We start from the raw sequence: 110,448 nt of genomic DNA, 5'->3' as shown, positions 1-110,448 counted from the left end.
CTTCTTCGCATTGTTTACCGAGAGACCTGCGCATACATGCCGCCGGCAACCAGCTTTCTCGTTCGCCGACAACGCCACTACCGTGCCCTACAAGCAAATCGTCTTCGCCATGGGAGAGGAAGCCACGGGCGCATTATCGGCATTCGACCACCTGATCCAGAGTACGCCTCACGAGGTGGAAGCGCCGGCATCGGAAGCCCGAAAGGTGACTTAGCCTAATAGGTGTCGCTATCCTTCAATGTGAATCCGTGAACTCGTTCTGAGTTCCTTGAGAGCGGAAAGCGACATCATCCCTTAACCAACAGGCAGCTTAACAAATCGCTTTTTGTCTTCAGGCGACAATTCTCCAGAGAAGAGCATTCCCATGCCCAAAGAGGCAAATCGCTGAGGTAGGCTTCTTCATCGCTAGCCATTTCCCGCTCCAGTTTCTTGCTGCAGTTCTGTCGCCCAGGTTTGATAAATTAGTTCGAGCTCTTCATTGCTAATAAGCTCAGCACCAAACTTCTCTTGGACTTGCAGAAGTCTTTTCAGAATTTCTTGACGCGCTTGAATCGTAAAGGGGCCAGGGATGTGCTTTCCGGACGCTGCGAACGTCAGCTTGCCATTACGTCTAATAGCTTGGCGCATCTGCGGATCGTTACGAATCCCCTTTAGCCAATCGCGGAAGGCAACCAAAGGCGTATAGCCTTTGCCGATCAGGAGAGCCCAAAACGTCTTGTCTGGATCCGGCTGCGTGCGTGCTACCTTAATTGGTAAGCCCATGCTCTCGGCCGCCATGGAGATCCGGGCCGTAACATCGTCCAAATGCGACATCACCAACGGACTCTCGACTCTTGTATCGTTTGAAACGATATGCACAGGCCGAGATCGGCGCGATGGTGGAATGTCCAACAGCGCCTCAAATACCGCGTGAGCGACAACCGTGCTGTCTTTGCCGCCAGAGAAGCCGACTATCCAGGGGAAGTGCTGAGTATGTGAGAGATACTCATCTTTCACATCGTCAACGACCCGTTGCCACTTCTCTTCAATTGTGGGGTCTTCATAGCGTGCTGCGCGCTCTAGGAAGCTGATCTGATCGATACTCATAAAAACCCCTACGCGCGGGTGCTAACCCATTTAAACAATGGAAGAATCTGGACCAGCAAGATCGGCAAGGCAATCTCGACGACTGTGGGTCGAACCTCACCCCCCCGCCGCCTTGATCCTCTCCTCCAGCATCCCCCGGATCGGCGCATCCGCCGGCAGCAGCGCCAGCAGCGTCTTCCAGCGCTGCAGCGCCGCCGGCTTGTTGCCCGCGGCTTCGGCGGCGACGCCCAGGTAGAACAGGGCCAGCGCGTTGCGCGGCTCGGCCTTCTCCAGCCGCTCCAGCACGGCGACGGCCTGCGGCGACGGCACGGCGCCGGGCGCCAGCTGGCGCACATGCGCCTCGGCCCAGTCGGCCAGGATGCGCGCGTCGACGGGGGCCAGCGTGTCGGCGCGGGCATAGGCGTCGGCGGCGTTGGCGTTCTCGCCCAGCACCTTCCAGGCGTTGGCCAGGCGCAGCCAGCCGGCGCGGTCCTGCGGCGCGTCGGCGAGGCGCGCGGCCAGCCCCTCGACCATGGTGCGGATCGTCTGCTGGCGCTGCTCCGGCGTGAGCTGGGCCATCGCCTCCTGCTGCTCGCGGCTGGGCGTCGGCATGGTGGATTGCGTTGTTTGGGTTGGTGGCACCTCGATCCCGGCAGCCTTCGCCACCCGCGCGATCTCGGCGCGCAGCATCGGCAGCCAGGGCGCGTCGGGCGGGCTGCTGGCCTCGAGGTCGCGCCAGCGGGCGATCGCGGCCTTCGAGTCGCCGCTCTGCGCCTCGTGCAGGCCGAGATAGTAGAGGATGCGCGCATCGTCGGGCCGCGCCCTGAGCGCCCGCTGCAGCGCCTCCAGCGCCGGTTGCGTGACGGTGCCGCCGGCCTCCAGGGTCAGGCCCTCGCCCAGCGCGGCCAGCGCGTCGGCGTCGTTGGGGTCCTGGGCGAGGCGGGCGCGCGCCTCGGCCAGCAGGCCGGCGACGTCCATCTGGCGCGACGGGGCGGGGTGTTCGGTGCCGCGTTCGGCAAAGGGTGCCGCGGGCAGGCCGGGGCGGCCGGTCTGCAGGTAGAGGCCCAAGGCCAGCAGCGGCACGAAGAGCGAGAGCGCCGGCGGCAGCCACTTCTGCACCGCGTCGGAGCTGCGCGCGGCTTTGGCGCCGGACGCGGCGGCGTCGCCGGCGGCCAGCATGCGGCGCTCGATCTCGGTGCGCGCGGCGGCGGCCTCGGCGGGGCCGAGCGTCCCGGCTTCGCGTTCGCGCTCCAGCTCGGCCAGCTGGTCGCGGTAGATCGCCAGCTCGCCCGAGAGCCGGTCGCGCACCGGCAGGCGCATCCGCAGCAGCGGCCAGAGCAGGGCGGCGACGGTCGCGGTGGTGAGCAGCGCCAGCAGGAATTCGAGCATGGCCGTCAGCCCTTCAGGAGCGCGTCGAGGCGGCGGCGCTCCTCCTCGTCGAGCGGTTTTGGCGCGACGATGGGTGTGTGCCGGCGGCGGCGCGCGGCGAGGAGGAGGGCGGCGCCGGCCACCAGCAGCAGGAGCGGCGCGCCCAGCCACAGGACGAGCGTGCCGGCCTTGAAGGGCGGCTTCAGCAGCACGTAGTCGCCGTAGCGCGCGACCATGTAGGCGAAGACGTCGGCGTCGCTGTCGCCGGCCGTGAGCCGCTCGCGCACCGCGCGGCGCATGTCGTGCGCCACCTCGGCCGAGGAATCGTCGATCGACTGGTTCTGGCAGACGACGCACCGCAACGCCCGCCCGATCTCCCGCGCGCGCGCTTCGAGCGCGGGGTCGGGGAGGATTTCGGACGGCTCGACGGCGAGTGTCGGGAACGCGAACAGCAGCGCGAGGAGGCAGAGCAACGCTCTCAAGCTCCTCAAAAAACTCCCGTCGTCTCGACCGGAGCCTCGCGTAGCGAGGCGTAGTGGAGAGACCTTCTCTCGACGACTTGCCGGCTTTTCGTGGAGAGAAGGTCTCTCCACTCCGCGCCTTCGGCGCTCCGGTCGAGACGACGGGTTTTGTGTTGGGCGAGCGATCACTTCACCGCCCCCTTCAGAAACGGCAGGATCGTCTCGTTCAGATCGCGCTCGGTGATCGGGCCGCGGTAATGCCGGCGCACGATGCCGGCGCCGTCGATCAGGTAGGTCTCGGGGACGCCGCTCAGCCCCCAGTCGAGGCCGGTCTTGCCGTCGAGGTCGAGGCCCGCCAGCTGATAAGGATCGCCCAGCCGCTTCAGCCAGGGCAGCGCGTCGTCGCGCTTGTTCTTCCAGGCGATGCCGACGATCGTCGCGCCCTCGCGTTCGCTGAGCCGCGTGAACAGCGGATGCTCGGCCAGGCACGGCGTGCACCAGCTCGCGAAGAAATTCACGATCACCGGCTTGCCGGTGCGCAGGTCCGCGTCGGTGAGCGGCGGCTCGCCCGGCCGCAGCGCCGGCAGGTCGAGCTTCGGCGCCGGCCGGCCCACCACCACCGAGCCGATCGAGGCGGGGTCGCGGCCGCTGGTCAGCGACCAGGCGAAGAAGCCCGCCATCAGTGCGAGCGTCAGCAGCGGCAGGATGAAGAGCAGGCGGCGCATCTATTCGGCCGGCTGCAAGGATGACGGGCGTCGCGACGGCGCGCCGATGCGCAGCCGGCGGTCCGACAGCGAGACGAAGCCGCCGAAGGCGCACAGCGCCGCGCCCAGCCAGATCCACGGCGCCAGCGGGTTGAGATAGAGGCGGATCACCCAGCCCTGCTGCGGGTTGCCCTCGCCCAGGGTGGCGTAGAAGTCGCGCAGCAGGTTGGTCTGGATCGCCGTCTCGGCCACCTGGCGGCGCTGCACGGTGAACAGCCGCCGCTCGGGCTGCAGCACTGTGTAGGGCTTGCCGCCGACGCTGACGTTGAGGGTCGCGCGCTCGGCGACGTAGTTGGGGCCGCGCACCTCGTCCATGCGGTCGAGCAGCACCGAGTAGCCGGCGAAATCGACCCTGTCGCCGGGCTTCATCGTGTGCATCAGCTCGGTGTTCCACGACGAGGTCGCGACCGAGCCCAGCACGACGACGCCCAGCGCCGCATGGCTGATCACCATGCCCAGGGTCGAGCGCGGGATGGTGCGGAGCGTCCCGCTGCGCACGCGGTCGCTCAAGGACGCGAGGCTGCCGACGATCAGCCAGACGCCGAAGCCGAAGGCCAGGGCTGCCAGCGTCGAGCGGCTGTCGATCATCGTCATGGCGACCACGATGGCGGCGAGCGACACGACCAGTGCGATGCGCAGGCGCATCAGGGCCGGCCAGAGCTCGGCGCGCTTCCAGCCGAGGAAGGGCCCGACGCAGAGCGCGGCGAACAGCGGCGCGCAGAGCGGCACGAAGGTGGCGTTGAAGAAGGGCGGGCCGACCGAGACCTTGTTGCCGGTCAGCAGGTCGAGGAACAGCGGATAGAGCGTGCCCAGCAGCACCGTGGCCGCGAGCGTGCACAGGAGCAGGTTGTTCAGGATCAGCGCGCCCTCGCGGCTGACCGGCTGGAACAGCCCACCGCCCTGCAGTTGCGGCGCGCGCCAGGCATAGAGCGCGAGGCCGCCGCCGGTCACGGCCAGCAGGAAGCCCAGGATGAACAGGCCGCGCGCCGGATCCTGCGCGAAGGCATGCACCGAGGTGAGCACGCCCGAGCGCACCAGGAAGGTGCCGAGCAGCGACAGCGAGAAGGCGAGCAGCGCCAGCAGCACCGTCCAGCTCTTCAGCGCGTCGCGCTTCTCGACGACGATGGCGGAGTGCAGCAGCGCGGTGCCGGCGAGCCACGGCATCAGCGAGGCGTTCTCGACGGGATCCCAGAACCAGAAGCCGCCCCAGCCCAGGATGTAATAGGCCCACCACGAACCCAGCGCGATGCCGAGCGTCAGGAAGCACCAGGCCGCCAGCGCCCACGGCCGCACCCAGCGCGCCCAGGCGGCATCGACCCTTCCTTCGAGCAGCGCGGCGATGGCGAAGGCATAGGTCACCGAGAAGCCGACATAGCCTAGGTAGAGCAGCGGCGGATGGAAGGCGAGGCCGGGATCCTGCAGCAGCGGGTTGAGCCCGTTGCCATCGGGCGGCGCCGGATAGACGCGCGTGAACGGGTTGGAGGTGAAGAGCAGGAAGGCGAGGAAGCCCACGCCGATCAGCGCCTGGATCGCGAGCACCCGGCTGCGCAAGGTGTCGGGCAGGTTGGCGCCGAAGATCGCGACCGCCGCGCCGAACAGCGCGAGGATCAACGCCCACAGCAGCATCGAGCCCTCGTGGTTCCCCCACACGCCGCTGATCTTGTAGAGCAGCGGCTTGGCCGAATGCGAATTGGCCACGACGTTGGCGACGGAGAAGTCCGACGTGACATAGGCCTGCGTCAGCGCGCCGAACGCCAGCAGCACGAGGAACGCCTGCGTCAGCGCCGCGGTGCGGCCGAGGGTCATGAGGCGGAGGTCGCCACGCGACGCGCCGACGAGCGGCAGAGTGCCCTGCACCAGCGCGACCGCGAGCGCCAGGATCAGCGCAAAATGGCCTAGTTCCGCGACCACGAAGCACCTGTTACGCCAATGTCGAATGCGTCGCGGAACTGGCGGGCGGCAGGCGCTGCAGCGAAGCGAAGCGCCGGGAGCCCGCACGGCTCAGAAAAGATGAGGGTGGCGAAACACCGCCTGAAAGCCTCCACACCACCAGCGCAAATGCTGCTTCGCATCATTTGCGCTCTTTCCATTGCCCGCTTTCCTTGATCGCCTTCGCGACTTCGGGAGGCATGTAGTTCTCGTCATGCTTCGCCAGGATCTCGCGCGCGGTGAACACGCCGTCCGGCCCGATCGAGCCCTCGGCGATCACGCCCTGACCTTCACGGAACAGGTCGGGCAAAATCCCGCGATAGACGACCTTCACCGCCTTGTGCGTGTCGGTGACGGTGAAGCGCACGGTCTGCCCGTCCTTCTGGACGCTGCCCTGCTCCACCAGCCCGCCCAGGCGGAAGCGGCGGTCGGGGCCGAGGCTCTTCTCGGCGACCTGGGTCGGCGAATAGAAGAAGACGAGATTGTCGTTGAGCGCCGTGAGCACGAGCGTCGCCGCCACGCCGAGCGTGGCCAGCGATCCCAGCAGCAACCAGAGGCGGCGGCGCTTCGGAGTCATCGGCGCTTCTCCAGGCCGCGCGCCGCCAGTTCGCGGCGCACCCGCTTGCGGGCGCCCAGCGACGCGATCACCAGCCCGCCGAGAATCACCGCGGCGACGAGCCAGGAGCCGAGGATATAGGCCGCGTGGTTGCTCATGCCGCGGCCTCGGCATTCTCGAGACGGCGGCGGTCGATCTCGGTCTCGGTGCGCAGCAGCACCAGCCAGACGAACAGGAACAGCAGCGAGACCGCCATCCAGAGCAGCGGCACCAGGATCGACGAGTGGATCGCCGGGGCGTCGAGCCGCGTGATCGAGGCCGGCTGGTGCAGCGTGTTCCACCAATCGACCGAAAACTTGATGATCGGCAGGTTGATCACGCCGATCAGCGCCAGGATCGCCGCCGCCCGATCGCCGCGCTCGGGCGAATCGTAGGCGCGGCTGAGCGCGATGTGGCCGAGATAGAGGAAGAACAGCAGCAGCATCGAGGTGAGCCGCGCATCCCACACCCAGTAGGTGCCCCACATCGGCCGGCCCCACAGCGAGCCCGTCAGCAGGCACACCGCCGCGAAGCTGGCGCCCACGGGAGCGGCCGCGCGCGCCATCAGCGCCGCCAGCGGATGGCGCCACACCAGCAGCGACGCGCCGAGCGCGGCCAGCATCGCGTAGCCGCCCATCGACAGCCAGGCCGACGGCACGTGCAGGAACATGATCCGCACCGTCTTGCCCTGCTGGTAGTCCTCGGGCGCCACGAAGAAGGCCATGTAGGCGCCGACCGCCAGCATCAGCACCGTGGCGAAGCCGAGGCCCGGCAGCACCCGCTGGCTGAAGCGGCGGAAACGTGCAGGATTGGCGAGAAAATGCAGGTCGGCCATCGGCCCCATCCTCCCTATTCGCCGGCTTGCCGCAAGGCTGCGGCAATCGCCCAAGGCGTCGTGGCCAGGGCGACCAATGCAAGAGCGGCGAGGATCGCGACATGTGTCACGATGCCGTCGCCCGCCGCCAGGGTCTCGATCGCACCGGCGCCGAAGATCAAGGTCGGCACGCAGAGCGGCAGGGCGAGCAGCGCCAGCAGCGCGCCCGACTTGCGCGCCCCCAGCGTCAACGCCGCCGCGAGCCCGCCGATCAACGACAAAGTGGGTGTGCCGACCAGCAGGGTCGCGCCCAGCGCCAGCAGGCTCTGCCCGTCGAGGCCGAAGGCGACGCCCAGAAAGGGCGCCAGCAGGCTGAGCGGCAGGCCGGTCACGATCCAGTGAGCGAGGCATTTGGCCAGCGCCGCCAGCTCCAGCGGCCACGGCGCCAGCAGCAGCAGGTCGAGCGTGCCGTCCTCGTAGTCGGCGGCGAACAGCCGCTCCAGCGACAGGAGTGCCGCAAACAAGGCGGCGCACCACAGGACGCCGGCCGCGATGCGCGCCAGCAGGTTGGTCTCGGGGCCGATGCCCATCGGGAACAGCACCGTCGCCACCACGAAGAAGGCCAGCACCACGCCGACATCGCCCGGCCGCCGCAGCACCAGGCGCAGGTCGCGCATCAGCAGGGTCGTGAAGCCGCTCATGGCGTCTCCCGAACGCCGCCGCCGCGCAGGTCGAGACGCTGCGCGCCCTCGATGCCCAGCTCGGCATGGGTGGCGGCGATGGCCAGACCGCCGGCTGCGAGGTGGGCCTGCAGCGCCGTCCGGAAGGCCGCCTGCGCCGGCGCGTCGAGCGCGTTCAGCGGCTCGTCCAGCAGCCACAGCGGCGCCTGGGACAGCACCACGCGGGCAAGCGCAGTGCGCCGGCGCTGCCCGGCCGAGAGCGTGCGCACCTCCCGTGCGGCCAGTCCGGAGAGATCGAAGGCCACCAGGGCGCCGTCCAGCCGGTCGCCGGCCTCGCCGCCGCGCAGCCGCTCGGCGACGCCTAAGTTCTCGGCCACCGTGAGGTCGCCCTTCAACCCCTCGAGATGGCCGAGCCAGGCCAGCCGGCCGCGCCATGTCTCGGGATCCTGGGCCGTGTCGACACCCTGCCAGGCGATCGTGCCGGCGGCGGGCGGCGTCAGCCCCGCAAGCGCCCGCAGCAGGCTGGTCTTGCCGCTGCCGTTGCGGCCCGTCAGCGCCAGCAGCTCGCCCGCGCCCAGCCCGAAGGACAGGCGGTCGAACACCGGCCGGCCGCCGCGGCGGCAGGAAAGACCGGTCACTTCGAGGAGCGGAGGCACCATGGGGCGCCCTCGTAGCATGCGTTTGATCGACATGCTGGCCGCAGGCAAAGAAAAAGGCCGTCATCTCGGGGGAGGTGAGATGACGGCCTGAGCGCCTCCGAGGAGGCTAGAACGTGGCTTTGGGGGGACCACGTTCGGGGGAGATACCCAACCTAAATGGAAGTCCCGGGTGGCCATCGCCAGACCTAAATAGGGCATTAGTGTGATTTCTCGGCAACAGTCGCACAGACATTGCCAAGTGCAGAATAGATAAGGATTTCAGGGACTTGAGGGTGTTGCGGCACCCTCATCCGTTCTGCACGGAGCCGGCTCCCGGGCCTCAGAAGGCCCTGCCGCCGGCCCGACGCTTCGACCCTTACGCTTAGGCGCGCAGCGCTTAAGCGTAAGGGTCTGCAGCGTCGCGCATCCCGTCGCCCATGAACTGGTACGCCAGAATCACGAGAATCACCGGCACCACCGGCAGCATCAGCCACCAGTTCACCGCCACGACGTTGATGTCCGTCGCCTCGTTCAGCAGCACGCCCCACGAGGTGATGGGAGGACGCAGGCCCAAACCGAGGAACGACAAAGCCGTCTCGGCCAGGATCATCGACGGGATCGAGAGCGTGGCCGAGGCGATCAGGTGGCTCATGAAGCCCGGCAGCAGGTGGCGGCCGATGATGCGGGCGGGCTTGGCGCCCATCATCTGGGCGGCCGCTGCGTAATCCTCCTCGCGCAGCGACAGGAGCTTGGAGCGGACGGCGCGGCCCAGGCCCGGCCAGTCGAGCAGCGCCAGGATGATGGTGATGCCGAAATAGACCAGCAGCGGCGACCAGGTGACGGGCAGCGCCGCCGACAGGGCCAGCCACAGTGGCAGGTGCGGGAAGCTCTTGATGATCTCGGTCAGCCGCTGGACGACGCTGTCGATCCAGCCGCCGTAATAGCCCGCCAGGCCGCCCAGGATCAGGGCGAGCGCGAAGGAGAGCGCGATACCGATGATGCCGATGGTGAGCGAGATCCGCGCCGCGTAGACGATGCGGCTGAACATGTCCCTGCCCAACCGGTCGGTCCCCAGCAGGAACAGGGTCCCGTCCTCCGGGGGGCAGACGAAGTGGAAGCGGCCCTCGATCAGGCCCCAGAACTCGTAGCTTTCCCCTAAGCAGAAGAAGCGCAGCTTCTGCGGCTTGGTCGTGTCTTCCGAGTAGATGCGCTGCAGGGTGGCCGGATCGCGCTCCATCTTGAGGCCGTACACGAACGGCCCGAGGAAGGAGCCCTCGTGGAAGAGATGGACCCCTTGCGGCGCCGCGAAGATGTAGCGCGAGTGCCTCGTGTGCAGGTCGTAGGGCGCGATGAACTCGCTGATCAGCGTCGAGAAGTACATCAGGAGCAGGAAGGCCATCGAAACGACCGCCGGCTTGTGGCGGCGGAAGCGCCACCACATCAGCTTCCACTGGCCCGCCATGTAGTAGCGTTCCTGCTCGGCGGTCAGCTTGTCGGCGACGTAGGGGTCCCACGGCTCCTTCGAGACGAAGTGCGGCGCGTGGCGGCGGGGGTCGGGCGTCATGCCGGAGGGTGTCGTGTCGGTCATGGCACCCTCACTTTTCCGAACTGCCGAAGCGGATGCGCGGATCGAGCGCAGCCAGCGCCAGGTCCGAAATCAGCATGCCGATCACGGTGAGCACCGCCACGAACAGCAGGAAGGTGGCGGCGAGGTTCACGTCCTGGGTCTTCAGCGCGCTCAGCAGCATCGGGCCCGTGGTCGGCAGCGACAGCACGACCGAGACGATGACCGAGCCCGAGATGACGTCGGGCAGCAGGCCGCCGATGTCGGCGACGAACGGGTTGATGGCGTGCCGCAGCGGATACTTCACCAGCAGCTTCATGGGCGGCAGGCCCTTGGCCCGGCCGGTGACGACATACTGCTTCTGCAGCTCGTCGAGCAGGTTGGCGCGCAGCCGGCGGATCATGCCGGCCGTGCCCGACATGCCGATCACGATGACCGGAATGATCAGGTGCTCCATCACCGAAACGACCTTGCCCCAGCTCAGCGGCTTGTCGATGTACTCGGGATCCATCAGGCCGCCGATCGACAGGCCGAAATAGACCTTTCCGACATAGAGCAGCACCAGCGCCAGCAGGAAGTTCGGGATGGAGAGGCCGATGAAGCCGATGAACGAGGCGACGTAGTCTCCCAGTTTGTACTGATGGGTGGCGGCATAGACGCCGATGATGAACGACACGATCCAGATGAAGGCGATCGTGCTGGTCTCCATCACGATGGTGAGCATCATCCTTTCGCCGATCAGGTCGGCGACCGGCACCGTGTCCTGGCAGGAAAGCCCGAAGTCCCAGCGGAAGATGCCGGCCACCCAGTCGAGGTAGCGGTGCCAGAGCGGGAGGTTGAGGCCGTAGAGTTCGCGCAGCTCTTCGGCGCGCGCGTGGGCATCGGGATCGCCGCGCGCCAGCAGCTCCTCGATCTGCGAGGTGACGCAGTCGCCGGGCGGCAGGTCGATGATGAAATAGACGAGCGCGCTGATCACGAACAGGGTCGGGATCATCAACAGCACGCGGCGGACAATGAACTGCAGCATGTCAGACCACCTCTCGCCCGGTCGGGTACAGATCGGGCCGCGAGACGCGGATGTAATGGCCGGGCTCGGCCTCGGTCCAGAGAAGCGGCGTCTTGCCGTCGTCGCGGAACGGCTCGGGCCAGGCCGTGGGATCGGACGCCTTGCCCTCCATCAGCGCGCCGAGGTCGAGGCGGGCATCGGGATCGGGCATCGGCACCGCCGAAAGGAGCGCCCTGGTGTAGGGATGCATGGGATTCTTGAACAGCTCGCCGGCCGGCGCGAGTTCGACCAGGCGGCCGGCGCACATCACGGCGATGCGGTCGGCGATGTAGTCGACCACCGCGAGATTGTGGCTGATGAACAGGTAGGTGAGGCCGAGCTGCTTCTGCAGGTCCTTGAGCAGGTTCAGGATCTGGGCCTGGATCGAGACGTCGAGCGCCGAGACCGGCTCGTCGCAGATCACCATGTCGGGACGCAGCGCGAGGGCGCGCGCGATGCCGATGCGCTGGCGCTGGCCGCCGGAGAAGGAGTGCGGATAGCGGCTGAGGTGCCGGCGGTCGAGGCCGACCATCTCCATCAGCTCGGCCACCATCTCGCGGCGATAGGCATCGTCGCCGATGCCGTGGATGACCAGCGGCTCGACCAGGATGTCGTACACCGTCATGCGCGGGTTCAGCGAGCCGAACGGATCCTGGAAGATGAACTGCAGCTTGGTGCGGAAGCGGTTCAGCTCCTCGCCCTCGAGGCTCATCACGTCGATCTTGCGGCCCCAGTCGTCGAAGATCACGCGACCGCCCTGGCCTGCGTCGGCCGAGATGCCGCGCATCAGCATCTTGCTGAGCGTGGTCTTGCCGCAGCCCGATTCACCCACCAGGCCGAGGCATTCGCCGCGCAGCACGTCGAAGCTCACGTCGTTGACGGCGCGGATGGAGCGCGTCGTGCCGCCGCCCAGCAGCTGTTCCATCAGCGTGTCGGCCTTGCGGATGCGGAAGGTCTTGGTGACGTGGCGCACCTTGAGCACGGGCGCGTCCGGATTGAACGTCGCGGTCGGCGCCGAGACCGGCTTCTCCTTCAGCAGATGGCCGGTCGAGCCCTTGATCTCGCGGATCGGCTGCAGCCGCTCGCCGGGCTTCATGTCGAAGCGCGGCACCGCATGCAGCAGCGCCCGCAGGTAGGGATGCTGCGGATCGCGGAAGATGTCGTGCAGGTCGCCCGATTCGACGACCTTGCCGCGATACATCACGACCACGTCGTCGGCGACGTTGGCGACCACCCCGAGATCGTGGGTGATCATCAGCAGCGCCATGCCCAGCTCGGACTGCAGGTCCTTCATGAGGCGCAGGATCTGGGCCTGGATGGTGACGTCGAGCGCGGTGGTCGGTTCGTCGGCGATCAGCAGCGCCGGGCGGCAGACCAGGGCCATGGCGATCATCGCGCGCTGGCGAAGACCGCCGGAGAGCTCGAACGGATAGGTCCTGAGCGCCCGCTTCGGATCGGGGAAGCCCACCATGCGCAGCATGTCGACGGTCAGCCCGTCGATCTCGGCGCGGCTGAGCTTGCGGCCATGCTTGCCGCCGAGCGGACCGCCCGGCTGGGCGCCGTGCAACTCCACCGCCTCGCCGATCTGGTCGCCCACGGTGTGGAGGGCCGACAGCGAGGTCATCGGCTCCTGGAAGATGATCGAGATCTGGCCGCCGCGGATGCGCCGCATCGCCGGACCGGCGCGATCGATGCGGGCGATGTCGACGACGCCCTGGTCGACCCGCGGGTCCTGGAACAGGATAGAGCCCGTCGTGATCTTCGCGGTGCGCGGCAGCAGGCCCATGATCGCCTGGCTGCAGACCGACTTGCCCGAGCCCGACTCGCCCACCAGCGCCACCGTGCCGCCGGGCGGGATGGAGAACGACACCTTGTCGACGGCGCGCAGCACGCCTTCGTGCACCCCGAATTCGACGGTCAGGTCCTCGACGCGCAGCAGATCCTTCATACCGTTTCTTCCTGACCCACCACCACGATGCCCATCGATCTCAGATTCGCCCGCGTCACGTCGCTCAGCGGCGCGCCCGTCGCCTCGGCCGCCTGCGCCGCCCGCTCCACGATATCGTGAAAGCCCTCCAGCGCGGAATCGACCTTTATCAATCTGCCGCCTGTCGAGCCGACGCTAAGCTGCATCCAGCCATCCGACCGGTCGCGCTTGGTCGAGAAATAGCTGAGCTTCAGGCGGTCGAGACGATTCCATTCCACCAGCGTCCCGACGGGGCCGTCGGCGCAGAGCGTGTCCGGGCCCAGCACGAAGCGCGTGCGATGGCGCAGGGCCGTGCGCACCAGGAACAGCGCAAAGAGGGCGAAACCCGCCAGCAGGAGCGCCGCCAGCCAGCGATTGACGTCGAGCAGCAGCAGCGGCGCGCCGCACAGCACCACGCCCGCCGTGGCGCGCAGATAATCGGCCACCAGCGTCTGCTGCGGATAGCGCAGATCTGCGGAAGTCACCCGCGCCCTCCCTGACGTCCGGCTTCAGGAGCAAACAGCTCGCGCGCGCTGCGCACACGGATGTTCTCCAGTCTTGTCATTCTTTCACACAACGACCTTAGGAAATCCCATGCCCCGGCGTCCATCGCAAGATGATGACTGAGGATGCCGATCGGCTCGCCGTCGCCGCCGCGTGCACGCGCGAGCGCGGTCACGAGGGCGGAGAGGGCCGTCTCTTCGCCGGCGAAGCGGCGACCGCCCTTCCAGTCGACCAGGTCGACATGCGTATTGACCTGCAGGAGGCCGCGAACCGGATGGACGCGCGCGCGCGGCCCGAAGGTCGAGAGACCGCGATAGCCGATCTCCGGCAAGGTCGGCACGAGGATCGGCGCAATGCGGTTCCATGGCGGTACCATGACAGCGAGCGCCCGCGAACCGAACAACCGCTCCAGCGCCATCCAGCCGGTACCGAGTTCGCCCAGGACCAGCATCGCGGGACGTTGCAGGCCGAGCTCGATCTTCTTCTCCGGCGCCATCGCATGATTGGCGTGGGCATAGCCATGTTGCAGCACGTCGACCCCGGGCTCTTCCGAGAGGCGATCGGCCAACGCGGCCGTCGCTTGCGCCGGCACCACGGCGAGCGCCAGCGGCGTACCGGTCTCGCGCCCGACGGCGAGGAGGCGATCGAGAGCGCGGCCGGCATCGACGGCGTCGTCGTCGCGCCACCACAGCTCGGCGACGCGGCCCGCGTCGCGCCAGCGCGCCACCTCCTCGGCGAGTGCCTGCCAGCCGCTCATGGCGCCACCATCTCCTTCAGTGCCGCGACGGTGGCCGCGGCACCCCCGGCATCGACCGGGGGGAAACTGCGGATCGAAGGGCCGGCCCACGCTCGACCGATCGCGGCCGCGAGGCTCGCGGGCGTCAGATCGTCGGGCGCGACGGCCGCGACCATGCCGCGCTCGACCAGCACGCGCGCCCGGTCGGCCTGCTCGGTCTCGCGCGCCGTGCCGAACGGCACCAGCACTGCGCGATCGCCATGGCAGAGCGTCTCGACCACCGTATTGTAGCCGGCCTGCGAGACCGACAGCACGGCGTTGCGCAGCAGCGCCGGAAAGTCGGCGCGGACCGGCTCGACGACGATGCCGTCACCGGCTGACGCATGGAGCGCCGCCACGTCCGCCTCCGGCATGTTCGGCCCGACCAGCAGGCGCCACCGGCGATCGGCCAGGGGCGAGAGCGGCCGCGCCGCGATGGCGGCATGGAGAAGCGGCGCGCCGACGGCTCCACCGCCGGCCGACACGACCACTTCGCCCGTGCCGACGGTGTCGCCGGACGGAGGCGCGGCCTGCGAATCCATCACGTAGCCGGTATAGAGTGCGCGCTCCTGGATGTCCGGCCAGGCGGGGAAGCTGTCGTCCAGCCGTACCAGGGCGGGATCGGCGTGGACCAGAACGGCATCGAAGGCCTCGAAGGTCTGGACCATCTCGTCGACCCTCGCTGGCGAGGCGGTGCGGCGCAGCACGTCGCGGATCGACGAGACGATCCAGGGGGGCGAGGGCCTGTCCTGCGCCGCCTCGAGCAACGGCAGCAGCTCGAAGCGAAGCTGCGTGCGGCCGAACGGGAACTGTTCGGTCAGCAGGATATCGGGCGCCTCGGCCGCGAACAGGTCGAGCAGCTGCCGCGTGCGCTTCGCGCGAAACGTCTCGTCGGCCGGCGAGCCGTCGAGCCGTGCCAGCTCCTTCAGCCGCGCATCGGCGGCGCGCACCGGCGGCAGTTGATGCAGCCGCGCACCGCCCAGCGCCAGCCCGTCGACCGGCGCGCCGCCCGAAACCAGCAGCACATCGAAGCCACCCGCGGCCAACGCCCGCGCCAGGGCCGCGGCACGACGCAGATGGCCGATGCCCAGCAGGTGCTGCACGTAGAAGAAGACGCGCGCGCTCATGGGGTGAGCGGCACGTTCAGGCGCTCGATCGTGACGCGGCCCCCACCCTGGGCCACGAAGAAATGCAGGCACGTCCAATCGAGCTTGTGCGGCGGGCGGCCCAGCATGTTCCAGCCGGTTGCCAGCGCCAGCAACGCCCGGATCGCCGCCTTGTGCGACACCGCGACGACGGGCTCGGTGAGGGTCGAACTCCATTGCGACAGGCGGGCCATCGTCATGCGTGGCGACTCGCCGCCCGGCGGATGGAAATCGAGACCGGCGGCTTCCGCGGCGGCGAAGGTTTCGCCGCCCGCGGCCCGCAGCTCCTTCACGGTGAAACCTTCCCAGATGCCGAAGCTCATCTCGCGCAGGCGGGAATCGAGGGCGACAGGCATCGAGGGCCGCACGAGCTCGGCGGTGCGGCGCGCGCGTTGCAACGGACTGCTGACGCGCTTCCAGCGATCGGCGGGCGGCGGCAGGCGCCATTGCCGCGCCGCCGCCTCGCCTTCGCGGCTGAGACAGGTGTCGGTCAATCCCTGCAACCGGCCCTCGCCATTCCAGACGGTGGGCGCATGGCGCAGGAGGGCGAAGGGCACGGCATGCATCACCGCACGCCCTTCAGTGTCGCGAGCGCGGACGCCAGCGCATGGGCCGCGGCGCGCTCGTCGTGATGCGCGGCCACGCGCGCCGCGGCGGCAACGCCAAGCCGTGTGCGTTCAGCCGGCGACTCCAGCAGGCGCGTCACCGCGGCCGCAAAGGCCGCCGCGTCTCCGATCGGCGTCAGCAGGCCGGTGACGCCATCGGCCACGACCGCGGGCACACCGCCGGTGCGGCCGGCGACGACGGGCAGGCCGGCCGCCTGGGCTTCGAGAAAGGCCATGCCGTAGGCTTCGTTGATCGCGGGCCAAAGGTAAAGGTCCGCGGCGGCGTAGAGCGCGGGCAGTTCGGCGTGCGGTACGGCGCCGGCAAAACGCACGCGGGATCCGAAGGGCGCCATCAGCGTCTCGATCTCGGCCCGCGCGGGACCGTCGCCCACCAGAAGGGCGCGCCACTCCCTGTCCTTCATCGAGGCGAAGGCGCGGGCCAGCACCCGGTAGGAATCGAGCTTGTCGCGCGTGCGCATCATGCCGACGCTGAGCAGCAGGGGAGGCTGTGCAGCGTCCCGGCGTGAGGGAACACGGAACGGTGCGACGTCGATGAAGGGCGGCAACCAGAGCTGGCGGGCGCCGGGCCGCAGCCGCGCCTTCACGCCGGCAACGTCACGCGGATTGACGGTCAGCACGAGGTCGACCGCCGCCAGCGCCCGCTCCACGGCACGATGGCCGATCCGTGTCGCACCCTGTGCGCGGCGCGGCGCATGCGAGGCCTCGGCGATCACATAGGGGATGCGCAGCGCCTGCGTAACGATCGGACCCAGCCAGTCCGGCTTGCGATAGTAGCAGTGATAGGTGAACCAGAGGTCGAAACGCTCCGGATGATGCGCCGGCAGCGCCCGCCAGCGCGCGATCAATCGCGCCGCCTGCGCGCGTGCGCGGCGCTCACGGGCGAGATGGGAATCCATCGGCGGCACGCCCGGCGCGACGCGACTCGCGGCCGGCATCAGGACCTCGTGGCCGAGACGTTCGAGCAGGCGAACCAGCCCGCGCGCCATCTCGCGATCGCCGGAAGGCACGGGACTGTCGGGTGCCTTCAGCGGCGTGTGCAGCAGGACGCGCACGCCTACTCCGCGGCGCGCGCGGTGTCGGTGCCCTCGCCCGTGCGACCCTGCAGGGCCGACGCGATCCATTCGACGCCGGCTTCGTAGGAGAAGCGCGTGTGCACGACTTCGCCGGCACGCTGCGCCAGCCGCTGCCGAAGCGCCGGATCGGCGATCATGCGGGCGAGCGCCAGACCCAGCTCATGCGGGGCGGCGGGCGGCACGAGCAGGCCGGTCACGCCATCTTCGACGAACTCGCCGATGGCTGCCGCCTGCGTCGACACGAGAGGCAGGCCCTGATGCGCCGCCTCCATCAACACGTTGGGCAATCCATCCTGGTCGCCGTCGGCAGCCCTCTTGCTCGCCAGCACGAACAGATCGGCGCTCGCCAGCGCCGCAAACACAGCCTTCTGCGGCTGGGCACCCCGCCAGACGCAACGGTCGGCGATGCCGAGGGCAGTGGCCTGCGCCTTCAGCGCATCGGACAAGTCCCCCCCGCCGACATGCTCGAAGCGCCAGTGCAGGTTGGCCGGCAGAGATGCGAGCGCGTTCAGGAGATCGTCGTAACCCTTCTTTTCGACCTTGCGGCCGACCGAGAGGATCACGACCGGATCGGCCGGATCCGACCCGTCGCGCGGCGGCCGCGAGGCCGGCGGCGGCGGCAGGTGGGCGAAGTCGAGCCCGTGATAGACGAGGCGCAGTTTTCCCGGGTCCGGTGCCAGCTCCTTCAGCCGCTGCAGGCCGACCTTGGTGCAGGTCACAAGCCAGGCGCAGTCCGCCAGCTTTTCGCTGATGTCCCAGGGCTCGCTGGTCCAGATGTCCTTGGCGTGCGCCGACACGCTCCAGGGCAGGCTGCGCATGGTGGCGGCGTAGCGCGTCACCGAAGCGGGCGTATGCAGGAAATGCGCATAGAGCCGCTCGATCGTGTCAGGCAATTCGACCGCCAGCACCAGCGCCTGGCCCCAACGCCGCACGCGATTGGCCGAGCGGTCGCGCCGGTAGTCGGCGAGGAACTTGGCGCGCGCCGCGGCGTAGCCGGGCAAATGGCGGGCCTTCAGCCAGGCCGACAATACGCGGCGTCGGTCGTCCTCGAGATACTCGGGCAGATAGACGACCTTGGCCGCGACGCGATCATGGACGGGATGACGCGCCTTGTCGGTGGGATGGCGCATCGACCAGAGCTCCAGCGCCACGCCGCGCGCCTCGAGGCCGGCGATCTCCTGGGCGATGAAGGTCTCGGAGAGGCGCGGCCAGCCCTTCAGGACGACCGCGACCCTGGGCCCATTCTTTTCGTTCGACATCAGTGTCCGGAAATCAGCTGCGGTGGCGTCCCGGCAAGGGAACGGGGTCCGCCGAGGCGAGTTCGCCGCCCATGTACGCACCGAGTGTCTCTGCCACATCGAGCGAGGCCGGGCCGCGGTGCGGATGGGAAAGCTGCTTGGAGACGAGCCGCCAGACGCTGCCCAGCCCGTCGAGCAGACCCGGCACCACGACGTCGCTCGGCAGGCCCTGTTGCGGCAGGTGGCGCAGCGCCGTGGCCATCGCCTGTGGATCGCGGCCGCGATTGGGATCCAGCATCTCGATCAGGCCGATGTTGCGGGCGGCACGGGCGCGGATGAACTGCTCGAGGCGCGGATGGGTGCGCGGGACGATGATCGCACGCTTGTCGAACGACAGGATCTCGCAGAACGTGTTGTAGCCACCCATGGCGACCACGCCGGCGGCGCTCTGCATCAGCGCGCCGAGATTGTTGGTGAAGGTGAGGGTCTGGATGTTCGGGAACCGCGCGGCACGTTCCTTGAAGGCCTCGCGTGCCGTGGCCGGCATGAACGGGCCGAACACGATGACCGCTCCGTAGGGGATGTTGGGGTCGGTCTCGTAGGCGGCGAGCACCCAGTCCACCAGTTCGACGCCGTCGCCGCCACCGCCTGGCGTCACCAGGATGAAGGGACCCTCGATCTCCTCCAATTCATGCGGCACGTCGCCATGCAGCGGCAGTTCGCGCCGCAGGTAGCCGGTATAGACCATCTTGTGGCGCACCGAGGGCGGCACGTCGATGCCGGTCAGGGGCTTGTTGACCTGCGGCAGGCCGTAGACCCAGATCTCGTCGTAGAGGTCGCGCAGCGCGGGCACGACGTTCTTGCGCTCCCATTCCTTCGCGAGCTGCGCCGGATCGTCCATCACGTCCCGCAGGCCGAGAACCAGCGGCGTGCCGCGATCCTTGAGCAGCCGCAGGGCGGGTCCGACCTCGCCGCGCAGGCCGAGCGGCTCCTTGTCGACGATGAAGAGGTCGGGCCGGTAGATGTCGGCGGTATCGCGGATGATGCGGGTGCGCATCTCGAGCGTATGCTCGACGTTCATCCGCAGGTTGGCCGAGTCGTATTCGCCGGTCTCGATCTTCACGACGCCGGGAATGCGCACGAAGTCCACCCCCGACCGGAACTCATAGGAACCGACGACGGGCGATCCGGACAGGATGAGCACCGATACGGACTGGTCGGCTTCGACGATGGCGTTGGCGATCGTACGGCACCGGCTCACGTGGCCGAGGCCGAATGAGTCGTGGCTGTAGAGCAGTACGCGTTTGGACCGGGTGCTGGCGGGCATTGGCCTCTCCATCGCCGAAGCAGCTGCCCCGACCGGTGAACGACGCCGAGACTATGCCACAAGCCGCAGGGGACGCGAAGCCGGGTGCGGCAACCCGGCAAATATCTAATGTAATCAAGGCACTGATCGCCTATAGGGAGAGACTGGATCGCGGCGGCGCAGGATTCATGGAACGCAGTCTCTTCTCCTACATCTGGCGACACAGCCGGCCCGAACAGGTCGTCATCCTGCTGCTGGTGGTCCTGGCCCAGATTTTCTACTTCATGTCGCTGACGGTGCCGAAGTCGGTCATCAACAACGGCATCCAGGGCAACGCGTTCAAGGACACCAAGACCATCCCCTTCCTGGTCTGGGAGCTGGACCTCTCGGCCATCTTCCCGGGAAGGGTCATCCGCTTCTTCGACGGATTCCAGGTCGACCAGCTCCAGTATCTCGTGGTGATGAGCTTCGTCTTCCTGGGTGCGGTCGTCGTCAACGGCCTGTTCAAGAAGACCATCAACACCCAGAAGGGCCGCATGGGCGAGCGCATGCTGCGCCGCCTGCGCTACGAACTCTACGACCGTATCCTGCGCTTCCCGCCGGCCCATTTCCGGAAGGTGAAGCAGGCCGAACTCGCCACCATGGTGAAGGACGAGGTCGAACCGCTGGGCGGCTTCATCGGCGACGCCTTCGTGCAGCCGATGTTCCTCGGCGGGCAGGCGCTGACGGCCATCATCTTCATCATGATGCAGAACTGGCTGCTCGGGATCATCGTGATCGTGCTGCTGGCCGTGCAGATGTCGATCATCCCGCGGCTGCGCAAGCCCGTGCTGGTGCTGGGCCGCCAGCGCCAGATCTCGGCCCGCCAGCTCGCTGGCCGCATCGCCGAAACCGCCGACGGCGTGCACGAGATCCACATCCACGGCGCGGCCAACTACGAACGCGCGGACATTGCCGAGCGGCTGGGCGTGATCTTCAAGATCCGCTTCGACCTCTACCAGAAGAAGTTCGTCGCCAAGTTCTGGAACAACATCCTGTCGCAGGCGACGCCCTTCGCCATCTACCTGGTCGGCGGCTACTTCGCGATCACCGGCCATATGGATGTCGGCGCCGTGGTCGGCGTGCTGCTCGCCTACAAGGACCTGCCGTCGCCCATCAAGGAGCTGATCGACTGGGACCAGCAGCGCCAGGACGTGCAGATCAAGTACGAGCAGGTGATCGACCAGTTCCAGCCCGAGGGCATGATGCCCCCGGAGCTTCAGGCGCTCCCCGACGGGCCGCCGCCGCCGCTCGGCAAGGAGCTGGCCCTGGCCGGCGTCGTCGTGAGCGAGGACGGCAGGGTGAAGCAGCTCGACAGCCTCTCGCTGACCCTGCCGCTCAACCGTCGCGTGGCCGTGATCGGCGGCGCGGGCTCGGGCAAGGACGTGCTGGCCCAGGTGCTGGCGCGCCAGACCCTGCCGGCCAGCGGTTCGATCCGCATCGACGGCAAGGATTTCTTCCAGCTGCCGGAGTACGTCATCGGCGCGCGGCTCGCCTATGTCGGGCAGGACACCTACCTTTTCCCGCTGTCCGTGCGCGACAATCTCCTGTTCGGCCTGAAGCTGCGGCCCGTGGCGCCGGCGACCTATGACGAGGCCACGCGGGCACTCCGCGAGACGTTCTGGAAGGAATCGGTGCGCGCCGGCAACCCGGCCTTCGATCCCAATGCCGACTGGGTCGACTATGAGCTGGCCGGCGCCACCGGGCCGGCTGATCTGCTGCCCTGCATGGTGCGGGTGCTGAAGCAGGTCGACCTCGACGAGGACATCTACACGCTCGGCCTGCGTGGCACCATCGATGCAGCCCTGCGGCCCGACCTGGCGGAGAAGATCCTCAAGGCGCGGCATACGCTGCACGAGCATCTCCAGGACGGGACCTATGCCGGACTGGTCGAGCCGTTCAACAAGGATCACTACAACAAGAACCTGTCGGTCGCCGAAAACCTGCTGTTCGGCACGGCGCTCGGCAAGCAGTTCGACGGCGACAACCTCGCGGCCGATCCCTACGTGATGTCGGTCCTGCGGAAGACGGGGCTGGATCTCGACCTGCAGCGCATGGGCCTCACCATCGCCGAGACCATGGTCGAACTGTTCTCCGGCCTGTCGCCCGACAATCCGTTGTTCGAGCAGTACAGCTTCATCTCGGCCGATGAACTGCCCAACGTCCGGCTGCTGCTGCAGCGTCTCGGCGGCAAGGGAATCGAGGCGGTGCCCGAGGCCGATCGTATCCGCCTGATGACCCTGCCGTTCCGCTACATCGAGGCCCGTCATCGCCTCGGCCTGATCGACGCGGCCATGGAAGAGCGGATCCTCAGCGCCCGCCGCGCCTTCGCCGAGGGCCTGCCGGCCAACCTGCGCGACGCCGTCGAGTTCTACGATTTCGAGCGCTACAACAGCGCCGCCACCCTGCAGGACAACATCCTGTTCGGCCGCCTGGTCTACGGCCAGGCGCAGGCCGGCGAGCGCATCGGCACTCTGATCGCGCAGGTGTTCGACGAACTCGGCCTGCGCGATTCGGTGATCGAGGTCGGCCTGGAGTACAATGTCGGCGTCGGCGGCAAGAGACTGCCGGCGACGCAGCGCCAGAAACTCGGCATTGCCCGCGCGCTGATCAAGCGGCCGCAGCTGATGGTCGTCAACGAGGCGGTCGCCATGTTCGACGGCCGCACCCAGGATCGCATCCGCGACAATGTCCTGGCGGACGCCCGGGAAGCGGACCGCGGCCTGATCTGGATCGCCAACCGGCCGAGCCAGGCGGAGCCGTTCGACCAGATCGTCGTTATGCAGGGTGGCCGCGTGGTCGCCCAGGGATCGCCGTCGGAGTTGGCGGCAAGGGGCGGGCTCTACACCGACCTGATGGCGTCGGGATAGGCCCGAGGAGGACACGATGAACCTCAACGAAGAAGTAGAACTGCTGAAAGGCGTGCCGATCTTCTCGAAGGTCGAGCAGGCGAGACTGAAGCTGCTGGCCTTCACCAGCGAGCGGGTGAATTTCGGCATCGGCCAGGAGGTCTGTCACCAGGGCGACCCGGGCGACACGATGTACGTCATCCTGGGAGGAACGGCCGACGTGCTGATCGACACGCCGAGCGGCCAGATCGCCGTCGCCGAGATGAAGCGCAACAGTTTCTTCGGCGAGATCGCCATCCTGTGCGACGTGCCGCGCACCGCGACCATCAAGGCCAAGGAACCGCTCGCCACGCTCAAGATCACCAAGGACATGTTCTATCGCCTGGTCGCGGAGTTCCCCGAGATGGCGATCGAGATCATGCGCGAGCTGGCGCACCGTCTCGAGGACACCAACCAGAAGCTGCGCGCCGCCACCAAGGCCGCCTGAACGGCCCGCAAGAGTCCAGCAAGAGTCATCGCATCGTCATGAGCCGTCTCGACAGTTTCATCGCGCGCATGCAGGCGCAGCGCGACTGCCTGAACTTCCTGAAGCCCGCCATCGATTCCCTACCGGGTCCGATCCTCGAAGTCGGCCTGGGCAACGGCCGCACCTACGATCACCTGCGCGAGCTCTTTCCCGGCCGGGACATCTATGTGTTCGAACGCAAGGTGGCGGCCCATCCCGACTGCATCCCGCCCGACGACCGGCTGTTCCTCGGCGACGCCGATCGCACGATCGAGGAAGCCGTGCGCAGGCTCGGGCCGACTGCCGCGCTGATCCACACCGATCTCGGCACCGGCGATCACGACGCGAACGTCGCGATGGGCAGATGGCTGGGACCCGCGCTCGACCGGCTAGCCGCCTCGGGCAGCTACGTGCTCGCCAACCAGTCGCTCGAGGTCGCGCGCTGGCAGCGCCTGCCCGAGCCCCCGGGCGTGCCGAAGGACCGCTACTTCATCTACCGCGTGAGCTGACTCGATGAAGCGCGCCACTCCGGTGGCGCTCAAGATCATGATTGCGCCACTGGAGTGGCGCGCTCCATTGATTCGGTGGAACTAACGGCCAAAAAGCTGGACCAGCGCCAGCAGGACGATCGCGCCGATCACCGAACCGATGAAGCCGGCCGGCTGGCCGGCGCGGTAGAGGCCGAGCGCCTGGCCGCCATAGGTGGCGATCACCGAGCCCACGACGCCGACCAGGACGGTGATCCAGAAGCCCTGGATCTGCGCGCCGGGACCGATCCAGCGGGCCAGGAGACCGACCACGAAGCCGATCAGGATGGTGACGATGATTTGCAGCATGGCGGGCTCCCCCGAATTTCACACTAGACTTCGAATGTTGCCGACACCGGCACATGGTCCGATGCCTTCTCCCAATCGCGCAAGTCCACGTCGATGTGATGACTGCGGATCGCGCCGGCAAGGGCAGGGCTCGCCAGGATATGGTCGAGCCGGCGGCCGCGATTCGACGTGCGCCAGTCGTTGTTGCGGTAGCTCCACCACGAATAGAGCTTCTCGGTCTCCGGGACGAACTTGCGCGGCACGTCGATCCAGTCGAGCGAGGCCTGCAGCTTGCCGAACAGTTCCACTTCGACCGGCGTGTGCGAGACGATCTTGAGGAGTTGCTTGTGGCTCCACACGTCGTGCTCCAGCGGCGCCACATTGAGATCGCCCACGGTGATGCGGCGCAGCCCCTTGCGGGCGCGCGGCCCGGGCTTGCGCGCGGCGTACCAGTCCGCCATCTCGCGATAGAAATCGAGCTTGTGCGCGAACTTCACGTTGAGGTCGGGATCGGGAATGTCGCCGCCGGCCGGGATGTACAGATTGTCGAGCAGGATCGGATCGCCACCGACGTCGAGCGCGACCTCGACGTGACGGCAATCCTCCTTGCCGCAGCGGTGATGGATGGTGCCAGCGGCGAACGGCACCTTCGAGAGGATCGCCACGCCGTTATAGGCCTTCATCCCCTGCACGAACCGGTGGGTGTAGCCCATCTTCTCGAACGCCTCGTGCGGGAAGAACTCGTCCGGGCACTTGGTCTCCTGGAGGCACAGCACATCGGGCTGGCGCAACTTCAGGTACCGTTCGACGTTTGCGATCCGCAGCCGGACCGAATTTATGTTCCAGGTCGCAATGGTGAGGCTCATCGCCGGGCACTATAGACGATCCGGACACGATCTCGCCGGGAACTTCCCGGCCAAGGAGACCTGGCCATGCAGATGGATGGCGACGAGAGCAGCAACATCGAGGATCGCCGCGGCGAAGGCGGTGGGTTCGGCGGCGGGGGATTCGGCGGCGGCGGCTTTCCCATTCCGATGGGCGGCGGCGGGGGCGGCCTGTTCAAGGGCGGCATCGGCCTGGTGGCCTTCGTCGTCATCGCCATGATCATGGGCGCCGATCCCGGCGCCATCCTGAGCGACATCGCGGGCGGCGGCACCTCGAGCTACGCGCCGGCGCCTCCCTCCTCGTCGGCCAGCCGCACGCCGGGCACGCCGGCGCCGGCCGGCGATGCCGAGACCCAGTTCGTGTCGCGCGTGCTGAAGAGCACCGAGGATGTTTGGCACGAGATCTTCCAGGGCATGGGCCGCCAGTATCGCGATCCCAAGCTGGTGCTGTTCCGCGACGCCACGCGCACCCAGTGCGGCGTCGGCCAGGCGGCGATGGGGCCGTTCTATTGCCCGGCCGACCAGAGGGTCTATCTCGACCTCGGTTTCTTCGACGAGCTGGCGCGCCGCTTCCGCGCGCCCGGTCAGTTCCCGCAGGCCTATGTAATCGCCCACGAGATCGGCCACCACGTGCAGAACCAGCTCGGTATCTCGGCCAAGGTCCAGCAGATGCAGCAGAGCATGAGCAAGCGCGACGCCAACGCGCTGTCGGTGCGCGTCGAACTCCAGGCCGACTGCTTCGCCGGCGTGTGGGCCAACCGCGCCGACAGGCAGCGCGGCGGCCGTATGATCGACGACAAGGACGTCGACCAGGCGCTGGCCGCCGCCACCGCGATCGGCGACGACGCGCTGCAGCGGCAGAGCCAGGGACGCGTCGTGCCCGACAGCTTCACCCACGGCACCAGTGCGCAACGCTCACGCTGGTTCCGCAGGGGTCTCGATACGGGTGACCCTCGTCAGTGCGATACGTTCCGGGCCCAACAGCTTTAGCGAAGCTAGAGCTGTTGCGCCCCCAGCATCACACCAGAACGCACGTCACCGTGCCGCAGCCGTCGACGAAGCCCGACAGCGTGTCGCCCTTCACCACCGCGGCGACGCCGTCGGGCGTGCCGGTATAGATCAGGTCGCCGGCGGCCAGGGTGACGAGGCCCGACAGGTAGGAAATCGTCTCGGGCACGCTCCAGATGAGCGCGTTGAGATCCGACTTCTGGCGGGTCTTGCCGTTGACGTCGAGCTGGATGGTGCCCTTCGATGGATGGCCGATCTTCGCGGCCGGATAGATCTCGCCGATCGGCGCGGACTGGTCGAAGCCCTTGCCCATGTCCCAGGGGCGGCCCATGTCCTTGGCCTGGTTCTGCAGGTCGCGGCGGGTCATGTCGAGGCCGACGCCGTAGCCGTACACGTGCTCCAGCGCCTTCTCGACCGGGATGTTCGCGCCCCCCGACTTCATCGCCACCACCAGCTCCATCTCATGGTGCAGGTTCTTGGTGGCCGGCGGATAGGCGACCTTGGTGGGGTTCTTCGGGTCGGCGCAGACCACGATCGCGTCGGCCGGCTTGGTGAAGAAGAACGGCGGCTCGCGGTCGGGATCGTGTCCCATCTCGCGGGCATGGGCCGCATAGTTGCGGCCGACGCAGAAAATGCGGCGGACCGGGAACAGGTCGCCGGTTCCGTGGACCGGCACGCCGACGGTGGCCGGCGGGGTTACGACATAAGCCATCGCTTTCTCCCTCAAGAGCGTGCCTTTATGAAGGGCACTGGAGTACCGGGCAATGACCGACGAGAATGTCCTGATCGTACAGGCCGATTCGGCCGAAACCTCGCTGGGCTGGGCCAGCCTGGGGGAGCGGCGCTGGCGCTGCACGGTGGGTGCAGGCGGGATCCGTGAAGACAAGGTCGAGGGCGATTCGGCCACGCCGGTCGGCGAATTCCCCTTGCGCCGCATCTATTTCCGCAACGACCGGGTGGTCCTGCCGAAAACCGGCCTGCCGGCGCGGCCGATCAACGAGCATGACGGCTGGTGCGACGACCCGCGCTCGCCGACCTACAACCGGCTGGTCCGCATCCCGAACGAGTGGAGCCACGAGAAGATGTGGCGCGAGGACGGGCTCTACGACGTCGTGGTCGTGGTCGGCTACAACGACGATCCGCCGGAGGGCGAATGGGGCAGCGCCATCTTCCTCCACATCGCGCGCGACGACTATGCCGGCACGCAGGGCTGCGTCGCCTTCTCGCGCGATGATCTCCTGGAACTGCTGCCGTTGCTGAATCGCGACACCCGCCTTCGTGTCCTCTCACATGCCGCCGACGAAGAGGCGCAGCCGCGCCCGGAGGAAGACGAGCGCATGAAGCAGTTCGAGGATTTCGACGAAAAGGACTGGTGAAGCGCTGATGCCTTACCCGACCACCCTCCCGATGGCGCGCGCGGTGTAGTCGACCAGCGGGATGATGCGCGCGTAGTTCAGCCGCGTCGGGCCGATCACGCCGATGGCGCCGAGGATACGCTCCTGCGAATCGCGGAACGGCGCGACCACCATCGAGCAGCCGGTGTTGGCGAACAGCGGATTGTCGGCGCCGATGAAGATCTGGACACCCGAAGCCGTGTTGGCGAGTTCGAGCAGGCGCACGAAGCTCTCGCCGCGCTCCAGCGCGTCGAACAGGATGCGCACCCTCTCCAGGTCCTCGATCGCCGTGATGTCCTCGAGCAGGCGCGCCTGGCCACGCACGATCAGCGCACCGCCGCCGGGCTCGCCCGACCATGTGGCCAGTCCGGACTCGATCACGCGCGCGGTGAGGTCGTTCAGCTCGGCGCGCTTCAGCTTGATGTCCTCGAGGATCAGCCGCCGCGCCTCGTCGAAGGTGCGTCCGCTCAGCCGCGCGTTGAGATAGTTGCTGGCCTCGGTCAGCGCCGAGGGCGGCATGCCGATCGGCGTGTCGATCACCCGGTTCTCGACATGGCCCGATTGCGTCACCGTGACGACCAGCGCGCGGCCGGGACCGAGATTGACGAACTCGATGTGCTTCAGCGGCTGCTCGGTCTTGGGCGCCATCACCAGGCCGGCGCAGCGCGACAGGCCCGACAGGAGCGTCGTCGCCTGCTCCAGCGCCTCGGTGACGCTGCGGCCCGAGGTGGCGCAGCGCGCCTCGATCGATTCGCGCTCCTCCTCGGAGACGTTGCCGACCTCGAGCAGGCCGTTCACGAACAGTTTCAGCCCGGCATCGGTCGGCAGCCGGCCGGCCGAGGTGTGCGGCGCGTAGAGCAGCCCGGCATCCTGCAGGTCGGCCATGATGTTGCGGATGGTGGCCGGCGACAGGGTCTCGGTGAGCTTCCGCGTGAGCGCGCGCGAGCCCACCGGCTCGCCGGTCTCGACATAGCCTTCCACCACGTGGCGCAGCACCTCGCGGGCACGCTCGTTCAGTTCCGCGACGGAGGCGGCGCGTTGTCCGGTCGGGGTGTCGGCATGGGCACCCCCGGGCATGCCGATGCGGTGAATCGCCATGGGAAAAATGTAGGTAGTGCGGAGGGCAGGGTCAATGAACGCCGGCTGGAATGCGGGATGGCGGCTGGATTCGCCTCCTTCCGGGCGGTACACACCGGCCGCCCGCCCCTCAGGAGAAATGAATGCGCCCATCAGGCCGCGCCCCCGACCAGCTTCGCCCGGTTTCCCTGGAACCCGGCTTTTCCCGTCACGCCGAGGGGTCGTGCCTGGTCAAGTTCGGCGACACGCACGTGCTCTGCACCGCCTCGGTCGACGAGAAGGTGCCGCCGTGGATGCGCAACAGCGGCAAGGGCTGGGTCACGGCCGAATACGGCATGCTGCCGCGCTCGACCCATACCCGCATGGACCGTGAGGCCGCGCGCGGCAAGCAGTCGGGTCGCACTCAGGAGATCCAGCGCCTGATCGGCCGCTCGCTGCGTGCCGTCGTGAACCTGCAGGCCATGGGCGAGCGCCAGATCAACATCGACTGCGACGTGCTGCAGGCCGATGGCGGCACGCGCACGGCCAGTATCACCGGCGCCTGGGTCGCCCTGCACTTCGCCTACCAGCGCCTGATCAAGGACGGCAAGCTGGCGGCCAATCCGCTGTCCGGCACGGTCGCCGCGGTATCGTGCGGCCTGTGGGAGGGCACCGCCGTGCTCGACCTCGACTATCCCGAGGATTCCAAGGCCGAGGCCGACGCCAACTTCGTGCTGACGGGCACCGGCGGCATCGTCGAGGTTCAGGGCACGGCCGAGACGGACCCCTTCAGCGAAGCGCAATTCCTCGAACTGCTGCAGCTCGCCAAGAAGGGCATCGGCGAACTGACCAAGATGCAGCGCGCCGCCGTCGGGCTCGACTGATGGCCCGCCGGTTCGTCCTGCCGAAGCTCGTTGTGGCGACCCACAATCGCGGCAAGGCGGGCGAGATCCGCACCATGCTGGCGCCGTTCGGCGTCGAGATCGTCTCGGCCGGCGATCTCGGCCTGCCATCGCCCGACGAGACGGGAACGACCTTCGAGGACAATGCCACCCTGAAGGCACTGGTGGCGGTGCGGGCCAGCGGCCTGCCCTGTCTCGCCGACGATTCCGGCCTCAGCGTGCACGCGCTCGATCATCAGCCCGGCGTCTATACCGCCGACTGGGAAGGGCCGGCGCGCGACGCCATGGTCGGCATGCGACGCATCCAGGACGAGCTTGAAGCGCGCAACGTGCCGAAGACGGACGCGGCACGCGTCGCGACCTTCCATTGCGTGCTGGCGCTGGCCTGGCCCGACGAGCATGTCGAGCTGTTCCACGGCACGCTCGACGGCGCCATCGTCTGGCCGCCGCGCGGGACGGGCGGCCATGGCTACGATCCCTGCTTCCAGCCGGTCGGCGAGACGCGCACGACGGCCGAGATGTCGGATAGCGAGAAGAACGCCATCAGCCATCGCGGCCGCGCCTTCCGGATGATGGTCGAGGCCTGCTTCGGATGAAGCCGGCGCCCCTGGGCGTCTATGTCCACTGGCCCTTCTGCAAGTCGAAGTGCCCCTATTGCGATTTCAACAGCCACGTCCGCGAGGGCGTGGAACAGGCGCGCTGGCGGGCGGCGCTGTTGCGCGAGCTGGAACACGCTGCGCGCGAAGCGCCGGGGCGCCGCGTCGAGACGATGTTCTTCGGTGGCGGCACGCCCTCGCTGATGGAGCCGGAGACCGTCGCCGCGCTGATCGCTCGCACGAGGGAACTCTGGGACGCTGCGCCGGACATCGAGATCACGCTGGAAGCCAACCCGACCTCGGTCGAGGCCAGCCGTTTCGCCGCGCTGGCCGAGGCCGGCGTCAACCGCGTGTCGCTGGGCGTCCAGGCGCTCGATGCGGCGTCGCTCAAGTTCCTGGGGCGCGAGCATTCGACGGACGAGGCGCTGGACGCGCTCGCCACGGCGCGGCGTCACTTCGCCCGCCATTCGTTCGACCTGATCTATGCGCGGCCCGGCCAGACGCCGGAGGCGTGGACCGAGGAGCTGGAGCGAGCACTCGCCCTGGCCGGCGAACACCTGTCGCTCTACCAGCTCACCATCGAGCGCGGGACGCGCTTCTTCACCGATCACGCGCGCGGCACTTTCGTGCTGCCGGACGAAGAGGCCTCCGCCGCCATGTTCGAGCACACCCAGGCGCGGCTCATCGAGGCCGGCCTGCCCGCCTACGAGATTTCCAACCACGCGCGGCCGGGGGCTGCCTGCCGCCATAATTTGATCTATTGGCGGTATCAGGATTACGTCGGCATCGGACCGGGCGCGCACGGCCGCTTCGCCGTCGGCAACGCCAAGCGGGCGACCCGGCGATCGAGCGGACCGGAAGCCTGGCTGGAGTCCGTCGAGCGGACGGGCCACGGCACGGCGGAGACGTCGACGGTCGAGGGACAGGACCTGGTGGAGGAGGCGTTGATGATGGGACTGAGGCTGGCCGACGGCATCGACCGCGCCACCTTTGCGTCCGTCACCGGCGTCGACCCCGTCGAGGCGATCGACGCCACGCGGCTCGACCCGCTGGTGCGCGCGGGCTTCCTCGAGATCGACGTCACGCATCTGCGCGCAACATCGGAGGGACGGCAGCGTCTCAACGCGCTGCTGGAGCGGCTGGTCGCATGAGACTCGCGCTCTGTCTCCTGGCGCTCGTGGCGATGACAGGTGTCGCGTCTGCGCAGCAGCAACAGCCCCCCGCGCAGCCCCAGCAGAAGCCGCTGGCGAAACCTGCGCCGGCCGCCAAGCCCGCCGCGGCGGCACCGGCCGCCAAGCCAGGCCCCAAGTCGCCCTTCACGCCGCCCGCCTTCAAGATCACCATCGCCACCGAGGGCGCCTTCCCGCCCTTCAACTATCTCGATCGCAAGGGCATGCCGGCCGGCTTCGAGATGGAGCTGGCGCAGGAGGCCTGCCAGCGCATCAAGGCGGAGTGCGAGTTCATCGCGCTGAAGTGGGACGAGCTGATCCCCGGCCTGCTGGAGAAGAAGTTCGACATCATCATGTCGTCGATGGAAGTGACACGCGAACGGCGCCAGCGTATGGGCCTGTCGCGCCGTTACTATCTTTCCCCGGGCGCGTTCATCGCCCCCAAGGGCGCGCCGTACGACGGGCCGCCGTCGCTGCTGCGCAACAAGCGCATCGGCATCCAGACGGATTCGACGCATGCCGACTGGGCCGACAAGAGCTTCCGCCGCTCCGCCCAGCTCAAGCGCTACGCGTCGGTGCAGGAAGCGCTGACCGCGCTGGCCAACGACGAGGTCGACGCCGTGTTCGGCGACAAGGCGCAGCTCTGGCTGTGGAGCCGGAAGCCGGAAGGCAAGTGCTGCGAGCTGGTCGGGCAGGACATCAAGGACACGCAGACGCTCGGCGTCGGCGTGGCCGCCGGCCTGCGCAAGGAAGACGCCAAGCTGCGCGACGCGCTCAACAAGGCCTTCGGCGAGATGATGACCGACGGCACCTACAAGAAGATCAACGACAAGTATTTTCCGTTCGCGCTGAATTGAGGGGAGAACTCAGCAAAACAGCCCGTCGTCTCGACCGGAGCGCCCCTCGGGAGCCCTCGGGGCAGGCTCCGCCGCGGAGTGGAGAGACCTTGCCGAACCGAAAGGCCCCAGCAGGATAGACCCGTATGGTGCGCCAACCCGTCGTCTACATTCTCGCCAGCCCGAACCATCGCGCACTCTATGTCGGGATCACGACCGATATGGGTCGTCGGCTGAACGAGCATCGACAGGGACTGTCGGAACACACGTCTCGCTACAACATCACCAAACTTGTCTATCTCGAGTCGCACGAGACAGCGCCTCAAGCGATCGAACGCGAGAAGCAGATCAAGAAGTGGCGTCGCGAAAAGAAGACCGCACTGATCGAGAGCGCCAATCCCGAATGGTTGGATCTGTCGAACCAGATACATTAGCTCGCAACATCCGTCGTCTCGACCAAAGCACTGAAGGTGCGAAGTGGAGAGACCTTCGTTCAGCCAAAAGCCGGCAAATCGTAGAGAGAAGATCTCTCCGCTACGCCTCGCTTCGCGCGGCTCCGGTCGAGATGACGGTCCTATTTTGTCCGTCGTCTCGGCCGGAGCACCGAAGGTGCGGAGTGGCGAGACCTTCGTTCAACCAAAAGCCGGCAAATCGCAGAGAGAAGATCTCTCCGCTACGCCTCGCTACGCGAGGCTCCGGTCGAGATGACGGGGTTTCTTGTCGGCCACCTCTAGAGTCTTTCCGTCTCACTTCGAACCATTTACCTCATCCTGAGGAGCACGCTGAAAGCGTGCGTCTCGAAGGATGGGCAACAGACGCAGTGCTCGTGCCGACCCTTCGAGACGCTCACTACGTTCGCTCCTCAGGGTGAGGCCGCGTGTTGGAGGGATCTGCTGATGCAACCCCGCCCAGAAAGCCTCTAAGCCGCGTTGATCGCGGCGAAGGCTTCGAAGGCGTCCTCGACCAGGCTGACGTGGTGGATCATGGCGGCGTGGGCGCCGGCGGCGTCGCCGGAGACGATGGCGCGAACGACGGCGTCGTGTTCCTGGTTGGAGCGCAGCAGGCGGCCGTCGACGCGGAACTGGGCGCGGCGGTAGGGCCCGACCCGGCGCCGCAGGTTCATCGCATATTCGGCCAGCGGCGCATTGTGAGCGCCGGTATAGATCGCCGAGTGGAAAGCGACGTTCGCATCCGAATAGGCCTCGGTCTCGCCCGCCGCGGCGAGCGCGACCATCGCTTCGTGCCGCGCCTGCAGGCGCCGCCGTTCGATCGGGGTCATGCTCATGGCCGCCAGCCGGGCACAGGTCGCTTCCATCTCGGCCATGGCCACGAACAGGCTCTCGATCTCCTCAGGCGTCGCCTTGGACACGATCGCGCCCTTGCGCGGGCGCATGTCGATCAGGCCGCTCATCGCCAGCTGGCGCAGCGCCTCGCGGACCGGCGTGCGCGACACGCCATGCTGTTCGGCCAGGCCCACCTCATCGAGGCGTTCGCCGGGCGGCAACCGGCCGTTGAGGATGCCGTCGGCGATCGCCGCGGCGAGTTTGTCGGCCAGGGTCGGGTTGGTGTCGGTGCGCATGCCGCTTTGCATACAAGATGGATGCCAAAGCAGGAATTGCACTCATCCATGCACAAAAAGAATGCAATTCGGTGAAATTGCATACAATTCGAGCGGTCGAACTGGCCGTTTCTCGCGGATTCGCCTGCATTTGCGGCCTCCGAGGCGTGGCACACCGCTTGCTGTTTCCCCTTCGGGCCGCGACGGCCGGACACGCGATCGAGGGGGACGTTCGATGATCGACAAGTTCAATATCGGCCGACGGGCACTTCTGGGCAGCGCGGCGGGCGCGGCCGTTCTCGGTCTCGCAGGCGGCGCCCAGGCGCAGAAGCCGCTGGTGGTCGGCTTCATCTATGTCGGGCCGCGTGACGACTACGGCTACAACCAGGCCCATGCCGAGGGCGCGGCCGTCCTGAAGAAGATGGCCGGCGTGAAGGTCGTCGAGGAAGAGAAGGTGCCGGAAACCGTCGCCGTCGAGAAATCGATGGAGAGCATGATCAACATGGACGGCGCCACGCTCCTGTTCCCGACCTCGTTCGGCTACTTCGACCCGCACATGCTGCGCATGGCGGCGAAGTATCCGAAGATCCAGTTCCGGCACTGCGGCGGCCTGTGGAACAAGGCCAAGAACCCGATGAACACCGGCAGCTACTTCGGCTACATCGACGAGGCGCAGTATCTCAGCGGAATCGTCGCCGGTTCGACCACCAAGAGCGGCAAGATCGGCTTCGTGGCCGCCAAGCCGATCCCCCAGGTCCTGCGCAACATCAACGCCTTCACCCTGGGCGCGCGTTCGGTGAATCCGAAGGTCACCTGCCAGGTGATCTTCACCGGCGACTGGTCGCTGCCGGTCAAGGAAGCCGAGGCCACCAACTCGATGATCGCGCAGGGCGTCGACGTCGTGACCTGCCATGTCGACAGCCCGAAGGTCGTGATCGAGACCGCCGAGCGCGCCGGCATCTACACCTGCGGCTATCACACCAATCAGGCGAAGCTCGCGCCCAAGGGCTACCTCACCGGCGCCGAGTGGCAGTGGGAAAAGATCTACGTCGACTTCGTCGAGACGATGAAGAAGGGCGGCGTACCGGGCAACTTCGTGCGCGGCGGCCTCAAGGAAGGCTACGTCAAGAACTCGCCCTTCGGTCCCGCCGTATCGGACGCGGCGAAGGCCAAGGTCGAGGAAGCCCGCAAGGGCATTGTCGACGGCAGCTTCGCGATCTTCAAGGGCCCGCTGAAGGACAACAAGGGCAACACCGTCATCGCCGGCGGCACGACCTACACCCAGACCGAGCCCGTGCTCGAGGGCATGAACTACCTGGTCGAAGGCGTTCTCGGCGCGACGTCCTAAGCCGCGCCGCGGACCAGGGCCCAGTTGTGAGTACGGGTATCGGCACCGCCCTCGAACGCATCGCCGTCTCGGCGCTGGCCCTGCTGGCGTCGGCGGTGATCTTCGGCCTGCTGCTGATCCTCTATGCCGGCGTCGATCCGTTCGAGGCCTACGCGCTGATGTACCAGGGCGCGTTCGGCAGCTGGTTCTCCTTCCAGAACACACTGACGCGCGCGGCACCCCTGATCCTGACGGCGCTGTGCACGGCGCTGCCGGCGCGGCTCGGCCTGATCATCATCGGCAACGAGGGCGCGCTGGTCCTGGGCGGCGTCGCGGCTGCGGCGGCCGGCGTTGCCGTGTCCGCCTCTGGACCGCTGGTTGTGCATCTCACCATGGCGGCCGCGGCCATGATCGTGGGCGGTGCCTGGATCGCACTCGCCGGCGGGCTTCGGCAGTATCGCGGCGTCAACGAGACGATCTCCAGCCTGCTCCTCACCTACATCGCCATCGCCCTGATGAACCACTTCGTCGAGGGCCCGCTGCGCGATCCGACGAGCCTCAACAAGCCGTCGACCCCGCCGATCGGCGACGCCAACATGCTGGGCACGATCGGCGGCAGCGACGTCCATTGGGGGCTCGCCTTCGGCATCGTGGCCTGCCTGCTCTGCTATGTCGTGCAGCGCTTCACCACCTTCGGCTTCGCCATGCAGGTGATCGGCGGCAACCCGAAGACCGCGCGCATGATGGGCCTGAACGTCGGCCGCTACGTGCTGGTGGCCTGTGCCGCCGGCGGCGCGGCGGCGGGTCTCGCCGGGATGGTCGAGGTGGCGGCGGTGCACGGCAAGGCCAATGCCTCGCTGGCCGTCGGCTACGGCTTCACCGGCATCCTGGTCTCGTTCCTGGCCCGCCATCATCCGCTGGCGATTATTCCCGTCGCCATCCTGCTGGGCGGCATCGGTGCCAGCGGCGGGCTTCTCCAGCGCCGGCTCGACCTGCCGGACGCAGCGGTGGTCGTCCTGCAGGGCATCATCTTCGTCTGCATCCTGGCGAGCGAAACCCTGTACGGCCGCTCGTGGGCCTGGCTGTGGCGCTTGCGGGCGGTGGAGGGACGCTGAACATGGACGGCAGCGACATCGGTCTCTGGGGTGTGCCGCTGGCCATGCTGGCCGGCGCCATACGCGTCAGCACCCCCTTCATCTTCGTGAGCCTCGGCGAGTGCCTCACCGAGCGCAGCGGCCGCATCAACCTCGGCCTCGAAGGCACCCTGATGATGGGCGCGATGAGCGCCTATGGCACGGCTCTGCTGAGCGGTTCGCCGTGGCTCGGCGTGCTGGTGGCGGCCGGCGTCGGCCTGATGCTGGGCGCCCTGCACGCCGCCCTCTGCCAGCTGCCCAAGGTCAACGACATAGCGACCGGCATCGGCCTGATGCTGTTCGGCACCGGCCTCGCCTTCTTCCTGGGCAAGCCCTACATCCAGCCCAAGGCGCCCAACCTCGGCGCACTCGACCTCGGCGGCTGGAGCAGCATCCCGCAGGTACAGCAGGCGCTGCAGGTCAATCCGCTGTTCATCGTCGGCATCGTGCTGGCCTTCGCGCTCGCCTGGGCGCTGAAGAACACGCGCTGGGGCCTGATCGTGCGCCTCGCGGGGGAAAGCGTCGATGCGGCCCTGGCGATCGGCGCCTCGGTCGGCCGGGTGCGCCTGCTGGCGACCGCAGTCGGCGGTGCCTTCGCGGGTATCGGCGGCGCCTTCCTGTCGCTCTACTATCCCGGAAGCTGGAACGAGGGCCTGTCGAGCGGCCAGGGCCTGATGGCCGTGGCGCTGGTGATCTTCGCGCGCTGGGACCCGATCCGCTGCCTGTGGGCCTCGTTGCTATTCGGCGCCGCCGGCGCAATCAGCCCGGCGTTGCAATCGGTCGGCGTGACCCAGGGCTACTACCTGTTCAGCGCCGCACCCTACGTCCTCACCCTTGCCCTGATGATCGCCACCTGCTCGCCGGCGCGCAGCCTACGCGGTGCGCCGGCCGAACTGGGCGCGGTCAAGTAGGAGCCGTCATGACCAAGACCCACATCGACTCCCGACCCTATGCCTGGCCGTGGAACGGCGACCTGCGGGCCGACAACACCGCGCTGGTCATCATCGACATGCAGACCGATTTCTGCGGCGTCGGCGGCTATGTCGACAAGATGGGCTACGACCTGTCGCTGACGCGCGCGCCCATCGAGCCGATCAGGAAACTGCTCGCTGCCGCGCGCAAGGCCGGCTGGACCGTGATCCATACCCGCGAGGGCCATCGCCCCGATCTCTCCGACCTGCCGGCCAACAAGCGCTGGCGATCCCGGCAGATCGGCGCCGGCATCGGCGACCCAGGCCCCTGCGGGCGCATCCTGGTGCGCGGCGAGCCGGGCTGGGAGATCATTCCCGACCTCGCGCCGATCACCGGCGAGCCGATCATCGACAAGCCGGGCAAGGGTTCGTTCTGCGCCACCGACCTCGAGCTGATGCTGCGCACGCGCGGCATCGACAATCTGGTGCTGACCGGCATCACGACCGACGTGTGCGTCCACACCACGATGCGCGAAGCCAACGATCGCGGCTTCGAATGCCTGATCCTGGAGGACTGCACCGGCGCCACCGATCCCGGCAATCATGCCGCCGCGCTAAAAATGGTCGAGATGCAGGGCGGCGTGTTCGGCGCCGTCGCGAACTCGGCCGCGGTCCTGAAGGCGCTGGCGTGACCGCGCCGTCCCTCGAGCTGATCGGCTTCACCAAGCGCTTCGGCGCGATGGCCGCACTCGACGACGTCTCCGTGAAGATCGAGGCTGGCGCCTTCCATGCGCTGCTGGGCGAGAACGGCGCGGGCAAGAGCACCCTGGTGAAATGCGCCATGGGCTACTACGCCGCCGACCAGGGCCAGATCCTGCTGAACGGACGCGAGGTCGAGATCGCCCATCCGCGCCAGGCGCACGAGCTGGGACTGGGCATGGTCTACCAGCACTTCACGCTGGTGCCGAACATGACGGTGCTGGAGAACTTCGTGCTGTCGCGCGGCAACCTGCCGGCGGTGATCGACTGGGTGGCGGAGCGGAAGGCACTCAACGCCTTCTTCGAGACGACGCCGTTCACCGTGCCGGTCGACGTGGCCGTCGCCGACCTCGCCGCCGGCCAGAAGCAGAAGGGCGAGATCCTTCGCCAGCTCTACCTGAAGCGCAACCTGCTGATCCTCGACGAGCCGACCTCGGTGCTGACGCCGGACGAGGCCGACGAGGTGCTGACCACGCTCAAGAAGCTGACCGACGACAAGTTGATCACCATCGTCACCATCACGCACAAGTTCCGCGAGGTGAATACCTATTGCGATGCCGTCACGGTGCTGCGCCGCGGCCAGCTCATCGGCACCAGGCCGACGAGCGAACTCGACAACGACATGATGGCCGAGATGATGGTCGGCCGGCGCGAGACGCGCACCGTGGTGGAGCGCGAGACCCGTGCGCCGGGCAAGGCGGTGTTGAAACTGGAGGGGCTGTCGGTCGCCGACAATGTCGGCCAACTCGCGGTCGAAGAGTTGGCGCTGGAGATCCGCGCCGGCGAGATCGTCGGCGTCGCCGGCGTGTCGGGCAACGGCCAGCGCGAACTCGTGGAAACGCTGGCCGGCCAGCGTGATGCCGAAGCGGGCAAGATGCTGGTGCACGGCGAGGTCTACACCGCGACGCGACCCGAGATGGTCCGTCACAGGATCGCCTGCCTGCCGGAGGAGCCGCTGCGCAATGCCTGCGTCGCCGACATGTCAGTGGCCGAGAACATCGCGCTGCGCTCCTTCGATCAGCCGCCTTCCTCGTCGAACGGCATCTGGCTCAAGCGCGGCCCGATGCGCGAGACGGCGCGAAAGCTGATTGAGGCCTACAAGGTGAAGACGCCGGGGCCGGATGCCGCCATCCGCGGCCTGTCGGGCGGCAACGTGCAGCGCGCGGTGCTGGCGCGCGAACTGTCGAGCGAGGGCGATCTGTTGATCGTGGCCAATCCCTGCTTCGGCCTCGACTTCGCCGCCGTCGCCGAAATTCGCGCGCGCATCGTCCAGGCGCGCAACCGCGGCGCCGCCGTGCTGCTGGTCAGCGAAGACCTCGACGAGATCCTGCAGCTCTCCGACCGCATCGTCGTCATGTTCGACGGCAAGCTCGCGCTGCAGACGGATTCGGCCGCGGCCGACATCGGCGCCATCGGCCGCGCCATGGCCGGGCATTGAGGGGTACGCCCGTGAAAACCATCGCCGCCCAGCCGTTCGACTTCAGCTTCGATCCTGCGCGTCTGGCGCTGATCGTGATCGACATGCAGCGCGACTTCATCGAGCCCGGCGGTTTCGGCGCGACCCTGGGAAACGACGTCAGGCTGCTCTCGGCCATCGTGCCGACGGTCGGCAGGCTGCTCGAGGCCTTCCGCGGCGCCGACCTGCCCATCATCCATACGCGCGAATGCCACAAGCCCGACCTGTCGGATTGCCCGCCGGCCAAGCGGCTGCGCGGCAAGCCGTCGATGCGCATCGGCGATCCCGGCACAATGGGCCGCATCCTGATCGCCGGCGAACCGGGGGCCGACATCGTGCCCGAGCTGGCGGCGAAGCCTGGTGAGATCGTCCTCGACAAGCCGGGCAAGGGAGCCTTCTACGCAACGCCGCTCGGCGACATCCTGGCCGAGCGCGGGATCACGCATCTGGTGCTCGCCGGCGTCACCACGGAGGTCTGCGTCCAGACGACCATGCGCGAGGCCAACGACCGCGGCTTCGAATGCCTGCTGGCCGAGGACGCGACCGAAAGCTATTTCCCGGAATTCAAGAAGGCCGCGCTCGACATGATCCGCGCGCAAGGCGCGATCGTCGGCTGGACCGCCACCGTCGATCAGATCGCCGAGGCGCTGCGCTGACTAGTGCAGCGCGCGCTCGCGCGAGACGTAGTGGCCGCGCTTCAGTTCCTTGAAGAACTGCGGCACCTGCGGATGCGACACCGGCTTGCCGGTATCGTCGGCCAGCAGGTTCTGCTCGGAGACGTAGGCCACGTAGGTGGTCTGCGCGTTCTCGGCGAGCAGATGGTAGAAGGGTTGGTCCCGACGCGGCCGCATCTCTTCGGGGATCGACGACAGCCATTCCTCAGTGTTCGCGAACACCGGATCGACGTCGAAGATCACGCCGCGAAACGGATAGATACGGTGCTTCACCACCTGGCCGATGGCGAACTTGGCGCAACGCAGGGGCGGCGCGGCCAGCGCCGGGGTAGAAGCCTGATTGATGGGTTCCATAGGCAAAGTATTGCTCCGAACAGGCCGGTAGGCAACGCAGTCGGGACGCCGGATTCGACCGCCGACTGCAAGAATACGTGAAAAACAGCCGCCCGGATCCCTACGCAAGAACATGGCCAGAACGGCAGGGCGTCCGGCATCGGTTGACGGGACGCACCCGCCTGTGGACTCTGGCGGCACAGTTGCCGGGAAGGGTTTGTGGTCGACGGTCTTAAAGTCCGATTCTGGGGCGTGCGGGGATCCATCTCGTGCCCGGGTGCAGAATATGCGCGCTATGGCGGCAACACCTCATGCCTGGAAGTCACCGCCGGGGGCCGCCGGCTGCTCTTCGATGCCGGCACGGGTATTCGCACGCTGGGCGTCGAACTCGCGCGCCAGGCGCCGCACGACATCGACATCTATTTCACCCACACCCACCTGGACCACATCTCCGGACTCACCTTCTTTGCGCCGCTGTTCGATCATCGCAACTCGGTGCGCATGTGGGCCGGCCACCTCGAGGCCCCGTACACGCTGAAGAAAGTCGTCGGGCACCTGATGCAGGCGCCGCTCTATCCGGTGTCTCTCGACGTCTTCCAGGCCCGCGTCGAATTCAGGGAGTTCAAGGCCGGCGATGGCCTGTCGTGCGGCGCGGTCGCGGTACGAACGGTACCGCTCAACCATCCCAACGGCGCCACCGGCTACCGCATCGACCATCTCGGCAAGTCGATCTGCTACATCACCGACACCGAGCATCGCGAGGGCCATCGCGACGAAAGGATCGTCGAGCTTTGCCGCGGCGCGGACGTGATGATCTACGATTCGAGCTACACCGACGAGGAATATGCGCGCTATCGCGGCTGGGGCCATTCGACCTGGCAGGAGGGTGTGCGGGTCGCCGATGCGGCCGGGGTGGGGACACTCGCCATCTTCCATCACGATCCCAGCCATGACGATGCCTTCATGGACGGCGTGGCGCGGGCCGCGGCGGCCGCGCGCCCGGGTATCGCGGCGAACGGATTGCCGCGCGCCCTGGTCGCCCACGAAGGCCTGACCCTCACGCCGTGAGTATGACCCGATGAGTGCCACGTCCACCTTGCGCGGCCGCTGGCGGCGGTTCGCCCTGGGCTTGCCGACCGTGCTCGGCCTGAAGCCGCGCGGCTGGTTCATCCCGCACCGCTATGCGCCGCTGCTGCCGCCGCCGGGTGCGCAGCCGCCCTATCCCGCGATCGAGCGCCTGTTCGAGGAGCATGCCGACCGGTTCGCCGCCGTGCTTGATGCCGTCGATGCCCAGGCCGCGGCACTCGAGAGCTGCAAGGCGATGTTCGAGCAGTCGTGGTTTCCGTCGCTCGATGCCGCCGTCGCCTATGCGCTGGTGCGGGAGCGCAAGCCGCGCCGCATCATCGAGGTCGGCTCCGGCCACTCGACGCGCGTCCTGTCGAAGGCACTGGGCGGTGTCGGCGAGATCCTGGCCATCGACCCGGCACCGCGCGCCGACATCGCCGACCTGCCGGGCGTGCGCGTGAAGTCGTCGACGCTGCAGGCGGCGCCGGACAAGGTCTTCGACGGCCTCGTGCAGGGCGACGTCCTGTTCATCGATTCCAGCCACATCCTGATGCCGGGCAGCGATGTCGACATCCTGTTGAACCGCGTCCTGCCGCGCCTGCCGGCCGGCGCGCTGGTTCACATCCACGACATCTTCCTGCCGTTCGACTATCCCGCGATCTGGGGCTGGCGCGCCTACAACGAGCAGCAGGGCGTGGTGCCGCTGCTCTCGAGCGGCGCCTTCACGCCGCTCTTCTCCAGCGTCTGGGCGGAGCGGCGCATGGCCGACCGGCTGGCCGCCTCCGTGATCTCCCGACTGCCGCGGCCGCCGGACGCGCTGCCCGCCAGCCTCTGGCTGGAAAAGCGCTGATGCTGCGCCGCCTGCGCGACTGGTTGTTCGGCAGCGGCGATACGGCCCAGCTCCCCGAGCGCGTGCGCCTGGCGATCGCACGCCAGCAGGAGCAGAGCGAGATCCTGATCGGCTGGGTGCAGCTCGTCATCGTGGTGCTGGTCGCCACGGTCTACGAAACGAGCTCGATGCCCGGCGGCGTGGTGCAGGAGGACTATTCCTTCGAGTTCGACGTGCTGGTGATCTACGGCGCCTTCTGCCTGGTGCGCCTCGGGCTTGCCTATGCGCACCTGCTGCGGACCTGGATGCTCTACCTGTCGGTGGTCGCCGACATGCTCCTGCTGATGGGACTGATCTACTCGTTCCATTACAAGTATGCCCAGCCGGCAGTCTTCTATCTGAAGGTGCCGACACTCCTCTACGTGTTCCTGTTCATCGCGCTGCGGGCACTGCGCTTCGAGGCGCGCTTCGTCGTGTTCACCGGTCTCACGGCGATCGCGGGCTGGCTCGGCCTCATCCTCTACGCGTTGGGCGGCCGTGGCGGACCGGCCAATCCGACCGACGACTTCGTCGAGTACATGACCTCGAACGCATTTCTGATCCACGCCGAGGCCGACAAGATCATCGCCATCCTGCTCACCACCCTCGTACTGGCGCTCGCCATCTCGCGGGCGCGCCACCTCCTGGTGCAGGCAGTGAGCGAGAGCACGGCGGCGCAGGACCTGTCGCGCTTCTTCGATCCCGGCGTGGCGGCCCGCATCCGCGGCGCGGCGATGTCGATCACGGCGGGCGAAGGTGAATTGCGCGACGTCGCCATCCTCACCGTCGACCTGCGCGGCTTCACGCGCCTGTCGATGGAACTGCCGCCCGACGAGGTGATGAAGGTCCTGCAGGACTACCAGGGCCGCGTCTGCCCGCTGATCGCGGCGGCCGGCGGCAGCATCGACAAGTTCCTGGGCGACGGCATCCTGGCCTCGTTCGGTGCCGTGATGCCTTCGGCGACGGCCGCCGCGGACGCATTGCGTGCCGCCGATTCGGTGATGGCCGCCGCCGCTGCCTGGGCCGCCGAGCGCCGGGCCGCCGGCCTGCCCCCGCTCGAGATCGGACTGGCCGTCGCGGCGGGCCGGGTGGTGTTCGGCGCGGTGGGCGACGGCGAACGGCTCGAATTCACCGTGATCGGCGAGGCCGTGAATTTCGCGGCGAAACTCGAGAAGCACAACAAGGAAGAGCGGACCCGCGCCCTTACCGACGGCGTCACCTACGCCCTCGCCGAACGCCAGGGCTATCGCGCGCCGGTGACGCATGAGCGCCGCCCCGGCCGGACGGTCGGCGGCGTCACCGAAGCGGTCGATATCGTCGTCCTGGCCGCCTGAGACGTCTCGTTGCGCCGGAAGCGGGCAGGCGGTTGCCTTGCCCTTTCCCCATTCGGAGCCTATGTAATTTGGGACAGTGGAGCGCCATCGTGGGAAATAACTACGACATCATCCTGATCGGGTTGGTCGCGGTCTTCTTGATCCTTCGGCTGCGGTCCGTGCTGGGCAAGCGTACCGGCAACGAACAGCCGCCGGCCCGCGATCCTTTCACGCCGCCCGCATCACCGCCGGCCACGCCGCGCGTCGGTGACGCCGCGCAGGGCAGCGACAATGTCGTGCCACTGCCGACGGCCAGTGCGCCGGCGCCGCGTCAGTCTTCGGCGACCACTGGACCGGGTGGCATTCGCGCGACCGTCATGCCGACCGCCACCTCGGGCGTCGCCGCGATCCGCACCGCCGATCCCGACTTCGAGCCGATCGGCTTCACGGGCGGCGCCCGCGCCGCGTTCACCACCATCGTCGAGGCTTTCGCGCGCGGCGATACCGCCGCGCTCAAGCCGTTGCTCGACAGCGCGACCTACGCAAGTTTCGAGGCCGCCATTCGCGGCCGCATCGAGCGGAACGAGAAGGCGGAGACCACGCTGATCGGCTTCGAGGCCTCGGATATCGCCGGCGCGGAGATGCAGGGCACGAACGCCGTCGTCACGGTGCGGTTCGTCAGCGAGCAGATCAACGTCGTCCGCAACGCCGACAGCCAGATCGTCGACGGCAATCCCAACGAAGTTCAGAAGGTCGTGGACCTCTGGACGTTCCGCCGCGATACGACATCGCGTGATCCCAACTGGCTGCTCATCAAGACCGAGAGCGAAGGCTGAGGGAGGCGTTTCCGAGAATGCGACAGAGCCTCCTCGCCGGCGGCATGGCCCTTTTGGCCGCTGCCGGTTTCCTCTCTGCCTGCGCCTCGACCCCCGGCTCCGCGCCTCAACAGCGCATCGCGATGGAGCCGACCTCCTATAACGAAATCGCAGGCTGGGCCGAGGATCGCCACGCCGAGGCCCTAGCCGCCTTTCGCCGCTCCTGCCCCAAGCTGACCGCCGGCCCCGATGTCGCGATCGCCACCGACGGCGGCGAGAAAACGATCACCGCCGGAGAGTGGAAGCGGATTTGCGACAACGCCGGCGCGGTGAAGGCGGGCGACGCCCGCGGTGCGCGCAATTTCTTCGAGTCGAACTTCCGCCCCCTGATCATCAAGGTGCAGGGCAAGTTCACCGGCTACTTCGAGCCCGAGATGCGCGGCAGCAAGGTGCCGTCCCGGCTCTTCACCGTTCCGGTCTACCGCAAGCCGCCCGACCTCGGCGACCAACCCTACCTGACACGCTCCGAGATCGAGGCGGGCGCCCTCAAGGGCAAGGGGCTGGAGATCGCCTACGTGCAGGATCCGGTCGGCCTGTTCGAGATGCAGGTGCAGGGCAGCGGGCGCATACAGCTCGCCGAGGGCGGCAGCATGACCCTGGGCTTCGACGGCTCCAACAACCGCCCCTACACGGCGATCGGCACGGTGCTGGTCGAGATGGGCGTGATGAAGAAGGAAGACGCGACCTGGCCCGCGATCCGCGACTGGCTGAAGCGTAATCCGCAGCAGGCGCGGGACGTGATGCGCAAGAACGAGCGCTACATCTTCTTCAAGGACACCCGGACGTCGGCGCCGATCGGTGCCGAGGGCGTGCCACTCACCGCCCAGCGCAGCATGGCGGTCGATCCGACGATCACGCCGTACGGCACGCCGGTCTGGATCGACACCCGCCGTCCCGTCTATCGCAAGCCCGGCGCCACCGAATCCTATCGTCGTCTGATGATCGCGCAGGACACGGGCGCGGCCATCAAGGGCCCGGCACGCGGCGACGTATTCTACGGCGCCGGTCCGCATGCGGCCGACTGGGCCGGCCGCATGAACAGCGACGGTCGCGCCGTCGTCCTGGTGCCGAACAAGAACTGACGGCCGCGACGCATTCGCGGCCTCCGACAAGGGCGCCGGCAAGCCCCCGCATTCAGGCTGGAACAATTCCAGAAAAGCGGCCGTTGCACGCCCATTTCACCGCTGCCATGTTCGGGCTGTGTCCACACCGCCGACCAAACCTCCTGTCCGCCCGCGCCGCGTCGCGCTCTTCGTCACCTGCCTCGTCGACCTGTTCCGGCCGTCGGTCGGCTTTGCGGCGGTAAAGCTGCTCGAAGAGGCCGGCTGCACCGTCGAGGTGCCGCCGCTCCAGGTCTGCTGCGGCCAGCCCGCCTACAATACCGGCGACCGGGCCACGACCCGCGCGATCGCCGCTCAGGTCATCGACGCCTTCGAGGGTTACGATGCGGTCGTGGCGCCCTCGGGCTCCTGCGGCGGAATGCTGTCACATCATTATCCCGGCCTGTTCGATGACGATCCGGGCATGAAGGCCCGCGCGGAGAATCTGGCCGGCCGCAGTCATGAACTCATCTCGTTCCTGGTGGATGTGCTGGGCGTCAAGGAAGTCGGCGCGCGCTACGACGGCTCCGTGACCTATCACGATTCCTGCTCCGGCCTGCGCGAGCTCGGCGTGAAGGACCAGCCGCGCAATCTGCTGGGCTCGGTGCAGGGACTCGAACTTCGCGAGATGAAGACCCCCGAAGTCTGCTGCGGCTTCGGCGGCACGTTCTGCGTGAAGTATCCCGAGATCTCGAATGCGATGGTCGGCGAGAAGTCGGCTGATATCGCCTCCACCGGGGCCGACACGCTGCTGGCCGGCGACCTCGGGTGCCTGATGAACATGGCGGGCAAGCTGCAGCGCGAAGGCAGCGCCATTCGCGTGCGCCACGTCGCCGAGGTATTGGCCGGGATGGGCGACCTGCCGGCGATCGGCGAACCGGAGCGCGGCTGATGGAATCGACGGCCCATGCCTTCAAGTCCAATGTCGATCACGCGCTGGCCGACCCCAACCTCCAGGACTCCCTGGCCAAGCTGAAGGTCGGCTTTTCCGAGCGGCGGCGGCAGGCGGCCGAGCGGCTGCCGGAGTTCGAGGCACTGCGCGACCGCGCGCGCGACATCAAGAACCACACGCTGGCCCATCTCGACTTCTACCTCGAGGAGTTCGAGCGCAAGGTCATCGCGCTTGGGGGCCACGTCCATTGGGCGCCGACCGCCGCCGACGCGCGGCGCATCATCGCCGAGCTCTGCCAGAGCGTGAACGCGCGCACCGTCGCCAAGTCCAAGTCGATGGTGGCCGAGGAGATCGCGCTCAACGAGCACCTCGAGGCGCTGGGCATCGCGCCAGTCGAGACCGACCTCGGCGAATACATCATCCAGCTGCGCAACGAACCGCCCAGCCACATCATCGCGCCGGCCGTCCATCTCACCAAGGACCAGGTCGCCGATACGTTCCTCGAACACCATGCCAAGCTGGGCTTCGACAAGCGCCTGACCGAGCGCAACGATCTCGTCGCCGAGGCGCGCTACGTCCTGCGGCAGAAATTCCTCGACGCCGATGTCGGGCTGACCGGCGCCAACTTCCTCGTGGCCGAGACCGGCTCGTCGATGCTGGTGACCAACGAAGGCAATGCCGACCTCTCGAACACGCTGCCCCGGATGCACATCGTGCTGGCCAGCATCGAGAAGGTGATCCCGACGCTCGAGGACGCAGCCGTGCTGCTGCGCGTGCTGGCGCGGTCGGCAACGGGTCAGGAATCCTCGGCCTACACGACGCTGAACACCGGGCCGAAGAGGCCGGGAGACCTCGACGGACCCGGGCAGTATCACGTCGTGCTGCTCGACAACGGCCGCTCTTCCGTGCTCGGGACCGAGATGCAGGACATCCTGCGCTGCATCCGCTGCGGAGCCTGCATGAACCATTGCCCGGTCTACGGTGCGGTCGGTGGCCATGCCTATGGCTGGGTCTATCCCGGCCCGATGGGCGCGGTGCTGACGCCGCAGCTCGTCGGCGTCGAGGAAGCCAGCAACCTGCCCAACGCCTCGACCTTCTGCGGCCGCTGCGAGAGCGTTTGTCCGGTGCGCATCCCGCTGCCCAAGCTGATGCGCCACTGGCGCGAGCGCGAGTTCGAGAAGCACCTGACCCCCAAGGCCGTTCGCCAGGGGCTGGCGCTTTGGAGTTTCGCCGCCCGCCGGCCTGCGCTCTATCGCCGTCTGACGGGGATTGCCAACCGCATGCTCGCCCTGTTCGGCCGCGCCGACGGCCGCTATCGGGCGTTGCCGCTCGCCGGCGGCTGGACGCGCTTCCGCGATTTCCCCGCGCCGCAGCCGGGGGGGACGTTCCACGCGCGCTGGGCGAAGAGGAAGTCATGAGCGAGGCCACGAACGACGCCCGGGCCCAGATCCTGGGCGGCATCCGCCGCTCGCTGCGTCGCGGCGAACTCACGGGCGAGGCCCGCAGCGCCGTCGAGACACGCCTCGCCGCGCCGCCCCGGGGCCCTTCGGTCGCGCGCGCGCGCCTGCCGCAGCCCGAGAAGGTCGCGCTGTTCTGCCAATGGGCCGATACCCTCAACGCCACGGTGGCCAGGGTCGGCGCCGATGAGGTGCCGGGGGAAGTGACGGCCTACCTCGCCCGCAACAACCTGCCGGCGACGGTCGCAATGGCGCCCTCCCCGCTGCTCGAGGGCTACGACTGGGCGAGCCAGAAGATGCTCTCCATCCGGCGGGGTCGCGGCGAAGGCAGCGACCAGGTTTCGATTACTGGCGCCTTTGCCGGCATTGCCGAGACCGGCACGGTCGTGATGGCCTCCGGGCCCGACCATCCGGTCTCGCTCAACCTGCTGCCCGACACTCATGTCGTGGTGCTGCGCGAGGCCGACATCGTCGGTGGCTATGAGGATGTTTGGGAGCGGTTGCGCGCCCGGTACGGCAAGGACCGGATGCCGCGTACCGTCAACACGATCACCGGCCCGTCGCGCACCGGCGACATCGAACAGACAATCGAATTGGGCGCCCACGGTCCGCGTCGTATGCATATCCTGGTGGTGCGCGACTGATGGTGGCCGGTGGCGCCACTCCCGGTGAGTTGGGCCCCGGTGAGCTACGCCCCGGTGAGCTGCGCATCGTCGGCACGACCGTTGCGCGCGAGATCGACCTCTTGCTGGACCGCGTGGCCCAGTCGGTCGGTCGGCGCGCGCCCCGGGTCCTGCAGGTGGGATCGCGTACGCTCGTCGCCGACCGCAACGTTCGCAACTGGCGCAACCTCGTCGCCAAGCGCTTCGGCCCCAAGGCCCGCTTCATCGGTCTCGATCTCGTCGAGGGCACCAACGTCGATTGCATCGCCGATATCTGCAGCGACATGCGGACCTTGAAGGGGAAGCTGGGGGAAGAGCCGTTCGACCTCGCGATCTGTTGCCATGTGCTCGAGCATACGCGCCATCCGGCGCGCGCGGCGCGCAACATCGAACGGATGCTGCGACCCGGCGGCCTCGCCTATGTGGCGGCGGCCTGGTCGCAGGCCTTCCACGCCGCACCCGACGATTACTGGCGCTTCTCGGCGCGCGGCCTGATGCTGCTGTTCGGGCAGCTGGAGATCGGCTCGTCCTTCTACAGCGGCGGCGATGTCGGCCTCGACGTCGCCTATCGCGTCGAGCGTGACGGCAGGCCCGAACTCGATTCGCGGGCCGGCGCCGTGGAGCAGGGACTCTTCCAGCTCGTCCTCGACCATGAGGACAACCGCGCCGTGCTCGCGCGTCAGGCGACCGAGCGCCTGCCGGTATCGCGGACCTACCTGCCCAGCCTGTTCGTCAACCTGATCGGCCGCCGCGTCTCGCGGTAGGAGGCCGAGGTCCGGACAAAAGAAAAGAGCGGGCTTTCGCCCGCTCTTTCCGATTTCTCGTATGTCCTGCGACTAGAAGCGCAGGTCCATACCCATCAGCAGACCCCAGCTGTTGCCCGAGACGGCAGCAGACGGGCCCGAAGCCGTGTACAGCAGACCACCGCCGGTGAGCTTCACGCCCGGCCCGAGCGCGTAGTTCACGCCGATTTCCCACTTGTTGACCGACTCCTGGCCGAACGAGAGGTTGGCGGGATTGCTGCCGTTGCCGAAGGCCGTGGAGTTCACGCCCGGAACGCCAGTGGCGGCCGGAGTGGTGCAGGTAGCAGCGTTGACCGCGATCGTGTTGCAGCCGACGGAGCCGTTGCCGTTGTTGTTGTACGAGCCAACCCAGCTGAACGACATCTGCCACGGACCGGTCTCGTACATGAGACCCGCAGTGTAGAAGCGCGTGTCGTTGTTCTGGCCGGTGTAGTAGTTCGAGCCGAGGCCCTGGTTGTCCCAGCCCAGCGCGCCACCGAGGGTGAAGCCCTTGAAGCCGAACTGAGCGCCGACGACCCACTGCTTCCAGCTGGTCGCGTTGGCACCGGTCGACATGTTGGCGGCACCGGCGAACGGCTGGTTGCCCGGGATGAAGCTGCCGTACAGGAACGCGCCGTACAGAGCGACCGTGACGTCACCGAACTTGTTCAGGTAGTTGGCGCCGACGTCGAACACGTCCTGATACGAGTAGTCGTTCGTCAGGCAGTTCGGCGAAGACGTCGCGTTGGTGTAGCCGCAAACGCCCTGGGTCGCAGCGCCCGGACCGACGCCGAGGCCGGAGCCAGCGCCACCCTGCGGGTTCACGTTGACCTTCGGACGATAGCCGACGCCGATCTGCAGGCCCTGGAAGCGCGGGGTGAAGTAGTTGATGCCCTGCGCGTCCTGGAACTGACCGGCGTTGGTCGTCGTCGTGGCGTGGAACCACGCCTTGTTGTTGGCGATGACGCTCTGGTTGGCCCAGGCGAAGTTCGTGTTGTGCTGAACCGCGCCGAAGCCGATGAGGGCCGACGGAGTACCGTAGTACATACGATAGGTCGCGGGATCGCGCGCACCGAACTCGACGCGGCCCCAGTCGCCGAAGGCGAACAGGAAGGCTTCGTCGATCCAGGCGCCGGCAGCCGCACCGGCGTTCTGGTTCCAGCCTTCGAGTTCGACGTGCACGCCGACCGAAGTGCCGTTGTCCAGCTTGGTCTGGCCGATGAAGTGGATTTCACCTTCCTGCTGGAAGTTGAGACCCTTGTACTGGGCCCACGTGCCGTTCGTGGCGTAGGTCGACTGGATGCCGCCGGCGACCGCGTAGAAGGTGTAATAACCGCCCACGCCGATCTTGATCGGATCGGCGGCCATGGCCGGGGCGGCCATCAGCCCGCCGACGACCAAGGCGGTCGAGCCAAGTAGAAGCTTCTTCATCATTCTCCCTCTCTCATTGATCAGAGACTGGTACGTACCAAAAGGCCTGTCCGACCGGCGGGAACTGGAAGCCGGAAGACGAGGCTCTCGGAATCCGCCAATACGGCAGGGCTATAAAACACTTCGATAAATCGAGGGTCAAGAAATGGTCGCCCGGCGGCTTCATTCTGCCCGCACCTGTGGCGTCTTTGTCACATTTGGCGAAGCTTAAGGGCGGGCGGGCGCGCTATTCGCAGAATGAGTTGCGTGAAGAGATTTGTAAATGGCATTTTTAAGTCCCAACGAGAAACTCGTTGTGTCATATTGCCCGCCCGCTTGCAGTTCACGCCACCTTGAGCCTATGGTCCCGGCCACTGTGTCCGCCGCGGAATTGCGGCCCAAGGGAAGAACAAGGCGCCATTCATGACGGGACTGTCCAGATTCGCGAGTGTAGTCGCTGCTGCGTCATTGGCAGTGGCCGCCGCTGGCTGCGCCGACGAAACCAGCAAGTTGGAAAGGAACACAGGCCCGTCGGGCGATCGGAGCCGAAACGACGTCCGGTCAGGCCTGGGTGGCCGCACCCAGGAGCAGGGCACCCTGTTCGGTCCCGGCGGCCTCCTGGGTTCGAAGGCCGAGAAGAAAGAGGACACCGGCACCGGGGTGGCGGTGAACGCCTATCTGTGGCGGGCCTCCCTCGACACCATCAACTTCATCCCGCTGGTCTCGGCCGATCCGTTCGGCGGCGTCATCATCACCGACTGGTACACCCCGTCCGAGACGCCCAACGAGCGCATGAAGGTCCAGGTCACCATCCTCGACCGCGAATTGCGGGCCGACGGCGTGCGCGTCTCCGTCTTCAAGCAGCAGACCAGCCCCAAGGGCGGCAACTGGGTCGACGCCCAGGTCGACCCGCGCACCAATATCGACATCGAGAACGCGATTCTCACGCGCGCACGGCAGCTTCGCATCGCCGGCGGGTCCTGACACGGCTCTTCTCTCTGTCAAAGCTTGACGTGAGAGGCCGCAGCGGGCATCCGCTGCGGCCTCAGTTTTTTCTGGGAACACCCTTTTTCGGGAAGATCTCCGTGTCGTCGACGCAAGCCGCACCCCCCGTGCGCTACAATTTCACCGAAACCGAGAGCAAGTGGCAGAAGGTCTGGGAAGAGCGCCAGACCTTCCGGGCCGCGATGGACAAGGCGCGACCCAAGTACTACGTGCTCGAAATGTTCCCCTATCCGTCGGGGCGCATCCACATGGGCCACGTGCGCAACTACACGCAGGGCGACGTGATCGCCCGCTACAAGCGCGCCAAGGGTTTCAACGTCCTGCATCCGATGGGCTGGGACGCCTTCGGCCTGCCGGCCGAGAACGCCGCCATGGAGAAGAAGGTCCACCCGAAGAAGTGGACCTACGAGAACATCGCCACGATGAAGAAGCAGCTGAAGTCGATGGGACTGTCCCTCGACTGGAGCCGCGAGCTGGCGACCTGCGATCCCTCCTACTACCGCCACCAGCAGAAGATGTTCCTCGACTTCTGGAAGGCAGGGCTCGCCTACCGCAAGGAAGCCTGGGTCAACTGGGATCCCGTCGACAACACCGTGCTGGCCAACGAGCAGGTGATCGAGGGCAAGGGCTGGCGCACCGGCGCGCCGGTCGAGCGCCGCAAGCTCACCCAGTGGAACCTCAAGATCACCCACTTCGCCGACGAATTGCTGAGCCGCCTCGACACGCTCGACCGCTGGCCCGAGAAGGTGCGCCTGATGCAGGCGAACTGGATCGGCAAGAGCCGGGGCGCCCGCGTCTTCTGGCAGCTCACCGACGCCTCGGGCGCGGATCACGGAAAGCTGGAGATCTTCACGACGCGTCCGGACACGCTGTTCGGCGCCTCGTTCATGGCCCTGTCGGCCGAGCATCCGCTGGTCCAGGGTCTCGCCGCAACCGATCCCGGCCTGCAGCACTTCGTTGCCGAATGCCGCAAGACCGGCACCGCGGCAGCCGAGGTCGAGACCGCCGAGAAGCAGGGCTACAAGCTGCCGCTGCTGGCCAAGCACCCGTTGATACCGGGCAAGACAGTCCCGGTGTTCGCCGCCAACTTCGTGCTGATGGAATATGGCACGGGCGCGATCTTCGGCTGCCCCGGCCACGACGAGCGCGACCACGAGTTCGCGACCAAGTACGGCCTGCCGATCCTGCAGGTCGTGGCGCCGGCCGATGGCGGGAAACTCGACATCGCCGCCGCGCCCTATGTCGAGGACGGCGTGATCGTGAACTCGGATTTCCTCGACGGCCTCGGCGTTGAGGACGCGAAGGCCAGGGTGATCGCGCGCCTCGAGGAGATGGGCGTCGGCAAGGGCACCACCCAGTATCGCCTGCGCGACTGGCTGGTCTCGCGCCAGCGCTACTGGGGCTGCCCGATTCCGGCGATCCATTGCGAGAGCTGCGGCGTCGTGCCGGTCCCCGACAAGGACCTGCCGGTGCAATTGCCCGACGACGTGACCTTCGATCGTCCCGGCAACCCGCTCGACCGCCATCCGACGTGGAAGCACGTTCCTTGCCCGACCTGCGGCAAGCCGGCGCGTCGCGAGACCGACACGTTCGACACCTTCATCGATTCGAGCTGGTATTTCGACCGGTTCACCTCGCCGCATCTCGAGACCGCGCCGTTCGACCGCGAGGAGAACCAGTACTGGATGCCGGTCGATCAATATATCGGCGGCGTCGAGCACGCGATCCTGCACCTGCTCTATTCGCGCTTCTGGACGCGCGCGATGCGCGAGGTCCAGATGACCAGCCGCGACGAGCCGTTCGACGGTCTCTTCACCCAGGGCATGGTCTGCCACGAAACCTATCGCGCGAGCGACGGCACGTGGCTGACACCCGAGGAGATCGCGCGCGAAGGTGGCAAGGTCGTACGCCTCTCCGACAAGAGCCCGGTCGATGTCGGCCGCTCGGAGAAGATGTCCAAGTCGAAGAAGAACGTCGTCGACCCGGACCAGATCATCCGTGACTACGGCGCCGATACCGCGCGCTGGTTCATGCTGTCCGACAGCCCGCCCGAGCGCGACCTCGAATGGACCGAGGCCGGCGTCACCGGCGCCTGGCGGTTCCAGCAGCGGCTGTTCCGCATCGCCTCGCAGGCGATCGAGACCATACCAGCCGTCGGCACGCCGAAGCCCGCGGCCTTCTCGGACGCGGCCATCGCGCTGCGCCGCGCCGCGCACAAGTCGATCGCCGGCCTCTCGGCCGATATCGAGGCTTTCCACTTCAACAAGGCCGTGGCCCGTCTCTACGAGTTCGCCAACACGATCGATTCGGTCGAGGCCAGGGACGACTCGACGCGCTGGGCACTGCGCGAGGCGCTCGAGATCTTCGTGCGCCTGATCGGCCCGATGACACCGCATCTCGCCGAGGAACTGTGGCACGCGCTCGGCCACAGGAGCCTGCTGGCGGACGCGCCGTGGCCGCTGGCCGAGGACTCGCTGCTGGTCGACGACACCGTCACCGTCGCCGTCCAGTTGAACGGCAAGCTGCGCGGGACCCTCGCACTGGCCAAGGATGCGCCCAAGGACGTGGCGGAAGCCGCGGCGCTGGCGCTGCCCGAACTCGTGCGCGGTCTCGACGGCAAGACGCCCAAACGGGTAATCGTGGTACCGAACCGCATCGTCAACGTCGTGGTCTAGGGTTCCAACACCCCAGGAAGGCCGGAGAACATGGCACGCAAGCCGAATTACGACTTCGAACGCCGCGAACGCGAGCGCCTCAAGGCCATCAAGGTCGCCGAGAAGGCCGAAGCCAAGCGCGCCGCCCGCGAGCGCGCCAAGGCGGGCGAGGGCAGCGAAACGCCCGAGGATGAGAGCAAGCCTGCGTGAAGGTCGAGGCACGCCAGGTCGAAGCCTTCCTCAAGAAGCCGGACCCCAGGGTCCGGGGCGTGGTTATCTACGGCAACGATGACGGGCTGGTCGCCGAGCGCGCCGTGGCGCTCGCCAGAACGATCTGCGAGGACCTCAAGGACCCGTTCCGCGTCGTCGATATCGCGGGCGACGTCCTGAAGCAGGATCCGGCGCGACTGGCCGACGAATTCGGCGCCCTGTCGATGATGGGCGGCCGCCGCGTGATCCGCGTGCGGCCGGCGGGCGAGGAGTCCGTCGCGGCGCTGGAGAACCTCGTCGAGGCAACGGCCGGCGATGCGCTGATCATCGTCGAAGCCGGCAACCTGACGCCGCGCTCCAACCTGCGCACGCTCGCCGAGACCGAAGCCACGCTGGCCGCCGTGCCCTGCTACATGGACAACGAGGCCGCGCTCGAAGGCCTCGTCGAAAGCGCGGCTCGCGCGCAGGGCCTGACCGTCGAGCCCGATGCGCTGGACTGGATCGTCGAGCGGCTGGGCGGCGATCGCGGCCAGACGCGCGGCGAGATCGACAAGCTGCTCCTCTACAAGGGCACCGACGCTGGCAGGACGATCACCCTGGAAGACGCGACGGCCGTGCTGGGCGACACCGCCTCGATCGGAATCGACGACGTGATCGCCGCGACCTTCGACGGCGAACTGGTGGCGCTGGATCGCGCGCTCGACCGCGTCTTCGCCGAGGGCGGCAATCCGATCCAGCTCGTGCGCTCGCTGCAGCGCCATGCGGACCAGCTGCATCTCGTGTCGGGACATGCCGCCAAGGGCGGCAATCTCGAAGGTGCGATGTTCAAGGCACGCGGGCTGCCGCGAGGCGGCCCGGTCCGCCAGCGCTTCGAGCGCCACGTGCGCACCTGGCCGCTGCCGCGATTGAGCGCGGCCCTGTCGACGATTCTGGACGCGGAGATCGAGTGCAAGCGGACCGGCTTGCCCGACGAGGCGATCGCCCGCCGGCTGTGCCTGCGGCTCAGTCAGGCCGCGCGTTCAGCGAAGTCACGTCGTTAGTTTCTACTTGCCCGGCGGCACCAGCGGAATCGCCGCCTGCGGCGACAGGACGAGGAAGGTGAAACTCTCCTCGATGTAGAGGCGCACGCGTTCGGTATCGTGCTCAAGATAGCCGATCGAGAAATCCTGGCCGACCGTCAACTCGAAGTCGCCGCCGCGCAGCGAGATCACCAGGCCGCCATCGAGGCCGGGCGCGGCGTGGACCTCGCCCTCGATCAGTCGCTGCACGTGGCTCAGGATCGGATAGCCGCCGTCGGTACGGGCCTGGAGATCCTTGTACAGCTGCTCGCTCAGAACGACGGCGAAGGGACCTTCGACGCCCTCGTCGCGCAGCTTCTTCAGCGCGGCAGCGACGGCATCGGGATAATCGGCATGGCTGGTGCCGAGCGCCACCGCCTGACCCTTCTGTGCCTGGCAGATGCCGGCGATCTGGGCCGCCTCATAGCCGTGGAAGATGGCGCGATCCTCGGCGATGGCGATTTCACGCGCCGCCGCCGTCACCGCGTCGAGATCGGGATCGCGCGCGCCGCGATCGATCGCGTCGAGTTCGGCGCGGCTCACCTCGAAGGGAATGCGCAGCTCCACCAGGGGCTGGATGCGGCGCAGCATCGCGCGCACGTTGCTGCCGCCCGGCGGCGACGCGATGGGGTCGGCGCGGCCGAGCTCGACGTCGGACGCACCCCAGCCCAGGGGTCCGCGGAAGTCGACCACGCGGCGCGCCGCGAGCAACGCCCGCAAGGTGCGCTTGGCTTCCTTCTCGATTTCTTCCCAGCCGGCCTCGGTAATGGGCGCGCGATCGCGGAACAGATGGTTCTTCATTTTGTCACCGGGTCGACTTCTTGCGCAGGCTGCCGATTCCGAGGCTGCCGTCGGAGGACGCTTCGGCCTCGGCGCCGCCACCCTCGCCCCCGCCGCCCTTGATCATGGTCGCTTCGATCCGGGTGATCGGGCCGTCCTTGAAGAGGAACGTGCGCAGATGCTCGTCCATCTTCGGATCGTTGCGTCGAAGCCATTCCAGGGCCATGGCGGCATGTTCCTTTTCCTCGTCGCGATTGTGCTCGAGGATGGAGCGAAGCTCGGCGTTGGCCGTGGCCTTGGCGCGCTGGTCGTACCAGTCGACGGCCTCGAGCTCTTCCATGAGGGAAACGATCGCTCGATGACGATCGATGACCTCGGGTCCGAGCGTGGCCGGGTCTTCGTGTAGCGTTTCACTAGCCATGGCCGCGACAACGCGCGGGTCGCGCGGAAGTTCCGCTCCGGGCGCAACGACGAGGGGCGCGGTGCGTTCTCGACGGTCCGACCATCCGATGGAGAAAGACGTGCGGTCCCTGGGTTGCCTGCTGACAGCCTCGATCTTCCTTGCCGGATGTGCCTCCGTGCCCATGGCCGGCCCCATGGCCGATGCCGAGGGCAAGCGCTTCGATCCGCCGGCACCCGGCCAGTCCGTCCTCTACCTCTATCGAAGCTCGCTGCTGGGCTCGGAGGTGGCCTTCACCCTGGCTGACAACCAGCAGCCGATCGGCACGCTGGCCGACAAGACATGGATCCGCGTGGAGGTCGCGCCGGGGCAGCACGTGATCACCTGTAGCGCGCCCAGCTACGCACCACTCACGCAGACGCCCGCCCAGGCGGCCGTCGTAAACCTGGCACCGGGCGAAACGCGCTTCCTCGAGGTCGACGTGTGGCCGGGACTGCCGCTCAACCCGCGCTGCAAGGCGACCGAGGTATCTGCGGATCAGGGCCGCGCCGGTGTCACCGGCGGCAACCGCGCGGTCGCATCGGGCAGCTAGGTCGATCGAGACCGTCGGTCGAGGAATCCCAGCAGCAGGTCATTGAACGAAGCGGACTCGGTCACGTTCAGCCCATGGCCGCCATAGGGCGCCACGTCGAGAGTGGCGTCGGCCAGCTGCTTCGCCAGCGCCTCGGACTGGCAGCAGGGCACCAGCACATCGTCGCGCGCGGCCGACAGGAGAATGGGCAATCGCAGCGCGTCGAGATGCGGCGTCGCGTCGAAGCGCAACAGCGCCTCGATGCGGCGCAGCAGGTTGTTGCTCCCCTGGAAGCCCGCCAGCGCATGCGCGTCCTCGGCCACCATACGCTCGGCATTCGCGGCCAGCCAGGTCGCGGGATAGAGGAAGATCGGCTGGGCGCGGACGTAGGCTTCGGGCCCAGCGCCCTTCAGCAGCGCGACGCGAATCTCGAAGCAGCGCCGCGTATGGGCATCGGCCGTCGCCCAGCCATTCACGACGGTGAGCGAACGCACACGGTCGGGATGGCGCCGCGCGAGGTCGATGCCCGCGAGACCCCCCAACGCGTGACCGACGAAGTGGCAGCTCCTGGTCGACGTCGCATCGAGGATCTCCAGGACCTCGTCGGCCATGTCGGAGATCGCATAGCCCGCCGGAAGCTGGGTCGCGCGGGCGCGGCCGGTGCCGCATTGGTCGTAGGTGATGACGCGATACCGCGCCGTGAGGGCGTCGAGCTGGGGCGCCCAGTAACCGGCCGCACCGCCAAGGCCTGCGGAGAGCAGCACCGTCTCGGCATCCGGCCGCTCGCCGGCGTGAACGTCGAAGGTCACGTCTTGCCGATATGGGCGACGGTCGCGATCTCGATCAGCGCATCCTTCTTCACCAGGCCGCACTGGATGCAGTAGCGCGCCGGCTTGTCGCCGGGGAAATACTGCGCATAGACGGCGTTGATCGCGGCGTAGTGCGCCCAGTCGGTGAGGAAGATCGAGTTGAAGGTGACGTCGGCCATCGTGCCGCCGGCCGCTTCGATCACCGACTGGATCGTCTTCAGCACATGATGCGTCTGCGCCGCCGGATCGCCGACATGCACCACGTTGGCCTCGGCATCGAGCGCCAGGGTGCCGGAAACGTAGACGATGCCGTCGGCCACGACGCCGGGCGAATAGGGCGCCAGCGTCTTGCCGGTGCCGGGCGGGATCACGGGCTTCATGGGCATCACACTTGTCCTTCCGTCTCGAGGGCGGGATGAGCGTTGGACTGCAAGGCATTGCGGAACGCATCGACCGACGACACCCAGCCGAAGAAGCTCTCGATGTTGAAAAGCGATGCCTTCTGGATGTAGTCGGGCCCGGCGTGATGCGTCGCATCGTGCAGGACGATGCCGAAATATTCGAGGAAGAAACCATCGCGCAGGGTCGACTCGACGCAGACGTTGGTGGCGACGCCGGTGAAGACCAGCGAGCGGATGCCGCGGGCGCGCAGCACGCTGTCGAGGTTGGTGTTGTAGAAGGCGCTGTAGCGCGGCTTGGAAATGACGATGTCGCCCTTCTGCGGCGGCAACGCCTCGACCAGCTCATAATCCCAGCCACCCTTGGCCAGCAGCTTGCCTTGCAGTTCGGGCCTGGCGCGCATCGTCTTCATCGCGTTCGACTTGTGCCAGTTGGGCGAGCCCGGACCGCCCGCTTCGACATAGTCGGGATCCCAGCCGTTCTGGAAATAGATGACCGGGATGCCGGCAGCGCGCGCCGCCGCGGCGGCTTCGCGGATCTTCTCGATGGCCGGCGCGGCGCCCGAGATGTCGAAGCCCGCGAGATCGAGATAGCCGCCGGGCGAAGCATAGGCGTTCTGCATGTCGACGATGATCAGCGCGGTTTCCGACGGCTTGATCAGCATCGGCTCCGGCCGCGCCTCGAGCAGGCGCGCGTCGGGATCGTCGGGTGAGAAATAACTGACGGGCTTTGCCATGCTCCAAGTCTCCGGTGCCATTGGGCCGCTTCCGGAGACGCCAGCAAGAACCTGACCAGATCGGGTGGGCGCTAGGGTCTTTCCGTGTGAGATAGAGTTACGGCAACCATCCCAACAGGCACCTCACCCTGAGGCGCGAACGCAGTGAGCCTCGAAGGGTGGGCACGAGCACCGCATCTGTTGCCCATCCTTCGAGACGGCGCGCTTTGCGCGCCTCCTCAGGAAGAGGTCGGGTGATGAACTCGACTTCGAAAGGCTTTAGCGCCGCGTGAGCTTGTCGACCACCGTGTCGAGCTGGTCGAAGTCGCGAATCTCGAGCGTGAGGACGCTCTGTTCACCGAGCCCCCGCAAGGTGAGGTCGACCTTGAGCCCCAGCGCCTCCTCGAGGCGCTTCTCGAGCGCCCGCGTGTCGGCGCTCTTCGGCGCGCCGCCACTGCCGGCCGCGCCCTTGGCCCTGGCGCCGCCGGCGGCCTTGGACGGCTTCTTGGTATCACCGGCGAGGCGTTCGAGATCGCGGACCGTCAGCTTCTCGGCGACGGCGCGTTTCGCCATCGCCAGCGGGTCAGGTACACCGATCAGTGTACGGGCCTGACCTGCAGAGAGCTCGCCCTCGCGAACCATCTCCTGCACCGGCGGCGGCAGGTCGAGCAGGCGGATCGTGTTGGCGACATGCGGGCGGCTGCGGCCCATCATGCGCGCGATTTCCTCCTGTGTGTGGCTGTATTCGTCGATCAGGCGCTTGTAGCCCTGCGCCTCGTCGATTGGCGTGAGATCGGAGCGCTGCAGGTTCTCGACGAGGCCGATCTGCAGGGCATCCTGGTCGTCGATCGTGCGGATGACGACCGGCACGTCGTGCAGCTGGGCCTTCTGGGCGGCCCGCCAGCGTCGTTCGCCGGCAATGATCTCGTAGCTGTCGGCGGCGTCGCGCAGGGGGCGCACAAGGATGGGTTGCAGAAGCCCGTATTCCCTGACCGACTCGACCAGCATCTCGATGCCCTCGAAGCTGGTGCGCGGCTGCATCTTGCCGGGCTTGAGCTGGCCGATCGGCAGGGTGAGCGGCGGCAACTTGCCGGGGGAGGGCCGGAGGGTTTCCGCATCGGCCGTGGCGGCCGGGACGGGAGCCGCGGGGGACGGCGGCGGCGCAACCGGCGCGGCAGGCGTCACGGCGGAAGCGACTTCGTCGTCACCGAGCAGGGCGGAGAGACCGCGGCCGAGGCCGCGTGGCTTGGGTGGCTGGCTCATGGGCTATTTGCCTGTTCTGCGGCGAGACGCCGGCGGCGGATGAATTCGCTCGCCAGCAGGATGTAGGCCTGCGATCCGGCGCAGGCATTGTCGTAGATCAGCACGGGCATGCCGTGCGACGGCGCCTCGGCGATGCGGACGTTGCGCGGGATCGTCGTTCCGAAGACCCGTTCGCCGTAATGCGCGCGCACGTCCGCCACGACCTGTTGGCTAAGCGTCATGCGGCGGTCGACCATGGTCAGGACGACCCCGAAGATGTGCAACCTTGGGTTGAGTCTCTTGCGCACCCGGTCGATCGTATTGCCGAGCGCGCCGATTCCCTCGAGCGCCAGGAACTCTGCCTGCAGCGGAACCAGTACGGCGTCGACTGCGACCAGGGCGTTCAGGGTGACGAGGCCCAGCGAGGGCGGACAGTCGATCAGCACGATCGTCCAGCGGCGCCGGGCGTCGTTGCCGGGCGCAGCCAGCGCCTCGGCCAGCCGATGCTCTCGTCGCTCGAGATCGATCAGCTCGATCTCGGCTCCAGCAAGCTGGCCAGCTGCCGGCATGACGTCCAGACCGGGAATCTGGGTCGTCCGAACGGAGGCATCCAGCGGATTGAGACCGAGCAGGAATTCATAGGAACCAGGTGAGCGCTCATTTCTCGCTACCCCTAGACCCGTAGACGCGTTTCCCTGGGGATCAAGGTCTATCAAAAGGACCTTCTCGCCGACCGCCGCCAAGGCGGTGGCGAGATTGATCGCCGTCGTCGTCTTACCGACGCCGCCCTTCTGGTTGGCGATCGCGAAGATCTGCGGCGGCGGTGTAGGGGCCAATTCTGAGGAGGACGGCGTCACGGTCGGTTACGCTCGCAAATGCTTCCGGGGAAAAGTCCCATTTCTTCTTGGCCTCGTCCACCTCGGCCTGCCAGCCCTTACCCTTGTGGAAAAGGCAAATGGTGGTATCCATCCTGTGGCGGTCGGACCATTCGAGCAACTGGGCTAGCGGTGCCAGCGCTCTAGCCGTCACGACCTCGGCGTTGGCCGGAGGCGCCACCTCGATCCTCTTGATGACCAGCTTTGGCGGCTTTGCCAACCCCATTTTGCGGCTCGCCTCGCCCAGGAAGGCCGCTTTGCGGGCGTCGGACTCGATCATGGTGATATCGAGGTCGGGCCGCATCGCGGCGATCACCAGCCCCGGAAAGCCGCCGCCGCTGCCGAGATCGGCGAGGGTTTTGGCCTCCGCAGGGATCAGCGGTACGGCTTGGGCCGAATCGACGATGTGCCGCTTCCAGACACCATCCAGGGTGTTCCGCCCGACCAGATTGATGGCCTTCTGCCAGCGCTCCAGCGTCTCGACGAGGATTTCGAGGCGCTGGCGTGTTTCACGTGAAACATCCTGAAGGGGGTCCATCCTAGGCAGCCCGCCGACGGACATGCTTCAGCAACGCCACCAGGGCGGCCGGGGTGACCCCGGAAATACGGGCCGCCTGGCCGAGGGTGGATGGCCGGTTGGCTTCCAGCTTCTGGCGGACCTCCGTCGAGAGACTGCCAATGGCGCCATAGTCGAGGTCCGCCGGGAGGACCAAGGCCTCGTCGCGCCGGTAGGCGGCAATGTCGCCCCGCTGGCGGGAGAGGTATCCCTCGTAACGGGAATCGATCGTGAGTTGCTCGGCGACCTCGGCCGACACCGTTCCGAGTTCGGGCCACAGGCCGACCAGCCGGCTCCAGTCGATCTCGGGATAGGCCAGCAGATCGAGGGCCGACCGGGCGACGCCATCCTGGTTGATGGCGATGCCGCGCTTGGCCAAGGCCGAGGGGCTGATCTTGAGGCCGGCGGCGAGGGAACGGGCCGCGTCCAGCGCCTGATGTTTCACGTGAAACATCGCCGCCCGGTCACGCCCGACACAGCCGATCTCGAGGCCGCGCGGTGTCAGGCGCTGGTCGGCGTTGTCCGCCCGAAGCCAGAGGCGATACTCCGCGCGCGAGGTGAACATCCGATAGGGTTCGGTCACGCCGAGCGACACCAGGTCGTCGATCAGCACCCCGAGATAACCATCCGCGCGATCGACAATGAAAGGCTTCGCCAGCACCGCATTCAATCCCGCCATCAATCCTTGGGCGGCGGCTTCCTCGTAACCGGTGGTCCCATTGATCTGGCCGGCCATGTAGAGGCCCGGGACACGCCGGGTTTCCAGGGTCGCCTGCAACTCGCGCGGATCGATATGGTCGTACTCGATGGCGTAGCCCGGCCGCAGCATCTCTGTCCGCTCCAGACCCGGAATGGTCCGGAGCATGGCGAGCTGGACGTCCTTCGGCAGCGAGGTCGAGATGCCGTTGGGATAGACGGTGAAATCGTCCAGCCCTTCGGGCTCCAGGAAGATCTGGTGGCGATCGCGCTGGCCGAACCGCACGACCTTGTCCTCGATCGAGGGGCAGTAGCGCGGCCCGACACTCTCGATCTGGCCGGAATACATCGGTGCCCGATGGAGATTGGCGCGGATGATCTCGTGCGTCGCGGGGGTGGTCGTCGTGATGTGGCAGGGGACCTGCGGCGTCGCAATCCGATCGGTCAGGTACGAAAACGGCCGCGGCGGGTCGTCGCCGTCCTGCTGCTCCAGCGCACCATAGTCGATCGTGCGGCCGTCCAGGCGCGCCGGCGTTCCGGTCTTCAGTCGTCCGAGCTTGAAGCCCAGCCGGTTCAATGTCTGCGCAAGCGCCGTGGACGGCTCCTCGACACCGTCGCCACGCACGCGCCCGGCCGGGATCTTGGTCTCGCCCATATGGATCAGGCCGCGCAGGAAGGTGCCCGTCGTCAGGATGACGCGCCCGGCACCGATCTCGACTCCGGACTCAGTGACCACGCCAGCACACGCACCGCGTGTATCCAAAATGATATCCGCAACCGCTTCGGCGCGAATTTCCAGATTGGCCTGTTCGGCCAGCAAAGCCTGGACCGCCTGCCGGTACAGTTTGCGATCGGCCTGGGCGCGCGGCCCGCGCACCGCCGGCCCCTTGGACAGGTTGAGCGTCCGGAACTGGATGCCGCCGCGATCGATGGCCCGCCCCATGATCCCGTCCAGCGCATCGATCTCGCGGACGAGGTGGCCCTTGCCCAATCCGCCGATCGCCGGGTTGCACGACATCTCGCCGATCGTCTCGATGCGGTGCGTTAGAAGCAGGGTGCGTGCACCAAGACGTGCCGACGCGGACGCGGCTTCACAGCCGGCATGGCCGCCACCGACCACGATCACGTCATATGAAGAGGCCTGCATGCCCGGCATTTACGCCTCCGGTCCCCGCCGGTCGAGTCCACTCCGCCCTGGCGTGCCCGCCGCCGGGCCCGCGTGTCGCACGCCTCAGGATCGCCAAATTCTTGACGGCGGCCGTCACCTTGCCTAACGAGTGTGCATCGACGGTCCTCCTTAACCGGAGGCTAACAGGGAATGCCGTGCCGCTCCTCGGAGCCAATCGGCAGCTGTACCCGCAGCTGTAAGCGGCGAGCGACTGCCCAAGAGTCACTGGACCTCCAGGTCTGGGAAGACGAGCAGAAGCGACGACCCGCGAGCCAGAAGACCTGCCGGCGATAGCGTCGCTCTTCCGATGGACGGGACAATCCAACGGGACGGTCAACCGAGCGGTGACGCGCCTTACGCGTGTTCTGTCTTGGGAGATCCGTCGATGACGCCGATCCGTCGAATTCTGTCTGTCCTTCCTCTTCTGTCGCCTCTCGTCGTGCCCCTGGCGGCACAGGCTCAAACCGAACCGGACGCCATGATGCCGACGACGGTCGTGACGGCCGATCGTTTCCCGACCGATCCGAACAAGGTCACGGCCAGCTACACCGTCGTCATGCAGGAAGAGATGCAGCGCCGGCAGCTTCGCAATGCCGCCGAGGTGCTGAAGACCATCCCCGGCGTCTCCGTGCAGCAGTCCGGCGGCGTCGGCACGCAAACCTCGGTCTTCGTGCGCGGCTCCAATGCCAACCACGTGCTGGTGCTGATCGACGGCGTCAACGTCAGCGATCCCTCCAGCGGCAACGGCGCTGTCGACTTCGGCAACTTCCTCACCGAGAACCTCGACCGCATCGAAGTCGTGCGCGGCCCCATGAGCACGATGTACGGCAGCCAGGCGATGGGCGGCGTCATCAACATGGTCACCAAGGCCGGCAAGGGGCCGATGAACGGCGCCGCCTTCACCGAACTCGGCACGCGGCTGACGAGCAACAGCGGCGCCTACGTGCGCGGTAGCGAAGGTAAATTCAATTACAACCTGACGGTCGCCGGCACCTTCAGCCCGAACGATACGCCGGTGCCGGCACGGTTCACGCCGAACGGCGGCTTCGTCGACATCGATCCCTATCGCAACATCACGCTCGCGGCGCGCCTCGGCTACGAGATCAACGAGAACACCCAGTTCAACTGGTACGGCCGCTATATCGACGCCAAGGTGAATTACGACCAGGTCGGGCAGGAAGATCCCAACGCCAACACCTACACGTCGCAGTTCTACACGCGCGGCGAAATCGAAGGCTCGTACTTCGACGGCCGCTGGAAGCCCGTCGTCGGCGTCAACTACAGCACGATCACACGGCACGATCTCGATTATGCCAGCCCGCAGGTCCCGTTCCCCTTCAACACCGACAGCTGGTTCAACGGGCGCCGCCTGCAGGCCGATTTCAAGAACCTGGTGAAAGTCATCGACCAGATCGAGGTCATCGGCGGCATCGACTACGACCGCCAATGGTCGTACACGAACACCATCGGCCCCTTCACGCCCTTTACCCAGTCCTGGGGAACGATGTCCCAGACCGGCATCTACGGCCAGCTCCGCCTCAACCCGTTCGAGGGCTTCAACCTGAATGTCGGCGGTCGTGTCGACATGAACGACATGTTCGGCACCGTCGGCACCTGGCGGGCCGGCGCGTCCTACCTGTGGGCGCCGACGGACACCAAGATCAAGGCGTCGTACGGCACGGCCTTCAAGGCACCGGCGCTGATCGAGATGTTCGGTCCCGGGCCGTTCTGCGGCGGCAATCCCAACCTGCAGCCCGAGTACATGCGCGGCTACGAGGTGGGCGTGGAGCAGGGAATCTTCGACCGCAAGGTGAAGGCTGGCATCACCTACTTCTTCAACACCTACTCGAACCTCATCCAGTGCGCGCCGCCGACCTTCGCCCTGATGCAGAACGTCGCCAATGCCCAGACCGAAGGCTTCGAGATGACTCTGCAGATCAGCCCGGTGAAGTGGTTCGATCTGTACTTCGATTACACGCACCTCATCGCGCGTAACGTCGACGCCAACCAGCCGCTGGTGCGCCGCCCCGGCGATACCTTCAACATCCGCGCCGAGGTGCGGCCCTGGGAGAACACCCTGTTCGGCGTCGGCCTGCTGCAGGTCAACAGCCGCACCGACATCAACGCCACCACCGGCGCACTCATGACCCCGGCACCCTATACGCTGGTCCGCATCACGGCCCAGTACGACGTCATCCCGTCGGTCCAGCTCTTCGCCCGCGCCGAGAACGTCCTCGACCGGGTGTATGAGGAGCCGGAAGGCTACCAGGCACCGTACTTCCAGGCGTTCTTCGGCGTGAAGGCCCGGTTCTGACCGGCACGACCCGCCTGCGTCACCGGCGAAACTTGCTGCAAGTCTTCGCCGGTGGCTTAGCTTTCGCTACCGTGACCCCAGCGATTGCCGCCTCGACTTCAACGATTGCCCTGCTCCATCTCGCCCCCCGACCCGGGGAGATCGAGATGAACAGAACCGCCCTCGAGCACGCCGTGCGCCGGGCCGCGGCAAACGGCGCCCGGCTGATCGTGACCCCGGAACTCGCCGTGAGCGGCTACGGCTTCCGCGACCTCGTCGGCACCGACTGGATAGGACGCGGGCAACCCGCGCTGTTCGCCTGGGCCGGCGGACTCGCGCGGGAGACCGGAGCGTCGCTGGTGCTCGGCACCCCGGAAGCCGCACCCGAGAAGGACGCGCTGTTCAACAGCATGATCCTGTTCGCGATGGACGGATCGGTGGCCGGACGGCACCGCAAGGTGAACGCTCTCCGGATGGGTTCGGAATCCTGGTCGACGCCGGGCGACCGTCCCTCGGTCCTGGCGGTCGACGGTATCGGCCGCATCGGCTTCTTCGTCTGCGCCGACCTGTATTCGGCCCGCCTGGTCGACGAGACCGCCGCCCAGGGCGTCGACCTGCTCCTGTCGTCGGCTGCCTGGGCGCCGGGCCATCACGGACCCAATGGTGAATGGGAACGCGCCTCCGCGACGACCGGCCGGCCCGTCCTCGTCTGCAATCGCACCGGCAAGGACGTGCTCGACTTCGACGCGGCCCAGTCGGTCGCCGCCGTCGACGGCGCGCTCGTCTTCTCCCACGCCTCGCCCGAGCCGAGTATCGCGCTCGTCGATTGGACCGCTGCTACACGCCACCTCACCAACTGGCGCGTTGTAAAATGATGCCAATCGAAAAAGCCCCGTCGTCTCGACCGGAGCATCGAAGGTGCGGAGCGGAGAGACCTTCTCTCCACCAAAAGCCGGCAAATCGTAGAGAGAAGGTCTCTCCACTCCGCACTGCGCGCTCCGGTCGAGACGACGGATTCTTTCAGAAACTTGTCCGCGCCTTCACGTGCCTCATGCTGCCGCTCGCGGCTGTCCCGGCGGCGGCGCAGGCACCGCAGCGCGTCGTGACGCTCAATCTCTGTCTCGACCAGATGGCGCTGCGCCTCGCGGCACCGGATCAGCTCGTCGGTGTGAGCTACCTGTCGCAGGATCCGCGCCTCTCGGTGCTGGCCGACCGCGCCGCTGCCCTCCCGCCGGTGCGCGACTCCGTCGAATCGATCCTGATCCTGCGGCCCGACCTCGTGATCCTCGGCCAGGGCTCTCATGGCCGACTGAAGCGCTTGCTGCGCGACGCCGGGGTGCGCGTGCTCGAGCTGCCGTGGGCCACCTCGATCGGGGAGGCCGAGACGGTCATCGAGCAGATGGCGGCGGCGCTCGGCCGCGAAGACGTCGGCCGGAACCTGATCGCCGGCATGCGGGAGCAGCGCCGCCTGCTCACCTGGACGGGCGCGCCTCGCGGCACGGCCGTCTATCTCGAGGCCAATCGCGGCACCTCGGGGAAGGGCAGCCTGATGGACGAGCTGCTGCGGCTCTCGGGCTATCGCAACCTCGCCGCCGATCTCGGCATCGGCTCCTTCGGCCGCGTGTCGCTGGAAACCGTCCTCGCGGGCCGGCCCGATCTGCTGGTGCTCGACGGAACCGCCAATGACAACCCGGCGCGCGCCACCGAGTTCGTCGGCCATCACGCTCTCCTCGCCCTGGCAGGCCAGTCGAAGCTTGCCTCGGTGCCAACGAAATATTCGATCTGTGCCGGACCGGACAATTTCGAGACGATGCGGCGCCTCGCGGAGGCGGGGCGATGAACCGCTGGCTCCTGCTGCTGGTCGCGGCACTCTATCTCCTGTCGCTGGCGGTCGGTCCGGCCTGGTGGCCGTGGCGGCTGGGTAACGAGGTCGGCTGGACCATCGTCTGGGAACTGCGCGTGCCGCGCGCGACCCTGGGCCTGCTGATCGGTAGTGTGCTGGGCCTTAGCGGCGCGGTTCTGCAGGGCTGGCTGCGCAATCCGCTGGCCGAGCCCGGCGTGATCGGCGTGTCGGCCTGCGCGGGCTTTGCCGCCGTGTGCGCCTTCTACAGCGGTCTCGCCGCGGTCTTCGTGCTGGCCCTGCCGCTGGCAGGCATCGCCGGCGCCGCGATCGCCGTCGCCCTGCTGATGGGCGCGGTGCGCTCGGGCACCGGAACCGTCTCGCTGCTGCTGATGGGCGTGGCAGTCAACGCCATCGCCGCGGCACTGATCTCGCTGGTGCTCGCGCTGTCGCCCAATCCCTTCGCCTACCAGGAGATTTCGCTCTGGCTGGCCGGCTCGATCGTCGATCGCGACCTGCGCTACCTCGCCATCGCGGCGCCCTTCATGATCCTGGGCGCCGTCATCGTGCTGGGCGCCGGCCGCTGGCTCGACGCCCTGTCCCTGGGCGAGGACACGGCGCGCAGCCTCGGCGCCGACACGAGATCACTCGGCCTCAGGCTCACCCTCGGCGTCGGCTTGATGGTGGGTGCGGCCACCTCGGTCGCAGGCGTCATCGGCTTCGTCGGCCTGATCGCGCCGCATCTCATCCGCGCCCGCGTCGGCTTCCGTCCCGGCGGCACGCTGGTCCCGTCGATGCTGGTCGGGGCCGCCCTGGTTCTGGGCGCCGACATCGTCGTGCGCCTGCTGCCGACGGCGTCCGAACTTCAGCTTGGTGTCTTCACCTCGCTGGTCGGCGCGCCGTTCCTGGTGCGCGCGGTGCGCAAGGCGCACGCCGCCTGGCTCGCCACATGAACGAGATCGCCATTGCCGTCCGCGGGCTCGTGAGCCGCCGCGACCATGCGACGGTCCTCGACGGCATCGATCTCGCCTTCAAGGCCGGTGAGGTCACCGCGATCGTCGGGCCCAACGGTGCGGGCAAGACCACCCTGCTGCGCCATCTCGCGGGTCTCGATGCGCCGGCCGCCGGGCAGGTCGAATTGCGCGGCCAGCCCCTGGCTTCGCTCGGTTCCGCCGTCCGCGCCTGGAGCATCGCCTATCTGCCGCAAGCCGCCTCTGCCTATTGGCCGTTGCGCGCGCGTGACCTGGTGGCGCTCGGCCGCCTGCCGCACGGCGCCGATCTCAGTCGGCCGATGAAGGCCCCGGATGAGGAAGCCGTGCAGCGCGCGCTCGGGCGCGTCGACGGGCTGCGCCTGGCCGGCCGTGCCATCGACACGCTGTCGCAAGGCGAGCGGGCGCGCCTGATGATGGCCCGGGCGCTCGCCACCGAAGCGCCGATCTTCCTGGCCGACGAACCGGTCGCCAGCCTCGACCCGGCCTATGCGCTGGAGACCATGACGATCCTGCGTGCCGAAGCGGCCCGCGGCGCCTGCGTGATCGTGGTGCTGCACGATCTCGGCCTGGCAGCCCGCTTCGCCGACAGGATCGTCGTGCTGGCCGACAACAAGGTCGCCGCCGACGGTCCGCCCGATGTTGCCCTCAGCGCTGGCGTGATCGACACGGCCTACGGCGTCACCTTCCGCCACATCACGGTCGACGGTGTGCTCCAGCCCGTGGCCTGGGAGCGACAAGAGTAGCCATGGAGCGCGCCACTCCAGTGGCGCTCATGGGTTGTCGACAGAGTATGAGCGCCACTGCCTCAGGCCGCGCGTTTGCGTGACACAGCCTTGCGGCGGGTCTTCGTCTTGGCTTTTGCCTTCGGCTTCGCCTTGCTTCGCCCATGCGCTTCGAGAAAGCGGTCGGCCTTGTCGCGCGAGGGACCGCCACCACCCTTGAGGCTCTTCTTCAACGCCTCCATGAGATCGACGACCTTCTCCTCGTCCTGCTCCGGCGCTTCGGAGACAACAGGCTGTCCCTTCTTCTTCTTGGCAATCAGCTCACGCAGCGCATCCTCGTAGCGATCGTTGAAGCGCGTCGGATCGAACTTGGCGTCCTGCTGCTCGATGATCTTCTCGGCGATCTGCAGCATCTGCGCGTTCGGCCTGGGCAGGCTGCGGTCGAACACTTCCGACGTGGCGCGTATCTCGTCGTGCGTGCGCAGGGTGGTGAGCAGGATGCCCGCGTCGCGCGGCTCCAGCGCGCAGATGCGCTCGCGCTGGTGCATGACGACGCGACCCAGCGCGACTTTCTTCCGCTTCTCCATGGCGGCGCGGATCACCGCGAAAGCCTCGATGCCGGTCTTGCCCGACGGGGCGAGATAATAGGGCTCGTCCCAGTAGATGCGATCGATCCCGGCGGCGTCGACGAATTCCTCGATATCGAGGATGCGCGTCGATTCCAGCCGCACCGCATCGAGTTCTTCCTTCTCGAGCAGCACGTACTTGTTCTTCGAGACGGCGAAGCCCCTGACCAGATCGGCGCGATCCACCGGCTTGCCGGTGCCGGCATCCACCGTCTGCATGCGGATGCGGTTGTTGGTCTTGGGATTGATCATGTTGAAATGGATATCGGCGGTACGCTCGGTCGCCGTGTAGAGCGCGACCGGACAAGTCACCAGCGACAGGCGCAGATGACCCTCCCAGGTCGGTCGCATTGCTTTCTTCCTGGCCATGTCGCTACTCCGACTTCACGAGCTTCTCGATGGCGGCGCGCAGCGGACGCGCGGACTTCGCGTATTGCTTCCACGGCTTGTTGCGCTTCAGCAAAGCCGGTGCCGTGCGCACCGTGTACTTCATCGGATCGAGACCCTTCTTCACCTGGGTCCATTCGATCGGCATCGACACGGTGGCGCCGGGACGCGCACGCGACGAGAGGGGCGCGACCGCCGTCGAAGTGCGGTCGTTGCGCAGATAGTCGAGGAAGATGCGGCCGGACCGTTCCTTCTTCGCCATGTTGATCACGTAGAGGTCGGGCTCGTCCTCGGCGACCCTCCGGCAAATCTCCTTGGCGAAGGTCTTGGCCGTGTCCCAGTCCGGACTCTTCCTGTCGTCCGTCAGCGGCACCACGACATGCAAGCCCTTGCCGCCCGTCGTCTTGCAGAAAGGCACCAGGCCGAGCTTGCGCAGGCGCGCGGCGATCTCGCGCGCCCCGGCGATCACCGCGTCGAAGGCCACGTCCGGGGCCGGGTCGAGATCGAAGACCAGCCGCCCGGGCAGTTCGGGATTCCCGGGCTGGCAGTTCCACGGATGCAGCTCCGTCGCACCCATCTGCGCCACCGCCGCGAGGCCCTCGACCCGGTCGATCTGCAGATAGGGCTTCTTGTCGCCGCTGACCTTCACTTCGGAAAGAAGGTGTGACGAGCCGGGCATTGCATGGCGCTGGAAGAAGTGCTGCTTGCCGCCGATCCCGTCGGGCGTGCGCACGATGGAGCAGGGGCGGCCCGCGATGTGATCGATCATCCAATCGCCCACCGCCTCGTAGTACTGCGCCAGCTCGATCTTGGTGACCGGCGGCTTCTCGTCGGGCCACAGTGGCTTGTCGGGATGAGAGATCGACACGCCCATCACGATCGCCGGCCCCGAAGGTGCGGGGGCAGCCGCCTTGACCTTCCGCGTCTTCCGGGGCGTGGGCTTCGCCATCTCGACCTTCTCCGGCTTTGCGGCGACCTCGGCCTCGACCTCGTCGGCCGGCTTGTCGCCGCGCAGTCCCTTGAAGGCAGCCTGACGCACGTTGCCCGCGCCGGTCCAGCCCGCGAACTCGATCTCGGCCACCAGCTCGGGCCGGGCCCAATGCATGTTCGCTTCCTTGGGCGGGCTGGCGCCGGCGGCAAACGGGCTGGTCTTGCTTTCGACCTCCCGCAGCTTCGGGACAAGGGAGCGCATCACGGACTCGCCAAAGCCGGTGCCGACGCGGCCGACATAGACGAGCTTGCGGCTCTTGCCGTCGCCGCGATGGACACCCGCCAGCAGCGAGCGCAGGCGGCGGCCTTCGCTGGTCCAGCCGCCGATGATCACCTCGTGCCCGGCTCGGCACTTGGCCTTGGTCCAGCTGCCGTTGCGCCCCGACTTGTAGGGCGCAGCCAGCTCCTTGGACACGATGCCTTCCAGGTGCATGCGACAGGCCGATTGCAGAACAGCATCGCCCGCCGTCTCGAAGTGATCGACGTAGCGCAGGCTGCCATTCTCCGGCAGGTCGCCGAGCAATGCCTTGAGACGCTCCTTGCGCTCCGAGAGGGGCAGCGGACGCAGATCCTCGCCCTCCAGGAACAGCAGATCGAAGACGAAGAAGATCAGCTTCTTCGATTGACCTTCCGACAGCGCCGCCTGCAGCGCCGCGAAGTCCGGCGCACCGTGCCTGTCGAGCGCCACTGCCTCGCCGTCGAGGATGCAGTCCGGCAGCTTGTCCGCCTGCCTGGCGATCGCCGCGAACTTCTCCGTCCAGTCGAGGCCCTTGCGCGTACGCAGGCGGGCCTCGCCCTCCTCGACACGAAGTTGCAGGCGATAGCCGTCGAACTTCACCTCGTGCGCCCAACCTTCGGCCGCCGGCGCGCGCTCCACCAGCCTGGCAAGCTGCGGCTCGACGAACTTCGGCATCGCCGCGATCTTCTTCGCCCTGGCTTTGCCCTTCCGGGGCACGGCATCGTCGCCGCCATCCTTCCTGTTGCTTTGCCAGACCGCGCCGGCGCTGCGCTTCCTGCCCGTCATGAACGGCTTGGGCGCCTTGCCGGTGCCCAGCGCAATCTCTTTCAACGTGCGGCCCGAGGCGATCGACTTGGGGTCCTTCAGGATCCTGTCGTCGTCGCCTTCGTGCGCCGCGGCATCGCGATGCTTGATCAGCAGCCAGTTCGTGCGCTTGCCGCCCTTACGGTCCCACTTCATGCGAACCAGAACCCAGCTTCCCTCCAGCCGCTCGCCCACCAGGGTGAACTTGAGGTCGCCGCGCTTCAGCCCGTCATGCGGATCGCCCTCGGGAATCCAGTAGCCGCGATCCCAGAGCTGGACCGTTCCACCGCCATACTGGCCCTCGGGAATGGTGCCTTCGAAGTCGCCATAGTCGAGCGGGTGATCCTCGACTTCGACCGCCAGGCGCTTGACCGTCGGATCGAGCGAGGGGCCCTTGGTCACGGCCCACGACTTGAACGTGCCATCGAGCTCGAGGCGGAAATCGTAATGCAGCCGCGTAGCGTCGTGGCGCTGGATCACAAACCGCAATTGCTTCGATTTGGGGACGGACGCCTTGCCCGACGGCTCCTCCGTCAGGCTGAAGTCGCGCTTGGCGCGATAGGGAGCGAGACTGTCCTTCCGCATGACTCACCACTGGGGCGTGGGTACCGGGTCGCTGCACCATACGCCTGCTCGATTTCGCGAACTATGCCGGGACCTGAACGTCTCCTGCCGGGAGTCGTTCCGGTGTCTTCACTTCCCGATGCAGAAGTCGCGGAAGATCACGTCGAGGAGTTCGTCCAGCCGCACCGTCCCGGTGATGCGGCCGATGGCGCGCATCGCCAGGCGAAGGTCTTCGGCAGCCAGCGCGACCTCGGGCGCATGGAGCGCCCGCGCCAATGCCTCCTGGCATTCCATCAACGCCTCGCGATGGCGCGCGCGCGTGAGGGGCGGCGCCCCGGCACCTTCCTGCATCGCAGCCTCCGCGGAGGCTTCCAGACGCACCAGCAATCCGGCCAGGCCAATGCCTCCCCTGGTCGACAGGGGGACGATCCCGGGATCGTCGACCGGCACGAGATCCGTCTTGTTCACCACCACGATGTCGCGCGTCGCATCCCAGCGTTCGGTCGTGTCGATGATCGCTTTCATGCTGGCGCGCCAGTCGCCGGAAGCATCGACCACCAGCATGCGAAGATCGGCGGCGTCCGCCCGCGCTCGTGCGCGCCGAACACCTTCCTGCTCGATCGCATCGCCCGACTCGCGCAGGCCCGCTGTGTCGGCCAGCACCACGGGCCAGCCGCCGAGATCGAGATGCACCTCGATCACGTCGCGCGTCGTGCCGGCGGTCTCCGAGACGATCGCCGCCTCGCGGCGCGCCACGAGATTGAGCAGCGAGGATTTGCCGGCATTGGGCGGGCCGATGATCGCGATGGAAAGCCCGTCCCGCAGCCTCTCGCCGCGGCGGTCTTCCAGATGGCCGGCGATCTCGCCTTGCAGGCCCGCAACGGCGATACGAACCTCGTCCGCAAGCCCGTCCGGCAGATCCTCGTCGGGAAAGTCGATGGCCGCCTCGAGATGGGCGAGCGCACGCAGGCCCTTGGCCCGCCAGTCCTCGTAGAGCCGGTGCAAGGCGCCGTCCATCTGCTGCAGTGCCTGCCGGCGCTGTGCCGCCGTCTCGGCCGCGACCAGATCGGCGATGCCCTCCGCCTCGGTGAGGTCGAGCTTGCCGTGCTCGAAGGCGCGGCGCGTGAACTCGCCGGGCTCGGCCATGCGACAGAATCCGAGATGGGCGAGCGCATCCAGCGCCGCCCCCACGACGGCGCGGCCGCCATGGAGATGCAGCTCGGCCATCGGCTCACCGGTCTCGGTGTTCGGCGCGGCGAACCAGGCGACCAGCGCCTTGTCGAAGACCTCGCCGGTCGAAGGATCGCGAAGGGCGCGCAGGACCATCCGCCGGGGTTCCGGCAGGGGCCGCCGCGTGAGCTGCTCCACCGCCTCGCCTGCCCGCGGGCCGCTCAGCCGGACGACCGCGAGCGCGCCGGGATGGGCCCGCGTGGGCGTGGGCGTGCCCAGCGCATAGATCGTAGGGTCCGTCACGTCCGCTTGGGCGCCGGTTGAGCCGGACGCGGCGCGGGAGCGGCCGGCACGGGGCGCGCCATCACCTTGTCGGCGATCTTCTCGTACAGCGCTTCGGGGATCAGGCGCCGCTCGACCAGCTCGGTCTTCGCCTTGAAGGGCCGGGCCCGGATGATCGCGTCGGCCCGCACCTCGCCGATCCCGTCGAGCGACATGAGATCGTCGCGACTGGCGCTGTTGAGGTCGATCAGGCCGGAGGCGGGCGCCGACGGCGCCGGAGGAGGGGCAGGGCGCGTACCCTGGGCCAGAACCGGGCCAGCGCCGCACAGGATCGCGAGAGCTGCGAGCAGGACTTTGAACGACATGGCGCGAGTATCGCACGAAATCGCTGGCGGCCGGGACCCGCGCATCCGCCGGGAGAGCGAAGGGCCGTTCAGGGGCCTACTTTAGGCCACCCGCACCCTGTAGTATCCGCCCGCCATGGCCCAACCCTACGACGAGATTCCGGACCGCCGCGCCATCGTGCGCCGCCGCACCCTCGAGGAGGCCCTCGCCCACCTGGTCGAGGACCTGCCCGACGGCGGCGAGCCGCCGCGCCCGCCCGTCCTGGCCCTGCTGCGCGATGCGCTGGCCAAGGGCCGGGCCGAAATCCGCCGCCGCTTCGAGGAGCCGGGCCCGCTCAAGAATGACGGGCCGGCGGTCCTGATCGCGACCTCCTACCTGATGGACCAGATCATCCGGGTCCTGTTCGACTTCGCCGACCAGCACGCCTATCCGGCCGCCAATCCCAGCGCCGCCGAGCGGCTGGGTGTGGTGGCGACCGGCGGCTACGGCCGCGGCGAGCTGGCGCCGCTTTCCGACATCGATCTGCTGTTCCTGCGTCCCTACAAGCAGACACCGCGCGGCGAGCAGATCGTCGAGTTCATGCTCTATCTCCTGTGGGACCTGGGCCTCAAGGTCGGCCACGCGACCCGCACCGTCGACGAAAGCCTGCGCTACGCCGAGCGCGACCAGACGATCCGCACCGCCCTGCTGGAGGCCCGCTATCTTTGGGGCGACCGCGCGCTGTTCGACGAGCTGCAGCGCGGTTTCGCGCAGAAGTTCTACGTCGGCGACGGCCGCGACTTCGTCGACGCCAAGCTGGTGGAGCGCGACCAGCGCCACCAGCGCATGGGCGATTCGCGCTATGTGGTCGAGCCCAACGTCAAGGAAGGCAAGGGCGGGCTGCGCGACCTGCACCTGCTGTTCTGGATCGCCAAGTATCTCTACCGCGTAAGCGAACCGGGCGAACTGGTCGCCAAGGGCGTGCTCACGCGCGAGGAGGCGCGGCATTTCGAGCGGGCGGAACGCTTCCTCTCCACCGTGCGCTGCCACATCCACTACCTGACCGGCCGCGCCGACGATCGCCTGTCGTTCGATCTCCAGCGCGAGATCGCGGCGCGCCTGGGCTACCAGGACCGGCCGGGCAGCCGCGGCGTCGAGCGCTTCACCAAGCACTACTATCTCCACGCCAAGACGGTGGGCGACCTGACGCGCATCTTCGTGGCGGCTCTCGAGGACAGCCGTCGCCGCAAACCCAAGCTCGCCGCGCTATGGCAGAGCCTGCGGCCGCGCGAGCTCGAAGGCTTCCGCCTGGACGGTGAGCGCCTGGCCGTCGCCTCGCCCGACGCCTTCACCAAGGATCCCGTGGCGATCCTGCGCCTGTTCCATGTGGCGCAGGAGAACGATCTCGACATCCATCCCGCGACTCTGCGGCTGATCACGCAGAACATCCGGCTGGTCGACAGGCTTCGCAACGATCCGGAAGCCAACCGTCTCTTCATGGAGATGCTGACGTCGCGCCACGACCCGGAGACGACGTTGCGGCGCCTCAACGAGGCCGGCGTGTTCGGCCGCTTCGTGCCCGATTTCGGCAGGGTCGTCGCGCAGACGCAGCATGACATGTACCACACGTACACGGTCGACGAGCACACGATCCGCGCCATCGGCATCCTGTCGAAGATCGAATCGGGTGCGCTCAAGGAAGACCACCCGATGTCGGCCGACGTGGTGCACAAGGTCGTGTCCCGCCCGGTGCTCTACCTCGCGGTGCTGCTGCATGACATCGCCAAGGGACGCGGCGGCGATCATTCCGTGCTGGGCGCCGACGTGGCGATGCAGCTCGGACCTCGCCTCGGCCTCAGCGCCGCCGAGACCGAAACGGTGGCCTGGCTCGTGCGCTATCACCTCGCCATGTCGGGCACCTCGTTCCAGCGCGACCTGATGGACCCCAAGACCATCGAAACCTTTGCGGCACTCGTCCAGTCGCCCGAGCGCCTGCGCCTGCTGCTGGTCCTGACGGTCTGCGATATCCGCGCGGTGGGCCCGAACGTCTGGAACAACTGGAAGGCCGCCCTGCTGCGCCAGCTCTACAATGCGACGGAGCAGGTCCTGTCTGGCGGCACGCTGGGCGGCGGCCGCGCCGAGCGCATCAAGCAGATCCAGGCCGAGGTCGCCAGGCGCCTGCCGGGCTGGAGCGAGGCCGACAAGGAAGCGCATTTTGCGCGCGGCTACGCTTCCTACTGGCTGTCCTTTCCCGTCGAAACGCTGGTCCGGCAGGCCGAACTGGTGCGTGGCGCCGAAAGGGCCAAACAGCCGCTCGCCATCGAGCACCGGGTCGACGACGAGCGTTCGGTGACCGAGGTCACGATCTACACGCTCGACACGCACGGCCTGTTCGCCCGCCTCGCCGGCGCCATGGCGATCAGCGGCGCCAACATCGTCGACGCCAAGATCTTCACCCTGGCCAACGGTATGGCGCTCGACACGTTCTGGATCCAGGACCTCGAGGGCAAGCCGTTCGACGGGCCGCAGCGGCTGGCGCGGCTGGCCGCCCGGGTCGAGCTTTCGCTCTCCAACCGCCTCGACATCCAGCGCGAACTCGACAGCCAGCGGGCGTCATGGCCCAAGCGCGACCGCGTCTTCACCGTCGAGCCGCGGGTGCTGATCGACAACAACGCGTCCGACGCCTTCACCGTGATCGAGGTCAACGGCCGCGACCGGCCAGGCTTCCTGCACGTCGTCACACGCGCACTCACGCGCCTCAACCTGCAGATCGCCACCGCCCACGTCACGACCTACGGCGAGCGCGCGGTCGACGTCTTCTACGTCAAGGACCTGTTCGGCCTGAAGGTCGTGAACACCGACAAGCTGAAGCAGATCTCGACCACCGTCGAAGCCGCCATCCGCGACTTCGACTCCCGCTTCGATCCGGTGGCGAAGGCGGCGGAATAGCGCTGGGAGCGCGCGCCCAGCGACCGTCACTCCGGCTTGAAGTTGGCTTCCTTCAGGAGCGCGGTGTTGGTCTCGACTTCCTGCTTGATGAAGGCGGCGAAGTCCTTCGGGCCGCGCGCGGTCGGGACGATGCCAAGAGCCGTGGTCTTGTCGATGAAACCCTTGTCGCTCGACACCGCGGCCATGCCGGCGGCCAGCTTGCTCACGATCGGCTCGGGCGTGTCCCTCGGCGCCCAGACGCCGTACCAGGAACTCAGGTTGAAATCCTTGAGGCCGACTTCGGCGGAGGTCGGGATGTTGGGCGCGAGCGGCGTGCGCTCCTTCGAGGTCACGAACAGGCCCTTGGCGCGGCCCGACGTGGCGAGCGGCAGCAGCGCGGTCCAGGGATCCATGAAGAACTGGACGCTACCGGCCATCAGGTCGGTGTTGGCCGGCGCCGTGCCCTTGTAGAGGATCTGGTCGAGCGGAATGCCGATGCGCTTCAGCCACGCCAAGGTCGCGATGTGGCCGGCAGATCCGCCGGAGGAGATCGCCACGAAGAACTTCTTGGGATCGGCTCTCACGGCCGCCATGGTCGCCGCGTAGTCGTTGCCCGGCACGTTGTTGTTGGCCAGCATCACGAGCGGCGCCTCGCCCGCCTGGGCGATGGGGCGGAAATCCGTCTGCGGATCGTAGGGGCAGGAAGGGACCACCGTCTTGCCCAGCACGAACAGGCTGGCATTGAACAGGATGGTGTAGCCGTCCGGTTCGGCGCGGCGGACCATCTCGGAGCCGATGGTACCGGAGGCGCCCCCGACATTCTGGATGACGATCTGCTGGCCGAGCTTTTCGGAGAGGGCCTGCGCGGTGAGACGGCCGAGCCCGTCCGTGCCGCCGCCGGGCGGGTAGGGCACGATCATCTTCAGCGGCTTGTTCGGGTAGTCCTGGGCTACGGCGGGGCCGAAGGAAGGCGCGACGACAAGCGAGGCGCCCGCAGCGCCCAGCACGGTCCTACGACGTAGCTGCATGGAAGACGGCCTCAGGGTTGCACGGAGATAGAAGATGCACACACTGTGCCATGGCTTGTCTCGCAAATCGTGCGCGAGACCCGTCGTTCGCTGACCTCCCCGCAGGGCACGCCGAGCGCCCGGGAGGTGTCGAGATGCTGGCTGAGGGTCGCCCTGCCCCCTGGCGCAATCGGAGCGGGAACTCCCTCGCGATAGGCCGATTTCAGTTCGACGGTGCGCTGGCGACCATCGCGCAACGCAAGCACGACATCGACCTGCAGATAGTCGATCGTCTCGCCCGACTTGTTCTCGACGACCAGGCTCGGCACGCAGTTGCCGTAGACATTGGAGTCGGTGCCACGGGTAACGGCGATACCGTTGGCTGCGAGGGCCGCCGTTGACGAGATAACTCCAACCAACGCTACCCAGGCTGCCTTCATGGTCGCCTCCTGCTTCGGTCTCCTAGGTCGATTGCAACCGCTGTTCCCGGCGGGTCGCCAGCATCTGCAGGATCGCCGCGGCAGTTTCCTCGATCGACCGTCGGGTCACGTCGATGGTCGCCCACTTGCGGCGGGCATAGAGGCGGCGGGCGTCCTGGATCTCGCCCTGCACGGTGTCCATGTCGGTATAGTCCGTCTCGGTCTCCTGCTGCATGAGCCGGAGCCGGTTGACGCGGATCTGCACCAGTCGCTCGGGATCGGTGATCAGGCCGACGACCAATGGCCGCCTGGCCTCCTCCAGCTCGGGCGGCGGCGGCACATGCGGCACCAGCGGCACGTTGGCCGCCCGCACGCCGCGATTGGCCAGATAGACACAGGTCGGTGTCTTCGAGGTGCGCGAGGGTCCGACCAGGATCACGTCGGCATCGTCGAGGTCGTGGGTCGACTGGCCATCATCATGCGCCAGCGTGTAGTGCATGGCGTCGATGCGATCGAAGTACCCTTCGTCGAGCTGATGCTGGCGGCCCGGCCATTGCTCGCTCTTGGAATGGAAATGCACCGCCAGCACGCTCATCGCCTGGTCGAGCACGCCGACACAGGGAAGCTGCAGGCGCCGGCAATGATCGCGCACGACGTCGCGCAGTTCGGGATCGACCAGCGTGTAGAGGACGGGGCCGCGGTCGCGCTCGACCGCCTGCATCACCTTCTCCATCTGTGCCGGCGAACGCACCAGCGACCAGACATGCTCCTGCACGAAGATGCCCTCGTACTGGACGAGGCAGGCGCGCGCGACGCTCGACACGGTCTCGCCGGTCGAGTCGGATACGAGATGGACGTGGAAATTACGGTTGGCCACGGCCCGTTTTACCCCACAGGCGTGCCGGGAGAAACGCGGGATTGCGCCGGGGATTTCGGGGACAAGCAGGAGATCCGTCGCCCCGGTCCGGATTCGGGACCCGACTCGCCCGGCCCATCCGATCCATCGTCCCCTGCGTACAGCTCGGGACGAATGGCCTGCGAGTCGTGAATCACGCGTTGGAGCGCCGAAAACCGGCCTCTCATGCTCCACAGGCCGCTGGGGAGAAATGACGAATAGGGCGCATCCCCAGATGCCACAGGCCCTACTACTGCTACTACCTATTATGAATAGAGTAGAAGGAAGCATGAGGGACAGAGAGTGAGCGGCGGGAAATTCCTGGAGACGCTGGCCGGAAAGAGGCATGCGACGCCACCGGTATGGTTGATGCGCCAGGCAGGACGATACCTGCCGGAGTATCGCGCCGTGCGGGCGACGACGCGGTCGTTCCTCGAATTCTGCTACACGCCCGACAAGGCCGTCGAGGTGACCTTGCAGCCGATCCGGCGGTTCGGCCTCGACGCGTCGATCATCTTCTCCGACATTCTCGTGGTGCCGGATGCGCTGGGCCAGAAAGTCTGGTTCGCGGAAGGCGAGGGGCCGAAGCTGGAGGCGCTGACCGATCCGTCGCAGTTCGGCCGGCTGTCACGGGCCCGCCTGCAGGAACATCTGGCACCGGTCTACGAAGCGATCCGGCAGACGCGCGCTGAACTGCCGAAGGACACGGCGCTGCTGGGGTTCGCCGGCGCGCCCTTCACGCTCGCCTGCTACATGATCGAAGGCAGCGGCAGCAAGGATTTCGCCAAGGTGAAGAAGTGGGCCTATGCCCATCCCGAATCCTTCAAGCTGCTGATCGATCTCCTGATCGAGGCGGTGGTCGATCATCTCGGCCACCAGGTCGATGCCGGCGTCGATGCGGTCCAGCTGTTCGATTCCTGGGCCGGCGTGCTCCCGGAAGAACAGCTCTTCCATTGGTCGCTCGATCCGATGGTGCGGATCGCGAAGGCTTTGCGCGAGCGTCATCCCGGTGTGCCGGTCATCGCGTTTCCACGCGCCGTCGGTCCCGCGGCGCTGATGTACCGCCTGCCCGAGACGTTCAGCGCGCTGTCGATCGACACCGGCATCGGCGCACATTGGGCGGCGAAGGAGATCCAGCCGCATATCTGCGTACAGGGCAATCTCGACCCGATCATGCTGGTGGCAGGCGGCGAGGCGATGGAGCGCGAGGCGACGCGTATCCTCGACAAGCTCGGGCACGGCTCGTTCGTGTTCAACCTCGGCCATGGCGTCGTGCCGCAGACGCCGCCGGACAATGTCGCGCGTCTGGTCGAGATCGTGCGCAACTGGAAGCCGGGATCATGATCTTCCCCATTTGAATGGGGAGGAGGAAGAAGCATGAAAGTCGCCATCATCCTGTTCAATCTCGGCGGCCCGGATTCGCCGGAGGCCGTGCAGCCGTTCCTGCGCAACCTGTTCAGCGATCCCGCGATCATCTCGTTGCCGTCGTTCCTGAGGTTGCCGCTGGCGCGGTTCATCTCCAGCCGGCGGACGGCGAAGGCGCAAGGCATCTACGCCAGGATCGGCGGCAGCTCGCCCATCCTCGGCCAGACCGAAGCCCAGGCCCGCGCGCTCGAAGAGGCGCTGGGGCCCGGGCATGAATGGCGCGGTTATGTCTGCATGCGCTATTGGCATCCGATGACAGAGGCGGTCGTGCGCTCGGTCAAGCGCTTCGCGCCCGATCGCATCGTGCTGCTGCCGCTCTATCCGCAATTCTCCACGACGACGACGGCCTCGTCGGTGAAGGCCTGGCAGGAAGCGGCGGCCGCGGCGAAGCTCGGCGTGCCGACGCAAACCGTATGCTGCTATCCCGACGAGGATGGCTTCATCGCAGCCTCCGCCGATCTGCTGAAGCAGGGGCTGGCGGAAGCGGGTGATCGTCCGACCCGCATTCTGTTCTCGGCACATGGCCTGCCGGAGAAGGTCATCAAGGCCGGCGATCCCTACCAGGCCCAGGTCGAACGCACGGCCAAGGCGATTGCCGAGCGCGTCGGCAGCCTCGATTGGTCGGTCTGCTATCAGAGTCGAGTCGGCCCCCTGAAATGGATCGGCCCTCCTACTGACGACGAAATCCGACGTGCCGGCAAGGATGGGAAAGCCGTGGTGCTCTATCCGCTCGCCTTCGTGTCGGAACATTCGGAAACGCTGGTCGAACTCGACATGGATTACCGCACCCTGGCCAACGAGAGCGGTGTGCCGGCCTATGTCCGCGTGCCGACGGTGGGCACGCATCCCGCTTTCATCGCGGGTCTCGCCGCCCGCGTGCACGCGATCCTGAGCGAACCGCAGGTCGCGATCTGCCACGGCGCGAAGACGATGCCTTGCAGTGGCAGCCACCGCGGCTGCCCGCTGATCGCCGGAGCGGTCTGATGCTCTATGAAGTGCTGAAGGCGTTGCACATCATCTCGGTCATCGCCTGGATGGCGGGACTGCTCTACCTGCCGCGCCTGTTCGTCTATCACGCCGATGCCGAGAAAGGCTCCGTGCAGAGCGAGACCTTCAAGACCATGGAACGGCGCCTGCTACGCGGCATCATGAACCCGGCGATGATCGCGACCTGGATCTTCGGCCTTCTGCTCACCTGGCAGGGCGGCTGGTGGCACTCCGGCTGGTGGCACGCCAAGTTTACGCTCATCTGTGTCCTCACCGTGGTGCACCACCTGTACGGACGCTGGCGCAAGGACTTCGCGGCGGACCGGAACGTCCGGCCGGCCAACTACTATCGTTGGTGGAACGAGGTGCCGACCCTGCTGATGATCGCCATCGTCTTTCTGGTGGTGCTCAAGCCCTTCTGAGCAGTTTGCCCGGCCAGATCTTCCGTTCGACCTGATCAGCAACGATGTCGGCGATCGTCTCGCCGGCAAATCGCGTCAGGCGAGATACCGGCCGGTCCGCGGGATAGGACAGGACCAGTTGCCGGACCGGCGCGGGGTCCGTGAGCGGCGTTGCCGCGAGCCTTCCCGCTGCGATGTCGTCATGAATGGGCGACAGTGGCAGGATCGTCCAGCCGTGGCCATGACGGACCAGGTCCTTCAAGGTGGCATACGAATCGGCTTCGACGGCCACATGCAACGCGATGCCCGCCTCCTCGGCGCACCGCTCGACGATCGTCCTCAAACCATGACGCGTGCTGGGCAGCAGGACACGCCTGCCCTCGAGATCCCTGAACGGTATCGGCCGGTCCGACGACAAACCCGACCCGGGCGGTCCGATCAGGAACAGGTTCTCGAGCAGCAGCGGCTCGGACCTCAGGGATCGCGCAACGTTCGGATCGTAGAGGATCGCGACGTCGATCTCGCCGCGATGCAGCCAGTCGATCAGGTGACCGGTATAGGCGCCGACCAGCCGCAGCTCGACCTGCGGATGGGTCCTCCCGAAGGCCGCGACAACCGGCAGAGAGAGGATGTCGGCCACGGTCGGTGGAAAGCCGATGGCGATCCGGCCACGAAGCGGCGCGTCGAGATCGGCGGCGGTCGCGCGGATCTCCTCCAGCTCGGTCATGACCCTCGTCGCGTGTTCCAGGATCTCCCGGCCCTTCTCGGTGAGGACCATGCCCCGCCCATGGCGGGTGAACAGCCGGACCGACAGTTCCTCCTCCAGCATCCGGATCTGGCGGCTGAGCGCCGGCTGGGCGATGCCGATCCGGTCGGCCGCCTTGCTCAGGCTGCCGAGGTCGGCGACGTGGATGAGGGTGCGAAGTTGGGACAGCTCCATGGGAGCCATACAATATCGTTATATCTGTTCATTCCCAACAGTCGTCCAGTTTCGCTCCCGTTATAGCTACTGTGCCGGCCGATCCTGAACCGGGAATGGGAGAAACATGACCGCCGCCCCGACGCAGCCTGCCCCGTCCAACGTTGATTGGCGCGACCAGATCTTCGAGGTCTTCCAGGACCATGACATCAAGCAGGTCTATCACGTACCCGACGCCGGCCACGGCCGCCTGATCGAGGCTTGCCAGAAGTCGAACTCGATCCGCACGCTCGCGCTCACGACCGAGGAGGAGGGCATTCCGCTCGCCGCCGGCGCATGGCTGGGCGGCCAGCGCTCGGTGCTGCTGATGCAGAGCTCGGGCGTCGGCAACACCATCAACCTGATGGGCATGCCGAAGACCCTGCGCTTCCCGTTCCTGACCCTGATCACGATGCGCGGCGACTGGGGTGAGTTCAATTCCTGGCAGTATCCGATGGGGCAGGGCACGCCGAAGGTGCTCGAGGCCATGGGCGTGCTGCTCTACTCGGTCGACAATGCCGCCGACGTGAAGGCCACGGTCGACGCCGCCGCGCGCTCGGCCTTCAACGGCGGCCAGGCCGTCGCCGTGCTGCTGCGCCAGAAGCTGATCGGCATCAAGAATTTCGGGAAGAAGTAGGATGAGCGCCAACAAGTCAGCTGCGACCCTGCAGCGTCGCCCGCTGGTGAAGCAGCTCCTCGAGAACGCCGGCGACGACCTGCTGGTGATCGCGGGCCTCGGCTCGTCGAACTGGGACATCACCGCCGCCGGCGACCGTCCGCTCAACATGCCTCTGTGGGGTTCGATGGGCGCGCCGGTCGGCATGGGCCTGGGCCTCGCCATGGCGCAGCCCACGAAGCGCGTGCTGGTCATCACCGGTGACGGCGACATGCTGATGAGCCTCGGCTCGCTCGCCACCGTCGCGACGCAGATGCCGGAGAACCTGGCGATCGTCGTGCTCGACAACGAGAAGTTCGGCGAGACCGGCAACCAGGCCACCCATACCAGCCCGCGCAACAACGGCCCGACCGATTCCGGCGCGGGCACCGATCTCGCCATGATCGCACGCGGCTGCGGCATCGCCGACGCCACGACGGTGCGCGAGGCAGGCGAGGTCGCAGAACTGGTGAAGGACGTGCGTACCAAGAAGGGTCCGGTGTTCCGGCTCGTCAAGGTCATGGTAGAGAAGCTCGAGTTCGTGATGCCGCCGCAGGACGGCGCGCATCTCAAGGACCGTTTCCGCCAGGCCCTACTTGGACATCCCTAAGTTGGGTCACCCTTAAGAGGCTCTCATGACCGACTACGCTCCCTTCCCGCTGATCGATCTGTCCGGCGGCCCCAGGGAGCGGGGTCGGATTCATGGCAAGGCTGCCGCCGATCGCCTGCGGCGCGGCGCCAAGATGTACGCCGAGTCGCTGCTCAAGTCGGGCGTCGACTGGAAGGAGCTGGAGCGCCGCGCCGAGGCGATGGTGCCGGTGATCGAAAAGTTCGATCCGGCCTATGTCGAGGAGATGCGCGGCATCGCCGAGGGCGCCAACGAGCCCTTCGCCGCGGTCGTACTGATGAACGCCCGCACCGAAATGGTGGTGGCGGCGCGCAAGGCGCAGGCCGCCAGGCACTTTCCCGACGGCTGCACCGCGGCGCTCGCACTGCCCGAAGCCAGCGCCGACGGCGTGCTGCTGCACGGCCAGAACTGGGACTGGCGCGCCGAATGCGCCGAGACCGGCGTCGTGCTGCGTATCCGCCGTGACGACGGGCCCGATATCCTCACCTTCACGGAAGCCGGCGGGCTCGCGCGCTCGGGCCTCAACTCGGCCGGCATCGGCCTCACGGCCAATGCCCTGGAATGCGATCGCGACTATCAGCGCGGCCCCGGCGTGCCGCTGCCGTTCATCCGCCGCAAGGTGCTGGAGGCCGCCCATCTCGCCAACGCGGTGCAGACGATCGTCTCGACGCCCAAGCCCGGCTCGAACCACATGGCCGTGAGTCATTGTGGTGGCGAGGCCTTCGGCTTCGAGTGCGCGCCAGATGAGACCTTCTGGATCGCGCCCGACCGCGGGCTCTACGTCCATGCCAACCACTGGATCGCCGACTCGGCGCGGGCCAAGGTGAAGGACACCGGCCTCGCCGAGACGCCGGACTCGATCTACCGCGACAAGCGCGTGCGCGACCAGCTCTCGCCCAGGCGCGGCAAGCTCACCCTGGAAGATTTCCGCCACGCCTTCTTCGACGATTGGGGCACGCCGCATTCGGTCTGCCGCCCGCCGCGGATGAACACGCGCGGCGTTATGACCGCCACAACGGCGATGATCCTGATGCGCCCGGCCGAGGGCCATCTCGAAGCCTGTCCGATGCCGGCGCTGAACCGCCAGTTCACGACCTACACGCTCACCCCCGATCGCACCGCGCAGAAGCAGGCGGCGGAGTAGCTAGCCAAAGTTCCGTCGTCTCGACCGCTACGCCTCGCTTCGCGAGGCTCCGGTCGGGACGACGGGTTGGTTAACCCGGATACCATGCGGGCTTGCGCTTCTCCCTGAAGCTGGCGAGGCCTTCGGTGGCTTCGTCCTGCTGGCGGGTGCGGGCGTGTTCGTCGATCAGGTCGCGCAGCTCGCCATCGTCGACGAAGGCACGCGCCGAGGCGAGCGAGCGCAGCTTGGTCGCGGTAGTGGCGCGCGGGGCGTTCATCAGGACGGACTCGACGATCTTCTCGCCGGCTTCGGCCAGCCCGCCCACCGGACAGACTTCGTGCACCAGGCCGAGGCGCCGCGCGTCGTGGGCGCCGAAGCGTTCGCCGGTCAGCGCGTAGCGCCGCGTCTGGCGCAGGCCGATCGCCTGGCAGAGCTGCGGCAGGATGATGCCGGCCATCAGGCCCCAGCGCGTCTCGCTGATGGAGAAGAGCGCATCCTCCTGTGCCACGACGACGTCGCAGGCCGCCGCGATTCCTGTGCCGCCGCCGAAGCAGCCGCCCTGGATCAGTGCGAGCGTCGGGACGGGGCAGGTGTCGAGGCGCTTTACGGCCTCGGCGGTGAGACGGCTCACCTTCTCGTTCTCGGCGGGCGACTGTTTGGCGACGGCGGTGATCCAGGAGAGATCGGCGCCCGCCTGGAAATGCTTGCCGTTGCCGCGCAGCACGACGATGCGCAAGTTGCTCTCCGAGCCAAGCGAATCCATCGCATCGTGCAGGCCCTGGATGAGATCGCCGTTGTAGGCGTTGTTCACCTTGGGACGGTTCAGCGTGACGGTGGCCACGCCGCGGCGGTCGATCTCCCAGAGGACGGTATCGTTCGACATCGAAATCACTCGGCCTTCATGTAGCTGTCCTTGAGCGCGATCCTGCCGTCCTTCACCTCATAGAGGTCGATGCCGTAGCGATCGAACGGCTTGCCGGCATGGTCGATGCCGGTGGCCCGGAAGGTGCCGAACAGCTTGTCGCCGGCACGGTGGATGCTGGCCTCGGAAAAGCGCACCTCGCGATGCGCGGTGCTCTTGTCGGCGAAGTGCGCGCGCAGCGCCTCCTTGCCCTTGAGCACGCGCCCGGTCGGCGAACCGCCGGTATTGAGGCGCCATTCGAAGTCTTCGGTCACGCAGTCGGCAATCGCGTCGACATCGCCCTTGTTGAAGGCCTTGCCGAAGCGGCGGAACAGGTCGTCGATGGCGTCGGCCACGGTATCCTCCTTGGGTCCTACTTGGTCTTGAGCATCGATCCGAAACACAGCGCGATGTCGTGCTTCACGCCGGCCTGGGTGACAGCCGACAGATCGTAGCGCGAAGTCTTGCAGCCGGAGGCCATGACCTCGATCTCCCGGGTCGCCACGTCGCCGCGATAGCGCAGGACACGCGTGTCGCCCGTACCGCTCGTGTGGATGGTCAGGGTCAGGGTCGGCCCACTTTCGGGGGCGGTCTTCTCGTCGGGCGAGAATTCCAGGGTCGAGATGTTTGCGTCGTGGCCTGCATGACGCAGAGCATTGACGGCCTCGTCGAGTTCGGGCCGGATGATATCGCGGCATTTCACCCAGAAAGCCTGCACGAAAAGGTCGGTCTCGGTGTCCATCTTGCCTCCCCGGATTGTTGGACGGACCCTAGCACCTAAATTTCCCAGGGAGGGGGCGAGAATTTCTCGACGATGAAGTCGATGAAGGCCGTCACCTTGGGCGCGAGATGGCGGCGGTGCGGGTAGACCGCGTGGATCGGGATCGGCTGCTCGGCGCGGAACGCCTCCAGCAGCGAGACCAACTCGCCATTCTTGATGGCGGTGGCGACGGTGAGCCGGGTCAGGCGCACGATGCCGAGCCCCTGCAGCGCCAGTCTCATCTGGGCCTCGCCTTCCGTGACGGCGACCCGCCCGCCGACCTCGATCTCGCGGATCTCGCCGTCGATGCGGAACGGCCAGCGGTTCAGATAGGTGCGGTCGCGCGAGATGATGCAGTTGTGGCGCGTCAGATCCTCCGGCCGCTGCAGGGGCCGCCGGTTCCTGAGGTAGGAGGGCGAGGCACAGACCAGCCGCACATCCTCGCCGATCCGGCGGGCCATGAAGCTCGAATCGGCCAACCGGCCGATGCGGATGGCGACATCGACGCCTTCCTCGATCATGTCGACGACCCGGTCGGTCGGCATCAGCTCGAGTTGCAACAGCGGATAGCGTTCCAGGAACTCGGCAATCACCGGCGCGAGCTGGTGGGTCGAGAAGGCGAGCGACGTCGTGACCTTCAGGAGCCCGTGCGGCGTGCCGCTCTGGCCGCTGATCTGGTTCTCGAGCGTCTCGATCTCGCCCACGATGCGCCGCGCCGTCGCGTAGAAGGCCTCGCCTTCCTCGGTGAGGCTGATCGCCCGGGTCGTGCGCTGGAGCAGCCGCACGCCCAACCGGGTCTCGAGCCGGGTCACCAGCTTGCTGACCGCCGACGGGGTCAGGCCGAGGCTGGGTGCGGCGGCGGAAAAGCCTTTGGAATCAACGACCCTGACGAAGGCCGCCATCTCGCTCGCGTGATCGATCATTGCGTGATTGATGAATTAAATTCAGGAGTGTTCGTCATACACTCCGTATTAACCGCCGGGAAGAACGGAATTATGTTGCTTTCAACCCTTGGAGGTCTTTCCCATGTTCACGGTCCCCTATCCCACCATCACCGAACGTCGCGCCCTCGAAGCCCGCGCCCATCGCCTGCGCGGTGCCGCCGTGGCCGGCCTCATTCGTAACTTCACCCGCTGGGTCTCCGCCGCGGCCCGCTAACCGGGTCATGGATGGGATCTGGGGCCAGTACGCCCGCTACAACCGACTGGCCAACGAGAAGCTCTATGCGGCCTGCGCCGGGCTCTCCGGCGCCGAGTACCGCCGCGATCTCGGGGCCTTCTTCGGCAGCGTGCATGGCACGTTGAACCATCTGCTTCTGGGCGACCGGATCTGGATGGCGCGCTTCGAAGGCGGCTCGCATGTGTCGACCGGCCTCGGCGCCGTCCAGTACGAGAAATTCGAGGCGTTGCGCGCGGAGCGCGAGCGCCTCGACCGCCACATGGAGCAGTTCTTCGCGACTCTGCCCGAAGGCTTCGAACGTGGCAGCGTGCGCTACGTCAACAATTCCGGCTTCGACACTGAGGATCCTTGGTCGGTGATCCTGCCGCATTTCTTCAATCACCAGACGCACCACAGGGCGCAGGTCCACACGCTGCTCTCGCAACTCGGGCACAAGCCGCCGGTCCTCGATCTGCACCGTGTGCTCAGGCCTGATCCGACCTGACTTTCCGCGGCAGCTTGATGCCCGCCGCCTTCAACAACACCGTCGCCGCCTCTCGTGCCGCCGCCGCGACCTTGGGATCGCCGCGCACGATGGCGCCGGCGATGGCGCCATCGGTCAGGATCTGGAGCTGCATCGACAACGATTCGGCCTCCTTAACACCGAGCTGCCGCAACAGCGCCTGAAACCACGCCCGCCGCTGTTCCTTGAAGGCCAGCGCGATCTTGTTGGCGGCGTGCGCCGGCTCCTTCAGTTCGGCCACCGCGTTCACGAAGGGACAGCCGCGGAAAACGCCGGTCGCGATGGTGCGTTCCAGCCGGTCGAAGGCGCCCAGGATCTGTTCCAGCGGCGGCCGGTCCGACGGCGGCGCCGGTTTCAGCCGGCGCGACAGGTAGGCCACGATCAAGTCGTCCTTGGACGGGAAGTAGTTGTAGAGCGTGCGCTTGCTGATGCCGATCTCGGCCGCGATCGTGTCGACCCCGACGGCGCGGATTCCCTGGCCGTAGAATAGCCGGTCCGCCGTCTCGAGGATGCGCTCCTGCATTGCTGCCCTGACGTCCGCTCTCGCCATGGTGCCTTGACCCCCTTCCGGCGCCAACCTTAAGGTACACAGGTCTGTGTAACAAGGTGGAGGCGCGTCATGGCCATCCTAAAGGAATTGCGGCCGGTCATGCCGATCCTGATCGGGGCCTCGGTCATGCTGAGCCTCGGCATGGGCGTGCGCCAGAGCTTCGGCCTCGTGATGCAGCCGCTGACACGCGACATCGCGCTGACCGTTTCCGACTTTGCGCTGGCCATGTCGGTCCAGAACCTTGCCTGGGGTTTCCTGCAGCCGATCGCTGGCGCGCTGGCGGTTCGCCTGGGATTCCGGCCGATCATGGTCGGCGGTGCGGCCCTCTACGTTGCCGGGCTCGGCCTGTTTTCGCGGGCGGACGGTATGAGCGGCGTGATGCTGGGCGGTGGCGTGCTGATCGGGATGGCGCTCGCTTGCACCGCCTCGGCGATCTCGCTCGCCGTCGGCGCGCGCGCCGTGCCCGCCAGGTCGCGCAGCTTCGTGCTGGGGGCGATCACGGCGACCGGCTCGCTGGGCGCACTCGTGTCCGCACCGCTCGGCCAGACGCTTACGACCGACTTCGGCTGGCGCACCGGCCTGCTGGGCTTCCTGGCGCTGACCGTCTTCATGCTGCCGGCGGCGTGGATCGCCGGCAGGGTCGACCGGCTGGCGCCGCCCACGCCAGCCTCGGGCGACATCAGCGCCGCCTCGCCGCGCCTGGCGCTCGGGGCCGCGCTGCGCAACCCGTCGTTCCTCGTGATGACCGCGGCCTACTTCGTCTGCGGCATGCAGTTGCTGTTCATCACCACGCACCTGCCGTCCTATCTCGCGATCTGCGGCATGGACCCGTCGCTCAGCGCCGGCGCGCTGGGCGCGATCGCCCTGTTCAACGTGTTCGGCAGTCTCTTTTTCGGCTGGGCCGGGGGCCACTGGTCCAAGCTCGGCCTGCTGGGCGGCATTTACATCGCCCGCTCGATCGTGCTCGCCTGCTATTTCGCGATGCCGCCAACGCCGGCCAGTACGCTGGTCTTCGCCTCGGCCATGGGCTTCCTGTGGCTGGGTGTCGGGCCGCTGGTCGCTGGCTCGGTGGTCGAGATGTTCGGCCTGCGCTGGCAGGCGATGATCCAGGGCGTCGCCTTCATGAGCCACCAGGTCGGCAGCTTCGTCGGCGCCCTGGGCGGTGGCCTCCTGTTCGACGCGCTGGGCTCCTACGACCTCGCCTGGCGTCTCGGTGTCGCGATGGGCCTCACCGCCGGCCTCGTGCAGGTGGCGTTCGCGCTGCTGCGCCCGCCACCTGCTTCGCCGAGGCCTATTCCGGCTTGAACTCCGGCTTGATCTCCTGCTTGCGCCACTTGAAGCGCAGCTCGGCCAGGCCGACGCTCAGCACATAGAAGACCGGCGTGAAGATCAGGCCGAAGATCGTGACGCCGATCATGCCGGAGAACACCGCCGTACCGAGCGACTGGCGCATCTCCGCGCCGGCGCCGGTGCTGATGACCAGCGGCACCACGCCCAGGATGAAGGCCAGCGAGGTCATCAGGATGGGACGCAGCCGGGTCTTGGAGGCGCTGACCGCCGCGTCGAAGCGGTTCATGCCCGCCTCGTGCGCCTGCTTGGCGAACTCCACGATCAGGATGGCGTTTTTCGCCGCCAGGCCCACCAGCACGACGAGGCCGATCTCGACCAGCACATTGCGGTCGAGGCCGCGGATGTTCACGCCGATCATGGCCGCGAGGATACACATCGGCACGATCAGGATGACGGCCAGCGGCAGAAGCCAGCTCTCGTAGAGCGCCGCCAGCAGCAGGAACACGAACAGCACGGCCAGGCCGAAGGCCAGGATCGCGGTATTGCCCGCCAGCTTCTCCTGCAGCGCGATCTCGGTCCATTCGAAGCCGAAGCCCGAGGGCAGCACCTTCTCCGCCAGCGCTTCCATCGTGGCGATACCCTGCCCCGAGGAGTAGCCGCGCTGCAGCGCCACCTGCACCTCGGCCGCCGGATAGAGATTGTAGCGGGCCACGCGGTAGGGACCGGTGATGTCCTCGAAGGTCGCGACGGCGCCGATCGGCACCATCTCACCGCTCACGCTGCGCGTCTTCAGGTTCTCGACGTCGCGCAGGGTGAGGCGATAGGGATCGTCCGCCTGCACGGTCACGCGATAGGTGCGGCCGAGGATGTTGAAGTCGTTGACGTAGGCCGAGCCCATGTAGGCCGACAGCGTCTCGAACACGCGGGCGATCGGCACGCCGAGCTGCTCGGCCTTGGTCCGGTCGATGTCCGCATAGATCTGCGGCGTGCGCGTATTGTAGAGCGTGAAGGCCTGGGTGAGGCCCGGCGACTGTCCCGCTGCGCCGGCGAGGGCCCAGGTGGCGCCCTCCAGGGCCGTCAGCCCGCGCGACGCGCGGTCCTGCACGTAGCCCTTGAGGCCGCCGCCGGTGCCGATGCCCGGCACCGAGGGCGGCTCCAGGACGAACACGAAGGCCTCGCGCAGCGCGAACATCTGTCCGCGCAGGTCGGCCAGGATCATGTCCTTGGTGATGCCCGGCCGCTCCTTGAAGGGCTTGAGGGTCACGAAGATCACGCCCGTGTTGGGGGCGTTGGTGAAGGTCGCGCCGTCGAAGCCGACGAACGAGACCGCGTTGGCGACGCCCGGCCGCGACATGATGATCTCGCTGGCCTTGCGGACCAAGGCGTCCGACCGCTCGAGCGTCGAGCCGGCGGGCAGCTGCATGGCCGCGATCAGGTAGGAACGGTCGAGCTGCGGCACCAGGCCGGTCGGGGTCGAGACGAGCCGGTTCTGGGTGAGCGCCAGCAAGCCGGCATAGATCACCCGCATGACGAAGCCCATGCGGATCAACCGCGCCGTCATGCGGCCGTAGAAGTTCGACAGCGCCTCGAAGCCGCGGTTGAAGTGGCCGAAGAACCAGTTGATCGGCCAGGCAAGCCGCTCCAGCAGGCCGGGCTTCGGCTTCTCGACATGCGACAGGGCATGCGTCTTCAGCAGCAGCGCCGCCATCGCGGGCGAGAGCGTGAGCGACACGAAGGCCGAAATGGCGGTCGAGGCGGCGATGGTGATGGCGAACTGCTTGTAGAAGGTGCCCTGCAGGCCGGTGATGAAGGCGGTCGGCAGGAACACCGCGATCAGCACCAGCGAGATCGCGATCAGCGCGCCGCCGACCTCGTCCATCGTCTTGTGCGCGGCCTCCTTGGGCGACATGCCCTGTGTCAGGTAGCGCTCGACGTTCTCGACCACGACGATGGCGTCGTCGACCACGATGCCGATCGCCAGCACCAGCCCGAACAGCGACAGGGTGTTGAACGAGATGCCCACCGCGGCCATCACGGCGAACGAGCCGATCAGCGAGACCGGGATGGCGAGGATCGGGATGATCGCCGCGCGCCAGGTCTGCAGGAACAGGATCACGACGACGACGACCAGGATCACGGCCTCGAACAGGGTCGTGATGACGGCGTCGACCGAGGCCTGGATGAAGGTCGTGGGATTGTAGACGATCGTGTAGTCGAGGCCGGACGGGAAGCTCTTCTTCAGTCGCTCCATCTCGGCGATGATCGCGTCCGAGGTGGCGAGCGCGTTGGATCCCGGCCGCTGGAAGATGCCGAGCGCGGTGGCCGTCTTGTTGTTGAGGTAGGCGTTCAGTGTGTAGTCCTGCGCGCCCAGCTCGACTCGGGCGATGTCGCGCAGGCGCGTCACCGACCCGTCCGGCTCGGCACGGATCACGATGTTCTCGAACTGGTCGGGCGAACTCAACCGCCCGAGCGTGCGCACCGACAGGGTGAAGCCGCCCGGCGACACCGCCGGGGCCTGGTTGACCGCACCGGCCGCGACCTGGAGGTTCGCCGCCCGCAGCGCCAGCACGACCTCGCCGGCCGTGAGGTTGCGCGCCGCGACCCTTGCCGGGTCGAGCCAGATGCGCATCGAGTAGTCGCGACCGCCGAACACCAGCACGTTGCCGACGCCGTCGACGCGGGTCAGCACGTCCTTCACGTAGAGCGTGGCGTAGTTGGAGATGTACTGCTGGTCGCGGCTGCCGTCTGGCGAGACCATGTGCACGACCATCATCAGGTCGGGCGAGGCCTTGCGCACCACGATGCCGAGACGCTGCACGTCCTCGGGCAGTCGCGGCTGGGCGACCGCGACGCGGTTCTGCACCAGCACCTGCGCCTGGTCGATGTTCACGCCGGGCTTGAACACGACGTTGATCGACAGGCGGCCGTCACCGGTCGACTGCGACTCGATGTAGAGCATGTCGTCGACGCCGTTGACCTCGAGCTCGATCGGCGTCGCGACCGTCTCGGCGATCACCTCGGCGGAGGCGCCGGGATAGGTTGCGGTGATGTTGACGGTCGGCGGCGCGATCTCGGGATATTCCGCCACGGGAAGGCCGCGCTGGGCGATGAAGCCCACGATCACGATGATGACCGAGAGCACCGACGCGAAGATCGGCCGGTCGATGAAGAAATGGGAAAAACGCATGGGGGGCCCTTACTTGGCCTTGGCGACGATCTCGCCCTTCTGCGGCACGACCTTGGCGCCGGGCCGGACCATTGGATTGGCGAGGCCGTCGAGCACCACCTTGTCGGTGGGCGCGAGGCCGGAGCGGATCACCCGCAGCCCGTCGACCAGCGTGCCGAGCATCACCGGCTTGGCCTGCACGACGTCTCCGGGGCCCACGACGAACACGATCTTGCGCGCCTGGTCGGAGATGATGGCCGAGTCGGGCACCAGCAGCGCGTCGTACTCGCCGCCGAACAGCTGCACGCGGCCGAAGATGCCGGGCGTCAGCAGCTGGTCCTTGTTGTCGACCAGGGCGCGTACGCGGATCGTGCCCGACCGTGCGGTCATCGCGTTGTCGACGAAGTCGACCTTGCCGGTGCGTTTCCAGTCGGTCTCGTCGGAGAGGCGGATGCGGACGGGATTGGCGCCGTCACGCGAGGAGGCCAGCGCCCCCGACAGGATTAGCCGGCTGTAGCGGAGATGATCGGCTTCCGAGATGTCGAAGACGAAGCGGATGGGGTCGAGCGTCACGATCGTGGCGAGCAGGGTGGCGCCGGTCTGGCCGCCCGAGATCAGGTTGCCGGCATCGACCTTGCGGTCGGAGATGCGGCCGGCGATCGGCGCCGTGACGTTCGTCCATTCGAGGTTGAGCTGGGCGTTGCGCAGCGCCGCCTCGGCCGACTTGAGCTGGGCGCGGGCGACCGCGAGCGTCGACTTGCGCGAATCCTGTTCGGCTTCCGTGATGGTGCGCGAGGCAATCAGGGATGCGCCGCGTCCGACCTGCAGCTCCGCCAGATCGACCTGGGCCTTGTTGCGCGCGACCTCGGCCTCGGCCGATTCGACCGCGATCTCGTAGGGACGCTTGTCGATGGTGAACAGGGGGTCCCCTTCCTTGACGATCTGGCCGTCGCGGAAGTTGATCTTGTCGATGAAACCCGAGACGCGGGCGCGGACCTCGACGGTCGCGACGGCTTCGAAGCGGCCGGAATATTCGTCCCACTGGGTGACGCGCTTGGCGATGGGTTCGGAGACGCCGACCGGCATGGCGGGCGGCCCGCCCTGCGCGAAGGAGGCGGCGGGAAGAGCCCAAAGGAAAAGACTGGCAACGGCCAGGAGGCGGCGACGGACGGACAATGTGGACTCCCCGCGATCATTTTGCGTCGCGAAGTGGACATGTGGTTGCAGTGCAATGCGGTGTCAATTCCTGCCGAAGTAACTCAGATGCATGACAGAAACCGTTTCGTGACTGCTGGCATTGCCAGCGTTTGAAACAAATGGATCAGACAGACCGATATAGATTCATTCGTTGCAGCGCTGGGTCTGCCCGCGATAACTTCCAGGACCTCTTTCCGGGAGATCACATGTTCAAGCGACTTCTCGCTGCCGGCGCCGCCTTCGGTGCCTTCGCCTTTGCGGCCGCCAGCGTCTCGGCGCAGACGCCGTCGACGCTCGAAACCGTCAAGAAGCGCGACCAGGTCATCTGCGGCGTCAATGTCGGCCTCGGCGGCTTTTCGCTGCCCAACAGCCAGGGCAAGTGGACCGGCCTCGACATCGACATGTGCAATGCCGTGGCCGCCGCCGTGCTGGGCGACGCGACCAAGGCCAAGTACGTGCCGCTGTCCGCCCAGCAGCGCTTCCTCGCCCTGCAGTCGGGCGAGATCGACGTGCTGGTGCGCAACTCGACGATCACGCTGGAGCGCGATGCCGGCCTCGGCATCCAGTATGCCGGCATCAACTTCTATGACGGCCAGGGCTTCATGGTGCCGAAGAAGCTCGGCGTGAAAGGCCTGGCCGAGCTCGCGGGCGCCACGATCTGCGTCGCCCAGGGCACGACCCACGAGTTCAACGTGGCGAGCTGGTTCCGCGGCCGGAACCTGCAGATCAAGGCGGTCGTCTTCGAAAGCCAGGACGTCATGTACGAGGCCTTCTTCGCTGGCCGTTGCGATGCCATGACCCAGGACTCCTCGGCGCTCGCCTCGGCGCTGGCGACCCGCGGCAAGCAGGCCGACTACATGGTCTTGCCGGAGCTGATCTCGAAGGAGCCGCTGGGACCCTTCGTGCGCCGCGGCGACGACGTGTGGCTGACCGTCGTGCGCTGGTCGTTCATGGCGATGATCGAGGCCGAGGAGCGCGGCATCACCAAGGCCAATGTCGATGAGCAGCTGAAGTCGACCGACGCGCTGGTGAAGCGTTTCCTGGGCGTCACGCCGGGCAATGGCAAGGCGCTGCAGATCGACGAGAAGTGGGCCTACAACATCGTGAAGCAGGTCGGTAACTACGGCGAGAGCTACGAGCGCAATGTCGGCATGGACAGCCCGCTCAAGCTGCCGCGCGGCCTGAACGCGCTGTGGACCAAGGGCGGCCTGATGTACCCGGTCCCGCTGCGCTGAGGCGCGGGACTACTCGTTATGCAACACCCCCGTCGTCTCGACCGAAGCGCGAAGCGCGGAGCGGAGAGACCTTCTCTCTGTCCGCAGCCGGCAAATGGTGGAGAGAAGGTCTCTCCACTCCGCCTCGCTGCGCTCGGCTCCGGTCGAGACGACGGCTTTTTTGTTTCTGATCTTGTTGGCCGCTCGGGAGAGCGGAGATGACCGGCGGGCCTCTCTCCACTTCGATCGTCGAGACCTACGAGCTGTTGTCGCCGCAACTCAAGACCGCGGCGCGCTACATGCTCGACCGGCCCGGCGATGTCGCCCTGCTCTCCATGCGGGAGCAGGCGCGGCGTGCCGGCGTGCCGGCCGCGACCATGACGCGGCTGGCCAAGCGCCTGGGCCTCGAGGGCTACGACGAGGTCCGCGCGCTCTATGCCGGGGCGGTGCGGGCCGGGACCCTGGGTTTTGCCGGCAAGGCCGAAGCCCAGGTCGAGGTGCAGAGCCTGCGTGGCGAGCGCGCCCTGGCCGCTGACATGGCGTTGTCGCTGTCGCGTCAGATCGCGCGACTGGCCGAGCCCGAATCGCTCGAACGGCTGGCCGGTGCGGCCAACCACCTTCACGCGGCCCGCCGCGTCTATTGCCTCGGCCTGCGTTCCTGTCATGCGGCCGCCTGGCACTTCCACTACATGCTGTCGCTGCTGGGCAACAAAACGGTGATGCTCGACGATGCCGGCGGCACCGGCCTCGACGCGATCCGCGACGCCGGGCCCGACGACGTGTTGCTGGCCGCCAGCGTCGAGCCCTATGCCCGTGCCACCATCGAGGCGGTGCGCTATGCCGCCGCCGGCGGCGTGCCGGTGGTCGCGTTGACCGACAGCGAGGTTTCGCCGCTCGCCTCGCTCTCCGTCGCCACCATCCTCGTGGCGACCGAGAGCCCGTCCTTCTTCCACACCATGACGCCGCTGCTCGCGGTCGCCGAGATCCTCGCCGCCCTGGTGGCGGGCAATGGCGGGCAGGACGCGCTGGCGGCGCTCGAACGCACCGAGGCGCAGCTCTCGGCGTTCGGCGTCCATCTCACCCGTCGCACATCCCCGGAAAGACCATGACCCACATCCTGCATCGCCAGATCGGCGGAACCCTTCCCGTGGCCGTGGGCGGCTCGGGCATCGAGATCGTCGACAGCACCGGCAAGCGCTATCTCGACGCCTCGGGCGGCGCCGCCGTGTCGTGCCTCGGCCACGGCCATCCAGCGGTGACCAGGGCGCTGCAGGAGCAGCTCGACAGGCTCGCCTACGCGCATACCGGCTTCTTCACGACCGACGTCGCCGAGCGGCTCGGCGACCGGCTGATCGAGGATGCGCCGAAGGGCCTGAGCCATGCCTACCTGGTGAGCGGCGGTTCGGAGGCGATCGAGGCCTCGCTCAAGATGGCGCGGCAGTATTTCACCGAACGCGGCGAGACCGGTCGTCGCCATGTCATCGCACGGCGCCAGAGCTACCACGGCAACACGCTGGGCGCGCTGGCGGCCGGCGGCAACGCCTGGCGGCGCGCGCCCTTCTCGCCGCTGCTGATCGAGACGCATCACATCGATCCCTGCTTCGCCTATCGTTTCCAGCAGCCGGGCGAATCCGACGAGGCCTATGGCCTGCGCGCGGCGAACCTGCTGGAGCAGAAGATCCTCGAGCTGGGTGCCGGCACGGTTATGGCCTTCGTCGCCGAGACTGTGGTCGGTGCCACGTCGGGCGCGGTGCCGCCGGCGCCGGGCTACTTCAAGCGCATCCGCGAGATCTGCGATCGCCACGGCGTGCTGCTGATCCTCGACGAGGTGATGTGCGGCATGGGCCGCACCGGCACGCTTCACGCCTGCGAGCAGGAAGGCATCGCACCCGACCTGATGACCATCGCCAAGGGGCTGGGCGGCGGCTACGAGCCGATCGGCGCCGTGCTGCTGGGCAAGCATATCTACGAGACCTTCGCCACGGGCAGCGGCTTCTTCCAGCACGGCCACACCTACATGGGGCATCCCATGGCCTGTGCCGCGGGGCTGGCCGTGCAGGAGACGATCCGGCGCGACAATCTCCTGGCCAACGTGAAGACGATGGGCGCGCTGCTGCAGCGGCGCTTGAGCGAGCGCTTCGGCAACCATCCGCATGTCGGCGACATTCGCGGCCGTGGCCTCTTCCAGGCCGTCGAGCTGGTCGAGGACCGCTCGACCAGGGAGCCGTTCGATCCGGCGCGCAAGCTCCATGCGAAGGTGAAGAAGGCGGCGATGGCGCGCGGCCTGATGGTCTATCCGATGGGCGGCACGATCGATGGCCAGCGCGGCGACCATGTCCTGCTGGCGCCGCCCTTCATCGTGACCGAAGAACAGATCGGCGACATCGTCGACCGGCTGGGCAGCGCGATCGACGACGCCCTGGCCTGATCGGCGTGGCGTGCCGCCCTCTGACCAGTTGGCGGTATAAGTCCACCTGCTATCATCGGCCGATGAAGATCAGGAAATTCGGCACGCCGCTCAAGCGGTCTGCCGTCAAAATGATGCTGCTGGGCTCGGGCGAGCTCGGCAAGGAAGTCGTCATCGAAGCGATGCGCTTCGGCATCGAAGTCATTGCCTGCGACCGCTACGCCGATGCGCCGGCCATGCTGGTCGCCAACAGCGCCTATGAGTTCGACATGCGCGACGGCGAGGCCATGCGCTACGTTGTCGAAAAGGTGCAGCCCGACTTCATCGTGCCGGAGATCGAGGCCATCGCCACCGACACATTGGTCGAGCTTGAGAAAGAAGGCTGGACCGTCATCCCGACGGCGCGCGCCGCCCAGCTCACCATGGATCGCCGCGGGATTCGCAAGCTCGCGGCCGAGAAGCTCAGGCTGCCGACCTCGCCCTATCGCTTCGCCGCCAGCCTCGAGGAGCTGCAGGCGGGCGCCGAGGCCGTCGGGTTTCCCTGCTTCATCAAGCCCACCATGTCGTCGTCCGGCCACGGCCAGAGCGTCGCGCGCAAGCCCGCCGATGTGGCGAAGAGCTGGAAGATCGCGATGGAAGGCACGCGCGCCAGCACCGGGCTGGTGATCGTCGAAGGCGCCATCGACTTCGACTACGAGATCACCCTGCTCACCGTGCGCCACGAGGGCGGCTTCGGCTTCTGCGAGCCGATCGGCCACATCCAGGTCGACGGCGATTATCGCGAGAGCTGGCAGCCGCATGCCATGTCGAAGGCGGCGCTGCGCAAGGCGCGCGACATCGCGAAGAAAGTCGTGAACGAGCTGTGCGGCGCCAAGGGCCGCGGCCTGTTCGGCGTCGAGATGTTCGTGAAGGGCGACAAGGTCTGGTTCTCCGAGCTCTCGCCGCGCCCGCACGACACCGGCATGGTGACGATGGTCTCGCAGAACATGAGCGAGATGGAGCTGCACGTCCGCGCCATCCTCCGCCTGCCGATCCCCGAGATCACTTGCCAACCCGGCGCCTCGGTCCCCGTGCTGGGCAGCGGCACGATCGAGGATCCGACCTATACCGGCATCGCCACAGCGCTCACCGCGCCCGGCACGTCGGTCCGCATCTTCGGCAAGCCCGAGGTGAAGGGCCACCGCCGCATGGCCGTCGCGCTGGCCACCGGCCGCACCGTCAAGGAGGCGCGCCGCAAGGCGATGGCGTCGGCGAAGCAGATCAAGGTGGGGTAGTCATTGGAGCGCGCCACTCCAGTGGCGCTCAAAGAGAAGAGCGCAACTGGAGTTGCGCGCTCCATTGAGACGATTAATGCCGGAAGTGCCGCATCCCGGTGAACACCATCGCGAGGCCCTTCTCGTCGGCCGCGTCGATCACTTCCTTGTCGCGCATCGAGCCGCCCGGCTGGATGATCGCCGTGGCGCCGGCTTCGGCGGCGGCCAGAAGACCGTCGGCGAAGGGGAAGAAGGCATCTGAAGCGACGACGCTGCCGACCGCTGGGCTGACCGCGAGGCCCGCGGCCTCACCCGATTCGGCGGCGCGGATGGCGGCGATGCGCGAGCTGTCGCGGCGATTCATCTGGCCGGCGCCGACGCCCACCGTGGCGCCGTCCTTGGCATAGACGATGGCATTCGACTTCACGTGCTTGCAGACCGTGAAGGCGAACAGCAGGTCGTCGAGTTCCTTCGGCGTCGGCGAGCGCTTGGTCACGACCTTGAGGTCGCTCTTCTGGAGATGCCCGTTGTCGCGCGTCTGGAAGAGATAGCCGCCGGCCACGCTCTTCAGCGTCATGCCGGCGGTCGACGGATCGGGCAGGGCGCCGGCCAGCAGCACGCGCACGTTCTTGCGGGTCGCGAGGATCGCCAGCGCCTCCGGCGTCGCGTCGGGCGCGATCACCACTTCGAGGAACAGCTTCACCAGCTCGGCAGCGACCTTGGCCTCGAGCGTGCGGTTGACCGCGACGATGCCGCCGAAGATCGAGACCGGATCGCAGGCATAGGCCTTCTGATAGGCCGTGAACTGGTCGGGATCGACCGCCACGCCGCAGGGGTTGGCGTGCTTCACCACGACGATGGCCGATTCGGCGAATTCGGCGACGCACTCGTAGGCCGATTCGGTGTCGCCGATATTGTTGTAGGACAGCTCCTTGCCCTGGATCATGCGCGCCGTGGCGACGCCCGGCCGCTTGCTGCCGTCGCTGTAGAAGGCGGCTTTCTGGTGCGGGTTCTCGCCGTAGCGCAGGGTCTGCACGCGCTCCGCCGAGAGCGTCAGCCGCTCGGGGAAGGTCTCGCCCTCCTGGGCCGCGAACCAGTTGGCGATCGCCGAGTCATAGGAGGCAGTGCGGGCATAGGCCTTGGCCGCGAGCTTGCGGCGCAGCGCCAGGGTCGTGGCGCCCTTGTTGGCGTCCAGCTCCTGCAGCACCGAGGCATAGTCCTTGGGGTCGACCACGATCGTCACGAAGTCGTGGTTCTTGGCCGAGGCACGGATCAGCGCCGGGCCGCCGATGTCGATGTTCTCGACGCAGGTCGGGAAGTCGGCGCCGCGCGCCACGGTGGCCTCGAACGGGTAGAGGTTCACCACCACGAGATCGATGCCCGCGATCCTGTGGTCGCTCATCGCCTTCTGGTGGCCGGCGTCGGTCCGCCGGGCCAGGATGCCGCCATGGATCGAGGGCTGCAGGGTCTTGACCCGCCCGTCCATGATCTCGGGGAAGCCGGTATGGTCGCTGACCTCGACCACCTTCAGCCCGGCGTCGCGCAGCGACTTGGCCGACCCACCGGTCGAGAGGATTTCCACCCCGTGCGCCGCCAGCGCCTTGCCCAGCTCGACCAGGCCCTCCTTGTCGGAAACGGAGATCAACGCGCGCTGGACGCGGGCCAGATCGGGCGTGGGCGAGGGGACGTATTGGGTCGAGGCGGACATGGCCGGTCTTTTAGCCCGGTCGGCGGTGGATCGCCATGGCGGCTCATCGCGCCAAGGTGGCGCGGTTTTGCTAAGTTCCGGCCGTGCGAATTCTGCTGACAGGCGCGAACGGATTCATTGGCGGGCAGCTTCTGGCCGGCCTCCAGGCGAGGGGCCATGAAATGGTCGCCGCGGTCCGCGATCCGGCTGCCTTCCGCCGCAAATGGCCGGATGTCGAGGCTCTTGCTGCCGACTTCAATCGCGATGTCTCTCCGGAGGTCTGGCGATCCCGGCTGGCGGGAGTCGAGGCCGTCGTCAATTGCGCTGGCGTCCTGCATGGCGGGCGAGGACAGGACATCGAGGCCATTCACGCGACCGCGCCGATCGCCCTGTTCGAGGCCTGCTTGGCAGCCGGCATTCGCCGCGTGGTGCAGGTGTCGGCCATCAGCGCCGACGACGAGGCTGGCACCGAATATGCGCTGACCAAGAAGCGTGCCGACGATCATCTGCGCAGCCTGCCGCTCGATTGGACGGTGCTGCGGCCCTCGCTGGTCTACGGGGAGGGGAGCTATGGTGGCACGTCGGCGCTGCGCGGCCTCGCCGGCCTGCCGGGCTTCAGTCCGCTGGTCGGAGACGGCTCGGCTTCGTTCCGTCCGATCCATATCGACGATCTGGTCGAGACAGTGGCGAGGATCGTGGAAGGCGATCGGTTTGCGCGCCAGACGCTCGAACCAGTTGGTCCCGAAGCCGTCACTCTGCGCGACCTGGTCGCGAAGTATCGGGCCTGGCTCGGTTTCGCACCCGTTCCGGCTCTTGCGATCCCGATGCCCGTGATGCGCCTTGCCGCGCGAATCGCAGATCTCGCAGGTGGCGGTCCGCTTGGCAGGGCGAGCCTGCGCCAGCTCGAATTCGGCAATGTCGGGAGAGAGTCGGCCACCACATTTGCCGACCGGATCGGATTCACACCGCGCCGGATGGACGACATGCTGGCGCGCCGTCCGGCGCAGACCCAGGACCTCTGGCACGCGCGCCTGTATTTCCTGCGACCGCTGATGCGAACGGTGCTGACCCTTTTGTGGCTCGGCTCGGCATTCGCCGGTGTGCTGGCACCCGTTGCCTCCTACGCCACGGTGGACGCCGCGTTTTCGAGCCTGGGACTGCCGTCGCGACCGCTGGCGCTGGCCTTCTCGATCGTGGATCTGCTGATTGCCGTTGCGCTGCTGCTTCGCTGGCGACCGCGATGGATGGCGGCGATCCAGCTCGCGGTGGTCGGCGGCTATACGGTCCTGCTGACCGTGCTGGCGCCGGGGCTGTGGCTGGAGCCGTTCGGGGCGTTGCTCAAGAATCTTCCCATCCTCGCTCTGATCGGCGTCTGGGCGGTCCTGGAGGAGGAGCGATGATGCTGGGCATCGACTCCTATCTCTGGATGAAGTGGCTGCACATCCTGAGCAGCACGGTGCTGTTCGGCACGGGAATCGGCACGGCCTTTCAGATGTGGTTCGCACATCTGCGCGGCGACGTGCGCGGCATTGCCATTGTGACGCGCAATGTCGTTCTGGCCGATTGGCTGTTCACATTGCCGGCAGGTATCCTGCAGCCGATCACCGGCTTGGCGCTTGCAATGCAGAGCGGCCTCGATCTCACCGCGCCCTGGCTTGTCGTGACGTATGCGCTCTACGTTCTGGCCTTCGTCTGCTGGGTGCCTGTCGTCGTGCTGCAGATCCATGCACGCGATCTTGCGGCGCAGGCGCTCGCCACGAACCAGTCCTTGGCGCCCGACTACTACAGCGCCATGCGGGTCTGGTTTGCCCTCGGATGGCCAGCCTTCATCGCGCTGATCGTCATTTATCTGCTGATGGTCGCCAAACCCGATCTCTGGTGATCGCAGATATTGCGCAATCGCATAGGGGGTGCGTATCGTTCCAGCCACTACGGGGAGGGGGCAATGGCTGCGTTCAATACGGTACGTTTCCGTGTAAGGCCCGGTCGCGACCAGGAGTTCCTGGACGCCCATAACGGCATCGCCCACGCCTGGCCGGGCCTGGTGCAGGCAAACATCATCAAGACCGGCGACCGGTCCTACTGCCTGATCGCCGAGTGGCCGGACATGGAGGCGTGCATCGCCGCGCGGCCCGCCATGATCGCGACCCTCAATTCCTTCCGCGATACGCTCGAAGACCTCGGCAACGGTCTCGGGGTCACGGATGCCGTGGCGGGCGCGGTCGTCCTGGCGCCGAAATAACGCTACGCGTCCGCGCCCTCCAGGACGCGGACCTTGAAACCCTCGGCCTGCAGCGCGGCGACCAGTTCGCGGGCATGGTCGCGGTCGCGGGTTTCGAGCGTCACGTCGAGTTCGGTGGATTTGGCGACCACGCTGCCGAACAGGCGCTGGTGCTGCACTTCCACGATGTTGCCGCCGGCGCCGCCGATCAGGCCGGCGACGCGGGCGAGTTGGCCGGGGAGGTCGGGGATCATCAGGCGCAGGCGTACGATGCGGCCGTCGCGGACCAGGCCGCGCAGCAGCACCGAGGCCAGCAGGCGGGTGTCGATGTTGCCGCCGCACAGGACCAGCCCGACCTTGCGGCCCTCGAAGACGTCGGGATGGGCGAGCAGGGCCGCGAGGCCTGCGGCGCCGGCGCCCTCGGCGACGGTCTTCTCGACCTCGAGGAACAGCGCGATGGCGCGCTCGATCGCCACCTCGTCGACCGTCAGCACCCGGTCGACCAGGGCGCGCGCGATGGCGAGCGGCACCTTGCCGATGTCGCGCACGGCGATGCCCTCGGCGATCGTGTCGCCGCCCACCGTCACCGCCTCGCCGGCCAGCAGCTGGCGCATGGCCGAGTAGCCCGCCGTCTCGACGCCGATCACCGTCATGCCGGGCTTGAGGCCGCGCGCGGCGACGGCGCAGCCGGCCAGCATGCCGCCGCCGCCGACCGGAACGACCAGCGTGTCGATGTCCGGCGCGTCGGCCAGCATCTCCAGCGCGATCGTGCCCTGTCCGGCAATGATGCGCGGATCGTCATAGGGATGCACGAACACCAGCTTCTCGGCATCGGCCAGCCGATGGGCCTCGGCGGCCGCTTCCGCGAGCGTGTCGCCGATCAGTACGACCCGGGCGCCGTGCCCGCGCGTGTGCTTCACCTTGGTGTTGGGCGTGAAGGACGGCATGACGATGGTCGCGGGGATGCCGAGACGGCCCGCGTGATAGGCGACGCCCTGCGCGTGGTTGCCGGCCGACATGGCGATGACGCCGCGCCGCCGCTCCTCGTCGGTGAGCTGCAGCAGCGTGTTCAGCGCGCCGCGCTCCTTGAAGGAAGCGGTGAACTGCAGGTTCTCGAACTTCACCCAGACGTCCGCCCGGGCGATGCGCGACAGCGTCTCGCTGCGCAGGCAGGGCGTATGGACGACGGCGCCCGCGATGCGCGAAGCGGCGGCGCGCACATCGGCGAGGGAGACGAGGAGGGTGTCTGACGAAGGGCTGGTCATATCGGACTCAATCTCATGGGAGCGCGCCACTCCAGTGGCGCTCATATCCTGCTCAGCGACGGCGCATGAGCGCCACTGGAGTGGCGCGCTCCAATGAGTCGCTAACCGGCCATCTTGCGGTCGAGCCAGTCCTGGGTGCGATACAGCGCGCCGATCAGCGGGAGATAGAGAGAGGGATCGCCGTTGTAGAGCGGGTGCCCCGGGAACTCGCGGCCGTCGAAGGCATTGACCGGGGCGTTGGAGCCGCCGGCGATCTTCTTCGCGGTCTGGGTGCCGAGATAGGTCATCATGGCGACGCCGCTGCCGTTGCAGGCCAGCAGATAGTGCATGCCGTCGTCCTGGCCCATGTGCGACATCGAGTCGAGCGCGAAGGCGACGTTGCCGGTCCAGACATGGGTGATGCGAATGCCCTTCAGCTGCGGGAAGCGGTCGATCATGTACTGGTACAGGATCGGCGCGCTCACTTCCGGCGGCGCCGCGGTGAAGCGGGCACGACCGCCAAAGATCATGTGTCGGGCATCGGGCGAGGGCCGGTAATAGGTCAGCACGCGCTTGGTGTCGCCGATCGAGCGCTGCATTGGAATGAGATCCGTCGCCGGCATCGGCAGCTCTTCGGTGGCGATGATGTGGCTCGCCACTGGCACGACCCGCATCTTCAGCTTCGGCGTCAGGTCGCCGGTATAGCCGTTGGTGGCGATCACGACTTCCCGGCAGGCGATCGGGCCCTTGGCCGTCAGCACGCGCCAGCCATTGCCGGTCTTTTCGATGCGCTCAGCCTCGACCTCGCCGCAGAGAACCGCGCCCTGGCCGTGCGCGGCTTCGAGCAGGCCCTTGTAGTAGCGCGCCGGATGGAGGTTGCCGCCGCTCCGGACGTACATGCCGCCATAGTAATAGTCGGACGCCATCATCTCGCGCACCCGCTCGCGCGGGATCATCTCGGCGCCGACATTGGCGTACTTGTTGAACATCTCGACCTTGCGCGCCTGATCGTCGTAGTGCTTCGGCGTCCAGGCGCCGGTGAAGCGGCCGTTGGTGATCAGGCCGCAATCGATCTTCTCGCGGTGGATGATGTCGATCAGGGTCTGCAGCGAATCGGCGCCGCTGCCCAGGAACGCCGCCTTGTTGGCCTCGAACTCGGCCTCGACCTTCAGGTTCTTGCCGCCCAGTCCCTTGGCGATGTTGGTGCCGCCCGAGAGCATGCCGCCGTTGCGGGTCGAGGCGCCGATGCCGAACACGCCGCGTTCCAGCACCACGCAGTCGATGCCGTTGCGCCTCAGCTCGAGGGCCGTCGACAGGCCGCCGTAGCCGGCGCCCACGATCACCACGTCGGTCTTCGCGGGCGGGTCGACGCTCAGCGCGTTGTTGGGCGTCCACGCCTCCCACCACCAGGGCTGCGCCTTGAAGCTGGGGTGGAAGATGTCGGCTTTGGTCATGGGCCTACTCGGAGTTCGTCGGGTCGAGCATCGCGAGGCAGTCTTCGTGCCACCGCCGGGGGGGGCCTAGAAGTCGGTCACCTTGCCGTTGAACTGCCAGTCGCCGTAGCGGGTGGGCTCAGGGCCGGGTGGGCCGCCGATCTCCTCGACCTTCTTGGGCTTCTCAGGCGCGGGCGGAGTTGCCGGGTCCGCCTTCGGCGGCTCCGGCGGGGTGGGCTTGCTGGTGTCGGTCATGGCCGCATGATGCCTGTCCCTACCTTGATTCGCCACTTTTGCAGACCAACTTACCCGCCATGAATTACTTCAAGACCGCCCTCCTGCTCGCCGCGCTGACGGGCTTCGTCCTCGTGGCGGGCTACCTGCTGGGAGGCCAGACCGGCCTCGTCATCGCCCTCGTCGCCGCGCTGGGCATGAACCTCTTCGCCTACTGGAACAGCGACCAGATGGTCCTGCGCATGGCCAATGCGCAGGAAGTCGGGCCGCAGAACGCGCCCGAGCTGTTTGGCATCGTCCACGAGCTGGTGCAGCGCGCCGGCCTGCCGATGCCGCGCGTCTATCTGATCGACGAGGACCAGCCCAACGCCTTCGCGACCGGCCGCGATCCCGAACATGCCGCCGTGGCCGCGACCACCGGCCTGCTGCGCTATCTCAGCCGCGAGGAGGTGGCCGGCGTCATGGCGCACGAGCTGGCCCATGTCCGCCACCGCGATACGCTGATCATGACCGTGGCCGCCACCCTGTCGGGCGCGATCGGTATGCTGGCGAGCTTCGGCGGCCTGATGGGCGGCGGCCGCGACTCGGAAGGCCGGCCGCTGGTCAATCCGATCGTCGCCATCGCCGCGATGATCCTGGCGCCGATGGCCGCCATGCTGGTGCAGATGGCGATCAGCCGCGGCCGCGAATACGAGGCCGACCGCATGGGCGCGGAGATCTGCGGCCAGCCGCAGTGGCTCGCCTCGGCGCTGGCCAAGCTGCATGCCGGCACGCAGCAGATCCACAACGAGGCGGCCGAGCGCAATCCGGCGACCGCCCACATGTACATCGCCAACCCGCTCGCCCTGGCCGGCGGCATGTCGAGCCTGTTCTCGACCCACCCGCCGATGGAGGAGCGCATCGCTCGCCTGGAGGCGATGGGCGGCCAGACCTACGCCCAGCCGCGTGCCCAGTCTTCGTCGGCGCCCCGTCGTGGCCCGTGGGGCTGATCTAGCGAAGATTAAAGGTCCTTCGCTGCGCTCAGGATGACAGCTTGTTTACGGTCGGCGCACTGCGCCAAATCCAACAATGTTGTCATCCCGAGCGTAGCGAGGGACCTTTGCGCGTCGGTGGCTAGACCTTCGGCGGCAGCGCGGTCGGCTCCTCGCCCAGGTCGACGGCGAGGATGCGTTCGCCGCGGCGGCTGATGGCCGTGGTCGAGGTGTCGATCTCGCGCAGGTCCTTCTCGGTCTGGGCGAAGTGCTTCTTCAGATTGTCGACCCGGTCGTCGAGCCGCTTCACGTCGCCCAGCAGCAGCCCGACCGTCTTCTGGATCTCGCCGGCCTGCTCGCGCATGCGCACGTCCTTCAGGACGGCGCGCACCGTGTTCAGGGTCGCCATCATGGTCGTGGGTGACACGATCCACACACGCGCCTTGTAGGATTCCTCCACGAGGCCGGTGAAGTTGGCATGCAGCTCGGCATAGACGGCTTCGGAAGGCAGGAACATCAGCGCCGATTCGGCGGTTTCGCCGGGCACGATGTACTTGGCGCGGATGTCTCCGATGTGCTTGCGGATCGCCTGCTGGAAAGCGCGCTGCGCCGCCAGCAGCGCTGCACCGTCGCCCGCGGGGACCGCCCGCAGGAGGCTGTAGCTCTCCAGCGGGAACTTGGCGTCGATGGCGATCGGGCCTGGCGGATTGGGCAGCCGGAGCAGGCAGTCGGCGCGGACGCCCGTCGAGAGCGTCTCCTGGAAGGCATAGGCCGACGGCGGCAGGGCGCTCTGCACCAGGTCGTTGAGCTGGACCTCGCCGAAGGCGCCGCGGGCCTGCTTGTTGGACAGGACCTCCTGCAGGCTCACGACCTGGGTCGAGAGCTCGCCGATCTTCTTCTGCGCCTCGTCGATGCGCGCCAGCCGCTCGCGCAGGTCGGTGACGATCTGGCCCGTGGCCTTCTCGGTGCGGTCCAGCCGCTCGACGACCACCTTGGCCAGCGCCTGCTCCTGCTCGCGCAGCGACTTCTCGACCCGCTGTACGGTCTCGGCCTGCTGGCTGAGCGCCAGCGCGAGCTGCTGCTGCATCCGCTGCTCGGCCTCGCGGTTGCCGCCACCCTGGCGCATCAGGACCGCGACGAGAATGAGCGCCAGCAGAACGACGGCGGCGAGAAGGGCGATCGACAGGATATCCATTGCCCGTCCTTATAGGCCGCCGGCTCGACAAGCGCACGGCTGGCCGGTAACCAAGTGTCCCATGGCTCGCAAATACGATCCCCCCGCGCATGATCCGGACGTGTGGCTGTTCGACCTCGACAACACGCTCTATCCGGCGCGCTGCAACCTGTTCGCCCAGATCGACGTGCGTATCGGGCGCTACATCGCCGACTGGCTGAAGGTCACGCCGGAAGAGGCGCGGGTCGTTCAGAAGCAGTACTGGCGCGACCACGGCACCTCGATGCGCGGGATGATGTCCCTGCACGGTGTCGATCCCACGCACTATCTCGACTACGTCCACGACATCGACTATTCGCCGGTCGAGGCCAATCCCGCGCTCGAAGCGTCGCTGCGCGCGCTGCCCGGCCGCAAGATCATCTTCACCGCCGGCGACGTGCCGCACGCCGAGCGCGTGATGGAGCGGCTGGGCGTGGCGCATCATTTCGAGGCGATCTTCGACATCGCCGCAGGCGAGTACTGGCCCAAGCCGCATCCGCAGATCTACGACGCGCTGGTGAAGAAGCACGGTGTCGATCCGACGCGCGCCGCCTTCGCCGACGACATCTCCGTCAACCTGAAGCCCGCCGCCGACATCGGCATGCGCACGGTGTGGATCCGCACCGACGAAAGCGTGAAGCGCGCGGTCGACACGGACCTCAGCCACATCCATCACCAGACCGACGACCTTGCCACGTGGCTCGACGACTGGCTGACCGAAAGGAACCTCAAGACGTGAAGATCCTGATTCTCGGCGCCGGCGCGGTCGGTGGCTATTGGGGCGCGCGCCTCACCCAGGCCGGCATCGACACCACCTTCCTGCTGCGCGAGAAGCGCGCCGAGAAGGTCCGGAAGGAAGGCCTCGTGGTGAAGAGCCCGAAGGGCGACGCCGTGGTGCCGGTGAAGGTCGTGACCAAGGGCAGCGAGGGCGGGCCGTATGACGTCGTGGTGCTGGCCTGCAAGGCCTACGACCTCGACTCGGCGATGGAGTCCATCGCGCCGGCGGTCGGACCGGACACGGTCATCGTGCCGATGCTGAACGGCCA

General features: G+C 67.3%; 111 protein-coding genes and 1 riboswitch (1 of these 112 running past the window's edge). Of the genes, 55 read left to right on the top strand and 56 right to left on the bottom strand.

The window, feature by feature from the left end:
• Positions 1 to 405: 405 nt before the first annotated feature.
• From Q0Q48_RS03845 to Q0Q48_RS03750, 20 genes are all read right to left on the bottom strand, one after another.
• Entirely contained in the window at positions 406 to 1,086 is a 681-nt protein-coding gene (locus Q0Q48_RS03845) for a hypothetical protein (RefSeq protein WP_295134278.1), read from the bottom strand.
• A gap of 96 nt (positions 1,087 to 1,182) precedes the next feature.
• Positions 1,183 to 2,454, bottom strand: coding sequence for a c-type cytochrome biogenesis protein CcmI (gene ccmI, locus Q0Q48_RS03840; protein WP_295134274.1), 1,272 nt, complete (start codon positions 2,452 to 2,454; stop codon positions 1,183 to 1,185).
• A gap of 5 nt (positions 2,455 to 2,459) precedes the next feature.
• Positions 2,460 to 2,915 carry a cytochrome c-type biogenesis protein gene (locus Q0Q48_RS03835; RefSeq protein WP_295134271.1) on the bottom strand — a complete coding sequence of 152 codons (456 nt, stop codon included), beginning with the start codon at positions 2,913 to 2,915 and terminating at the stop codon, positions 2,460 to 2,462.
• A gap of 164 nt (positions 2,916 to 3,079) precedes the next feature.
• Positions 3,080 to 3,619 (bottom strand): DsbE family thiol:disulfide interchange protein, encoded by a 540-nt coding sequence (locus Q0Q48_RS03830; RefSeq protein ID WP_295134268.1) that lies wholly within the window; start codon positions 3,617 to 3,619, stop codon positions 3,080 to 3,082.
• Complete coding sequence (locus Q0Q48_RS03825; RefSeq protein ID WP_295134265.1) at positions 3,620 to 5,569, bottom strand: heme lyase CcmF/NrfE family subunit; 1,950 nt, start codon at positions 5,567 to 5,569, stop codon at positions 3,620 to 3,622.
• A gap of 160 nt (positions 5,570 to 5,729) precedes the next feature.
• Positions 5,730 to 6,164 (bottom strand): cytochrome c maturation protein CcmE, encoded by a 435-nt coding sequence (gene ccmE / locus Q0Q48_RS03820; RefSeq protein ID WP_295134261.1) that lies wholly within the window; start codon positions 6,162 to 6,164, stop codon positions 5,730 to 5,732.
• Positions 6,161 to 6,301: a heme exporter protein CcmD gene (gene ccmD, locus Q0Q48_RS03815; protein ID WP_295134258.1), complete on the bottom strand. Its 141-nt coding sequence runs from the start codon at positions 6,299 to 6,301 to the stop codon at positions 6,161 to 6,163. Before ccmD ends, ccmE begins: the two co-directional genes overlap by 4 nt.
• Positions 6,298 to 7,017, bottom strand: a complete 720-nt coding sequence (locus tag Q0Q48_RS03810) for a heme ABC transporter permease (RefSeq protein ID WP_295134255.1) — start codon at positions 7,015 to 7,017, stop codon at positions 6,298 to 6,300. Before Q0Q48_RS03810 ends, ccmD begins: the two co-directional genes overlap by 4 nt.
• Before the next feature lie 14 nt (positions 7,018 to 7,031).
• Positions 7,032 to 7,697 carry a heme exporter protein CcmB gene (ccmB, locus tag Q0Q48_RS03805; protein ID WP_295134253.1) on the bottom strand — a complete coding sequence of 222 codons (666 nt, stop codon included), beginning with the start codon at positions 7,695 to 7,697 and terminating at the stop codon, positions 7,032 to 7,034.
• Entirely contained in the window at positions 7,694 to 8,335 is a 642-nt protein-coding gene (ccmA, locus tag Q0Q48_RS03800) for a heme ABC exporter ATP-binding protein CcmA (protein WP_295134250.1), read from the bottom strand. Before ccmA ends, ccmB begins: the two co-directional genes overlap by 4 nt.
• Positions 8,336 to 8,711: 376 nt before the next feature.
• Positions 8,712 to 9,902, bottom strand: coding sequence for an ABC transporter permease (locus tag Q0Q48_RS03795; RefSeq protein WP_295134247.1), 1,191 nt, complete (start codon positions 9,900 to 9,902; stop codon positions 8,712 to 8,714).
• Positions 9,903 to 9,909: 7 nt separating this feature from the next.
• Positions 9,910 to 10,905, bottom strand: a complete 996-nt coding sequence (locus Q0Q48_RS03790; RefSeq protein ID WP_295134244.1) for an ABC transporter permease — start codon at positions 10,903 to 10,905, stop codon at positions 9,910 to 9,912.
• A gap of 1 nt (position 10,906) precedes the next feature.
• Entirely contained in the window at positions 10,907 to 12,871 is a 1,965-nt protein-coding gene (locus tag Q0Q48_RS03785) for an ABC transporter ATP-binding protein (protein ID WP_295134241.1), read from the bottom strand.
• Entirely contained in the window at positions 12,868 to 13,374 is a 507-nt protein-coding gene (locus Q0Q48_RS03780; RefSeq protein WP_295134239.1) for a hypothetical protein, read from the bottom strand. Before Q0Q48_RS03780 ends, Q0Q48_RS03785 begins: the two co-directional genes overlap by 4 nt.
• Positions 13,371 to 14,150: a polysaccharide deacetylase family protein gene (locus tag Q0Q48_RS03775; RefSeq protein WP_295134236.1), complete on the bottom strand. Its 780-nt coding sequence runs from the start codon at positions 14,148 to 14,150 to the stop codon at positions 13,371 to 13,373. The genes Q0Q48_RS03780 and Q0Q48_RS03775 overlap by 4 nt, the downstream gene beginning before the upstream one ends.
• A complete protein-coding gene (locus Q0Q48_RS03770) occupies positions 14,147 to 15,295 on the bottom strand; it encodes a glycosyltransferase (protein ID WP_295134233.1) in 1,149 nt (382 codons plus the stop codon). Before Q0Q48_RS03770 ends, Q0Q48_RS03775 begins: the two co-directional genes overlap by 4 nt.
• Complete coding sequence (locus Q0Q48_RS03765; protein WP_295134230.1) at positions 15,292 to 15,870, bottom strand: histidine phosphatase family protein; 579 nt, start codon at positions 15,868 to 15,870, stop codon at positions 15,292 to 15,294. Before Q0Q48_RS03765 ends, Q0Q48_RS03770 begins: the two co-directional genes overlap by 4 nt.
• A gap of 8 nt (positions 15,871 to 15,878) precedes the next feature.
• Positions 15,879 to 16,991: a glycosyltransferase family 4 protein gene (locus Q0Q48_RS03760; protein ID WP_295134227.1), complete on the bottom strand. Its 1,113-nt coding sequence runs from the start codon at positions 16,989 to 16,991 to the stop codon at positions 15,879 to 15,881.
• 2 nt (positions 16,992 to 16,993) lie between these two features.
• Positions 16,994 to 18,271: a glycosyltransferase gene (locus Q0Q48_RS03755; RefSeq protein ID WP_295134225.1), complete on the bottom strand. Its 1,278-nt coding sequence runs from the start codon at positions 18,269 to 18,271 to the stop codon at positions 16,994 to 16,996.
• A gap of 13 nt (positions 18,272 to 18,284) precedes the next feature.
• Positions 18,285 to 19,577: a glycosyltransferase gene (locus Q0Q48_RS03750; RefSeq protein ID WP_295134221.1), complete on the bottom strand. Its 1,293-nt coding sequence runs from the start codon at positions 19,575 to 19,577 to the stop codon at positions 18,285 to 18,287.
• A 167-nt stretch (positions 19,578 to 19,744) separates the two neighbouring features.
• Between Q0Q48_RS03750 and Q0Q48_RS03745 the strand changes: the two genes are divergently transcribed.
• From Q0Q48_RS03745 to Q0Q48_RS03735, 3 genes are read left to right on the top strand one after another with little or no spacing between them, the layout of a single operon-like run.
• Positions 19,745 to 22,465 carry an ABC transporter ATP-binding protein gene (locus Q0Q48_RS03745; RefSeq protein WP_295134218.1) on the top strand — a complete coding sequence of 907 codons (2,721 nt, stop codon included), beginning with the start codon at positions 19,745 to 19,747 and terminating at the stop codon, positions 22,463 to 22,465.
• A 16-nt stretch (positions 22,466 to 22,481) separates the two neighbouring features.
• Positions 22,482 to 22,931 carry a Crp/Fnr family transcriptional regulator gene (locus Q0Q48_RS03740; RefSeq protein WP_295134215.1) on the top strand — a complete coding sequence of 150 codons (450 nt, stop codon included), beginning with the start codon at positions 22,482 to 22,484 and terminating at the stop codon, positions 22,929 to 22,931.
• Between the two features lie 38 nt (positions 22,932 to 22,969).
• Positions 22,970 to 23,458, top strand: coding sequence for a class I SAM-dependent methyltransferase (locus tag Q0Q48_RS03735; RefSeq protein ID WP_295134211.1), 489 nt, complete (start codon positions 22,970 to 22,972; stop codon positions 23,456 to 23,458).
• 81 nt (positions 23,459 to 23,539) lie between these two features.
• Here the strand turns inward: Q0Q48_RS03735 and Q0Q48_RS03730 are convergent, their stop codons facing one another.
• Complete coding sequence (locus tag Q0Q48_RS03730) at positions 23,540 to 23,785, bottom strand: GlsB/YeaQ/YmgE family stress response membrane protein (RefSeq protein ID WP_363247529.1); 246 nt, start codon at positions 23,783 to 23,785, stop codon at positions 23,540 to 23,542.
• Between the two features lie 23 nt (positions 23,786 to 23,808).
• Positions 23,809 to 24,630 carry an exodeoxyribonuclease III gene (locus Q0Q48_RS03725; RefSeq protein WP_295134209.1) on the bottom strand — a complete coding sequence of 274 codons (822 nt, stop codon included), beginning with the start codon at positions 24,628 to 24,630 and terminating at the stop codon, positions 23,809 to 23,811.
• Between the two features lie 66 nt (positions 24,631 to 24,696).
• On the opposite strand from Q0Q48_RS03725, the gene Q0Q48_RS03720 reads away from it, so the two are divergent.
• The gene (locus tag Q0Q48_RS03720) at positions 24,697 to 25,638 is read left to right on the top strand and encodes a neutral zinc metallopeptidase (protein ID WP_295134206.1); all 942 of its coding nucleotides are present in this window, start codon (positions 24,697 to 24,699) and stop codon (positions 25,636 to 25,638) included.
• A 28-nt stretch (positions 25,639 to 25,666) separates the two neighbouring features.
• Here the strand turns inward: Q0Q48_RS03720 and Q0Q48_RS03715 are convergent, their stop codons facing one another.
• Positions 25,667 to 26,368 carry a fumarylacetoacetate hydrolase family protein gene (locus Q0Q48_RS03715; RefSeq protein ID WP_295134202.1) on the bottom strand — a complete coding sequence of 234 codons (702 nt, stop codon included), beginning with the start codon at positions 26,366 to 26,368 and terminating at the stop codon, positions 25,667 to 25,669.
• Between the two features lie 52 nt (positions 26,369 to 26,420).
• Here Q0Q48_RS03715 and Q0Q48_RS03710 point away from each other — a divergent pair, with 52 nt between their 5' ends.
• Complete coding sequence (locus tag Q0Q48_RS03710) at positions 26,421 to 27,032, top strand: L,D-transpeptidase family protein (protein WP_295134199.1); 612 nt, start codon at positions 26,421 to 26,423, stop codon at positions 27,030 to 27,032.
• 12 nt (positions 27,033 to 27,044) lie between these two features.
• On the opposite strand, the gene hrcA is transcribed toward Q0Q48_RS03710, so the two are convergent.
• On the bottom strand, positions 27,045 to 28,148 hold the full coding sequence (gene hrcA, locus Q0Q48_RS03705; RefSeq protein ID WP_295134196.1) for a heat-inducible transcriptional repressor HrcA: 1,104 nt from the start codon (positions 28,146 to 28,148) through the stop codon (positions 27,045 to 27,047).
• A 122-nt stretch (positions 28,149 to 28,270) separates the two neighbouring features.
• Here hrcA and rph point away from each other — a divergent pair, with 122 nt between their 5' ends.
• The 5 genes from rph (at position 28,271) to Q0Q48_RS03680 (ending at position 32,043) form a co-directional block, all read left to right on the top strand.
• Positions 28,271 to 28,990: a ribonuclease PH gene (gene rph, locus Q0Q48_RS03700; RefSeq protein WP_295134193.1), complete on the top strand. Its 720-nt coding sequence runs from the start codon at positions 28,271 to 28,273 to the stop codon at positions 28,988 to 28,990.
• The gene (rdgB, locus tag Q0Q48_RS03695) at positions 28,990 to 29,604 is read left to right on the top strand and encodes an RdgB/HAM1 family non-canonical purine NTP pyrophosphatase (protein WP_295134190.1); all 615 of its coding nucleotides are present in this window, start codon (positions 28,990 to 28,992) and stop codon (positions 29,602 to 29,604) included. Before rph ends, rdgB begins: the two co-directional genes overlap by 1 nt.
• Entirely contained in the window at positions 29,601 to 30,755 is a 1,155-nt protein-coding gene (gene hemW, locus Q0Q48_RS03690; RefSeq protein WP_295134187.1) for a radical SAM family heme chaperone HemW, read from the top strand. Before rdgB ends, hemW begins: the two co-directional genes overlap by 4 nt.
• Positions 30,752 to 31,630 (top strand): transporter substrate-binding domain-containing protein, encoded by an 879-nt coding sequence (locus Q0Q48_RS03685; RefSeq protein WP_295134184.1) that lies wholly within the window; start codon positions 30,752 to 30,754, stop codon positions 31,628 to 31,630. The genes hemW and Q0Q48_RS03685 overlap by 4 nt, the downstream gene beginning before the upstream one ends.
• Positions 31,631 to 31,755: 125 nt before the next feature.
• On the top strand, positions 31,756 to 32,043 hold the full coding sequence (locus Q0Q48_RS03680) for a GIY-YIG nuclease family protein (protein ID WP_295134180.1): 288 nt from the start codon (positions 31,756 to 31,758) through the stop codon (positions 32,041 to 32,043).
• Between the two features lie 485 nt (positions 32,044 to 32,528).
• Here the strand turns inward: Q0Q48_RS03680 and Q0Q48_RS03675 are convergent, their stop codons facing one another.
• Entirely contained in the window at positions 32,529 to 33,188 is a 660-nt protein-coding gene (locus Q0Q48_RS03675) for a GntR family transcriptional regulator (RefSeq protein WP_295134176.1), read from the bottom strand.
• 214 nt (positions 33,189 to 33,402) lie between these two features.
• Between Q0Q48_RS03675 and Q0Q48_RS03670 the strand changes: the two genes are divergently transcribed.
• The 6 genes from Q0Q48_RS03670 to Q0Q48_RS03645 are packed head-to-tail and all read left to right on the top strand — an operon-like array spanning position 33,403 to position 39,409.
• Positions 33,403 to 34,515 carry a BMP family ABC transporter substrate-binding protein gene (locus tag Q0Q48_RS03670; RefSeq protein ID WP_295134172.1) on the top strand — a complete coding sequence of 371 codons (1,113 nt, stop codon included), beginning with the start codon at positions 33,403 to 33,405 and terminating at the stop codon, positions 34,513 to 34,515.
• A 26-nt stretch (positions 34,516 to 34,541) separates the two neighbouring features.
• The gene (locus Q0Q48_RS03665; protein WP_366915267.1) at positions 34,542 to 35,609 is read left to right on the top strand and encodes an ABC transporter permease; all 1,068 of its coding nucleotides are present in this window, start codon (positions 34,542 to 34,544) and stop codon (positions 35,607 to 35,609) included.
• Positions 35,610 to 35,611: 2 nt separating this feature from the next.
• Entirely contained in the window at positions 35,612 to 36,538 is a 927-nt protein-coding gene (locus Q0Q48_RS03660) for an ABC transporter permease (protein WP_295134169.1), read from the top strand.
• An 8-nt stretch (positions 36,539 to 36,546) separates the two neighbouring features.
• Positions 36,547 to 37,230: an isochorismatase family cysteine hydrolase gene (locus Q0Q48_RS03655; RefSeq protein ID WP_295134166.1), complete on the top strand. Its 684-nt coding sequence runs from the start codon at positions 36,547 to 36,549 to the stop codon at positions 37,228 to 37,230.
• A gap of 47 nt (positions 37,231 to 37,277) precedes the next feature.
• Positions 37,278 to 38,735: an ABC transporter ATP-binding protein gene (locus Q0Q48_RS03650; RefSeq protein ID WP_295135191.1), complete on the top strand. Its 1,458-nt coding sequence runs from the start codon at positions 37,278 to 37,280 to the stop codon at positions 38,733 to 38,735.
• An 11-nt stretch (positions 38,736 to 38,746) separates the two neighbouring features.
• The gene (locus tag Q0Q48_RS03645) at positions 38,747 to 39,409 is read left to right on the top strand and encodes a cysteine hydrolase (protein WP_295134163.1); all 663 of its coding nucleotides are present in this window, start codon (positions 38,747 to 38,749) and stop codon (positions 39,407 to 39,409) included.
• On the opposite strand, the gene hspQ is transcribed toward Q0Q48_RS03645, so the two are convergent.
• Entirely contained in the window at positions 39,410 to 39,781 is a 372-nt protein-coding gene (hspQ, locus tag Q0Q48_RS03640; protein WP_295134160.1) for a heat shock protein HspQ, read from the bottom strand. It abuts the gene before it with no gap.
• 231 nt (positions 39,782 to 40,012) lie between these two features.
• Here hspQ and Q0Q48_RS03635 point away from each other — a divergent pair, with 231 nt between their 5' ends.
• The 9 genes from Q0Q48_RS03635 (at position 40,013) to Q0Q48_RS03595 (ending at position 48,756) form a co-directional block, all read left to right on the top strand.
• Positions 40,013 to 40,828, top strand: coding sequence for an MBL fold metallo-hydrolase (locus tag Q0Q48_RS03635; protein WP_295134158.1), 816 nt, complete (start codon positions 40,013 to 40,015; stop codon positions 40,826 to 40,828).
• Between the two features lie 10 nt (positions 40,829 to 40,838).
• The gene (locus Q0Q48_RS03630) at positions 40,839 to 41,675 is read left to right on the top strand and encodes a class I SAM-dependent methyltransferase (protein WP_295134155.1); all 837 of its coding nucleotides are present in this window, start codon (positions 40,839 to 40,841) and stop codon (positions 41,673 to 41,675) included.
• Complete coding sequence (locus Q0Q48_RS03625; protein ID WP_295134152.1) at positions 41,675 to 43,027, top strand: adenylate/guanylate cyclase domain-containing protein; 1,353 nt, start codon at positions 41,675 to 41,677, stop codon at positions 43,025 to 43,027. Before Q0Q48_RS03630 ends, Q0Q48_RS03625 begins: the two co-directional genes overlap by 1 nt.
• Before the next feature lie 89 nt (positions 43,028 to 43,116).
• The gene (locus tag Q0Q48_RS03620) at positions 43,117 to 43,842 is read left to right on the top strand and encodes a Tim44/TimA family putative adaptor protein (protein WP_295134149.1); all 726 of its coding nucleotides are present in this window, start codon (positions 43,117 to 43,119) and stop codon (positions 43,840 to 43,842) included.
• A 17-nt stretch (positions 43,843 to 43,859) separates the two neighbouring features.
• Complete coding sequence (locus Q0Q48_RS03615; protein ID WP_295134146.1) at positions 43,860 to 44,963, top strand: MltA domain-containing protein; 1,104 nt, start codon at positions 43,860 to 43,862, stop codon at positions 44,961 to 44,963.
• Positions 44,964 to 45,081: 118 nt separating this feature from the next.
• Entirely contained in the window at positions 45,082 to 45,873 is a 792-nt protein-coding gene (locus Q0Q48_RS03610; protein WP_295134143.1) for a (Fe-S)-binding protein, read from the top strand.
• Complete coding sequence (locus tag Q0Q48_RS03605; protein WP_295134140.1) at positions 45,873 to 47,291, top strand: LutB/LldF family L-lactate oxidation iron-sulfur protein; 1,419 nt, start codon at positions 45,873 to 45,875, stop codon at positions 47,289 to 47,291. Before Q0Q48_RS03610 ends, Q0Q48_RS03605 begins: the two co-directional genes overlap by 1 nt.
• Positions 47,288 to 47,974, top strand: coding sequence for an LUD domain-containing protein (locus tag Q0Q48_RS03600; RefSeq protein WP_295134137.1), 687 nt, complete (start codon positions 47,288 to 47,290; stop codon positions 47,972 to 47,974). Before Q0Q48_RS03605 ends, Q0Q48_RS03600 begins: the two co-directional genes overlap by 4 nt.
• The gene (locus tag Q0Q48_RS03595) at positions 47,974 to 48,756 is read left to right on the top strand and encodes a methyltransferase domain-containing protein (RefSeq protein WP_295134134.1); all 783 of its coding nucleotides are present in this window, start codon (positions 47,974 to 47,976) and stop codon (positions 48,754 to 48,756) included. The genes Q0Q48_RS03600 and Q0Q48_RS03595 overlap by 1 nt, the downstream gene beginning before the upstream one ends.
• A gap of 72 nt (positions 48,757 to 48,828) precedes the next feature.
• Here Q0Q48_RS03595 and Q0Q48_RS03590 read toward each other — a convergent pair whose 3' ends face one another.
• Positions 48,829 to 50,208 (bottom strand): porin, encoded by a 1,380-nt coding sequence (locus tag Q0Q48_RS03590; RefSeq protein WP_295134130.1) that lies wholly within the window; start codon positions 50,206 to 50,208, stop codon positions 48,829 to 48,831.
• 486 nt (positions 50,209 to 50,694) lie between these two features.
• Here Q0Q48_RS03590 and Q0Q48_RS03585 point away from each other — a divergent pair, with 486 nt between their 5' ends.
• From Q0Q48_RS03585 to holA, 4 genes are all read left to right on the top strand, one after another.
• Positions 50,695 to 51,168, top strand: a complete 474-nt coding sequence (locus tag Q0Q48_RS03585) for a DUF3576 domain-containing protein (RefSeq protein ID WP_295134127.1) — start codon at positions 50,695 to 50,697, stop codon at positions 51,166 to 51,168.
• Positions 51,169 to 51,269: 101 nt separating this feature from the next.
• The gene (leuS, locus tag Q0Q48_RS03580; RefSeq protein ID WP_295134125.1) at positions 51,270 to 53,864 is read left to right on the top strand and encodes a leucine--tRNA ligase; all 2,595 of its coding nucleotides are present in this window, start codon (positions 51,270 to 51,272) and stop codon (positions 53,862 to 53,864) included.
• A gap of 30 nt (positions 53,865 to 53,894) precedes the next feature.
• Positions 53,895 to 54,053, top strand: coding sequence for a hypothetical protein (locus tag Q0Q48_RS03575; RefSeq protein WP_295134122.1), 159 nt, complete (start codon positions 53,895 to 53,897; stop codon positions 54,051 to 54,053).
• Positions 54,050 to 55,093 (top strand): DNA polymerase III subunit delta, encoded by a 1,044-nt coding sequence (gene holA, locus Q0Q48_RS03570; RefSeq protein ID WP_295134118.1) that lies wholly within the window; start codon positions 54,050 to 54,052, stop codon positions 55,091 to 55,093. Before Q0Q48_RS03575 ends, holA begins: the two co-directional genes overlap by 4 nt.
• Before the next feature lie 3 nt (positions 55,094 to 55,096).
• Here the strand turns inward: holA and Q0Q48_RS03565 are convergent, their stop codons facing one another.
• Both Q0Q48_RS03565 and Q0Q48_RS03560 read right to left on the bottom strand, forming a co-directional pair.
• Positions 55,097 to 55,912 (bottom strand): family 1 encapsulin nanocompartment shell protein, encoded by an 816-nt coding sequence (locus tag Q0Q48_RS03565; RefSeq protein WP_295134115.1) that lies wholly within the window; start codon positions 55,910 to 55,912, stop codon positions 55,097 to 55,099.
• A gap of 4 nt (positions 55,913 to 55,916) precedes the next feature.
• On the bottom strand, positions 55,917 to 56,312 hold the full coding sequence (locus Q0Q48_RS03560) for a ferritin-like domain-containing protein (RefSeq protein WP_295134112.1): 396 nt from the start codon (positions 56,310 to 56,312) through the stop codon (positions 55,917 to 55,919).
• A 100-nt stretch (positions 56,313 to 56,412) separates the two neighbouring features.
• On the opposite strand from Q0Q48_RS03560, the gene Q0Q48_RS03555 reads away from it, so the two are divergent.
• Positions 56,413 to 56,883: a hypothetical protein gene (locus tag Q0Q48_RS03555; protein ID WP_295134109.1), complete on the top strand. Its 471-nt coding sequence runs from the start codon at positions 56,413 to 56,415 to the stop codon at positions 56,881 to 56,883.
• Here Q0Q48_RS03555 and rutD read toward each other — a convergent pair.
• The 7 genes from rutD to mnmG form a co-directional block, all read right to left on the bottom strand.
• Positions 56,880 to 57,671 (bottom strand): pyrimidine utilization protein D, encoded by a 792-nt coding sequence (gene rutD, locus Q0Q48_RS03550; protein ID WP_295134106.1) that lies wholly within the window; start codon positions 57,669 to 57,671, stop codon positions 56,880 to 56,882. The genes Q0Q48_RS03555 and rutD overlap by 4 nt on opposite strands.
• A complete protein-coding gene (gene rutC / locus Q0Q48_RS03545; protein ID WP_295134102.1) occupies positions 57,668 to 58,057 on the bottom strand; it encodes a pyrimidine utilization protein C in 390 nt (129 codons plus the stop codon). Before rutC ends, rutD begins: the two co-directional genes overlap by 4 nt.
• Positions 58,057 to 58,806 carry a pyrimidine utilization protein B gene (gene rutB / locus Q0Q48_RS03540; protein WP_295134099.1) on the bottom strand — a complete coding sequence of 250 codons (750 nt, stop codon included), beginning with the start codon at positions 58,804 to 58,806 and terminating at the stop codon, positions 58,057 to 58,059. The genes rutC and rutB overlap by 1 nt, the downstream gene beginning before the upstream one ends.
• Positions 58,807 to 59,064: 258 nt before the next feature.
• On the bottom strand, positions 59,065 to 60,048 hold the full coding sequence (locus tag Q0Q48_RS03535; RefSeq protein ID WP_295134095.1) for a ParB/RepB/Spo0J family partition protein: 984 nt from the start codon (positions 60,046 to 60,048) through the stop codon (positions 59,065 to 59,067).
• A complete protein-coding gene (locus Q0Q48_RS03530) occupies positions 60,045 to 60,863 on the bottom strand; it encodes a ParA family protein (RefSeq protein ID WP_295134091.1) in 819 nt (272 codons plus the stop codon). The genes Q0Q48_RS03535 and Q0Q48_RS03530 overlap by 4 nt, the downstream gene beginning before the upstream one ends.
• Positions 60,802 to 61,440 (bottom strand): 16S rRNA (guanine(527)-N(7))-methyltransferase RsmG, encoded by a 639-nt coding sequence (gene rsmG, locus Q0Q48_RS03525; RefSeq protein ID WP_295134088.1) that lies wholly within the window; start codon positions 61,438 to 61,440, stop codon positions 60,802 to 60,804. Before rsmG ends, Q0Q48_RS03530 begins: the two co-directional genes overlap by 62 nt.
• 1 nt (position 61,441) lies before the next feature.
• Positions 61,442 to 63,310, bottom strand: coding sequence for a tRNA uridine-5-carboxymethylaminomethyl(34) synthesis enzyme MnmG (gene mnmG / locus Q0Q48_RS03520; protein ID WP_295134085.1), 1,869 nt, complete (start codon positions 63,308 to 63,310; stop codon positions 61,442 to 61,444).
• Positions 63,311 to 63,425: 115 nt separating this feature from the next.
• A riboswitch (cobalamin riboswitch) is annotated at positions 63,426 to 63,626 on the top strand.
• 81 nt (positions 63,627 to 63,707) lie between these two features.
• Here mnmG and Q0Q48_RS03515 point away from each other — a divergent pair.
• The 5 genes from Q0Q48_RS03515 (at position 63,708) to Q0Q48_RS03495 (ending at position 69,190) form a co-directional block, all read left to right on the top strand.
• Positions 63,708 to 65,636, top strand: coding sequence for a TonB-dependent receptor (locus Q0Q48_RS03515; protein WP_295134082.1), 1,929 nt, complete (start codon positions 63,708 to 63,710; stop codon positions 65,634 to 65,636).
• 71 nt (positions 65,637 to 65,707) lie between these two features.
• Positions 65,708 to 66,490, top strand: a complete 783-nt coding sequence (locus tag Q0Q48_RS03510) for a carbon-nitrogen hydrolase family protein (protein WP_295134079.1) — start codon at positions 65,708 to 65,710, stop codon at positions 66,488 to 66,490.
• Between the two features lie 176 nt (positions 66,491 to 66,666).
• On the top strand, positions 66,667 to 67,455 hold the full coding sequence (locus tag Q0Q48_RS03505) for an ABC transporter substrate-binding protein (RefSeq protein ID WP_295134076.1): 789 nt from the start codon (positions 66,667 to 66,669) through the stop codon (positions 67,453 to 67,455).
• On the top strand, positions 67,452 to 68,408 hold the full coding sequence (locus Q0Q48_RS03500; RefSeq protein ID WP_295134073.1) for an iron ABC transporter permease: 957 nt from the start codon (positions 67,452 to 67,454) through the stop codon (positions 68,406 to 68,408). Before Q0Q48_RS03505 ends, Q0Q48_RS03500 begins: the two co-directional genes overlap by 4 nt.
• Entirely contained in the window at positions 68,405 to 69,190 is a 786-nt protein-coding gene (locus Q0Q48_RS03495; RefSeq protein WP_295134070.1) for an ABC transporter ATP-binding protein, read from the top strand. Before Q0Q48_RS03500 ends, Q0Q48_RS03495 begins: the two co-directional genes overlap by 4 nt.
• A gap of 62 nt (positions 69,191 to 69,252) precedes the next feature.
• On the opposite strand, the gene Q0Q48_RS03490 is transcribed toward Q0Q48_RS03495, so the two are convergent.
• From Q0Q48_RS03490 to Q0Q48_RS03475, 4 genes are all read right to left on the bottom strand, one after another.
• Positions 69,253 to 70,164, bottom strand: coding sequence for a Ku protein (locus Q0Q48_RS03490; protein ID WP_295134067.1), 912 nt, complete (start codon positions 70,162 to 70,164; stop codon positions 69,253 to 69,255).
• A 4-nt stretch (positions 70,165 to 70,168) separates the two neighbouring features.
• Positions 70,169 to 72,799, bottom strand: coding sequence for a DNA ligase D (gene ligD, locus Q0Q48_RS03485; RefSeq protein ID WP_295134064.1), 2,631 nt, complete (start codon positions 72,797 to 72,799; stop codon positions 70,169 to 70,171).
• A gap of 108 nt (positions 72,800 to 72,907) precedes the next feature.
• Complete coding sequence (mnmE, locus tag Q0Q48_RS03480) at positions 72,908 to 74,251, bottom strand: tRNA uridine-5-carboxymethylaminomethyl(34) synthesis GTPase MnmE (protein WP_295134061.1); 1,344 nt, start codon at positions 74,249 to 74,251, stop codon at positions 72,908 to 72,910.
• On the bottom strand, positions 74,248 to 74,595 hold the full coding sequence (locus tag Q0Q48_RS03475) for a helix-hairpin-helix domain-containing protein (protein ID WP_295134058.1): 348 nt from the start codon (positions 74,593 to 74,595) through the stop codon (positions 74,248 to 74,250). The genes mnmE and Q0Q48_RS03475 overlap by 4 nt, the downstream gene beginning before the upstream one ends.
• A 115-nt stretch (positions 74,596 to 74,710) precedes the next feature.
• On the opposite strand from Q0Q48_RS03475, the gene Q0Q48_RS03470 reads away from it, so the two are divergent.
• Positions 74,711 to 77,503 carry a [protein-PII] uridylyltransferase gene (locus Q0Q48_RS03470; protein WP_295134055.1) on the top strand — a complete coding sequence of 931 codons (2,793 nt, stop codon included), beginning with the start codon at positions 74,711 to 74,713 and terminating at the stop codon, positions 77,501 to 77,503.
• 26 nt (positions 77,504 to 77,529) lie between these two features.
• On the opposite strand, the gene Q0Q48_RS03465 is transcribed toward Q0Q48_RS03470, so the two are convergent.
• Genes Q0Q48_RS03465 through Q0Q48_RS03455 form a run of 3 tightly spaced genes read right to left on the bottom strand, consistent with a single transcriptional unit; the run spans position 77,530 to position 79,785 of the window.
• On the bottom strand, positions 77,530 to 78,510 hold the full coding sequence (locus Q0Q48_RS03465; protein ID WP_295134052.1) for a tripartite tricarboxylate transporter substrate binding protein: 981 nt from the start codon (positions 78,508 to 78,510) through the stop codon (positions 77,530 to 77,532).
• Between the two features lie 11 nt (positions 78,511 to 78,521).
• Entirely contained in the window at positions 78,522 to 78,929 is a 408-nt protein-coding gene (locus Q0Q48_RS03460; RefSeq protein WP_295134049.1) for a hypothetical protein, read from the bottom strand.
• A 22-nt stretch (positions 78,930 to 78,951) separates the two neighbouring features.
• A complete protein-coding gene (locus tag Q0Q48_RS03455; protein WP_295134046.1) occupies positions 78,952 to 79,785 on the bottom strand; it encodes a pyruvate, water dikinase regulatory protein in 834 nt (277 codons plus the stop codon).
• A gap of 321 nt (positions 79,786 to 80,106) precedes the next feature.
• On the opposite strand from Q0Q48_RS03455, the gene hemE reads away from it, so the two are divergent.
• From hemE to hemJ, 3 genes are read left to right on the top strand one after another with little or no spacing between them, the layout of a single operon-like run.
• The gene (hemE, locus tag Q0Q48_RS03450; RefSeq protein ID WP_295134043.1) at positions 80,107 to 81,147 is read left to right on the top strand and encodes a uroporphyrinogen decarboxylase; all 1,041 of its coding nucleotides are present in this window, start codon (positions 80,107 to 80,109) and stop codon (positions 81,145 to 81,147) included.
• A gap of 33 nt (positions 81,148 to 81,180) precedes the next feature.
• Positions 81,181 to 82,212, top strand: a complete 1,032-nt coding sequence (gene hemH, locus Q0Q48_RS03445) for a ferrochelatase (protein ID WP_295134040.1) — start codon at positions 81,181 to 81,183, stop codon at positions 82,210 to 82,212.
• Positions 82,212 to 82,637, top strand: a complete 426-nt coding sequence (gene hemJ, locus Q0Q48_RS03440) for a protoporphyrinogen oxidase HemJ (RefSeq protein WP_295134037.1) — start codon at positions 82,212 to 82,214, stop codon at positions 82,635 to 82,637. The genes hemH and hemJ overlap by 1 nt, the downstream gene beginning before the upstream one ends.
• Here the strand turns inward: hemJ and Q0Q48_RS03435 are convergent.
• The gene (locus Q0Q48_RS03435) at positions 82,624 to 83,556 is read right to left on the bottom strand and encodes a LysR substrate-binding domain-containing protein (protein WP_295134034.1); all 933 of its coding nucleotides are present in this window, start codon (positions 83,554 to 83,556) and stop codon (positions 82,624 to 82,626) included. The genes hemJ and Q0Q48_RS03435 overlap by 14 nt on opposite strands.
• Positions 83,557 to 83,662: 106 nt before the next feature.
• Between Q0Q48_RS03435 and Q0Q48_RS03430 the strand changes: the two genes are divergently transcribed.
• The 3 genes from Q0Q48_RS03430 to Q0Q48_RS03420 are packed head-to-tail and all read left to right on the top strand — an operon-like array spanning position 83,663 to position 86,001.
• Positions 83,663 to 84,211, top strand: coding sequence for a thiamine pyrophosphate-binding protein (locus Q0Q48_RS03430; protein ID WP_295134031.1), 549 nt, complete (start codon positions 83,663 to 83,665; stop codon positions 84,209 to 84,211).
• Position 84,212: 1 nt separating this feature from the next.
• Positions 84,213 to 84,839: a thiamine pyrophosphate-dependent enzyme gene (locus Q0Q48_RS03425; protein WP_295134028.1), complete on the top strand. Its 627-nt coding sequence runs from the start codon at positions 84,213 to 84,215 to the stop codon at positions 84,837 to 84,839.
• A 25-nt stretch (positions 84,840 to 84,864) separates the two neighbouring features.
• Positions 84,865 to 86,001 (top strand): C45 family peptidase, encoded by a 1,137-nt coding sequence (locus Q0Q48_RS03420; RefSeq protein ID WP_295134025.1) that lies wholly within the window; start codon positions 84,865 to 84,867, stop codon positions 85,999 to 86,001.
• A gap of 70 nt (positions 86,002 to 86,071) precedes the next feature.
• On the opposite strand, the gene Q0Q48_RS03415 is transcribed toward Q0Q48_RS03420, so the two are convergent.
• The 4 genes from Q0Q48_RS03415 to Q0Q48_RS03400 are packed head-to-tail and all read right to left on the bottom strand — an operon-like array spanning position 86,072 to position 88,564.
• On the bottom strand, positions 86,072 to 86,863 hold the full coding sequence (locus Q0Q48_RS03415; RefSeq protein ID WP_295134022.1) for an enoyl-CoA hydratase-related protein: 792 nt from the start codon (positions 86,861 to 86,863) through the stop codon (positions 86,072 to 86,074).
• Positions 86,864 to 86,868: 5 nt separating this feature from the next.
• Positions 86,869 to 87,237 carry a nuclear transport factor 2 family protein gene (locus Q0Q48_RS03410; protein ID WP_295134019.1) on the bottom strand — a complete coding sequence of 123 codons (369 nt, stop codon included), beginning with the start codon at positions 87,235 to 87,237 and terminating at the stop codon, positions 86,869 to 86,871.
• A 17-nt stretch (positions 87,238 to 87,254) separates the two neighbouring features.
• Complete coding sequence (locus Q0Q48_RS03405; RefSeq protein WP_295134016.1) at positions 87,255 to 87,623, bottom strand: hypothetical protein; 369 nt, start codon at positions 87,621 to 87,623, stop codon at positions 87,255 to 87,257.
• A 35-nt stretch (positions 87,624 to 87,658) separates the two neighbouring features.
• Entirely contained in the window at positions 87,659 to 88,564 is a 906-nt protein-coding gene (locus Q0Q48_RS03400; protein WP_295134014.1) for a LysR family transcriptional regulator, read from the bottom strand.
• Between the two features lie 103 nt (positions 88,565 to 88,667).
• On the opposite strand from Q0Q48_RS03400, the gene Q0Q48_RS03395 reads away from it, so the two are divergent.
• Both Q0Q48_RS03395 and Q0Q48_RS03390 read left to right on the top strand, forming a co-directional pair.
• The gene (locus Q0Q48_RS03395) at positions 88,668 to 88,799 is read left to right on the top strand and encodes a hypothetical protein (protein ID WP_295134011.1); all 132 of its coding nucleotides are present in this window, start codon (positions 88,668 to 88,670) and stop codon (positions 88,797 to 88,799) included.
• Between the two features lie 7 nt (positions 88,800 to 88,806).
• Positions 88,807 to 89,304: a DinB family protein gene (locus tag Q0Q48_RS03390; protein ID WP_295134008.1), complete on the top strand. Its 498-nt coding sequence runs from the start codon at positions 88,807 to 88,809 to the stop codon at positions 89,302 to 89,304.
• Here Q0Q48_RS03390 and Q0Q48_RS03385 read toward each other — a convergent pair.
• Entirely contained in the window at positions 89,285 to 89,872 is a 588-nt protein-coding gene (locus tag Q0Q48_RS03385) for a TetR/AcrR family transcriptional regulator (RefSeq protein ID WP_295134005.1), read from the bottom strand. The two genes, Q0Q48_RS03390 and Q0Q48_RS03385, sit on opposite strands and share 20 nt — an antisense overlap.
• Before the next feature lie 69 nt (positions 89,873 to 89,941).
• Here Q0Q48_RS03385 and Q0Q48_RS03380 point away from each other — a divergent pair, with 69 nt between their 5' ends.
• Positions 89,942 to 91,177, top strand: coding sequence for an MFS transporter (locus Q0Q48_RS03380; protein ID WP_295134002.1), 1,236 nt, complete (start codon positions 89,942 to 89,944; stop codon positions 91,175 to 91,177).
• On the opposite strand, the gene Q0Q48_RS03375 is transcribed toward Q0Q48_RS03380, so the two are convergent.
• Together Q0Q48_RS03375 and Q0Q48_RS03370 are read right to left on the bottom strand one after the other, a co-directional pair.
• A complete protein-coding gene (locus tag Q0Q48_RS03375; RefSeq protein WP_295134000.1) occupies positions 91,164 to 94,349 on the bottom strand; it encodes a multidrug efflux RND transporter permease subunit in 3,186 nt (1,061 codons plus the stop codon). The two genes, Q0Q48_RS03380 and Q0Q48_RS03375, sit on opposite strands and share 14 nt — an antisense overlap.
• Before the next feature lie 9 nt (positions 94,350 to 94,358).
• Positions 94,359 to 95,504 carry an efflux RND transporter periplasmic adaptor subunit gene (locus Q0Q48_RS03370; protein WP_295133997.1) on the bottom strand — a complete coding sequence of 382 codons (1,146 nt, stop codon included), beginning with the start codon at positions 95,502 to 95,504 and terminating at the stop codon, positions 94,359 to 94,361.
• A gap of 227 nt (positions 95,505 to 95,731) precedes the next feature.
• On the opposite strand from Q0Q48_RS03370, the gene Q0Q48_RS03365 reads away from it, so the two are divergent.
• The 4 genes from Q0Q48_RS03365 to purT all read left to right on the top strand — a co-directional run bounded on the left by Q0Q48_RS03365 (position 95,732) and on the right by purT (position 100,420).
• Positions 95,732 to 96,760: an amino acid ABC transporter substrate-binding protein gene (locus Q0Q48_RS03365; RefSeq protein WP_295133994.1), complete on the top strand. Its 1,029-nt coding sequence runs from the start codon at positions 95,732 to 95,734 to the stop codon at positions 96,758 to 96,760.
• A gap of 197 nt (positions 96,761 to 96,957) precedes the next feature.
• Positions 96,958 to 97,848: a MurR/RpiR family transcriptional regulator gene (locus Q0Q48_RS03360; protein ID WP_295133991.1), complete on the top strand. Its 891-nt coding sequence runs from the start codon at positions 96,958 to 96,960 to the stop codon at positions 97,846 to 97,848.
• Positions 97,845 to 99,167: an aspartate aminotransferase family protein gene (locus Q0Q48_RS03355; RefSeq protein ID WP_295133988.1), complete on the top strand. Its 1,323-nt coding sequence runs from the start codon at positions 97,845 to 97,847 to the stop codon at positions 99,165 to 99,167. The genes Q0Q48_RS03360 and Q0Q48_RS03355 overlap by 4 nt, the downstream gene beginning before the upstream one ends.
• Positions 99,168 to 99,229: 62 nt before the next feature.
• On the top strand, positions 99,230 to 100,420 hold the full coding sequence (purT, locus tag Q0Q48_RS03350; RefSeq protein WP_295133986.1) for a formate-dependent phosphoribosylglycinamide formyltransferase: 1,191 nt from the start codon (positions 99,230 to 99,232) through the stop codon (positions 100,418 to 100,420).
• A 73-nt stretch (positions 100,421 to 100,493) separates the two neighbouring features.
• On the opposite strand, the gene purH is transcribed toward purT, so the two are convergent.
• Entirely contained in the window at positions 100,494 to 102,107 is a 1,614-nt protein-coding gene (purH, locus tag Q0Q48_RS03345) for a bifunctional phosphoribosylaminoimidazolecarboxamide formyltransferase/IMP cyclohydrolase (protein ID WP_295133983.1), read from the bottom strand.
• 83 nt (positions 102,108 to 102,190) lie between these two features.
• On the opposite strand from purH, the gene Q0Q48_RS03340 reads away from it, so the two are divergent.
• From Q0Q48_RS03340 to Q0Q48_RS03330, 3 genes are all read left to right on the top strand, one after another.
• Complete coding sequence (locus Q0Q48_RS03340; protein WP_295133980.1) at positions 102,191 to 103,486, top strand: NAD(P)H-binding protein; 1,296 nt, start codon at positions 102,191 to 102,193, stop codon at positions 103,484 to 103,486.
• A complete protein-coding gene (locus Q0Q48_RS03335) occupies positions 103,483 to 103,968 on the top strand; it encodes a DUF2269 domain-containing protein (protein WP_295133977.1) in 486 nt (161 codons plus the stop codon). The genes Q0Q48_RS03340 and Q0Q48_RS03335 overlap by 4 nt, the downstream gene beginning before the upstream one ends.
• Before the next feature lie 63 nt (positions 103,969 to 104,031).
• Positions 104,032 to 104,328: an antibiotic biosynthesis monooxygenase gene (locus Q0Q48_RS03330; protein ID WP_295133974.1), complete on the top strand. Its 297-nt coding sequence runs from the start codon at positions 104,032 to 104,034 to the stop codon at positions 104,326 to 104,328.
• Between the two features lie 2 nt (positions 104,329 to 104,330).
• Here Q0Q48_RS03330 and Q0Q48_RS03325 read toward each other — a convergent pair whose 3' ends face one another.
• The 3 genes from Q0Q48_RS03325 to Q0Q48_RS03315 all read right to left on the bottom strand — a co-directional run bounded on the left by Q0Q48_RS03325 (position 104,331) and on the right by Q0Q48_RS03315 (position 107,239).
• On the bottom strand, positions 104,331 to 105,572 hold the full coding sequence (locus Q0Q48_RS03325) for a threonine ammonia-lyase (protein WP_295133969.1): 1,242 nt from the start codon (positions 105,570 to 105,572) through the stop codon (positions 104,331 to 104,333).
• 101 nt (positions 105,573 to 105,673) lie between these two features.
• Positions 105,674 to 107,005 (bottom strand): FAD-binding oxidoreductase, encoded by a 1,332-nt coding sequence (locus tag Q0Q48_RS03320; protein WP_295133966.1) that lies wholly within the window; start codon positions 107,003 to 107,005, stop codon positions 105,674 to 105,676.
• Positions 107,006 to 107,071: 66 nt separating this feature from the next.
• Positions 107,072 to 107,239 carry a DUF1674 domain-containing protein gene (locus tag Q0Q48_RS03315; RefSeq protein WP_295133963.1) on the bottom strand — a complete coding sequence of 56 codons (168 nt, stop codon included), beginning with the start codon at positions 107,237 to 107,239 and terminating at the stop codon, positions 107,072 to 107,074.
• A 59-nt stretch (positions 107,240 to 107,298) separates the two neighbouring features.
• Between Q0Q48_RS03315 and htpX the strand changes: the two genes are divergently transcribed.
• Positions 107,299 to 108,207, top strand: a complete 909-nt coding sequence (gene htpX / locus Q0Q48_RS03310; protein WP_295133960.1) for a zinc metalloprotease HtpX — start codon at positions 107,299 to 107,301, stop codon at positions 108,205 to 108,207.
• Between the two features lie 124 nt (positions 108,208 to 108,331).
• On the opposite strand, the gene rmuC is transcribed toward htpX, so the two are convergent.
• Complete coding sequence (gene rmuC, locus Q0Q48_RS03305; RefSeq protein ID WP_295133957.1) at positions 108,332 to 109,384, bottom strand: DNA recombination protein RmuC; 1,053 nt, start codon at positions 109,382 to 109,384, stop codon at positions 108,332 to 108,334.
• A gap of 61 nt (positions 109,385 to 109,445) precedes the next feature.
• Here rmuC and Q0Q48_RS03300 point away from each other — a divergent pair, with 61 nt between their 5' ends.
• Positions 109,446 to 110,141, top strand: coding sequence for a pyrimidine 5'-nucleotidase (locus tag Q0Q48_RS03300; protein ID WP_295133954.1), 696 nt, complete (start codon positions 109,446 to 109,448; stop codon positions 110,139 to 110,141).
• Positions 110,138 to 110,448 carry the 5' end (the start) of a ketopantoate reductase family protein gene (locus Q0Q48_RS03295; RefSeq protein ID WP_295133951.1) on the top strand. It continues 622 nt past the right edge of the window, so 311 of the gene's 933 nt are visible here — the first part of the coding sequence; it begins with the start codon at positions 110,138 to 110,140; the stop codon falls past the right edge of the window. Before Q0Q48_RS03300 ends, Q0Q48_RS03295 begins: the two co-directional genes overlap by 4 nt.

The sequence above is a fragment of the uncultured Reyranella sp. genome, assembly GCF_945957355.1.
Taxonomy (GTDB): domain Bacteria; phylum Pseudomonadota; class Alphaproteobacteria; order Reyranellales; family Reyranellaceae; genus Reyranella.
The sequence above is the reverse complement of the archived record's forward strand: the minus strand, read 5'-3'. Positions and strand labels throughout refer to the sequence as shown.

Coding starts and splice junctions, on each gene's coding strand:
- Q0Q48_RS03845 (WP_295134278.1), bottom strand. CDS start 1,086: ATGAGTATCGATCAGATCAGCTTCCTAGAGCGCGCAGCACGCTATGAA.
- ccmI (WP_295134274.1), bottom strand. CDS start 2,454: ATGCTCGAATTCCTGCTGGCGCTGCTCACCACCGCGACCGTCGCCGCC.
- Q0Q48_RS03830 (WP_295134268.1), bottom strand. CDS start 3,619: ATGCGCCGCCTGCTCTTCATCCTGCCGCTGCTGACGCTCGCACTGATG.
- ccmE (WP_295134261.1), bottom strand. CDS start 6,164: ATGACTCCGAAGCGCCGCCGCCTCTGGTTGCTGCTGGGATCGCTGGCC.
- ccmD (WP_295134258.1), bottom strand. CDS start 6,301: ATGAGCAACCACGCGGCCTATATCCTCGGCTCCTGGCTCGTCGCCGCG.
- Q0Q48_RS03810 (WP_295134255.1), bottom strand. CDS start 7,017: ATGGCCGACCTGCATTTTCTCGCCAATCCTGCACGTTTCCGCCGCTTC.
- ccmB (WP_295134253.1), bottom strand. CDS start 7,697: ATGAGCGGCTTCACGACCCTGCTGATGCGCGACCTGCGCCTGGTGCTG.
- ccmA (WP_295134250.1), bottom strand. CDS start 8,335: ATGGTGCCTCCGCTCCTCGAAGTGACCGGTCTTTCCTGCCGCCGCGGC.
- Q0Q48_RS03795 (WP_295134247.1), bottom strand. CDS start 9,902: ATGACCGACACGACACCCTCCGGCATGACGCCCGACCCCCGCCGCCAC.
- Q0Q48_RS03790 (WP_295134244.1), bottom strand. CDS start 10,905: ATGCTGCAGTTCATTGTCCGCCGCGTGCTGTTGATGATCCCGACCCTG.
- Q0Q48_RS03785 (WP_295134241.1), bottom strand. CDS start 12,871: ATGAAGGATCTGCTGCGCGTCGAGGACCTGACCGTCGAATTCGGGGTG.
- Q0Q48_RS03775 (WP_295134236.1), bottom strand. CDS start 14,150: ATGAGCGGCTGGCAGGCACTCGCCGAGGAGGTGGCGCGCTGGCGCGAC.
- Q0Q48_RS03770 (WP_295134233.1), bottom strand. CDS start 15,295: ATGAGCGCGCGCGTCTTCTTCTACGTGCAGCACCTGCTGGGCATCGGC.
- Q0Q48_RS03755 (WP_295134225.1), bottom strand. CDS start 18,271: ATGTCGAACGAAAAGAATGGGCCCAGGGTCGCGGTCGTCCTGAAGGGC.
- Q0Q48_RS03750 (WP_295134221.1), bottom strand. CDS start 19,577: ATGCCCGCCAGCACCCGGTCCAAACGCGTACTGCTCTACAGCCACGAC.
- Q0Q48_RS03745 (WP_295134218.1), top strand. CDS start 19,745: ATGGAACGCAGTCTCTTCTCCTACATCTGGCGACACAGCCGGCCCGAA.
- Q0Q48_RS03740 (WP_295134215.1), top strand. CDS start 22,482: ATGAACCTCAACGAAGAAGTAGAACTGCTGAAAGGCGTGCCGATCTTC.
- Q0Q48_RS03735 (WP_295134211.1), top strand. CDS start 22,970: ATGAGCCGTCTCGACAGTTTCATCGCGCGCATGCAGGCGCAGCGCGAC.
- Q0Q48_RS03730 (WP_363247529.1), bottom strand. CDS start 23,785: ATGCTGCAAATCATCGTCACCATCCTGATCGGCTTCGTGGTCGGTCTC.
- Q0Q48_RS03725 (WP_295134209.1), bottom strand. CDS start 24,630: ATGAGCCTCACCATTGCGACCTGGAACATAAATTCGGTCCGGCTGCGG.
- Q0Q48_RS03720 (WP_295134206.1), top strand. CDS start 24,697: ATGCAGATGGATGGCGACGAGAGCAGCAACATCGAGGATCGCCGCGGC.
- Q0Q48_RS03715 (WP_295134202.1), bottom strand. CDS start 26,368: ATGGCTTATGTCGTAACCCCGCCGGCCACCGTCGGCGTGCCGGTCCAC.
- Q0Q48_RS03710 (WP_295134199.1), top strand. CDS start 26,421: ATGACCGACGAGAATGTCCTGATCGTACAGGCCGATTCGGCCGAAACC.
- hrcA (WP_295134196.1), bottom strand. CDS start 28,148: ATGGCGATTCACCGCATCGGCATGCCCGGGGGTGCCCATGCCGACACC.
- rph (WP_295134193.1), top strand. CDS start 28,271: ATGCGCCCATCAGGCCGCGCCCCCGACCAGCTTCGCCCGGTTTCCCTG.
- rdgB (WP_295134190.1), top strand. CDS start 28,990: ATGGCCCGCCGGTTCGTCCTGCCGAAGCTCGTTGTGGCGACCCACAAT.
- hemW (WP_295134187.1), top strand. CDS start 29,601: ATGAAGCCGGCGCCCCTGGGCGTCTATGTCCACTGGCCCTTCTGCAAG.
- Q0Q48_RS03685 (WP_295134184.1), top strand. CDS start 30,752: ATGAGACTCGCGCTCTGTCTCCTGGCGCTCGTGGCGATGACAGGTGTC.
- Q0Q48_RS03680 (WP_295134180.1), top strand. CDS start 31,756: ATGGTGCGCCAACCCGTCGTCTACATTCTCGCCAGCCCGAACCATCGC.
- Q0Q48_RS03675 (WP_295134176.1), bottom strand. CDS start 33,188: ATGCGCACCGACACCAACCCGACCCTGGCCGACAAACTCGCCGCGGCG.
- Q0Q48_RS03670 (WP_295134172.1), top strand. CDS start 33,403: ATGATCGACAAGTTCAATATCGGCCGACGGGCACTTCTGGGCAGCGCG.
- Q0Q48_RS03660 (WP_295134169.1), top strand. CDS start 35,612: ATGGACGGCAGCGACATCGGTCTCTGGGGTGTGCCGCTGGCCATGCTG.
- Q0Q48_RS03655 (WP_295134166.1), top strand. CDS start 36,547: ATGACCAAGACCCACATCGACTCCCGACCCTATGCCTGGCCGTGGAAC.
- Q0Q48_RS03650 (WP_295135191.1), top strand. CDS start 37,278: ATGGCCGCACTCGACGACGTCTCCGTGAAGATCGAGGCTGGCGCCTTC.
- hspQ (WP_295134160.1), bottom strand. CDS start 39,781: ATGGAACCCATCAATCAGGCTTCTACCCCGGCGCTGGCCGCGCCGCCC.
- Q0Q48_RS03630 (WP_295134155.1), top strand. CDS start 40,839: ATGAGTGCCACGTCCACCTTGCGCGGCCGCTGGCGGCGGTTCGCCCTG.
- Q0Q48_RS03625 (WP_295134152.1), top strand. CDS start 41,675: ATGCTGCGCCGCCTGCGCGACTGGTTGTTCGGCAGCGGCGATACGGCC.
- Q0Q48_RS03615 (WP_295134146.1), top strand. CDS start 43,860: ATGCGACAGAGCCTCCTCGCCGGCGGCATGGCCCTTTTGGCCGCTGCC.
- Q0Q48_RS03605 (WP_295134140.1), top strand. CDS start 45,873: ATGGAATCGACGGCCCATGCCTTCAAGTCCAATGTCGATCACGCGCTG.
- Q0Q48_RS03600 (WP_295134137.1), top strand. CDS start 47,288: ATGAGCGAGGCCACGAACGACGCCCGGGCCCAGATCCTGGGCGGCATC.
- Q0Q48_RS03595 (WP_295134134.1), top strand. CDS start 47,974: ATGGTGGCCGGTGGCGCCACTCCCGGTGAGTTGGGCCCCGGTGAGCTA.
- Q0Q48_RS03590 (WP_295134130.1), bottom strand. CDS start 50,208: ATGATGAAGAAGCTTCTACTTGGCTCGACCGCCTTGGTCGTCGGCGGG.
- Q0Q48_RS03575 (WP_295134122.1), top strand. CDS start 53,895: ATGGCACGCAAGCCGAATTACGACTTCGAACGCCGCGAACGCGAGCGC.
- Q0Q48_RS03565 (WP_295134115.1), bottom strand. CDS start 55,912: ATGAAGAACCATCTGTTCCGCGATCGCGCGCCCATTACCGAGGCCGGC.
- Q0Q48_RS03560 (WP_295134112.1), bottom strand. CDS start 56,312: ATGGCTAGTGAAACGCTACACGAAGACCCGGCCACGCTCGGACCCGAG.
- rutC (WP_295134102.1), bottom strand. CDS start 58,057: ATGCCCATGAAGCCCGTGATCCCGCCCGGCACCGGCAAGACGCTGGCG.
- rutB (WP_295134099.1), bottom strand. CDS start 58,806: ATGGCAAAGCCCGTCAGTTATTTCTCACCCGACGATCCCGACGCGCGC.
- Q0Q48_RS03535 (WP_295134095.1), bottom strand. CDS start 60,048: ATGAGCCAGCCACCCAAGCCACGCGGCCTCGGCCGCGGTCTCTCCGCC.
- rsmG (WP_295134088.1), bottom strand. CDS start 61,440: ATGGACCCCCTTCAGGATGTTTCACGTGAAACACGCCAGCGCCTCGAA.
- mnmG (WP_295134085.1), bottom strand. CDS start 63,310: ATGCCGGGCATGCAGGCCTCTTCATATGACGTGATCGTGGTCGGTGGC.
- Q0Q48_RS03515 (WP_295134082.1), top strand. CDS start 63,708: ATGACGCCGATCCGTCGAATTCTGTCTGTCCTTCCTCTTCTGTCGCCT.
- Q0Q48_RS03505 (WP_295134076.1), top strand. CDS start 66,667: ATGCTGCCGCTCGCGGCTGTCCCGGCGGCGGCGCAGGCACCGCAGCGC.
- Q0Q48_RS03500 (WP_295134073.1), top strand. CDS start 67,452: ATGAACCGCTGGCTCCTGCTGCTGGTCGCGGCACTCTATCTCCTGTCG.
- Q0Q48_RS03495 (WP_295134070.1), top strand. CDS start 68,405: ATGAACGAGATCGCCATTGCCGTCCGCGGGCTCGTGAGCCGCCGCGAC.
- Q0Q48_RS03490 (WP_295134067.1), bottom strand. CDS start 70,164: ATGGCCAGGAAGAAAGCAATGCGACCGACCTGGGAGGGTCATCTGCGC.
- ligD (WP_295134064.1), bottom strand. CDS start 72,799: ATGCGGAAGGACAGTCTCGCTCCCTATCGCGCCAAGCGCGACTTCAGC.
- Q0Q48_RS03475 (WP_295134058.1), bottom strand. CDS start 74,595: ATGTCGTTCAAAGTCCTGCTCGCAGCTCTCGCGATCCTGTGCGGCGCT.
- Q0Q48_RS03470 (WP_295134055.1), top strand. CDS start 74,711: ATGGCCCAACCCTACGACGAGATTCCGGACCGCCGCGCCATCGTGCGC.
- Q0Q48_RS03465 (WP_295134052.1), bottom strand. CDS start 78,510: ATGCAGCTACGTCGTAGGACCGTGCTGGGCGCTGCGGGCGCCTCGCTT.
- Q0Q48_RS03460 (WP_295134049.1), bottom strand. CDS start 78,929: ATGAAGGCAGCCTGGGTAGCGTTGGTTGGAGTTATCTCGTCAACGGCG.
- hemH (WP_295134040.1), top strand. CDS start 81,181: ATGAAAGTCGCCATCATCCTGTTCAATCTCGGCGGCCCGGATTCGCCG.
- hemJ (WP_295134037.1), top strand. CDS start 82,212: ATGCTCTATGAAGTGCTGAAGGCGTTGCACATCATCTCGGTCATCGCC.
- Q0Q48_RS03435 (WP_295134034.1), bottom strand. CDS start 83,556: ATGGAGCTGTCCCAACTTCGCACCCTCATCCACGTCGCCGACCTCGGC.
- Q0Q48_RS03430 (WP_295134031.1), top strand. CDS start 83,663: ATGACCGCCGCCCCGACGCAGCCTGCCCCGTCCAACGTTGATTGGCGC.
- Q0Q48_RS03425 (WP_295134028.1), top strand. CDS start 84,213: ATGAGCGCCAACAAGTCAGCTGCGACCCTGCAGCGTCGCCCGCTGGTG.
- Q0Q48_RS03420 (WP_295134025.1), top strand. CDS start 84,865: ATGACCGACTACGCTCCCTTCCCGCTGATCGATCTGTCCGGCGGCCCC.
- Q0Q48_RS03415 (WP_295134022.1), bottom strand. CDS start 86,863: ATGTCGAACGATACCGTCCTCTGGGAGATCGACCGCCGCGGCGTGGCC.
- Q0Q48_RS03405 (WP_295134016.1), bottom strand. CDS start 87,623: ATGGACACCGAGACCGACCTTTTCGTGCAGGCTTTCTGGGTGAAATGC.
- Q0Q48_RS03400 (WP_295134014.1), bottom strand. CDS start 88,564: ATGATCGATCACGCGAGCGAGATGGCGGCCTTCGTCAGGGTCGTTGAT.
- Q0Q48_RS03395 (WP_295134011.1), top strand. CDS start 88,668: ATGTTCACGGTCCCCTATCCCACCATCACCGAACGTCGCGCCCTCGAA.
- Q0Q48_RS03390 (WP_295134008.1), top strand. CDS start 88,807: ATGGATGGGATCTGGGGCCAGTACGCCCGCTACAACCGACTGGCCAAC.
- Q0Q48_RS03385 (WP_295134005.1), bottom strand. CDS start 89,872: ATGGCGAGAGCGGACGTCAGGGCAGCAATGCAGGAGCGCATCCTCGAG.
- Q0Q48_RS03380 (WP_295134002.1), top strand. CDS start 89,942: ATGGCCATCCTAAAGGAATTGCGGCCGGTCATGCCGATCCTGATCGGG.
- Q0Q48_RS03375 (WP_295134000.1), bottom strand. CDS start 94,349: ATGCGTTTTTCCCATTTCTTCATCGACCGGCCGATCTTCGCGTCGGTG.
- Q0Q48_RS03365 (WP_295133994.1), top strand. CDS start 95,732: ATGTTCAAGCGACTTCTCGCTGCCGGCGCCGCCTTCGGTGCCTTCGCC.
- Q0Q48_RS03360 (WP_295133991.1), top strand. CDS start 96,958: ATGACCGGCGGGCCTCTCTCCACTTCGATCGTCGAGACCTACGAGCTG.
- Q0Q48_RS03355 (WP_295133988.1), top strand. CDS start 97,845: ATGACCCACATCCTGCATCGCCAGATCGGCGGAACCCTTCCCGTGGCC.
- purT (WP_295133986.1), top strand. CDS start 99,230: ATGAAGATCAGGAAATTCGGCACGCCGCTCAAGCGGTCTGCCGTCAAA.
- purH (WP_295133983.1), bottom strand. CDS start 102,107: ATGTCCGCCTCGACCCAATACGTCCCCTCGCCCACGCCCGATCTGGCC.
- Q0Q48_RS03335 (WP_295133977.1), top strand. CDS start 103,483: ATGATGCTGGGCATCGACTCCTATCTCTGGATGAAGTGGCTGCACATC.
- Q0Q48_RS03330 (WP_295133974.1), top strand. CDS start 104,032: ATGGCTGCGTTCAATACGGTACGTTTCCGTGTAAGGCCCGGTCGCGAC.
- Q0Q48_RS03325 (WP_295133969.1), bottom strand. CDS start 105,572: ATGACCAGCCCTTCGTCAGACACCCTCCTCGTCTCCCTCGCCGATGTG.
- Q0Q48_RS03320 (WP_295133966.1), bottom strand. CDS start 107,005: ATGACCAAAGCCGACATCTTCCACCCCAGCTTCAAGGCGCAGCCCTGG.
- Q0Q48_RS03315 (WP_295133963.1), bottom strand. CDS start 107,239: ATGACCGACACCAGCAAGCCCACCCCGCCGGAGCCGCCGAAGGCGGAC.
- htpX (WP_295133960.1), top strand. CDS start 107,299: ATGAATTACTTCAAGACCGCCCTCCTGCTCGCCGCGCTGACGGGCTTC.
- rmuC (WP_295133957.1), bottom strand. CDS start 109,384: ATGGATATCCTGTCGATCGCCCTTCTCGCCGCCGTCGTTCTGCTGGCG.
- Q0Q48_RS03300 (WP_295133954.1), top strand. CDS start 109,446: ATGGCTCGCAAATACGATCCCCCCGCGCATGATCCGGACGTGTGGCTG.